The organism is Caulobacter zeae (genome assembly GCF_002858925.1).
GTDB classification, from domain to species: Bacteria; Pseudomonadota; Alphaproteobacteria; order Caulobacterales; family Caulobacteraceae; genus Caulobacter; species Caulobacter zeae.
Genome location: NZ_PJRS01000044.1, coordinates 1 through 102,762 on the forward strand (window position 1 = coordinate 1; position 102,762 = coordinate 102,762).

General features: G+C 68.4%; 86 protein-coding genes, 2 tRNA genes and 1 pseudogene. 37 read left to right on the forward strand and 52 right to left on the reverse strand.

What is annotated here, in order from left to right:
* The first annotated feature begins 281 nt into the window (after positions 1 to 281).
* The 3 genes from SGCZBJ_RS21055 (at position 282) to SGCZBJ_RS21060 (ending at position 3,096) form a co-directional block, all read left to right on the forward strand.
* Positions 282 to 2,243: a putative bifunctional diguanylate cyclase/phosphodiesterase gene (locus SGCZBJ_RS21055; RefSeq protein ID WP_133149303.1), complete on the forward strand. Its 1,962-nt coding sequence runs from the start codon at positions 282 to 284 to the stop codon at positions 2,241 to 2,243.
* 219 nt (positions 2,244 to 2,462) lie between these two features.
* Positions 2,463 to 2,600, forward strand: coding sequence for a hypothetical protein (locus SGCZBJ_RS25785; protein ID WP_165799401.1), 138 nt, complete (start codon positions 2,463 to 2,465; stop codon positions 2,598 to 2,600).
* A gap of 139 nt (positions 2,601 to 2,739) precedes the next feature.
* Positions 2,740 to 3,096 carry a hypothetical protein gene (locus SGCZBJ_RS21060; protein ID WP_101719894.1) on the forward strand — a complete coding sequence of 119 codons (357 nt, stop codon included), beginning with the start codon at positions 2,740 to 2,742 and terminating at the stop codon, positions 3,094 to 3,096.
* Between the two features lie 290 nt (positions 3,097 to 3,386).
* Here the strand turns inward: SGCZBJ_RS21060 and SGCZBJ_RS21065 are convergent.
* From SGCZBJ_RS21065 to SGCZBJ_RS21070, 3 genes and pseudogenes are all read right to left on the reverse strand, one after another.
* A tRNA-Leu gene (locus SGCZBJ_RS21065) sits at positions 3,387 to 3,471 on the reverse strand.
* Positions 3,472 to 3,579: 108 nt separating this feature from the next.
* A pseudogene (locus SGCZBJ_RS26255) lies at positions 3,580 to 3,687 on the reverse strand (hypothetical protein); the annotation flags it as partial.
* 16 nt (positions 3,688 to 3,703) lie between these two features.
* Entirely contained in the window at positions 3,704 to 4,612 is a 909-nt protein-coding gene (locus SGCZBJ_RS21070; RefSeq protein ID WP_101719895.1) for a LysR family transcriptional regulator, read from the reverse strand.
* 123 nt (positions 4,613 to 4,735) lie between these two features.
* On the opposite strand from SGCZBJ_RS21070, the gene SGCZBJ_RS21075 reads away from it, so the two are divergent.
* The 4 genes from SGCZBJ_RS21075 (at position 4,736) to SGCZBJ_RS21090 (ending at position 7,742) form a co-directional block, all read left to right on the forward strand.
* Entirely contained in the window at positions 4,736 to 5,434 is a 699-nt protein-coding gene (locus SGCZBJ_RS21075; RefSeq protein WP_101719896.1) for a pirin family protein, read from the forward strand.
* A 91-nt stretch (positions 5,435 to 5,525) separates the two neighbouring features.
* Positions 5,526 to 6,125 carry an NAD(P)H:quinone oxidoreductase gene (wrbA, locus tag SGCZBJ_RS21080; protein ID WP_101719897.1) on the forward strand — a complete coding sequence of 200 codons (600 nt, stop codon included), beginning with the start codon at positions 5,526 to 5,528 and terminating at the stop codon, positions 6,123 to 6,125.
* Between the two features lie 483 nt (positions 6,126 to 6,608).
* Positions 6,609 to 7,253 carry a uracil phosphoribosyltransferase gene (gene upp / locus SGCZBJ_RS21085; protein WP_101719898.1) on the forward strand — a complete coding sequence of 215 codons (645 nt, stop codon included), beginning with the start codon at positions 6,609 to 6,611 and terminating at the stop codon, positions 7,251 to 7,253.
* A gap of 105 nt (positions 7,254 to 7,358) precedes the next feature.
* On the forward strand, positions 7,359 to 7,742 hold the full coding sequence (locus SGCZBJ_RS21090) for a response regulator (protein WP_101719899.1): 384 nt from the start codon (positions 7,359 to 7,361) through the stop codon (positions 7,740 to 7,742).
* 159 nt (positions 7,743 to 7,901) lie between these two features.
* Here the strand turns inward: SGCZBJ_RS21090 and SGCZBJ_RS21095 are convergent, their stop codons facing one another.
* Both SGCZBJ_RS21095 and SGCZBJ_RS21100 read right to left on the reverse strand, forming a co-directional pair.
* The gene (locus SGCZBJ_RS21095; protein ID WP_101719900.1) at positions 7,902 to 9,398 is read right to left on the reverse strand and encodes a phosphomannomutase/phosphoglucomutase; all 1,497 of its coding nucleotides are present in this window, start codon (positions 9,396 to 9,398) and stop codon (positions 7,902 to 7,904) included.
* 123 nt (positions 9,399 to 9,521) lie between these two features.
* Positions 9,522 to 9,767, reverse strand: a complete 246-nt coding sequence (locus SGCZBJ_RS21100; RefSeq protein ID WP_101719901.1) for a hypothetical protein — start codon at positions 9,765 to 9,767, stop codon at positions 9,522 to 9,524.
* 99 nt (positions 9,768 to 9,866) lie between these two features.
* Here SGCZBJ_RS21100 and gpmA point away from each other — a divergent pair, with 99 nt between their 5' ends.
* The 3 genes from gpmA to SGCZBJ_RS21115 all read left to right on the forward strand — a co-directional run bounded on the left by gpmA (position 9,867) and on the right by SGCZBJ_RS21115 (position 13,374).
* A complete protein-coding gene (gene gpmA / locus SGCZBJ_RS21105; RefSeq protein ID WP_101719902.1) occupies positions 9,867 to 10,580 on the forward strand; it encodes a 2,3-diphosphoglycerate-dependent phosphoglycerate mutase in 714 nt (237 codons plus the stop codon).
* A 167-nt stretch (positions 10,581 to 10,747) separates the two neighbouring features.
* Entirely contained in the window at positions 10,748 to 12,007 is a 1,260-nt protein-coding gene (locus SGCZBJ_RS21110; protein WP_101719903.1) for a pentapeptide repeat-containing protein, read from the forward strand.
* Between the two features lie 107 nt (positions 12,008 to 12,114).
* A complete protein-coding gene (locus SGCZBJ_RS21115) occupies positions 12,115 to 13,374 on the forward strand; it encodes a pentapeptide repeat-containing protein (protein ID WP_101719904.1) in 1,260 nt (419 codons plus the stop codon).
* A gap of 118 nt (positions 13,375 to 13,492) precedes the next feature.
* Here the strand turns inward: SGCZBJ_RS21115 and SGCZBJ_RS21120 are convergent, their stop codons facing one another.
* From SGCZBJ_RS21120 to SGCZBJ_RS21170, 11 genes are all read right to left on the reverse strand, one after another.
* Positions 13,493 to 14,134 carry a PASTA domain-containing protein gene (locus SGCZBJ_RS21120; RefSeq protein ID WP_101719905.1) on the reverse strand — a complete coding sequence of 214 codons (642 nt, stop codon included), beginning with the start codon at positions 14,132 to 14,134 and terminating at the stop codon, positions 13,493 to 13,495.
* 3 nt (positions 14,135 to 14,137) lie between these two features.
* Positions 14,138 to 15,430 carry a PASTA domain-containing protein gene (locus tag SGCZBJ_RS21125; protein WP_101719906.1) on the reverse strand — a complete coding sequence of 431 codons (1,293 nt, stop codon included), beginning with the start codon at positions 15,428 to 15,430 and terminating at the stop codon, positions 14,138 to 14,140.
* A complete protein-coding gene (locus tag SGCZBJ_RS21130; RefSeq protein WP_101719907.1) occupies positions 15,427 to 16,080 on the reverse strand; it encodes a hypothetical protein in 654 nt (217 codons plus the stop codon). Before SGCZBJ_RS21130 ends, SGCZBJ_RS21125 begins: the two co-directional genes overlap by 4 nt.
* Positions 16,080 to 17,210 (reverse strand): hypothetical protein, encoded by a 1,131-nt coding sequence (locus SGCZBJ_RS21135; protein ID WP_101719908.1) that lies wholly within the window; start codon positions 17,208 to 17,210, stop codon positions 16,080 to 16,082. Before SGCZBJ_RS21135 ends, SGCZBJ_RS21130 begins: the two co-directional genes overlap by 1 nt.
* Complete coding sequence (locus SGCZBJ_RS21140) at positions 17,207 to 17,770, reverse strand: hypothetical protein (protein ID WP_101719909.1); 564 nt, start codon at positions 17,768 to 17,770, stop codon at positions 17,207 to 17,209. Before SGCZBJ_RS21140 ends, SGCZBJ_RS21135 begins: the two co-directional genes overlap by 4 nt.
* A 21-nt stretch (positions 17,771 to 17,791) precedes the next feature.
* Positions 17,792 to 18,553: a hypothetical protein gene (locus SGCZBJ_RS21145; protein ID WP_205685447.1), complete on the reverse strand. Its 762-nt coding sequence runs from the start codon at positions 18,551 to 18,553 to the stop codon at positions 17,792 to 17,794.
* A 12-nt stretch (positions 18,554 to 18,565) separates the two neighbouring features.
* The gene (locus SGCZBJ_RS21150; protein WP_205685449.1) at positions 18,566 to 19,054 is read right to left on the reverse strand and encodes a hypothetical protein; all 489 of its coding nucleotides are present in this window, start codon (positions 19,052 to 19,054) and stop codon (positions 18,566 to 18,568) included.
* Positions 19,051 to 20,841, reverse strand: a complete 1,791-nt coding sequence (locus SGCZBJ_RS21155; RefSeq protein ID WP_101719910.1) for an OmpA family protein — start codon at positions 20,839 to 20,841, stop codon at positions 19,051 to 19,053. The genes SGCZBJ_RS21150 and SGCZBJ_RS21155 overlap by 4 nt, the downstream gene beginning before the upstream one ends.
* A complete protein-coding gene (locus SGCZBJ_RS21160) occupies positions 20,834 to 21,418 on the reverse strand; it encodes a peptidylprolyl isomerase (RefSeq protein ID WP_101719911.1) in 585 nt (194 codons plus the stop codon). The genes SGCZBJ_RS21155 and SGCZBJ_RS21160 overlap by 8 nt, the downstream gene beginning before the upstream one ends.
* A complete protein-coding gene (locus tag SGCZBJ_RS21165; protein ID WP_133149304.1) occupies positions 21,415 to 22,497 on the reverse strand; it encodes a hypothetical protein in 1,083 nt (360 codons plus the stop codon). Before SGCZBJ_RS21165 ends, SGCZBJ_RS21160 begins: the two co-directional genes overlap by 4 nt.
* Positions 22,498 to 22,655: 158 nt before the next feature.
* On the reverse strand, positions 22,656 to 23,891 hold the full coding sequence (locus SGCZBJ_RS21170; protein ID WP_101719913.1) for an MFS transporter: 1,236 nt from the start codon (positions 23,889 to 23,891) through the stop codon (positions 22,656 to 22,658).
* Between the two features lie 97 nt (positions 23,892 to 23,988).
* On the opposite strand from SGCZBJ_RS21170, the gene SGCZBJ_RS21175 reads away from it, so the two are divergent.
* The 8 genes from SGCZBJ_RS21175 to SGCZBJ_RS21210 all read left to right on the forward strand — a co-directional run bounded on the left by SGCZBJ_RS21175 (position 23,989) and on the right by SGCZBJ_RS21210 (position 37,762).
* A complete protein-coding gene (locus SGCZBJ_RS21175) occupies positions 23,989 to 25,032 on the forward strand; it encodes a LacI family DNA-binding transcriptional regulator (RefSeq protein WP_101719914.1) in 1,044 nt (347 codons plus the stop codon).
* Between the two features lie 147 nt (positions 25,033 to 25,179).
* On the forward strand, positions 25,180 to 27,933 hold the full coding sequence (locus tag SGCZBJ_RS21180) for a TonB-dependent receptor (RefSeq protein ID WP_240621600.1): 2,754 nt from the start codon (positions 25,180 to 25,182) through the stop codon (positions 27,931 to 27,933).
* 136 nt (positions 27,934 to 28,069) lie between these two features.
* Positions 28,070 to 30,355, forward strand: coding sequence for a beta-glucosidase (locus SGCZBJ_RS21185; RefSeq protein WP_101719915.1), 2,286 nt, complete (start codon positions 28,070 to 28,072; stop codon positions 30,353 to 30,355).
* Entirely contained in the window at positions 30,355 to 31,767 is a 1,413-nt protein-coding gene (locus SGCZBJ_RS21190) for a glycoside hydrolase family 30 protein (protein ID WP_101719916.1), read from the forward strand. The genes SGCZBJ_RS21185 and SGCZBJ_RS21190 overlap by 1 nt, the downstream gene beginning before the upstream one ends.
* 110 nt (positions 31,768 to 31,877) lie before the next feature.
* On the forward strand, positions 31,878 to 32,384 hold the full coding sequence (locus SGCZBJ_RS21195) for an RNA polymerase sigma factor (RefSeq protein ID WP_101719917.1): 507 nt from the start codon (positions 31,878 to 31,880) through the stop codon (positions 32,382 to 32,384).
* Positions 32,381 to 33,319 (forward strand): FecR family protein, encoded by a 939-nt coding sequence (locus SGCZBJ_RS21200; RefSeq protein ID WP_101719918.1) that lies wholly within the window; start codon positions 32,381 to 32,383, stop codon positions 33,317 to 33,319. The genes SGCZBJ_RS21195 and SGCZBJ_RS21200 overlap by 4 nt, the downstream gene beginning before the upstream one ends.
* A gap of 110 nt (positions 33,320 to 33,429) precedes the next feature.
* Complete coding sequence (locus SGCZBJ_RS21205) at positions 33,430 to 36,333, forward strand: TonB-dependent receptor (RefSeq protein ID WP_101719919.1); 2,904 nt, start codon at positions 33,430 to 33,432, stop codon at positions 36,331 to 36,333.
* Positions 36,334 to 36,508: 175 nt separating this feature from the next.
* Positions 36,509 to 37,762 (forward strand): histidine-type phosphatase, encoded by a 1,254-nt coding sequence (locus SGCZBJ_RS21210; RefSeq protein WP_101719920.1) that lies wholly within the window; start codon positions 36,509 to 36,511, stop codon positions 37,760 to 37,762.
* A 107-nt stretch (positions 37,763 to 37,869) separates the two neighbouring features.
* Here the strand turns inward: SGCZBJ_RS21210 and SGCZBJ_RS21215 are convergent, their stop codons facing one another.
* From SGCZBJ_RS21215 to SGCZBJ_RS21225, 3 genes are read right to left on the reverse strand one after another with little or no spacing between them, the layout of a single operon-like run.
* The gene (locus SGCZBJ_RS21215; RefSeq protein WP_101719921.1) at positions 37,870 to 39,423 is read right to left on the reverse strand and encodes a DHA2 family efflux MFS transporter permease subunit; all 1,554 of its coding nucleotides are present in this window, start codon (positions 39,421 to 39,423) and stop codon (positions 37,870 to 37,872) included.
* Between the two features lie 24 nt (positions 39,424 to 39,447).
* Positions 39,448 to 40,605, reverse strand: a complete 1,158-nt coding sequence (locus SGCZBJ_RS21220) for an HlyD family secretion protein (protein WP_101719922.1) — start codon at positions 40,603 to 40,605, stop codon at positions 39,448 to 39,450.
* A 23-nt stretch (positions 40,606 to 40,628) separates the two neighbouring features.
* Positions 40,629 to 42,068 carry an efflux transporter outer membrane subunit gene (locus SGCZBJ_RS21225; protein WP_101719923.1) on the reverse strand — a complete coding sequence of 480 codons (1,440 nt, stop codon included), beginning with the start codon at positions 42,066 to 42,068 and terminating at the stop codon, positions 40,629 to 40,631.
* Between the two features lie 138 nt (positions 42,069 to 42,206).
* Here SGCZBJ_RS21225 and SGCZBJ_RS21230 point away from each other — a divergent pair, with 138 nt between their 5' ends.
* Together SGCZBJ_RS21230 and SGCZBJ_RS21235 are read left to right on the forward strand one after the other, a co-directional pair.
* Positions 42,207 to 42,821, forward strand: a complete 615-nt coding sequence (locus tag SGCZBJ_RS21230; RefSeq protein ID WP_101719924.1) for a TetR/AcrR family transcriptional regulator — start codon at positions 42,207 to 42,209, stop codon at positions 42,819 to 42,821.
* 103 nt (positions 42,822 to 42,924) lie between these two features.
* Positions 42,925 to 43,380 (forward strand): hypothetical protein, encoded by a 456-nt coding sequence (locus tag SGCZBJ_RS21235; RefSeq protein ID WP_133149305.1) that lies wholly within the window; start codon positions 42,925 to 42,927, stop codon positions 43,378 to 43,380.
* Here SGCZBJ_RS21235 and SGCZBJ_RS21240 read toward each other — a convergent pair.
* The 5 genes from SGCZBJ_RS21240 to SGCZBJ_RS21260 all read right to left on the reverse strand — a co-directional run bounded on the left by SGCZBJ_RS21240 (position 43,377) and on the right by SGCZBJ_RS21260 (position 51,981).
* On the reverse strand, positions 43,377 to 44,018 hold the full coding sequence (locus tag SGCZBJ_RS21240) for an isochorismatase family protein (RefSeq protein WP_101719926.1): 642 nt from the start codon (positions 44,016 to 44,018) through the stop codon (positions 43,377 to 43,379). The genes SGCZBJ_RS21235 and SGCZBJ_RS21240 overlap by 4 nt on opposite strands.
* Positions 44,019 to 44,201: 183 nt before the next feature.
* Entirely contained in the window at positions 44,202 to 45,395 is a 1,194-nt protein-coding gene (locus SGCZBJ_RS21245; protein ID WP_101719927.1) for a CaiB/BaiF CoA transferase family protein, read from the reverse strand.
* 12 nt (positions 45,396 to 45,407) lie between these two features.
* Entirely contained in the window at positions 45,408 to 47,291 is a 1,884-nt protein-coding gene (locus SGCZBJ_RS21250; RefSeq protein WP_101719928.1) for a hydantoinase B/oxoprolinase family protein, read from the reverse strand.
* Positions 47,292 to 47,294: 3 nt separating this feature from the next.
* Positions 47,295 to 49,352: a hydantoinase/oxoprolinase family protein gene (locus SGCZBJ_RS21255; protein WP_101719929.1), complete on the reverse strand. Its 2,058-nt coding sequence runs from the start codon at positions 49,350 to 49,352 to the stop codon at positions 47,295 to 47,297.
* Positions 49,353 to 49,497: 145 nt separating this feature from the next.
* Positions 49,498 to 51,981: a TonB-dependent receptor gene (locus SGCZBJ_RS21260; protein WP_205685451.1), complete on the reverse strand. Its 2,484-nt coding sequence runs from the start codon at positions 51,979 to 51,981 to the stop codon at positions 49,498 to 49,500.
* Between the two features lie 184 nt (positions 51,982 to 52,165).
* Between SGCZBJ_RS21260 and SGCZBJ_RS21265 the strand changes: the two genes are divergently transcribed.
* Complete coding sequence (locus tag SGCZBJ_RS21265; protein ID WP_101719931.1) at positions 52,166 to 53,080, forward strand: hydroxymethylglutaryl-CoA lyase; 915 nt, start codon at positions 52,166 to 52,168, stop codon at positions 53,078 to 53,080.
* A gap of 153 nt (positions 53,081 to 53,233) precedes the next feature.
* Here the strand turns inward: SGCZBJ_RS21265 and SGCZBJ_RS21270 are convergent, their stop codons facing one another.
* From SGCZBJ_RS21270 to SGCZBJ_RS21285, 5 genes are all read right to left on the reverse strand, one after another.
* The gene (locus SGCZBJ_RS21270) at positions 53,234 to 53,647 is read right to left on the reverse strand and encodes a DUF2141 domain-containing protein (protein WP_101719932.1); all 414 of its coding nucleotides are present in this window, start codon (positions 53,645 to 53,647) and stop codon (positions 53,234 to 53,236) included.
* 14 nt (positions 53,648 to 53,661) lie between these two features.
* Positions 53,662 to 54,837: an aromatic ring-hydroxylating dioxygenase subunit alpha gene (locus SGCZBJ_RS21275; protein WP_101719933.1), complete on the reverse strand. Its 1,176-nt coding sequence runs from the start codon at positions 54,835 to 54,837 to the stop codon at positions 53,662 to 53,664.
* Positions 54,834 to 56,045 (reverse strand): serine hydrolase domain-containing protein, encoded by a 1,212-nt coding sequence (locus tag SGCZBJ_RS21280; RefSeq protein ID WP_165799402.1) that lies wholly within the window; start codon positions 56,043 to 56,045, stop codon positions 54,834 to 54,836. The genes SGCZBJ_RS21275 and SGCZBJ_RS21280 overlap by 4 nt, the downstream gene beginning before the upstream one ends.
* A gap of 2 nt (positions 56,046 to 56,047) precedes the next feature.
* Entirely contained in the window at positions 56,048 to 56,941 is an 894-nt protein-coding gene (locus tag SGCZBJ_RS25790) for an SMP-30/gluconolactonase/LRE family protein (protein ID WP_165799403.1), read from the reverse strand.
* Between the two features lie 79 nt (positions 56,942 to 57,020).
* A complete protein-coding gene (locus tag SGCZBJ_RS21285) occupies positions 57,021 to 57,575 on the reverse strand; it encodes a TetR/AcrR family transcriptional regulator (RefSeq protein ID WP_165799404.1) in 555 nt (184 codons plus the stop codon).
* Between the two features lie 391 nt (positions 57,576 to 57,966).
* On the opposite strand from SGCZBJ_RS21285, the gene SGCZBJ_RS21290 reads away from it, so the two are divergent.
* A complete protein-coding gene (locus tag SGCZBJ_RS21290; RefSeq protein WP_165799405.1) occupies positions 57,967 to 60,489 on the forward strand; it encodes a TonB-dependent receptor in 2,523 nt (840 codons plus the stop codon).
* Positions 60,490 to 60,573: 84 nt separating this feature from the next.
* Positions 60,574 to 61,887: an MFS transporter gene (locus SGCZBJ_RS21295; RefSeq protein WP_101719937.1), complete on the forward strand. Its 1,314-nt coding sequence runs from the start codon at positions 60,574 to 60,576 to the stop codon at positions 61,885 to 61,887.
* Here the strand turns inward: SGCZBJ_RS21295 and ku are convergent.
* The 6 genes from ku to SGCZBJ_RS21325 all read right to left on the reverse strand — a co-directional run bounded on the left by ku (position 61,884) and on the right by SGCZBJ_RS21325 (position 70,289).
* Positions 61,884 to 62,735 carry a non-homologous end joining protein Ku gene (ku, locus tag SGCZBJ_RS21300; RefSeq protein ID WP_101719938.1) on the reverse strand — a complete coding sequence of 284 codons (852 nt, stop codon included), beginning with the start codon at positions 62,733 to 62,735 and terminating at the stop codon, positions 61,884 to 61,886. The two genes, SGCZBJ_RS21295 and ku, sit on opposite strands and share 4 nt — an antisense overlap.
* 13 nt (positions 62,736 to 62,748) lie before the next feature.
* Complete coding sequence (gene otsA / locus SGCZBJ_RS21305) at positions 62,749 to 64,206, reverse strand: alpha,alpha-trehalose-phosphate synthase (UDP-forming) (RefSeq protein WP_101719939.1); 1,458 nt, start codon at positions 64,204 to 64,206, stop codon at positions 62,749 to 62,751.
* Positions 64,203 to 64,997, reverse strand: a complete 795-nt coding sequence (otsB, locus tag SGCZBJ_RS21310; RefSeq protein WP_101719940.1) for a trehalose-phosphatase — start codon at positions 64,995 to 64,997, stop codon at positions 64,203 to 64,205. The genes otsA and otsB overlap by 4 nt, the downstream gene beginning before the upstream one ends.
* Before the next feature lie 132 nt (positions 64,998 to 65,129).
* Positions 65,130 to 66,926, reverse strand: coding sequence for a glycoside hydrolase family 15 protein (locus SGCZBJ_RS21315; protein ID WP_101719972.1), 1,797 nt, complete (start codon positions 66,924 to 66,926; stop codon positions 65,130 to 65,132).
* A gap of 32 nt (positions 66,927 to 66,958) precedes the next feature.
* Positions 66,959 to 69,112, reverse strand: a complete 2,154-nt coding sequence (locus tag SGCZBJ_RS21320; protein WP_101719941.1) for an amylo-alpha-1,6-glucosidase — start codon at positions 69,110 to 69,112, stop codon at positions 66,959 to 66,961.
* A gap of 112 nt (positions 69,113 to 69,224) precedes the next feature.
* Positions 69,225 to 70,289 (reverse strand): glycosyltransferase family 4 protein, encoded by a 1,065-nt coding sequence (locus SGCZBJ_RS21325; protein ID WP_101719942.1) that lies wholly within the window; start codon positions 70,287 to 70,289, stop codon positions 69,225 to 69,227.
* Positions 70,290 to 70,508: 219 nt separating this feature from the next.
* Here SGCZBJ_RS21325 and SGCZBJ_RS21330 point away from each other — a divergent pair, with 219 nt between their 5' ends.
* The 3 genes from SGCZBJ_RS21330 (at position 70,509) to SGCZBJ_RS21340 (ending at position 73,290) form a co-directional block, all read left to right on the forward strand.
* Complete coding sequence (locus SGCZBJ_RS21330) at positions 70,509 to 71,996, forward strand: L,D-transpeptidase family protein (protein WP_476695738.1); 1,488 nt, start codon at positions 70,509 to 70,511, stop codon at positions 71,994 to 71,996.
* A 232-nt stretch (positions 71,997 to 72,228) separates the two neighbouring features.
* Positions 72,229 to 72,909 carry a peptidoglycan L,D-endopeptidase MepK gene (gene mepK / locus SGCZBJ_RS21335; RefSeq protein ID WP_101719943.1) on the forward strand — a complete coding sequence of 227 codons (681 nt, stop codon included), beginning with the start codon at positions 72,229 to 72,231 and terminating at the stop codon, positions 72,907 to 72,909.
* A 30-nt stretch (positions 72,910 to 72,939) separates the two neighbouring features.
* Positions 72,940 to 73,290: a hypothetical protein gene (locus tag SGCZBJ_RS21340; RefSeq protein ID WP_101719944.1), complete on the forward strand. Its 351-nt coding sequence runs from the start codon at positions 72,940 to 72,942 to the stop codon at positions 73,288 to 73,290.
* Positions 73,291 to 73,294: 4 nt separating this feature from the next.
* Here the strand turns inward: SGCZBJ_RS21340 and hfsH are convergent, their stop codons facing one another.
* Genes hfsH through hfsE form a run of 4 tightly spaced genes read right to left on the reverse strand, consistent with a single transcriptional unit; the run spans position 73,295 to position 77,893 of the window.
* Positions 73,295 to 74,077 (reverse strand): oligosaccharide deacetylase HfsH, encoded by a 783-nt coding sequence (gene hfsH, locus SGCZBJ_RS21345; protein ID WP_101719945.1) that lies wholly within the window; start codon positions 74,075 to 74,077, stop codon positions 73,295 to 73,297.
* Positions 74,077 to 75,006, reverse strand: coding sequence for a polysaccharide biosynthesis protein HfsG (hfsG, locus tag SGCZBJ_RS21350; RefSeq protein WP_101719946.1), 930 nt, complete (start codon positions 75,004 to 75,006; stop codon positions 74,077 to 74,079). Before hfsG ends, hfsH begins: the two co-directional genes overlap by 1 nt.
* A complete protein-coding gene (hfsF, locus tag SGCZBJ_RS21355; protein ID WP_101719947.1) occupies positions 75,003 to 76,442 on the reverse strand; it encodes a polysaccharide biosynthesis protein HfsF in 1,440 nt (479 codons plus the stop codon). The genes hfsG and hfsF overlap by 4 nt, the downstream gene beginning before the upstream one ends.
* Before the next feature lie 2 nt (positions 76,443 to 76,444).
* Positions 76,445 to 77,893, reverse strand: a complete 1,449-nt coding sequence (gene hfsE, locus SGCZBJ_RS21360) for a polysaccharide biosynthesis protein HfsE (protein WP_101719948.1) — start codon at positions 77,891 to 77,893, stop codon at positions 76,445 to 76,447.
* A gap of 140 nt (positions 77,894 to 78,033) precedes the next feature.
* Between hfsE and SGCZBJ_RS21365 the strand changes: the two genes are divergently transcribed.
* The 3 genes from SGCZBJ_RS21365 to SGCZBJ_RS21375 all read left to right on the forward strand — a co-directional run bounded on the left by SGCZBJ_RS21365 (position 78,034) and on the right by SGCZBJ_RS21375 (position 79,999).
* A tRNA-Ser gene (locus SGCZBJ_RS21365) sits at positions 78,034 to 78,124 on the forward strand.
* A gap of 144 nt (positions 78,125 to 78,268) precedes the next feature.
* Positions 78,269 to 79,534, forward strand: coding sequence for a tyrosine-type recombinase/integrase (locus tag SGCZBJ_RS21370; protein ID WP_101719949.1), 1,266 nt, complete (start codon positions 78,269 to 78,271; stop codon positions 79,532 to 79,534).
* A 102-nt stretch (positions 79,535 to 79,636) separates the two neighbouring features.
* Entirely contained in the window at positions 79,637 to 79,999 is a 363-nt protein-coding gene (locus SGCZBJ_RS21375; RefSeq protein ID WP_101719950.1) for an MmcQ/YjbR family DNA-binding protein, read from the forward strand.
* A 216-nt stretch (positions 80,000 to 80,215) separates the two neighbouring features.
* Here the strand turns inward: SGCZBJ_RS21375 and SGCZBJ_RS25300 are convergent, their stop codons facing one another.
* The gene (locus SGCZBJ_RS25300; RefSeq protein ID WP_117590392.1) at positions 80,216 to 80,476 is read right to left on the reverse strand and encodes a helix-turn-helix domain-containing protein; all 261 of its coding nucleotides are present in this window, start codon (positions 80,474 to 80,476) and stop codon (positions 80,216 to 80,218) included.
* Positions 80,477 to 80,665: 189 nt separating this feature from the next.
* A complete protein-coding gene (locus tag SGCZBJ_RS25915) occupies positions 80,666 to 81,367 on the reverse strand; it encodes a hypothetical protein (RefSeq protein ID WP_205685453.1) in 702 nt (233 codons plus the stop codon).
* Between the two features lie 608 nt (positions 81,368 to 81,975).
* Between SGCZBJ_RS25915 and SGCZBJ_RS21395 the strand changes: the two genes are divergently transcribed.
* Both SGCZBJ_RS21395 and SGCZBJ_RS21400 read left to right on the forward strand, forming a co-directional pair.
* Positions 81,976 to 82,314, forward strand: coding sequence for a ParB N-terminal domain-containing protein (locus tag SGCZBJ_RS21395; protein ID WP_240621602.1), 339 nt, complete (start codon positions 81,976 to 81,978; stop codon positions 82,312 to 82,314).
* A 158-nt stretch (positions 82,315 to 82,472) separates the two neighbouring features.
* Positions 82,473 to 84,215: a DNA methyltransferase gene (locus tag SGCZBJ_RS21400; RefSeq protein WP_101719953.1), complete on the forward strand. Its 1,743-nt coding sequence runs from the start codon at positions 82,473 to 82,475 to the stop codon at positions 84,213 to 84,215.
* Positions 84,216 to 84,487: 272 nt separating this feature from the next.
* On the opposite strand, the gene SGCZBJ_RS21405 is transcribed toward SGCZBJ_RS21400, so the two are convergent.
* On the reverse strand, positions 84,488 to 85,150 hold the full coding sequence (locus SGCZBJ_RS21405; protein ID WP_101719954.1) for a hypothetical protein: 663 nt from the start codon (positions 85,148 to 85,150) through the stop codon (positions 84,488 to 84,490).
* Positions 85,150 to 86,319 carry a hypothetical protein gene (locus tag SGCZBJ_RS21410; RefSeq protein ID WP_133149306.1) on the reverse strand — a complete coding sequence of 390 codons (1,170 nt, stop codon included), beginning with the start codon at positions 86,317 to 86,319 and terminating at the stop codon, positions 85,150 to 85,152. Before SGCZBJ_RS21410 ends, SGCZBJ_RS21405 begins: the two co-directional genes overlap by 1 nt.
* A gap of 296 nt (positions 86,320 to 86,615) precedes the next feature.
* On the opposite strand from SGCZBJ_RS21410, the gene SGCZBJ_RS21415 reads away from it, so the two are divergent.
* Both SGCZBJ_RS21415 and SGCZBJ_RS21420 read left to right on the forward strand, forming a co-directional pair.
* Positions 86,616 to 87,875, forward strand: a complete 1,260-nt coding sequence (locus SGCZBJ_RS21415; protein ID WP_133149307.1) for an HlyD family secretion protein — start codon at positions 86,616 to 86,618, stop codon at positions 87,873 to 87,875.
* Between the two features lie 7 nt (positions 87,876 to 87,882).
* Entirely contained in the window at positions 87,883 to 90,006 is a 2,124-nt protein-coding gene (locus SGCZBJ_RS21420) for a peptidase domain-containing ABC transporter (RefSeq protein WP_101719957.1), read from the forward strand.
* 444 nt (positions 90,007 to 90,450) lie between these two features.
* Here SGCZBJ_RS21420 and SGCZBJ_RS21425 read toward each other — a convergent pair whose 3' ends face one another.
* From SGCZBJ_RS21425 to SGCZBJ_RS21445, 5 genes are all read right to left on the reverse strand, one after another.
* Positions 90,451 to 90,819, reverse strand: a complete 369-nt coding sequence (locus SGCZBJ_RS21425) for a hypothetical protein (protein ID WP_101719958.1) — start codon at positions 90,817 to 90,819, stop codon at positions 90,451 to 90,453.
* Between the two features lie 246 nt (positions 90,820 to 91,065).
* The gene (locus tag SGCZBJ_RS21430) at positions 91,066 to 91,272 is read right to left on the reverse strand and encodes a hypothetical protein (protein ID WP_101719959.1); all 207 of its coding nucleotides are present in this window, start codon (positions 91,270 to 91,272) and stop codon (positions 91,066 to 91,068) included.
* Positions 91,273 to 91,324: 52 nt separating this feature from the next.
* Positions 91,325 to 91,450: a hypothetical protein gene (locus tag SGCZBJ_RS21435; protein ID WP_101719960.1), complete on the reverse strand. Its 126-nt coding sequence runs from the start codon at positions 91,448 to 91,450 to the stop codon at positions 91,325 to 91,327.
* A 368-nt stretch (positions 91,451 to 91,818) separates the two neighbouring features.
* On the reverse strand, positions 91,819 to 93,885 hold the full coding sequence (locus tag SGCZBJ_RS21440; RefSeq protein ID WP_101719961.1) for a glycoside hydrolase family 65 protein: 2,067 nt from the start codon (positions 93,883 to 93,885) through the stop codon (positions 91,819 to 91,821).
* A gap of 37 nt (positions 93,886 to 93,922) precedes the next feature.
* Complete coding sequence (locus SGCZBJ_RS21445; protein ID WP_101719962.1) at positions 93,923 to 95,095, reverse strand: alpha/beta fold hydrolase; 1,173 nt, start codon at positions 95,093 to 95,095, stop codon at positions 93,923 to 93,925.
* 255 nt (positions 95,096 to 95,350) lie between these two features.
* Here SGCZBJ_RS21445 and SGCZBJ_RS21450 point away from each other — a divergent pair, with 255 nt between their 5' ends.
* Positions 95,351 to 95,935: a DUF4142 domain-containing protein gene (locus tag SGCZBJ_RS21450; protein ID WP_101719963.1), complete on the forward strand. Its 585-nt coding sequence runs from the start codon at positions 95,351 to 95,353 to the stop codon at positions 95,933 to 95,935.
* A gap of 65 nt (positions 95,936 to 96,000) precedes the next feature.
* Here SGCZBJ_RS21450 and SGCZBJ_RS21455 read toward each other — a convergent pair whose 3' ends face one another.
* Together SGCZBJ_RS21455 and SGCZBJ_RS21460 are read right to left on the reverse strand one after the other, a co-directional pair.
* Complete coding sequence (locus SGCZBJ_RS21455) at positions 96,001 to 96,924, reverse strand: SDR family NAD(P)-dependent oxidoreductase (protein WP_101719964.1); 924 nt, start codon at positions 96,922 to 96,924, stop codon at positions 96,001 to 96,003.
* A 166-nt stretch (positions 96,925 to 97,090) separates the two neighbouring features.
* The gene (locus SGCZBJ_RS21460) at positions 97,091 to 99,436 is read right to left on the reverse strand and encodes a PAS domain S-box protein (RefSeq protein WP_101719965.1); all 2,346 of its coding nucleotides are present in this window, start codon (positions 99,434 to 99,436) and stop codon (positions 97,091 to 97,093) included.
* Positions 99,437 to 99,531: 95 nt separating this feature from the next.
* Here SGCZBJ_RS21460 and SGCZBJ_RS21465 point away from each other — a divergent pair, with 95 nt between their 5' ends.
* Genes SGCZBJ_RS21465 through SGCZBJ_RS21475 form a run of 3 tightly spaced genes read left to right on the forward strand, consistent with a single transcriptional unit; the run spans position 99,532 to position 101,133 of the window.
* On the forward strand, positions 99,532 to 99,816 hold the full coding sequence (locus SGCZBJ_RS21465; protein WP_101719966.1) for a hypothetical protein: 285 nt from the start codon (positions 99,532 to 99,534) through the stop codon (positions 99,814 to 99,816).
* Positions 99,817 to 99,834: 18 nt separating this feature from the next.
* The gene (locus SGCZBJ_RS21470) at positions 99,835 to 100,038 is read left to right on the forward strand and encodes a hypothetical protein (RefSeq protein ID WP_101719967.1); all 204 of its coding nucleotides are present in this window, start codon (positions 99,835 to 99,837) and stop codon (positions 100,036 to 100,038) included.
* Positions 100,039 to 101,133, forward strand: coding sequence for a PAS domain-containing protein (locus SGCZBJ_RS21475; protein WP_101719968.1), 1,095 nt, complete (start codon positions 100,039 to 100,041; stop codon positions 101,131 to 101,133).
* A gap of 162 nt (positions 101,134 to 101,295) precedes the next feature.
* Here SGCZBJ_RS21475 and SGCZBJ_RS26590 read toward each other — a convergent pair whose 3' ends face one another.
* Positions 101,296 to 101,688 carry an excalibur calcium-binding domain-containing protein gene (locus SGCZBJ_RS26590; protein ID WP_420808185.1) on the reverse strand — a complete coding sequence of 131 codons (393 nt, stop codon included), beginning with the start codon at positions 101,686 to 101,688 and terminating at the stop codon, positions 101,296 to 101,298.
* 90 nt (positions 101,689 to 101,778) lie between these two features.
* Positions 101,779 to 102,315, reverse strand: a complete 537-nt coding sequence (locus tag SGCZBJ_RS21485) for a hypothetical protein (RefSeq protein WP_101719969.1) — start codon at positions 102,313 to 102,315, stop codon at positions 101,779 to 101,781.
* Between the last annotated feature and the right edge of the window lie 447 nt (positions 102,316 to 102,762).

The window sequence follows — 102,762 nt, forward strand, 5'->3', positions numbered from 1 at the left end:
TCGCCTGGATGTAGGCACGCACCTTCGGCGTCGTCGTCGCATTGCCATGCAGCTTCACGAGCATCGCTGTTCCTCCAGCCAGGCCAAACCGGAGGCTACACCCAAACCATCCCGCCAAGCTCTCGGGACACAACACCTTCGCGGGGAAGCTCGGTGGAAGTGGCTGGGATTTCTGAATGTCGGTCCGCCGCGACATCGCGCCACACCGGGCGCAAGTGGCTGATCACCAAGCCTTAAATATGCGGGGCGCACGACGGAGCGGCAATCAACGCGACCGCTCGATGATCCGATTCCCCTGGCCCAGACCCGTTCCGTCGACCCCCGAGCTGCTGAGGGGCCAGGTGCGCGCCTTCTCGCGCCAGGTGCCGATGATGTACGCCCTGGTGCTGGTCAACACGATCGCGCTGTCGGCCACCCACCTGCACAGCTCGCCGCCGGTGCTGACCCTGGGCTTTCCGGGACTGCTGGCGGTGGTCAGCCTGGCGCGGCTGGTGATCTGGTGGCGGGCGCGCAAGACGGCGATCGACACGGCCGGGGCCGAGCGCCTGCTGCGCCAGACCATGGTGTTCGCGGGCATTCTGGGGGCCGGCTTCACGTTGTGGGCGTTCAGCCTGTTTCCCTATGGCGACGCCTTCGCCCAGTCGCATGTCGTGTTCTACATGGCCATCACGGCCATCGGCTGCGTCTTCTGCCTGATGCACATGCGGGCGGCGGCCTTCCTGCTGACCGGGATCGTCGTGGGGCCGATCACCGTCTTCCTGATCGCCAGCGGCAAGCCGGTCCTGGCGGCCATCGGCTTCAACATGGCCCTGGTGGCGGTGACCATGCTGGTCATCCTGCTGATCGCCTATCGCGACTTCTCCCGGCTGGTTGAATCTCGCCGGGGGCTCGAAGAGCGCCAGGCCGAGATCCAGAGCCTCAGCGACGACTATCTGCGCCTGGCCAACCTGGACGTCCTGACCGGCCTGCCCAACCGCCGCCAGTTCTTCGCCCGGCTGCAACGGGTTACCGACGCGGCCGCCGCGTCGGGGGCGCGCTTCGCCGTGGGGGTGATCGACCTGGACGGGTTCAAGCCGGTCAACGACGCCTATGGCCACGCGGTGGGCGACAAGGTTCTGGTCGAGGCCGGCGACCGCCTGAGCCGCGATCACGGCCAGCCGCTGTTCGTGGCCCGGCTGGGCGGCGACGAGTACGGCCTGATCATCGAGGCCGACCTTGACGCCCAGGCCCTGCAAGCCCTGGGCGCGGACCTCTGCGCTGCCCTGCGCGAGCCGTACTGCTTCCCCGGCGTCACGGCGCAGGTCTCCGGCTCGGTGGGCTTTGCGGTCTATCCGCAGGCGGCGACCGCGCCCGAGGTGCTCTATGAGCGCGCCGACTACGCGCTCTATCACGCCAAGCAGAACGTGCGCGGCGCGGCGGTGGTGTTCTCGGCCGACCACGAGACGGCGATCAAGGCCTCGGGCCTGATCGAGCAGGCCCTGCGCCACGCCGACATGGACGCCGAGTTCCACCTGGCCTTCCAGCCGCTGGTCGACATCAAGAGCGAGCGTACCGTCGGTTTCGAGGCCCTGGCCCGCTGGACCAGCCCGACCCTGGGCGTGGTCTCGCCCGGCGACTTCGTGCCGGTGGCCGAGCGCTCGGGGCTGATCGCGGCCATGTCGCCCGTGCTGCTGTCCTGGGCGCTGAAGGCGGCGGCGACCTGGCCCGACGACGTGCGGCTGTCGTTCAACCTGTCTGTCCGCGACATCGCCTCGCCCCAGCAGATCGCCCGCATCGTGACCATCATCCAGGAGAGCGGCGTCGCGCCCGGGCGCATCGACCTGGAAATCACCGAGACGGCGGTGATGCGTGACTTCGACCAGGCCGCCCGCTCGCTGGCGACGCTGAAGGCGCTGGGCGTGCGCATCGCGCTGGACGACTTCGGGGCGGGCTATTCCAGCCTCAGCTACGTGCACCGCCTGCCGATCGACAAGCTGAAGATCGACGGCAGCTTCATGCGCGGCCTGCAGGCGGCCGACAAGCGCCGGGCCATCGTCAAGACCATCCTCGACCTGTGCCGCAACCTCGGCCTCGACTGCGTGGTCGAGGGCGTCGAGGCGCCCGAGCAGTTGGTGCTGCTCCAGCCCCTGGGCTGCCGCGTGGTGCAGGGCTTCCTGTTCGCCCGGCCGATGCCGCTGGAGGCGGTGGCGGCGTACCTGGCGGCCGAGCGCGGCGAGGGCGTCGCGCTGCGGTCGGCGGGGTAGGGGGCTGATAGATGCTCCCCCCTTGGGGGAGCTGTCGCGGAGCGACTGAGGGGGTGTTGGCGCGGCGCTTCCCCCTCCGGCCCTCCGGGCCACCTCCCCCAGAGGGGGGAGGATCTTCGCGCGTAACGCTGATCCGTCAAATCGTACCCATTTTCCCAAACTGAGTAGCGCCGTCCGCGAACCTGTGATTGCATCGTCAAAAAACAGGGTGGAAACAAAATGCAGATGGCTCAATGGCCGGCGCTGATCGTACTGGCGCTCAGCGTCATCGTGTGGGGCGGCATCATTCTCTATCGTGGAAGACGGGACGGCCCGCAGACGGGCGAGGAAGATCTCGACGCGCTTTCGGGCGACTGAGACGTCCGTCGCTTCCGGCGAGCTGATCCGAAATCCAAGTCAGCGCGAGCCTTCGCCAAGGCGAGCTCGCGTCTCGGCGCGTGGGCGGCCACGCGCGCGAATCCTGGCGTCGGCCGACGGCCTCGCCTAGCTTGCGGCCATGACCACGACGCCGCTTTCCGCTCTCAAGCCCATCGTCCTGACCAACGAGGCCGGCGTCGCCTTCCTCAAGCGCCATCCGGCGACTCGCGAGGTGGCGACCAGCGACTCGGCGAGCGGGCTTTTGCAGGCGGCCCTGCATTTCGTCGACGCGGTGGAGCCTCCGCCCGCGGACGACTGGGTGATGCCAAACGCCGGCGTGCCGCAGGACCGGCCGCACGACCTGAGTTTCGAGAACGACGGCCACGCGCCGCCCTACGGCTTCTGGATCACCCATCCCGACGTCCTGGCCTGGACCACGGAGATGACCGAGGACGATCGGCCCGACTGGTGGGTCAGGGTCTGGCTGAAGGCCTAGGTTGGATCGACATTCAAGATCTGAGACGAAAACCTCGTCCTTCGACAGGCTCAGGATGAGGTTTTTCTGAGCCTGTAGATGGTCCTCATCCTGAGCTTGTCGAAGGACGAGGGCCACGCTCGAACTTTGAATGTCCAGCGGCCTAGGGTTCGGACTTAATTGTCCGGAGTGAAAAGCCTTTAAAATCAATGCCCATCAATCGTCATCCCGAAAAGCGCGAAGCGTAGAGCCGGGATGACGACCTATTGCGCCCCATCCAGAGTGCATCTTGACCATGTGTCAGGAAGAGTTGGTGCGGGCGGTCGGGGTCGAACCGACACTCCTTTCGGAACCGGATTTTGAGTCCGGCGCGTCTACCAGTTTCACCACGCCCGCGCCTCGCCGGGCCGCAGCCCGAAGCGAAGAGGCGACTACCTAGCAGTGGTCGCGGGGAAGTTCCAGAGGCGGTTTGAAGTCTCCGATCGCTGACGTCTCTTTCACTCGTCATCCCGGGCGAAGGGCCGCGAAGCGGGCCGCAGGCCCGGGACCCAGGGGGAGCCGCATTGCGCCGGCCCCTGGGTCCCGGCTCTCCGCTGCGCTGCGGCCGGGATGACGAATTGGGGAAGCCTCATCCCAGCCAAGGGGCCTTGGCCAGCCGTTCGGCCAGGAACTCCATCAGCACGCGCACGCGGGCGGGGCGGATCGGGTTGGGCGGGGTGACCAGGTGCATGGCGATGGCCGGCGGGGTCCAGTCGGCCAGGACCTGTTCCAGCCGGCCGGCGGCCACGTCGTCCCAGGCCATGAAGTCGGGCTGCATGGCGAGCGCCTGGCCGTCCAGCAGCAGGGCGCGGAAGACGTCTGCGTTGTTGGCCCGCAGCGGGGCGGGCACGCTGATGGCGTACTGGCCCTGGGTCTTGTGCTCGAACCGCCAGGCGTCGCGCGAGCGGCCGCCGGTGTAGAAGAGGGCGCGATGGCGGGCCAGGTCCTTGGGGTGCTCGGGCCGGCCGTGCCTGTCGAAATAGGCCGGCGAGCCGACCAGCATCACCCGCACCGGACACAGCCGCCGGGCCAGCAGGCTCGAATCCTCCAGGGCCGAGATCCGCAGGGCCAGGTCGAAGCCGTCCTCGACGATGTCGATCAGCTGGTCCGACAGGGACAGCTCGACCGAGACCTCCGGATAGAGGGCGAAGAAGTCCGACAGGGCAGGGCCCAGGTGGGCGATCCCGAACGACATGGGCGCGGCCATCCGCACCAGGCCCTTGGGCGTCACCGACTGGGCCGAGGCTTCCAGCTCCAGGCTCTCGCCGTCGGCCAGCAGGCGGCTGGCGGCCTCCAGCGAGCTCTGGCCGCTGTCGGTCAGCGACAGCCGGCGCGAGGTGCGGTGGAAGAGGGTGGCGCCCAGCCGCTGCTCCAGCCGCGACACGGCCTTGGACACCGTGGCGTTCGACAGGCCCAGGTCCTTGGCGGCGCGGGCGAAGGAGCCGGTCTCGGCCACCTTGGCGAACACGGCCCAGGCCTCGAAGTCGGGAAGTTTCATGATGTCATTTTTGGAAATGGTTTCTTTCGACCATTTCTATTTCGGATCAAGCGATCTGTCTCCATCTTCCTCGTCAACGGAGAGGCCAACACGGCCAGCCACAAGACACTCCAGGAGATCGACATGATCGAAGTTCGCAAGTTCGACAGCCTGGGCGGCGCCAATCACGGTTGGCTCGACGCCAAGCACCACTTCTCGTTCGCCGGCTACCATGATCCCAAGCGCGTCCACTGGGGCGCCCTGCGGGTCTGGAACGACGACACCATCGCCGCCGGCACGGGCTTTCCGCCGCACCCGCACAACGACATGGAGATCATCACCTATGTCCGCGAGGGCGCGATCACCCACCAGGACAGCCTGGGCAACAAGGGCCGCACCGAAGCGGGCGACGTGCAGGTGATGAGCGCCGGCACCGGCATCCGTCACTCGGAGTACAACCTCGAGCCGGGCGTGACCAAGATCTTCCAGATCTGGATCATTCCGGACCGCGGCGGCGAACCGCCCGCCTGGGGCGCCAAGCCTTTCCCGAAGGGCGACCGTTCCGGCAAGTTCGTGGCCCTGGCCAGCGGCTTCAAGGACGATAACGACGCCCTGCCGATCCGCACCGACGCCCGCGTCCTGGGCGCGACGCTGAAGGCCGGCGAGGAGACCGAGTATGAGCTTGGCGCCGGTCGCCACGCCTACCTGGTGCCTTCGACGGGGTCGATCGAAGTCAACGGCGTCAAGGTCGACACCCGCGACGGCGCGGCGATCGCCAACGAGAACACCATTCGCGTCAAGGCCCTGGCCGACGCCGAGCTGGTGCTGGTCGACGCGGCGTAAGCAAAGCGTCGCTGAATTCCTTCAAGACGCGGCTGTCGCAGCCGCGTCTTTTCCTCCCCAACCTCAAAGAAGACTTCTCTAGGAGACTCTCATGGCCAAGGTTCTGGTCCTTTACTACTCGTCGTACGGCCACATCGAGACGATGGCCAAGGCTGTCGCTGAAGGGGCTCGCACCACCGGCGCGACCGTCGACATCAAGCGCGTTCCGGAAACCGTGCCGGAAGAGATCGCCAAGGGCGCTCACTTCAAGCTGGACCAGGAGGCTCCGATCGCCTCGATCGCCGACCTGGCCGAGTACGACGCCATCATCGTCGGCACCGGCACGCGTTTTGGCCGTATGAGCTCGCAGATGGCCGCGTTCCTCGACCAGGGCGGCGGCCTGTGGGCCCGCGGCGCGCTGAACGGCAAGGTCGGCGGCGCCTTCACCTCGACCGCTTCGCAGCACGGCGGCCAGGAAACCACCCTGTTCTCGATCATCACCAACCTGCTGCACTTCGGCATGACGATCGTCGGCCTGCCCTATAGCCACCAGGGCCAGATGAACAACGACGAGATCGTCGGCGGCGCGCCCTACGGCGCCACCACGGTCGCCGGCGGCGACGGCAGCCGCCAGCCGACCCAGATCGACCTGGACGGCGCCCGCCACCAGGGCGAACTGATCGCCGCCGCGGCCATCAAGCTGCACGGCTAAGTCTGGTGCGTGGTCCTCGTCCTTCGACAAGCTCAGGATGAGGACCATGGCCAAGGCCGAGCCTTCGAGATCCTCACCCTGAGCTTGTCGAAGGGCGAGGGTCTCGCACACTACCCTCGGCCGGGTTCCTCCCCCCACGACCCGGCCCACCAGCCGCGTCGCGCTTCATCCTCCCCCAGGAAGCGCGGCGCGGCTTTTCTTTTGGAAAACGGCCGCTTAACCGCGTTTGGAAGCATCCTCTTCAGCCTGCCGCGCGATAGTGGGGGCTCGCAGGGGACAGCGAGGCGGGCGTGGCCAAGAAGGAAAAGGTAGCGAAGCGGAGGTCGGGAATGGCCGACTTCATGACGCTCCTGGTCTGCATCGGCTGCACCGTCTGGGCCTTCAGGACAATCGTCGGCCTTGGCGGCTGATTAGCGCTTGGCCTGAAGGCCGGAAGGCGGCACTTGAACGGGAAAGCCGTTCAAGACCAGGATACCGCCGCCCATGACCACCCAATCCCTTCCGGGCGTGACCATCGTCGACCACCCGCTGGTGCAGCACAAGCTGACCCTGATGCGGGACAAGGAAACCTCCACCAAGACCTTCCGCGCCCTGATGCGCGAGACCGCGACCCTGATCTGCTACGAGGTCACGCGGCAGCTCTCGATGGACGAGGTCGAGATCCAGACGCCCGTCGCGCCGACCAGGGCCAAGGTCATCGCCGGCAAGAAGCTGGTCTTCGCCCCGATCCTGCGCGCGGGCCTGGGGATGGCCGAGGGCATGCTCGACCTGGTGCCGGCCGCCCGCGTGGCCCACATCGGCCTCTATCGCGATCCCGAGACGCTGGAGGCGGTCGAATACTACTTCAAGACACCCGAAGACATCGCCGACCGCCTGGTCATCGTCGTCGACCCGATGCTGGCCACAGGCCACACGGCCGTGGCGGCCATCGACCTTCTGAAGAAGCGCGGCGTGCGCGACCTGCGCTTCGTCTGCCTGCTGGCCTCGGTTCCGGGCGTCGAGACCCTGCGCGCGGCCCACCCGGACGTCGAAATCTGGACGGCGGCGGTGGATCCGCAGCTCAATGACCACGGCTACATCGTTCCGGGCCTGGGCGACGCCGGCGACCGCACTTTCGGCACGCGGTGATCCGGCGGCGCGCGCTGGCCCCGGATCGGGGCCAAGTGTGCGCTTGAGCACTTGCGCGACTCCACGGGCGCGGTAAGCAGCGGCGTTAACCTTTTTCGAGTTCGCATGCTGGTTACGCCGCCTCAGATCTATGTCGCCGACGACGACGCCCTGACGCGCGAGCTGGTCGAGATCCAGCTCGGCCGCGGCGGCTATGGCGCGCGCACGTTCGAGACGGTCGAGGAGCTGCTGTCGGCGGTGGCCGAGGCTCCGCCGTCGCTGATTTTGCTCGACGTGCGCATGCCGGGCCTTTCGGGCCTGGACGCCCTGCGCAGCCTGAAGTCGGCGCAGGGCGCCGAGGACATCCCCGTGCTGATGCTGACGGGGGAGGGGCGGCTGGACCGCATCGTCCAGGCCCTGCAACTGGGCGCGGTGGGCTATGTGATGAAGCCCTTCACCGGCAAGGCCCTGGTCGACAAGATCGGCGAGGTGCTGGCGGCGGGGGGCTGAGGAGGGGGCTTTCCGTCGCCCGATATCGTCATCCCGGATAAGCGCTGCGCGCTTTCCGGGATGACGAGCGGTGTTGGGTCGGCGAGCAGCGGGATCCCGTCAAACAAAAAGGCCGGGGATCGCTCCCCGGCCTTTCGTTCTTCAGGGGCGCAGGCCCGATCAGATTTCCTGGTTGTACTTGCCGACCCGGTCGCCCAGGCGCGGCTTCACTTCCTGGCGGAAGAGGGCGCGCATGTCGTCTTCCGACTGGGTGCTTTCCACCACGACAACTACTTCGGGCTTGTTCGACGAAGCGCGGACCAGCACCCACGAGCCGTCTTCCAGGTGCACGCGCACGCCGTTGACGGTGATCACCTCGGTGATCTTGCGGCCCAGGATCGAGCCGCCGGCGGCGAACAGGTCTTCGTATTCCTTCACCACGTCGGCGACGACGCCGTACTTCACCTCGTCGGCGCAGTGCGGGCTCATGGTCAGCGAGGTGAAAGCCACCGGCAGGGCCTTGCGCAGGTCCGACAGCTTCTTGCCGGGGTTGCGGTCGAGCATGGCCAGCACGGCGGCGGCGGCGGTCAGGCCGCAGTCGTAGCCGTAGCCCAGCGGGTCGTTCATGAAGAAGTGGCCGCTCTTCTCGAAGCCGGCCAGGGCGCCCGTCTCGGCGCTCTTGCGCTTGATGTAGCTGTGGCCGGTCTTCCAGTAGATGACCTTGCAGCCATGCTCCTTGAGGATCGGGTCGGTGGCGTAGAGGCCGGTCGACTTGACGTCGACGACGAAGGTCGCGCCCGGGTGCAGCGGGGCCAGGTCGCGGGCCAGCATCAGGCCGATCTTGTCGGCGAAGATCTCCTCGCCCTCGTCGTCCACCACGCCGCAGCGGTCGCCGTCGCCGTCGAAGCCGAAGGCCAGGTCAGCGCCGTGCTCACGGACGGCCTTGGCCATCTCGTGCAGCATCTCCAGGTCTTCCGGGTTCGGATTATACTTGGGGAAGGTGTAGTCGAGGTCGGTGTCCATGCCGATCACATCGGACACGCCCATGCGCTGCAGGGCGTCCACCGCGAAGGCGCCGGCGGTGCCGTTGCCGCAGGCGGCCAGCACCTTCAGCGGGCGAGTCACCTTGGCGCGGGTGGCGACGTTGGCGATGTAGCGCTCGGCCTGGCCCTCGACGCGGATCAGCTTGCCGCCGTCACGCTCGACGAACTTGGCGCCCAGCACGATGTCCTTCAGCTTGCCCATCTCGTCGGGGCCGAAGGTGAGGGGCTTCTGGGCGCCCATCTTCACGCCGGTCCAGCCGTTTTCGTTGTGGCTGGCGGTGACCATGGCGACGCACGGGATGTCGAGGTCGAACTGCGCGAAATAGGCGGTCGGCGACAGGGCCAGGCCGATGTCGTGAACTTCGCAGCCGGCGCTCAGCAGGCCCAGGATCAGGGCGTTCTTGATCGACGAGGAGTAGGAGCGGAAGTCGTGGCCGACGACGATCTTCGACTGGCCCAGTTCGTGGATGTAGGTGCCCAGGCCCAGGCCCAGGGCTTGAACGCCCAGCAAGTTGATCTCGGGGCCGAACAGCCAACGTGCATCGTATTCGCGGAAGCCCGTCGCCTTGACCAGCGGCTCGTTTTCGTAAGCGGCGGTATTCGGAACCAGATCGGCGCGGGGAATCGAGAACATTGGAGCTCGCTTCAATGAGTGATGGGGTGCGTTTAGCTGTCGGGGTGGTTGTTTTCCACCCTCTTCGTACGACGATGATCGATCAATGTGACGATTGATCGATAATGGCGCGTCGGAAAGCGACTATTGCGCCGTGTCGCCGCTGGCCGCGGCCGCTGTGGCGGCTTCCTGCGCGCGACGTTGTTCGCTGCGGCGCGCGGCCGCCTTCTCTTTCTCGATCAGCGCCTTCATCTCGGGGGTCTGCTGGATCGGCGTGGAGCCGAACGGCTCCGGCGAACGGGCGCCGTATCCCTGCGGCCAGACCATGGAGAAGGCGATCATCGCCAGGGCGACCAGCGCGCAAAGGGGCATGAAAATGCGATCGGGCATGGTCCGCCTATACCACGCCCCTTGTGGCTGGATAGGGGCGATGCTTGACGCGAGGTCCCGCGCGCCTTAGCCCGCCATGACCTAATCCAAGGAGCGCAGATGCCCGTCCTCGTCCTGCTTCGCCACGGCCAGAGCCAGTGGAACCTCGAAAACCGCTTCACCGGCTGGGTCGACGTCGACCTGACGGCCGAAGGCGAGGCCCAGGCCCGCAAGGGCGGCGAGCTGATCAAGGCCGCGGGCCTCGACATCGACGAGGCCTTCACCTCGGTCCAGACCCGCGCCATCCGCACCTGCAACCTGGCCCTCGACGCGGCGGCCCAGAGCTTCGTGCCGGTGACCAAGGACTGGCGCCTGAACGAGCGCCACTATGGCGGCCTCACGGGCCTCAACAAGGCCGAAACCGCCGAGAAGCACGGCGAGGAACAGGTGATCATCTGGCGCCGCTCCTACGATGTTCCGCCCCCGGAACTGGCCCCGGGCGGCGAGTACGACTTCGCCAGCGATCGCCGCTACAAGGGCGCGAGCCTGCCGTCGACCGAAAGCCTGGCCACCACCCTGGTGCGCGTGCTGCCCTACTGGGAAGAGGCCATCGCGCCCAAGCTGAAGTCCGGCGAGAACATCCTCGTCGCCGCCCACGGCAACTCGCTGCGCGCCATCGTCAAGCACCTGTTCGCCGTGCCCGACGACCAGATCGTCAAGGTCGAGATCCCCACCGGCAACCCGCTGGTCATCGAGCTGGACGCCGACCTCAAGCCGACCGGCGCCCGCTACCTCGACGAGGCCCGCGCCGAAAAACTGCCGGCGATCGGCTGATCTCACTCCTCGGGTAAGATCTTCTAGGGTTCCTTTCTTCCGAGGGCGAAAGGAACCCTAGGTCGTTTCAGGCGTCCGCCACGCGCGGGAAGTGCCTGGAAACACGACGTTAATGCTGATGGGCGCATCAAGCTGGTCTACCCTTCGGGGAAACGACGCGAGCTTGCATGAACACCCCGGCAGCGGCGGGCCAGGAACACCGGCGCCTGACGCAACAAGAAGTCGACGTGATCTGCGCCAAGCACGACCGCCTGTGGTCGGCTAGGCTCGGCGGCGCGCGCGCGGTCTTCGCCTTCTGCGACCTTTCGGGCCTGGTGCTGCACGGCCGCAATCTGTGCGACGCCGACTTCACCGGCGCGCTGCTGGTCGGGACCGACCTGCGCCGCTGCAAGCTCGACAACGCCAACCTCTACGGCGCCGACATGCAGGGCGCGGACCTTACTGATTCTTCGTTGCGCCGGGCCGACCTGCGCGGCTCCAGCCTGCGCGGCGCCAACCTGACCGGCGCCGACATGTTCGAGGCCGACCTGCGCGAGGGCCAGATCGCCGCCGCCGACCGCGAGAAGGGCTACCGCATCATCGAGCCGGTGCAGCGCGAGGCCTACGCCACGGGCGCCAACCTCTCCGGCGCCAACCTCGAACGCTCGCGCCTGTCGGGCATCGTCGCCACCAAGGCCGACTTCAGCGACGCCATCCTCAAGGACGCCAAGCTGGTCCGCGCCAATCTCAAGCAGGCCAACTTCAACGGCGCCAACATGGCCGGGGCCGACCTGTCGGGCGCGAACCTCGCCGGGGCCGACCTGCGCAACACCGTGCTGGTCGGGGTCAAGACCATGTCCTGGAACGTCACCGGGGCCAGCATGGAGGGGGCCCTGACCGACAAGGCCTCGGGCGTCGACGTCTCCGACATGCCCTACGAGCAGATGATCGCCGACCACGCCCGCTGGTGCGAGACCGGCGGCGGCGAGGGCAAGCCGTCGGTGTTCGACAAGGCCGACCTGCGCAACCTGAAAAGCATCCGCGGCTTCAACCTGACGGCCCTGTCGGCCAAGGGCGCGGTGTTCTACGGCCTCGACATGGAGGGCGTGCAGATGCAGGGCGCCCAGCTCGAAGGCGCGGACCTTCGGGCCTGCAACCTGCGCCGGGCCGACCTGCGCGGCGCGCGGCTCAAGGGCGCCAAGCTGTCGGGTTCCGACCTGCGCGACGCCCAGCTGGGGCCGCTGCTGATCGGCAAGGACCGGCTCTTGCCGGCCGACCTGACCGGCGTGCTGCTGACCAACGCCGACCTGGCCCGGGCCGACCTGCGCGGCGCATGCCTGGCGGGCGCGGATCTTTCGAGGGCGAACTTCACCAGCGCCAACCTCAAGGACGTCGACATCACCGGAACCATCCGGCTGGGCGCCCGAGGGCTCGAAGACCTCATCTGAGCTACCCAAATTGAGAAGTGTGCAGCGACCTTAACCGTTCGCTCGTCGATTCCTGTTATCCGATTGTCCGCCAGTGATTTTCCAGTAAGCCGGGAGGGGGTCCCGCAATGAACGCCGCACAGAGCCTCGCGGGCCGCCGCAAGCTCAGTCAGGCCGAACTCGACATGATCGTCACGGCCCACGAGAAGTTCGTGACCGGCAAGCAGGGCGGCAAGCGCGCCTCGCTGCGGTTCATGAACCTGTCGGGGCTGGACCTGTCGTTCCGCAACCTGACCGACGCTGATCTGTCCGCCTCGATCCTCGACGGCTGTCGCATGGTGCGCTCCAAGCTGGATCGCGCCAGCCTGTTCGGCTGCGACCTGCGCAAGGCCGACCTGCGCCAGGCCAGTCTCCAGCGCGCCGACCTGCGCGGCGCCTGCCTGCGCGGGGCCAACCTCTCGCAGGCCGACCTGACCCAGGCCGACTTCCGCGAGGGCCAGATCGCCATTCCGCATCCGCGCAAGGGCCTGGACACCGTCAAGCACGAGACCCGCAACGGCGAGGTCGACGAGGTCAACTTCTCGGGCGCCACCCTGGACGGCTCGCAGTTCACCGGCGTCTCGGCCTTCAAGGCCGACTTCTCCGACTGCTCCCTGCGCGGGGCCAAGCTGTCGGGCGCCAACCTCAAGGAAGCCAACCTGGTCGGGGCCATCCTCGACAACGCCGACGTCAAGGGGGCCAACCTCGAGGGGGCCAACCTGCAGGGCGCGGTGATGTCGGGCGTCGACACCTCGACCGCCCGCGTGCACGGCGCGCACATGACCGGCGCCCTGACCACCTCGACCCCCGAGGCGGTGAACAAGGCGCGCGAGCTCTACGCGCGGTGCCTGGCCAACCAGCAATGGTGCCAGACCGGCGGCAAGGAGGGCGCGGCCGCCCGCCTCGACGGCGAGGACCTGCGTCCCATCGGCGACCGCCTCAAGGGCCTGCGCCTGACGGCGATGAGCGCCAAGGGGGCCTGCTTCGTGGGCATGGACCTGTCCGGCGCCCAACTGCAGGGGGCCAACCTGCAGAACGCCGACCTGCGCGCGGCCAACCTGCGCGGCGCCGACCTGCGCGGGGCCAAGCTGACCGGCGCCAACCTGACCAAGGCCGACCTGCGCCAGGCCTTCCTGTCGCCGCTGCCGCTGGGCCCCGAGCGCAAGACCGTCGGCAACCTGGCCGCCGCCCGCCTGCGCTACGCCATGCTACAGACCGCCGATCTTTCCGAAGCCGTCCTCGACGGCGCCGACCTGCGCGGCGCCGACTTCACCGGCGCCCGCATCGCCAAGGCCAGCTTCCGCGACTGTGACGTAGGCCAGGCCCAGGGGCTGGAGTTCGGGGCTTAAACCCCCTCAGTCGGCTTCGCCGACAGCTCCCCCAGAGGGGGAGCATCTTGGCGCTCTAGATCCTCACCCTCTGGGGGAGGTGGCCCGGAGGGCCGGAGGGGGTAGCCGCTGAGGCGGCCTATTTCAGCCCCAGCGTCACCGCGTTCGTCGTGCGCACCAGCGCCTTGGGCGCGGCGTCCTGCGAGGCGACGGTCTGGTCGGCGGCCTTGTCGGCGGGCACGGCCTCGCCCTTGGCGTCGACGAAAACGGCGGTGAAGCCGCGGGGCGAAAGCGCGGCCACGGCGGCGGTTCCGGTCAGGCCGCGCACGTCCGGCATCGGGGCGGCGTCGTCCAGCGCGGCGGGCGGCGGCACGGGCACGATCTTGAAGGTCAGCTTGGCTGCGCCGCTGGCCTGGAAGGCGTAGCGCTGCTGGAAGGCCGCGTCGACCGGGGTGACATAGGTGCGGGCCTTGCCGATCGCGGCCGCTTGGCCCGACGTGCCGGCGCTGCCGTCGGCGCCGCCGGTGCCGCCGATGTGCATCGAGACCTGCACCTCGCAGGTGGTCTCGGGCAGCACGTAGAAGGTGGGCTGGTAGCCGATCGAGCGCAGGGCCTCCAGGCCCTCGTCGCCCTCGCTCTCGTACATGGCCAGGGTGGCGGCCAGCGAGGCCTGGTCGAGGGCCGCCTGGGCCTCGGCCACGCCGCGCCCGACGGCGGCGATCACCTCGCCCAGCGGCGTGGCCAGGCTTTCGCTGAGCAGTTCTGAGGCGTCCTGCGACATCGGTCAGGCTCCCTGTTGGTCGGCGAAGATGACCATCACCTGCGCGCCGCGGGCGATGATGGTTCCGGCGCCCGGCGACTGGACCATGGCCTGGCCAGGGGCGACGGCGGGGTTCAGGCCGCGCGGACCGGTGCTGGCCTCCAGCACCAGGCCCACCGAGGTCAGCACCCGGCGCACCGCGCTTTCGGTCAGTTGCAGCACGTCGGGCACGCGGGGGCCGTCGTCGCTGGTCGGCACCTTCTCGGGAATGAACTGGAACTTCAGGTCGCTCAGGGAGTCCTGCGGCAGGGCCTTCAGGGTTTCGGTGTCGGGAAACTCCATGCTGCCGGTGTCGCGCAGCACGCCCTTGGCGCTGATCTGGATCGTGCCCAGCGAGAAGCCCGTGGGTTTCAGGGTCTTCTGGGCGGTGTCGAGCTGGGTGGCCATGTCGGTGGCGAGGTCCGTGACGGCCACGGTCCGCAGCGTGGCGACGGCGGGATTGATCGTCGCGGTGGTCCCGGTCGTACCCGTGGTCGGTTGGGCCTTGATCTCGTCGATCTCCAGGTCCTTGGCGACCAGGGTGGCGCGCAGGCTGGAGATTTCCTTCGCCTGCTCGGCGGCCGTGCGGCTGCTTTCGACCAGTTGCGCGTCGCGGCTGGCCAGGTCCTGGTCGCGCTGGACCAGGCGGGCGTTGAGGCTCTTGGTCGTCTCGTCGGCGGCCTTGGCGGCGTCGGCCTTCTCGGCGCGGACGGCGGCGATCTGGGCGTCGCGCTCGGCCAACTGCTTTGTCTGCGCCGAGATCTGGGTGTCGCGCGCGGCCAGGTCCTGGTCGTTCTTGGCCAGGCGGGCGGTGAAGGTCCTGGTCGTGTCGTCCACGGCCTGGGCGCGGATGGCGGCGACGTCGACGCTGGGCGCGGCGACCGGGGCGTCGGTGGCCACCACCCCGCCGATCGGCGTCGCCGTGCGCAGGGTGCGGGCCGACAGGGTGCGGGCGATCGCCGTCTCGGCCGGCGCCAGGCGGCGGACCTGGCCGAAGTCTATGGTCAGGGCGCCGGTGCGGGCGTTGCGGGTGAACTCCGGCGCGGCCGAGATCACGCCCGCGCCCTCGACCAGCCGGAAGGCCGGGGCGAAGGGCAGGGTGTCGTCGGCGATGGCGCCGGCGCCCTTGGCCGTGCCGGTCGCGTCGGTCTTGGCGCTGGAGGCGCTGGCCCAGGCGCCGGTCTTGAGGTCGAACAGCTGGACGTCGAGCGCCGCGCCGACCGCCACATTGCCGTCGGCGTCGGTCAATCGAGCGGTCCAGGAGAAGGCGGTGCTCATCCCACTTCCTCCATCCCGACCACGCCGCGGCCGCTATAGGCGCCGATCGAGGCGACGACCACGATCACGGCGCGGGGCGGTTCCTTGGCGATCGACAGGGTCGCCAGGGCGCGGCCGTCGGCGCCGGTGCGCAGCAGGGCCTGTTGCAGCCGTGTGCCGGGCTGGCGCACGAAGCTGGCCACGCCGCGCGCCGCCGACAGGGTGGCGCTGGCCGCGTCGTCGATGTTCAGCTCCACCGGCTGGTCGGCCAGCACCTCGCCGGCGCTGTTGGTGACCACGACCGAGAGGTTGGCCACGCCGCCGATATTGCCGCCGCCCGAGACGGCGATGCGCGGCGTGGGCAGGCCCTCGCCCGGCGGGGTGGCCACCAGCCGCCCGCTGATCGTGCTTGAGACCTGCTGGTTGGTGCTGTTCTGGTCCTTGGCGGTGAACAGCAGGGCGATCGGCCGGCCGCCGCTGTCGGCCTTGGTCTGCATGTCGACCTTGATCGAGAAGTCGAGGAACGGCAGCTGGTAGCCGCCGATCGGCGCGCCGCTGGCGTCGACCTTGGGGCCGCTGTTCAGCGCCAGCTGCGCCTCGCGCACGCCTTCGGCGAGGGCCACCAGCAATTCCTCGATCGAATTGCCGACGAAGCGGCTTTCGGCCGGCATCAGGCGTCTCCCTCGGACTCTTCGGAACGCTTGGCCTTCAGGCGCTCCAGGGCGCGGTCGCGGCGGGCGTCGTCGCGGGCCTCGTCGGCCTCTTTCAGCTCGCGCACGTCGCTGGCCATTTCGCGCAGGCGGTCGGCCTTCTCGGCGAAGTCGGCGGCCTCGCCTACATAGGATGACAGCTTGCGGGCCGTCTCGCGCACGTACGGATCGGCGCGGCCCATGCCCGGGATCTTCTCGCGGGCCCGCTCGACCCAGTCGGCCGGGATGGCGTCGCGGGCGCTGTCGAGCGCGCGCTCGGCGGCGGCGTAGGCCTTGCGGCCCCGGCTGACCATGTCGCGGGCCTTGGCCAGGCGACGGTCCAGCGGATCGGTGGCGGTCGCCGCACGAGGACGCTCGGCCGGATCGCGCAGCGCCCGGCCGGCGTCGCGCAGGCCCCGACCGGCGTCGGCCAGGGACGACAGGCGGCGCGAGGGCTCGCTCAGCGGCTCGGCCTCGCGCCGGGCGGCCAGGCGTTCCCAAGGAGCTTCGCGCGACGTCGCGGCGGGGCGTTCCCAGGGCGTTTCGCGGGGCGAGGCCGCCGGGCGTTCCCACGGCCCCTCCCTGGGGGAGGCGGCTGGGCGCTCCCACGGCGCTTCACGCGGCGCGGCGGCGGGGCGCTCGAAGATTTCGGTCGGGCTGAAGCGGCGCAGATCGGGCGTCAGGCCGCCGGGCGTGGGGCGCACCATCTCGCCCGGCGTGGCGCGCAGGCCTTCGCCGGGCGTGGCCCGCAGGGCGTCGGCGGCGGTGCCGCGCAGCGCCGGCGGCAGGGCGGTCGGATGCGGGTCCGGGCGCGGTCCGGCCTGGGCCCGGGCGACGTCGCGGCTCGCGCCCCAGCGCTCCAGTTCGGCGCGGCGCTGGTTCAGTGGCGTCACGGCGTAGCGCGGATCGCCGAGCGCGCCCTGACCCGTCAGCTGGGCCATCTTGCTCTCCAGCGCCTGGCGTTCGGCCAGCAGCCGCGCCAGGTTCGGCGACAGGGCGGCCGGATCGGCGCCCGGCGGCAGGCCGACGGCCGGGGAGGGGGCCGCGCGGGCCGGCGTCGGCGTCGGCGCCTTGGCGCGACGCAGCGCGTCCTTCCAGGGCGGATCGCTCATCCGTTGTCGGGGTCCTTGGGCGGCGGCGCGCGTCGCTGTTCGATCAGCGCGCGGACCCTTTCCTCGAACAGGGCCGGCGGCGGTATGGGCACCAGCTTGGTGCGCATCAGGCTCGAGCCCTCGGCGCTGTACTGGTACTTGGCCGCGTAGCTGGCGCTGACGCTGCTGGCGCTGACCGCCCCGCCGCCGCCGAACGGCGTCCAGAAGCCGCCGGCCTTGACCGTGGTGGCGCTGCTGCTGCGCTTGATCTCGGTCTCGGACTTGAACGAGATCGACATCTTCAGCTCGATGACGGTGTCGACGAACTGATAGAAGGTCGGGGTGAAGCCCAGCTCCAGCAGGCTGTATTCCTGCCCGTCGCCGAACTTGACCATGTAGCTCTTGGACTTGGCCCCTTCGCCGTCCTTTTCCTCGTCGGCGTCCTCGTCATAGCCGGCCATCATCCGGGCGATGCGGAGCGACACGAGGTCGAGTTGAAGCTGGGCGGTGGCGATGCCCACCCCCAGGCGCTGCACCATCTCCGGGAAGGGGACGGCGAGCAGTTCTGTGCCCACGCTCATGGCGCGCCCTCCATCCTGGGATTAGTCGTCCTTCTTCTCTTCCTTGCCCAGCTTGGCGTCGAGCAGGCGGCGACGACGCTCGACCTCCTCGTCCAGCTGGCGGCGGATGCGCTCTTCCAGGATGGCCGGCTGCGGTATGGGCACCAGCTTGGTGCGCAGCAGGCTCGAGCCCTCGGCCGAGTAGCTGTATTTCGACGAGTAGGTGGCGTCGACCTGGCTGGTCGAGACCTGGCTGGTGTTGCTGGTCCCGGCGCGGCCGCGGAACAGGCTCCAGCTGAAGCTCGAACCCTTGGTGGTCACCTGGTTGGTGTTGCGCGAGCTGTAGCCGGACTCGCTGGTTCGGGTGATCTTGATGGCGATCTTCACCTCGATGATCGTGTCGACGAACTGGTAGAAGGTCGGCGAGAAGCCCAGCTCCAGCATCGACAGCCGCGTCGGCACGCGGATCAGGGTCTTGGGATCTTCCTTATTCTTGACCAGCTCGGCCTTCTGGGCCTCGACGACCTTGACCAGGGCCGCGGTGTCGCCGCCCGAGATCGCGTTGTCGGCCTCGATATAGGCCAGGGCGTCCGAGGGGGTCATCAGGTCGTAGCCGAAGAAGATCCGGCTGTCGTCGAAGGTGGTGTTGCCCTCGTCGTCGGTGACGGCCTGAAGGCCGCCCATCATCTCGGCGACCTCGATGCTGTTGGCGTCGAGCTTGATCTGGCCCTCGGCGATGGCGAAGGCCATCTGGCGGATCATGTCCCCCATGGGGACGTTCAGAAGTTCTCTGCCGATCGACATGTCTGGTCCTTCCTACGGTGGGGGGGCGGGCGTCGGCGCGGGGGCCGGCTCGCTGATCTTGCGAAGCAGGGTTTCGAGGTTCTCGGGCGGCGGCAGGCTGACCAGCCGGGCCGCGATCGAGCTCATGCCCTCGGCGCTGACCGAGAACTTGCGCGCGTAGCTGACGTTGACCGAGGCGGCGACCATGACGAAGCCGGCCTGGACGCCGACCGTCGCGCCGGCCGACACGCCGAACTCGGTGCTCTCGGTCATGCTGAACGAGAGCTTGGCCTCCACCGTGGCCTCGGTGAAGCTGTAGAAGGTCGGCGTGAAGCCCAGCGAAATCAGGTTGTGGGTCTCGCCGCCCAACTCGACCTCGGCCTCGGCCATGGCCTTGGCCGTCTCGATGCTGTTGCGGTCGAGCGCCGACTGGGCCTGGGCGATGGCGATGCCCAGGCGCTCGATGATCTGCGGCAGCGGCGCGGACAGCAGCTGCCGGGTGACGGACGCGGTCTCGCTCATGGGGTGGGCGTCGGCGCGGCGTCTTTGGCTTGCGCCAGGAAGGTCTTGATCTCGTCGAGGAACTCGACCGGCGCGGGCACGGCGACGATGCGGGCCGAGATGCTGCTGTTGCCGTTGATCGACTGCTCGAACTGCCGGCTGGTGCGGTAGTCGACCGACAGGCCCACGGCGACCGAGACCTTGGGCTTGTCGCCGCTGGCGGTCGGGGCCGCGGCGATCTTGTCGAGGGCCTTGGTGACGCTGGCGCCGTCGGCGGCCGACAGGGCGATGTCGTTGGCCGACAGGGTGACCAGGTTGATGATCACCGCGTCCTTGGCGTCGGAGAAGCTGACCACGCCGCCCTTGCGCACGGCGCGCACGCCGTGGGCGGCGCTGCCGGCGTTGACGTCGCGCGCCAGGTTGAAGGCGTAGGCCTGGGGCGAGTTGGCGTCGAGCGTCGTTCCGCCGTCGCTGGCGGCCGTCCCGCTGATCGCCACCGAGGTCTCCGAGGCGCCGACCTTGACGGCCGTGCCGTCCACCGGAACCGCCGTGAAGTGGCGCACGATGATGAAGCCGTTGCCGCCGCCGGAGCTGGTCTTGTCGGGCGTCGGGGTGGTTTGCAACTGCGTGCCGGCGGACTCGACCACGACCAGCAGGTCGTTGGAGTCGGCCAGCAGCACCTCGGCGCGGCGGAACTGCTGGTTGGCCACGTTGTCGACCGCGCCCTGGGCCTTCCAGCTGGCCTCGCCGCGGCTTTCGACCTTGCGGATCTGGCCGGGCGCGACGCCGTTGTCGCGCAGGAACTCGGCCACCTTGTTGGCGCGGTCCAGGCCCAGCTTCTGATTGTAGGGATCGGTGTCGACGCGGTCGGTGAAGCCGACGACGTCGACGGTGGCGCCGTTGGCCTTGAGGGCGCGGGCCACCAGGGTCAGTTCCTCGACGGCCGCCTGCTTGAGATCGGACTTGCCGCTGTCGAACAGCGCCAGGCCCAGGGTGCCGCCGCCGACCGGCAGGTCCGAGCCGACGGGGTCGCGCAGCAGCTTGGCCTTGAAGCCGCCCAGCGTGTTGATCTGGCTGGCCACGGCGCGGGCGTAGAGCAGGTTGTTGGCCTTGGCGTCGACCTTGGTGCTCTTGCCCGCGGCCAGCACGAACTCTTCGCTGGTGTTGTTGGTCGGGGTCTCGACGATGCGGATGACACCGAGGCTGGCCTCGGAGGCGGCGTAGAACGCCACGCTGGTGTCGGTCTTGATCGGGTTCTTGGCGGTGTCGGGCTCGAGCTTGAACGGCACCTTGGTGCGCTTGGCGCTGACATAGGCGCGCTCGAACTTGCCGGCGGGCGTGCCCAGTTTCTTGGCCAAGTCTTCGGCGGCGGCCTCGACGTCGGCGCCCGCGGCGTCGGTCTTGGTCCCGTCGACGGTGACGCTGGCCGGCAGGCTCTTGAGCGTGACCTGGGCCTCGCGGGCATTGGCGGGGGCCTGGGGGCCGCCCTGGCCGAAGCCGAAGTCCAGCTTGCCGCCGATGCCGAAGGCGCTGGCCTCGCCGACCTTCATGGTCAGCTGCATCGAGACCGACAGGTCGGCGTGCTGGTAGTGATAGAACGGCGGCGACAGGCCCAGCTGAAGCAGGCTCTTGCCGCCGAGGCCGGGGCGCGGCTCGACGTATTCGCCGACCTGGGCCAGGCTGTTGAGGTCCAGCGCCTTCTGGGCGTCGGCGATCGACAGGCCCATGGCCTTGATGAACTCGGCGACGCTGGCGTCGGCCAGGATCTGGCCGGGCGTCATCTTCTCGATGGGGTTCTGGTCAGCCATTCATCGGCTCCTTGATCCGCGGCGTCTGGGGGCTGGTTGGGGACTCGCAGGCGCGCGCCCTGTCGACGGTGTCGGGGCGGACGGTCCAATAGCCGTGGACCCGCTGGGCTTCGGACAGCCGGCCGGCGGGAACGCCAAGGCCGCGGGCGGTCCAGGCCAGGAGGCTGCGGGACAGGGGCAAAGCCTCGTCCAGGGCGACGGCGGCTGTCAGGCTTTCGCGGGCGGCGGTCACGTCGCCGGCCTTCAGCTCGTTGACGCCCTTGCGCTCCAGAAGGCAGGCGCGGTCGCGGCGCTGGAAGTCGCTGGGCGTTCCGTCGCCCAGTTCGGCGGCGGCGCTGCTGGCGGCCTCGCCGGCCAGGACGGCGGCCTGCTCGTGGGCGCCGGTGCGCTCAAGGCTTTCCAGCACGCAGTGCAGGTAGTGGCGGGCGAAGATCTGCGGGGCGCGCACGCCGTGGGCCAGGCGCAGGGCCTCGCGGTACTTGGCCAGGGCCTGGTCGTGGCGGCCCTTCAGCGCCAGGACCTTGCCGGCCTCGGCGACGCCGGCGTGCAGGCGATGGATGTCGAGGGGGGCGGTCATGCGCGGATCTCGGAAAACAGCACCTCGGCCCCGGCGGCTTCCAGCCGGTGGCGCAGCAGGCGCGCGCGGGGCAGGGGCATCAGGCCGGTGGCGAGCGGGGCGACGCCGGACAGGCCGACCTCGGCCAGGACCGCGGCGGGGGCCGACAGGATGTCGAGCGCCTGGTGCGAGAAGGTCTCCAGTTCGGCGCGCACCGTCAGCCCGGCTTCGGCGTAGGCGGCCAGGCGGCCCTCCAGGTCGGCGAAGGCGACGCCGGCCTCGATGGGCACGGGCAGGGCCTGGCTCAGCAGGTCGAAGTCCTCGGCCGGAACGCCGGCCAGGGCCTCCAGCGCGGCGGCGGCCTGCGGCGGCGCGGCGACGAGGTCCAGGGTGAAGCGCAGGAAGGCCTGGTCGACGATGCGCACCTGCTCGGGCGCCTTCAGTCGCCGCCACAGGGCGTCGGCCTCGCCGCGGCTGAGGTCGAATACGGTGGCCGAGCCGCCGGCGCTGACGTCGGCGCCCGCCGGCAGCCTCTGGCGCAGGACGCTGGCCTGAAGGTGCGACAGGTCGCTGGCGAACAGGGCGAAGCGGGCCTCGTCCGGCCGGCTGGCGGTCAGGCGCACGGCGCCGCTTGGCAGGGCGGCTTCCAGTGCGCGCACCGTCGGCTCGGTGACGGCTCCCAGGATCACCCCCGGCGGGGTCAGCAGCAGGTCGAGGGCGGCGGCGGGCTCCATGCCCAGGAAGCGACCGAGGATCGCGGCGACGGCGTCGGCGGCGTCGAGGTCGAGCAGCTCGGCGGCCAGGTCCATGGTCGGGGCGCGGACCAGGGCGGCGCCGGCGGGGGCCACCGAGGCCTCGACGCCGAGCGTGCCGATCAGGGCGGCCAGGCGCGTCGCGTCGGCCGCCGGCAGGTTGGCCAGCAGCCGGGCAGGGGCGCGATAGAGGGCGTCGACCACCGTCTCGACCGGCAGTTCCAGGGCCTGGCTGAGCACCGAGGCCGCGCGGGGAGAAGCATTCCCGATGCTGATGATCAGCAGGTCGGCGGCCTCAGGTTCGACGCTTGGATACGCTACGCTGGGGGACACCGACGACTCGAGCACCAACACCTCCCAAAAGGCTGGTTTCGACCGGGCTTATCCACGCTCTAGTTGGCGCGGCTGGAGACTCGTGTCAGAGTTGTATCTCTTTGTAAAGTTCGGAAATATTGCACGTGGTGAATTTGCGCCATGTGCATTTGACCGCGTGCGGACGATCGACGCTAACGCCTTGCCAGCAAGGCCCCGGCGCCGGCCACGGCGGCCAGGGCGGCGGCTACGAAGACGCCGCGCAGGTCGCCGCCGGCCGACGCCACGGCGATGCCGAGCAGGGGGCCCAGCGCCTGCGACGCGGCTACGGCCACGTTCATCAGGCCCAGGTCGCGGCCGTTGCGCGCGTTGTCGGGCAGGACCTCGGCCACGAGGGCGAGGTTGCTGGTCGAATAGACCCCGTGGCCGATCCCGAACACGATCTGGGCGACCAGCGGGCCGGGCCATTGCGGCGCCAGCAGCAGCAGGGCGACGCCGGTCGCGATCAGCACGCCGCCCGCGATGACCACCGGCCGGCGTCCCAGCCGGTCCGACAGGAGGCCGCTCACCGCGCCGGCCGCCAGCATGCCCAGGGTCGAGGCGGTCAGCAGCAGGCCGAACGCGGCCTCGGGCGTCACGCCGGGCAGGCGGCTGGCCAGGTCGCCGCGGTCCTTGAGGTAGAAGAACAGGTAGAGGGTGTGCAGCGCCACGGCGGTCTCGACCAACAGGCGCGAGGCGAACACCATCCGGAACCCACGATCGCCGAAGGCGGTCAGCCGCAGGCTGGGCCAGGCGATCGGGGCGCGAGCCTGAGCGGGCGGCTCGCGCAGGGTCAGGGCGAAGGGCAGGATGAGCACGGCCGTGGCGGCCACGACCGCGGCGTAGCGGCTGGTCGCCGAGACCAGCAGGGCGCCGACGACCAGGGCCGTGAACAGCTTGGAGGCCGGCAGGGCCAGGCCCGCCCAGGCCGCGGCCGCGCCCTTCTGGTGATCGGGCACCAGGTCGGGCAGCACGGCGGCCAGCGGCGCGTAGAGGGCGTTGACCGCCAGTTGCAGCACGACGACCGCGCCCAGCATCTGCCACGGGGTCTGGGCCAGGCCGACGAGAACCAGGCCCAGGGCCGTGGCCGCCCAGCCGCCGAGCATCCAGGGACGACGCCGGCCGAAGCGGCCGCGCGTGGCGTCGCTGAGCGCGCCGAAGGCGATGTGGGCGATCGCGGCGGTGATCGCCCCGACGATCGAGATCTGGCTGAGGGTCAGGTCGCGGGCGTGCGGCGCCACCTCGGCGGCCTTGAGCGGCGCCAGCAGGGTCAGGAACGGGATGAAGGAAACGAAGGCGCCGGCATTGGCCAGGCCATAGCCGGCAAGGAAGAGTCGCGAGCGTCCCGTGGTGGGCTCGGCTTCTGTAAATGGGCGGTCGCCTTGATCCATCCGTGGTTTATGCGATCAGGACAGCTTGCGGTCGAGCTATTGTCAGCCTGGCCGTTCGTCACCATCGTGTCGCCCAGCGTTCGGTTCGGAGAGTTCATTGACGGCAAGACGGCCCACCATCGACGACGTCGCGCGCCTTTCGGGCGTCGCGCGGACGACGGTCTCGCGGGTGCTCAACGACGGCCCCAATGTTCGCGACGAGGTGCGGGCCCGGGTGATGGAGGCCGTCAAGGCGCTGGACTACAAGGTCAATCCGCAGGCCCGCTCGCTGGCCGGCGGCGGCAGCCGGCTGCTTGGCCTGGTGTTCGCCTCGGACCTCGAGAGCGAGCCGAACTCGTTCTACCATTCGGCCCTGGAGCTGGGCGCGCTGCGCGGCTGCCTGGAGCTGGGCTACCAGCTGGTCACCCGCCACATCCCGCTGCAGAGCGCCGATCGCGAGCAGCAGGTCTACGACCTGATCGCCACCCAGCGCTGCGAGGGGCTGATCTTCACGCCGCCCTATTCGGACGACGCGGGCCTGATCGCCGAGGTGCTGCGGCGCGGCTGCAAGGTGGTGTCGATCTCGCCGGGCGGGGCGGGCAGGGACCTTGCCGACGGCGTGGGCATGGACGACGAGGCCGGCGGCTACGACATCGCCCGCCGGCTGATCGAGCTGGGCCATCGCCGATTCGCCTTCATGGGCGGCATCCAGGGCCACTTGTCGGCCGACCGGCGCCTGGACGGGCTGATGCGGGCCCTGTCCGAGGCGGGGCTCGGGGCGTCCGACCTGATCCAGGTGCGGGGCGACTTCACCTTCCGCTCGGGGGTGGAGCTGACGCCCCACCTGCTGGACGATCCGCTGCATCCGACGGCCCTGGTCTGCGCCAACGACGACATGGCCGCCGGGGCGCTTTCGGTGGTCCACGGACGCGGCGTGAAAGTGCCGCAGGACCTGTCCGTCACGGGCTTTGACGATACGCCGGTGTCGGCCATCGTCTGGCCGCCGCTGACCACCGTGCACCAGCCGCTGAAGGACATGGGCCGCCGTGCGGTGGCCCTGCTGGCCAGCCGCCTGACGGGCGGCCGGGCCGAGGCCGAACCGGAATTCGACTGCCTCGACCACGCGGTGGTCGAACGGGGCACCGCCGCCTCCGCGCCCTGATCGATCGCCGTTCCCCTTGACAAGGCCGACGCGTTGCGGCCTTTGTTGGAAGCGCTTCCAATTCACGAAAGCGCGGCTTTTCGATGCCGAATCCGCAAGAGACGGGGCGAGGAGGGCCAGGGAAGAGACGCAGTAGGGGAGAGTACCTTGATCCATAACGCCCATTCGGCCGCCCGCGTTCGCGCCGGCGCCCAGCGCTTCAAGCAGCTGGCCTATGCCTCGGCCGGGGCCCTGTCGCTGCTGGCCTGCGCCGCCCACGCCCAGGACGCCGCCCCGACCGAGCAGGACACCGCCGTCGACGAGGTGGTGGTCACCGGCTATCGCCGCAGCCTGGAGCAGTCGGCCGAGATCAAGCGCCGCGAGGTCGGCGTGGTCGAGGCCGTGTCGGCCGAGGACATCGGCAAGCTGCCCGACGTGTCGATCGCCGAGTCCCTGGCGCGCCTGCCGGGCCTGACCGGCCAGCGCGTCAACGGCCGGGTGCAGGTGATCTCGATCCGCGGCCTTTCGCCCGACTTTTCGACCACCCTCCTGAACGGCCGCCAGCAGGTCAGCGCCGGCGACAACCGCGCCGCCGAGTTCGACCAGTATCCGTCGGAGCTGCTCAACAGCGTGGTGGTCTACAAGACCTCGAACGCCGCCCTGATCGGCCAGGGCCTGTCGGGCACGGTCGACATGCGCACCGTCCGCCCGCTGGACCAGAAGGGCCCGGTGATGACGCTGAACGCCCGCCGCGAGATCAGCGACCTCGACAAGGCCAATCCCGACGGCTCCAAGAGCGGCTACCGCTTCAGCGCCTCCTATATCGACCAGTTCGCCGGCGGTACGATCGGTGTCGCGCTCGGTTACGCCCACCTCGACAGCCCGACCCAGGTCCAGCAGTACAAGGCCTGGTACTGGGAGCAGCCGGCCCAGTTCACCGGCGCCAACGCCGGGGCCTACAGCCTGGGCGGCCAGGAGATTTTCGCCACCAACCGCGACCAGGTGCGCGACGGCTACATGGGCGTCCTGGAATGGCGGCCCAACGACAAGCTGCACTCGACGCTGGACCTGTTCTATTCGACCTTCGACCAGAAGGAGATCCGTCGCGGCATGCAGTGGTTCTCCAGCCCCAGCACGCCCGACGCCACGGTGTTCCTGAACCCGGGCTTCACCAAGGTCGGCAATTCGCTGATCAACACCTCGGGCACGGCGACCAACGTCACCCCGATCGTCCGCAACGACCTCAACACCCGCAAGGACGAGCAGTTCGCCCTGGGCTGGAACACCTCGTACGTCTCGGGCGCGACCACCTACACCGCCGACATCGGCTATTCGAAGGTCGAGCGCCGCGAGCAGATCCTCGAGACCTACGCCGGCTACGGCCCGATCCGCACCTTCGACAACATCGGCTACGACCTCACCTTCAACGGCGTGGGCAAGTACACGACGGGCCTGAACTACGCCGACGCCAGCCGCATGCAGCTGGGCGATCCGGCGGCCTGGGGCGGTTGGGGCCATGACGGCGCCATCCGCTTCCCCGAGGTCGAGGACCGGATGTTCACCGGCGACTTCCGCATCGACCACGACGTTTCCAAGACCCGTCTCGGCGGGTTCCTGAGCAGCGTGCAGGCCGGGATCAACTACGCCGACCGCAAGAAGGACAAGACGGTCTCCGACAACGACCTCTTCCTGAAGAACGGCCGCGCCCCGACCACGGTGGCCTCGCAGTACCTGCTGTCGCCGGTCTCGCTGTCGTTCGCGGGCATCGACCAGGTGCTGGCCATCAACCTGCCCAAGGCCCTGCCGGTCTATTACGACATCGTGCCGATCGGGAACGCCGACGACTACAACAAGGACTGGAAGATCCAGGAGCGCCTTACCACGGCCTACCTGATGGCCAAGATCGACACCCATGTCGGCGCGCTGCCGATCAAGGGCGACATCGGCCTGCAGTACATCTCCACCAAGCAGGAATCGACGGGCTACACCGTCAGCGGCGGCACGGCCCAGGCGCCCAGCCTGGTCACGGTCGAGGACACCTATGACGAGCTGCTGCCGAGCCTGAACCTGACGGCCGAGCCGGTCGAGAACCTCTATGTCCGCTTCGGGGTGGCCAAGACCTCGGCCCGTCCGCGCCTGGACGACATGCGCGCCAGCATCACCGCCGGCGTCGACGCCCTGACCTTCCGCTGGAGCGGCTCGGGCGGCAATCCGTACCTCAAGCCGTGGAAGGCGACCGCCTTCGACCTGTCGGTCGAGAAGTACTTCGCGCCCGGGACCTACATCGCCGTCGCCGGCTATTACAAGGACCTGGAGACCTACATCTATAACAAGTCGGTGGACTACGACTTCTCCAACGTGCCCAACACCGGCACGGTCACGCCGATCAGCAACATCGGCCTCCTGACCCGTCCCGAGAACGGGGAGGGCGGCAAGCTCTACGGCTACGAGATCTCGGGCGCGGTCGACTTCGGCCTGATCACCCCGTGGCTGAAGGGCTTCGGCTTCGTCGGCAGCATGTCGCACACCAAGACCGACATCCAGCCGGACGGCCCCGGCTCGAGCAACGCCCTGCCGGGCCTGTCGGGCGACGTCTACAACGTCACCGGCTACTACGAGCGGGCGGGCTTCTCGGCCCGGATCAGCAAGCGCCACCGCTCGGCCTTCCGCGGCGAGGTGGTGCAGCTGTTCGCCTATCGCGGCTTCACCCAGGTGCTGGCCGACGAGCAGGTCGACGCCCAGATCGGCTACGAGTTCCAGGACGGGCCGCTCAAGGGCCTGTCGGCCGTGCTGCAGGTCAACAACCTCGACAACAGTCCCTACCGCACCCGCACCGGCGTGCTCTCGGACGGCACCATGCTGCCCGAGACCAACGACCAGTACGGCCGGCAGTACATCTTCGGTCTGAACTACAAGTTCTGACCCCTGCGCGCGGAGGGCCGATCCCTTCCCCTGGCCCTCCGCGCTTTTTTTCGTTTCGACGCGGCCCGCCTTCGCAAGAGGCGCGGGCCCCCTCGCGCCCGGTTGCGGCGCCCCCGATCCCGACACGGAGTAGCCCATGACGACCGCCGCCCAGCCTTCATCCGCCCTGCGGATCCTGCGCCGGACCTCCGCCGCCGTGGCGCTTCTGGCCCTGCTGCCGGCCGCGAGCCTGGCCCAGACCATGCCGACCAAGGACAGCGCGCCGCTGGCCGCGCGCGCCAATGATCCGGTCTGGGCGCGCGCCGACGCGCTGGTCAGGCAGATGACGCTGGACGAGAAGATCACGTACCTGCACGGCCTGTTCCCGCCCAACACCAAGCCGGCGCCCGCCGACATGATCCCCTCGGCCGGCTACGTGCCCGGCGTGCCGCGCCTGAAGATCCCGACCCTGCGCGAGAGCGACGCCAGCCTCGGCGTCGCCAACCAGGTCGAGCAGCGCAAGGGCGACACCGCCACGGCCCTGCCGTCGGGCCTGGCCCTGGCGGCCACCTTCGAGCCGAAGCTGGCCTACGAGTCCGGCGCGATGATTGGCGCTGAGGCCCGCGCCAAGACCTTCAACGTGCTGCTGGCCGGCGGCGTCAACCTGACCCGCGACCCGTGGGCGGGGCGTAACTTCGAATATCTGGGCGAGGATCCGCTGCTGGCCGGCGAGATGGCCGGTGCGTCGATCCAAGGCGTGCAGAGCAACCACATCGTCTCGACCATCAAGCACTTCGCCATCAACTCGCAGGAGACGGGCCGCCACGTGATGGACGCCCGCATCGGCGAGGCCGACCTGCGGGAGAGCGACCTCCTGGCCTTCCAGATCGCCATCGAGAAGGGCCAGCCGGCCTCGGTGATGTGCGCCTACAACAAGATCAACGGCGACTGGGGCTGCGAGAACGACTTCCTGCTCAACAAGGTGCTCAAGCGCGACTGGAACTATCCGGGCTGGGTGATGTCGGACTGGGGCGCGGTGCACAGCACCACCAAGGCCGCTCTGGCGGGCCTGGACCAGCAATCGGGCCAGGAACTCGACAAGCAGATCTATTTCGGCGACGACCTGAAGGCCGCCGTGGCCAAGGGCGAGGTCAGCCAGGCGCGGGTCGACGACATGGTCCGCCGCATCCTCTACGGCGTGATCGCCACCGGCCTGATCGACAACCCGACCCCGGTCGAGGCCCAGCCGATCGACTACGCCAGGAACGCCAAGGTGGCCCAGTCCCTGGCCGAGCGCGGCGCGGTGCTGCTGAAGAACGACCGCGACCTGCTGCCGCTGGCCAAGACGGCCAAGAAGATCGTGCTGGTCGGAGCCCATGCCGATGTCGGCGTGCTGTCGGGCGGTGGTTCCTCGCAGGTGCGCTCGGTCGGCGGCGCGCCGGTCGAGATCCCGCTGAACGGCGGCGAGGCGGCCTCGTTCGTCCGCGTCACCTGGCACGCCTCCTCGCCACTTAAGGCGATCAAGGCGGCCTATCCGAACGCCGAGGTCTCTTACGTCGACGGCAAGGATCCGGCGACCGCCGCGGCCGCCGTGAAGGGCGCGGATCTGGCCATCGTCTTCGCCTGGCACTGGCAGACCGAGGCGCAAGATGCGCCCTCCATCGCCCTGCCGGAGAACCAGGACGCCCTGATCGACGCCGTGGCGGGCGCCAACAAGAATTCCTTGGTGGTGCTGGAGACCGGCGGGCCGGTGCTGATGCCATGGCTGGATCGCGTGGGCGGCGTGTTGCAGGCCTGGTATCCGGGCCAGCGCGGCGGCGAGGCTGTCGCCGGCATCCTCAGCGGCGCGGTCAATCCGTCGGGCCGCCTGCCGATGACCTTCCCCAGGACCGAGGACCAGGCCCCGCGCGCCTCCGCGCCGGGCTATGCCGAGCAGGCCGCCATCGACGACGCCCGCCGGGCCGGCAAGGAGGCCGGACCCATCAAGGGCTTCCCGGTCGAGTACGGGGAGGGCGCGGCCGTCGGCTATCGCTGGTTCGCCGAGCAGAAGCTTCAGCCGCTCTATCCGTTCGGCTACGGCCTTTCTTACACGAGCTTCGGCTACAAGAACCTCAAGGTCGAGGACGGCGACGGGCTGAAGGTCAGCTTCGACGTCACCAACACCGGCAAGGTCGCCGGCGCCGATGCGCCGCAGCTCTATGTCACCGCTGGCAAGCGCAAGTCGATGGTGCGGTTGGCCGGCTTCCAGAAGGTCGACCTCAAGCCGGGCGAGACCAAGCGGTTGACCTTCAGCGTCGATCCGCGCGTGCTGGCCGACTACGACACCGCCAAGCCCGGCTGGACCCTGCCGGCCGGTTCGTATCCGCTCTATGTCGGCGCCCACGCAGGCGATCCGGCCCTGACCGGCTTTGCCAAGCTGAAGGCCTGGAGCCGCAAGCCGTGATGCGTCTGGCCCTGATCTCGACGGCGGCGGTCCTGGCCCTGGGAGGCTGCGCCAGCGTCTCCCCGGCGCCCCAGCACGCCGCCCGCGCCTGGGTGACGACTGGCGACAGGACCCAGCTCCTGGCCGAGCAGCCGCCGTTGGCGAGCCTGGCGACGGGCGACGACCTGCCGGTCGTGACCGTCGACGTCGCCCAGCGCGACCAGTCGATCGTCGGCTTCGGCGCGTCGATCACCGACGCCTCGGCCTGGCTGATCCAGACCAGGATGTCGCCCGCCCAGCGCCAGGCGCTGCTGGCCGAGCTGTTCGGGCGCGGGGAGGGCGGTCTCGGCTTCAGCTTCACCCGCGTGACCATCGGCGCCTCGGACTTCTCGCTCGACCACTACAGCCTGGACGACGCGCCGGGCGGGGCGGCCGATACGGAACTGAAGCACTTCTCGACGGCGCGGCCCGAGCAGTACGTGTTCCCCACCGTGCGGGCGGCGCTGAAGATCAATCCGGACCTGAAGGTCATGGCTTCGCCGTGGAGCGCGCCGGCCTGGATGAAAACCACCGGCTCGCTGGTGAAAGGCCAGTTGAAGCCCGACGCCTATCCGGCCTATGCCGAGTTCTTCGCCAGGTACGTCAAGGCGGCCAAGGCGAAGGGCGTGCCGACCGACTATCTCAGCATCCAGAACGAGCCGGACTTCGAGCCGGAGAACTATCCGGGCATGCGCTGGCCGGCGGCCGACCGGGCGCGGTTCTTCGGCGACAACCTGGGCCCCGTCTTCGCCCGTGAGCGGATCGCAACCAAGGTGCTGGACTGGGACCACAACTGGGACCAGCCGCAGCAGCCGATGACCGTGCTGTCCGATCCCAAGGCTCGGGCGTTCGTCGCGGGCGTGGGCTGGCACTGCTACGCCGGCGACGTCGCCGCGCAGGACGAGGTGCGCAAGGCCCATCCCGACAAGGACGTGTTCTTCACCGAATGCTCGGGCGGCCAATGGGCGGCCAGGTTCGACGAGAGCTTCCTGTGGATGATGGACAAGCTGATCGTCGGCTCCACCCGGGGCGGGGCGCGCGGCGTGCTGATGTGGAACCTGGCGCTCGATGAAAAATACGGCCCGCACGCTGGCGGCTGCGGCGACTGCCGGGGCGTGGTGACCATCGACCAGGCCACCGGCGCGGTCGAGCGGAACCAGGAATACTACGCCTTCGGCCACGCCAGCCGCTTTGTGAAGCCGGGCGCGGTGCGCGTCGGCTCGCCGGCCGAGGCCGCGGGCCTGAGAACCGTGGCCTTCGTCAATCCCGACGGCGGCCGCGCCCTGATCGTGCTGAACCAGACGGGCGAGGAGAAGGCCTTCGCCATCGTCGACGGCGCCCGGCGCCTGAAAGCGAAGCTTCCCGCGAGGTCGGCAGGGACGTTCACCTGGTGACGTAGAGGGGCGGCGGAAGAACTGTCACGAAGCCGTGGTAGCCGCCGCCCCATGCTCCCCAAGGCCGCTTCTTCCGCGCCGGCGCGCCGTGACGCGCCAGATCCTGCGTCATGACCGACCTGGCGTCCCTGCGCGCCCAGCGCGACGAGCTCTATCACTTCATCGTCCGCCGCACCCGTGACCCGGCCGCCGCCGACGACCTGGTGCAGGAAACCTTCGCCCGCCTGCTGACCTACGAGAAGGCGCGCACCGTCGCCGACCGGGCGGCGCTCGGCTATCGCATCGCCCTGAACCTCGTCCGCGACCATTTCCGCAGCCGCAATCGCCGGCCGACCGAGATGCTGGACGAGGAAATTCCCTGCCAAGCCCCGGCGCCGGAGCAGATCCTCATGCATCGCCAGAAGGTCGAGGTGTTCGGCAGGGTGCTGGACGCCATGCCGCCGCTGCGCCGCGACGTCTTCATCCGCCGGCGCCTGCACGGCCAGACGACGCGCGAGATCGCACACGCCCTGGCCATGAACGAGGCCGCCGTCGAGAAGCACGTGGTGCGGGCGCTGGAGCAGCTGCATCGCGAGATGACCAAGGCCGAGCGCCGCGCCGCCGGAGGCCGCCGATGAGCCGCGCCCGCCGCACCGCCGCCCTGTGGGCCGCTCGCCGCATGGACCCGGCCTTCCACGACGAGGCCGGTTTCGAGGCCTGGAAGTCGGACGACCCGGCCAATGCGCAGGCCTTCGACCAGGTCTGGCGCACCAACCAGGACAGCGCCCTGACCGAGGCCATGAAGCTCAGCGAGCAGCGTCGCCTGGCCAGGCGACGCCAGGCCGGGCCGATCGCGGCCCTGGCCGGCGGCGTGCTGACCTGCGGCCTGGCCGTGGCTCTGGCCTGGCCGCAACTGCAACTGATGACCGTGACTCCGACGGCCTTCGAGACCGCGCGCGGCGAACACCGCGCCGTCGTGCTGGAGGACGGCACCAAGGTCATGCTCGACGGCGACACCCACCTGGAGGTGCGCCTGGGCGCGGGCCGTCGCGAGGTGGCGCTGAGCCGGGGCGAGGCCTTCTTCGACGTCGCCCATGACGAGGGCCGGCCGTTCACTGTGAGGACCGCCGCCGGCTCGGCCCGCGTGCTGGGCACGGCCTTCGACCTGGAGATCAGCGACGAGCGCGGGCCCGAGCGGCTGGAGCTGTCGGTGCATCGCGGCCGGGTGCGCCTGGCGCCCGACGGCCTGATCCGCCGCACCGCCGAGCTGACCGTCGGCCAGCGGGCCTTCGCCACCGAAGGCAGGCTGTCGAAGGTGCGGTCCTTCGATCCCCTGGCCGACGACTGGCGCTCGGGCTGGCTGGAGACCGACGGGGTCACGCTGGGCCGGCTGGTCGAGCGGGTGAACCGCTCCTCCGAGCGCCGCATCGTCATCGCCGATCCGGAACTGGCCCGCCAGCGGGTGGCCGGACGCTTCCGCCTGGACGAGCCGACGACCCTGGTGCGCAACCTCGCCTTGGTCCACGGCTTCGAGGTGCGCGAGGGGCAGGGCGGCCTGGTGATCAGCCGGTGAGGTTCGCGGGCCGTCGCCGAAACTTCACAAAAATCCCTGTCCTGAATGGGGGCGCGGCGACGTCTTCCCCGCCGAAGCCGGCCTGACGCCGCGCATTCGGGGATAGTACGATGACCTTCAAGACCTGGACCCTGTGGAGCACGGCCTCGGCCGCGGTCCTGATGTCGGCGACGACGGCGATGGCCGCTCCGGCGCCCAAGCCCGCCCTGGCCATCCCGGCCGGCGACCTGGGCGCGGCCCTGCCGGCCTTTTCGCGCGCCACGGGCCTTCAGGTCCTGGCCGATCCGGCCCTGCTGGCCGGCAAGCGCACGTCGGGCGTGCGCGGCGAACTCGACGCCGAGACGGGCCTGGTCCAGCTGCTGCGCGGCACCGGCCTGACCTATGTCCGCAACGGCGGCGCGGCCGTGCTGCGTCCGGCCGCCCAGAAGATCTCGACCGCCCCGGCCCCCGCCCGCCGCGCCGAGGCCGCCGCGCCCGTCGCCGCCGCCGAGCCGGCCGCCGACGATAGCGCCACGGTCGAGGAGATCGTCGTTACCGGCGGCTTCGCCAACTCGCTGGCGCGAGCCCTGGCCGACAAGCGAAAGGCCGCCAACGTCGTCGACGCCATCTCGGCCGAGGACATCGGCAAGTTCCCGTCCAACAACATCGCCGAGGCCCTGCAACGGGTGCCGGGCGTGGCCATCACCCGTGACCGCGGCGAGGGCCTGTTCGTCCGCGTCCGGGGCCTGGGCCCCAACTTCCAGATCGTCACCCTGAACGGCCGCAGCGCCGCGGTGAACGAGAATATGCGCGACAGCGGCCAGAGCGGCCGCCAGTTCCGCTTCGACACCCTGCCGTCCGAACTGGTCGCCGGCGTCGAGGTCGGCAAGACCCCGCTGGCCTCGCTGGACGAAGGCGCGATCGGAGGCGTGGTCGACATCAAGACCTTTCGCCCCCTGACCCTGGGCAAGAACACCATCGCCGCCTCGGCCACCGCCAGCCATCCGGAGCTGGCCGGCGCCACCGACCCGCGCGTGTCTGGCCTGCTCAGCTGGGTCAACGAAGACAAGAGCTTCGGCGCGCTGCTGGCCCTGGTCTATGACCAGCGCACCCTGCGCCAGGACCGCGTCACCGGCGTCAGCTGGAGCTACGCCGATCCTTCGACCACCCTGGGCAGGAGCCTGGCGGCGCAGGGGATCAACCTCTACCCGACCGCCATCCGTCCGACCCTCGAGCGCGAGGATCGCGAGCGCAAGGGCTTGGTGTTCTCGGCCCAGTACCGGCCGACCGACGCCACCGAGATCACCTTCGACGCCAGCTACACCCACCTCGACGACCACTATGACGAGCTGACCTATTCGGTCGACCAGACGGTCTCGACCCTGGTTCCGGGCTCGGCGGTGGTGCGCGACGGCACGCTGGTCGGCGGCACGGTCACCTCGACCAGCCAGATCGGCCGCGAGGTCAGCGACCTGGCCCACGACAACCTGATGCTGGCCATCAACGGCAAGCAGCGGATCGGCGAGTGGACCTTCTCGGGCGACGCCGCCTACGCCCGCGCCTACAGCGAGACCTCCAAGCCGATCACCCGCACCCGCCTTCTGGGCGCGATCGGCCAGACGACCTTCAACATGACCAAGGTCGACGACGACGTCCTGCCCAGCGTCACCCTGGCCACCGCCAACCTGTCGAACCCCTCGCTGCTGCCGTTCCGCCGCATCGAGTGGCGCACCAACGACTCCCTCGACCTGGAAAAGGCCATCCAGGCGGACGCCGAGCGTCCGGTGCAGTGGGGGCCGTTCACGCGCGTGGCCTTCGGCGTGAAGTTCCGCGAGCGTGAGCGCAGCTACAATCGCGCCGACATCAACTTCACCACCAACCTGGCCAACAAGTACTTCGACGCCAGCTATTTCGAGGCCTTCCCGGCCGGCGACTTCCTGGGCCAGGTGGGCGGCAACCTGCCGCGCACCTGGGTGATGCCCGATCCGGAAAAGTTCTGGGCCCTGGCCGACAAGACCCAGAAGGGCACGGCCCGCGCCGACCAGCGCAACTCCTACTTCGTGTCGGAAGAGATCCTGGCCGGCTACGGCCTGACCGACATGGACACCCAGCTGTTCGGCCGTCCTCTGCGCGGCCAACTGGGCGTTCGCGTCGCCCAGACCAAGCAGGTCTCGGCCGGCCACGCCGACACCGGCAGCGCCGCCATCCCGGTCCGCTACGAGAAGACCTATACCGACGTCCTGCCGACGCTGAACTTCGCCATGGACATCACCGACACCCTGCAGGCCCGTTTCGCCGCGGCCAAGGTGATCACCCGTCCGTCGCTGGCCGACCTGGCCCCGCGCCTGACGCTGAACTCGTCGGGCACGGTGCTGACGGCCGTCGGCGGCAATCCGCAGCTGCAGCCGTTCGAGGCCTGGCAGTACGACGCCACGCTGGAGTGGTACTTCGCCCCGGGCAGCGCCCTGGTGGCCGGCGCCTTCTACAAGGACATCACCACCTTCGCTTACAGCCAGAAGACCAACATCGTGGTCGACGGCCAGACCTACCAGCTGACCTCGCCGACCAACGGTGGTGAAGCCAGCATCAAGGGCGTCGAGCTGGCCTACCAGCACCTGTTCAAGAACCTGCCCGCGCCGTTCGACGGCCTCGGCTTCCTGGCCAACTACACCTACACCGACACCGAAGCGACCTACTCGCCGACCCTGACGGACGCGATGGTCAACGTGGCCAAGAACAGCTTCAACATCACCGGCTTCTACGAGAAGGACCGCTTCGCCGCCCGCGCCGCCTACAGCTGGGTGGACGACGTGTTGCAGGACGTCGGTGGCGCCGGCCTCTCGGCCCTCAACGACAAGGCCTTCGGCTCGCTGGACGCCAGCGTCAGCTACAAGATCACCGACAACATCACCGCGGCCCTCGAAGGCCAGAACCTGACCGATGCGGCCCAGTGGCAGTTCGTGAAGGGCGGCTGGTTCGGCGGCTACACCCACTACGGCCGCACGGTGAGCTTCGGCCTGCGGGCCAAGTTCTAAGGCTCTGATCGCTCCGTTTGCGGAGCATCGTCGCGGCCGCCTGCACAGCTGGGCGGCCGCGACGGCGATCTCTTGTTCCTGAGGGGGCCTCTGCTTGACCCCTCATGATCCGATCCCCTCGACTGGCCCGCGCGATTCCGCCGCGCGGGCCGCTTTTTCGTTTTCGGGAGTTTCGATGCGTCTGCTTGCCCGCTTTTCAGCCTTCGCCCTGGCCGCGCTCGTCGCCGCGCCCGCCGCCGCCCAGGCGTCCGGCGAGACCCTGGAGAAGGTGGTGATCCTCAGCCGCCACGGCGTGCGCGCGGCGATGTCGAGTCCCGAGCGCCTGGAGACCGCCACGGCGCGCCCGTGGCCGCGCTTTTCCGTCCCTCCGGGCCATCTGACGGCCAATGGCGGGACGCTGTCGACCCTGTTCGGCGCCTATTACCGCGAGATCTACACCAGGCAGGGACTGCTGGCCGGCGCTGACTGCGGGCAGGTCTACTACTGGGCCAATGTCACCCAGCGCACGATCGCTACGGCCAAGGCGCTGGGCGAGGGGCTGTCGCCCGGCTGCGCCGTCGACGTCCACACAGTGGGCGAGGGCAAGGCCGATCCGCTGTTCGAACCGGTGAAGGCGGGCGTGGCCAAGGCGGACCTGGCCCTGGCCCGCGCCTCGGTCGCCGGCCGGGTGGGCGGGAACCTGGCGGCCTGGAGCGCCGGTCATGGCGACGCCATCGCCAGCCTCGACGAACTGCTGATGCAATGCGGCGCCGCGCCGTGCCCGAAGGCGCCCGGCAAGCGCCGCGTCTATGACGAGCCGGCCTCCTTTCTTGACGACGCCGACGAGACGGTCGGGATCTCGGGTCCCGAAGCCTTCGCCTCGGGGATCACCGAAAGCATGCTGATGGCCTGGGCCGACGGCCAGGACTTTGCGGGGCAGGGCTGGAAGGGTCTGGACGAGGCGGCCCTGCTCAGGGTCTTCCCGCTGCACCAAGCCGAGTTCGACCTGCGCCTGCGCTCCCGCGAAGTGGCCCGGACGGGGGCGGGGCATCTGGCCTCGAAGATCCTGGCCACGCTGGAGACCAAGCCCGGCAAGGAGGCCATCGGCGGTCCGGACGCCAAGATGGTGGTGATCGTCGGCCATGACGGCACCCTGGCCATGCTCGGCGGCCTTCTAGGCATGGAATGGGTCGCGCCGGGCTATCAGCCGAACCAGATCGCGCCGGGCGGCAACCTGGTCTTCGAACGCTGGAAGCGCGCCGACGGCGTCCGCGTCATCCGCGTGCGCTATGCGGTGCAGAGCCTGTCGCAGCTGCGCGAGAAGAAGCCCTTAACCCTGGCCGCGCCGCCCTCTGCCTCGCCGATCTTCGTGCCGGGGTGCAGCGAGGCGAGCTTCGACTGTCCGCTGGATCGGTTCGGCGCGGTGGTGAAGGGGGCGACGGCGCGGTAGGCGCTTGGTCCTCGCCCTTCGACAGGATCAGGGTGAGGACCAATTCAAGCTCGGCGTAACAGCAGAAACCCTCACCCTGAGCGTGTCGAAGGGCGAGGGTTTCTTTCTCAGTGCACCGCCGACGTGTCGGCGACGCGCGTCGGCTTGGGGGCCAGCCAGACCACCAGGGCGGCCACCACGAACAGGACGGCCATGGCCATGAACACCTGGTTGGTGGCCAGCATCACGCCCTGGCTCTGGACCATGTTGTCCAGCGTGCCGCGCGCCTGGTCGGCGCTCATCCCCAGGCCCTTCAGCTGGTCCATCGTGCCCTGCGCGCCGTTCAGCACGCCCGACAGTTCGTTGTGGTTGCGGCTGGCGCCGTCGGCCCACACCGTGGTCACCACCGAGGTCGCGAACGCCCCCGACAGCGTGCGGCAGAAGTTCATCAGGCCCGCGGCGCTGGCGGTCTCCTCGACCTTGACGCTCGCAAGGGCGAGAGCGGTCACGGGGACGAAGAAGAACGGCATGCCGAAGCCCTGGAACAGCAGCCAGTGGGCGATGTCGAAATAGCCCATCTGCTGGTTGGCCTGGGCCCGGAAGAAGGTCATGACCGCCATCCAGATCAGGCCCAGGAACACCAGCTTGCGGGCGTCGAACTTGGCCGACATGCCGGCCGCCAGCGGCGCGACCATGACGGCAGTGACGCCCAGCAGGGCCGAGACGTAGCCCGCCCAGGTGGCCGTGTAGCCCATGTTCTGCTGTAGCCAGAGCGGGTTGAGCACATTGATGCCGAAGAACGCCCCGAAGGCCACGCTGAGGGTGATGACCGCCGCGGTGTAGCCCCGGTGTCGGAACACCCTCAGGTCGACGATCGGGTTCTCCGCGGTCAGCTCCCAGATCAGGAAGGCCGCGAAGCCCACCGCCGCGACGATGGCCAGGCCGATGATCATCGGCGAGGCGAACCAGTCGTGCTCCTTGCCCAGGTCGAGCATGATCTGCAGCGCGCCGACCCAGACGACCAGCAGGCCAAGGCCCACTAGGTCGACCTTCGCGCGGGCCAGAGGGGTCTCGTGACCCTTCAGCAGGTTCCAGGCGAACCAGGCGCAGGCGATGGCGATCGGCACGTTGATCCAGAAGATGAAGGCCCAGCCGACGCTGTCGCACAGCGCCCCGCCCAGGATCGGCCCCAGGATCGGGGCGATCAGGGTGGTCATGGCCCACAGGCCCGTGGCCGCCGCGGCCTTCTCCTTGGGGAAGACGCGTAGCAAGAGGGTCTGGGACAGCGGCATCAGCGGGCCGCCGCAGGCGCCCTGCAGGATGCGGAACAGCACGAGGAAGCCTAGCGACGGCGCCAGGCCGCACAGGAACGAGAAAATCCCGAACCCGATCATGCCGAAGACGAACACCCGGACCGCGCCGAAGCGGGCCGAGAGCCAGCCGGTCAGCGGCACGACCACGGCCTCGGCCACGGCGTAGGAGGTGATCACCCACGTGCCCTGGCTGGGCGAGACGCCCAGTGCGCCGGCGATGTTGGACACCGAGACGTTGGCGATGGTGGTGTCGAGCACCACCAGGAAGTTGGCGGCGGCCAGGATCAGGCCGGCGAAGATCATCGCCGGCCCGCTGAGCGGCGCGGGTTCGGACGCCGCCCTTGCGGGGGCGGCTTGAGCGCTGGCCATGACGGCGGTCCTTGCTGCTCGGGTTTAGTCGCGGGTGTCGATCGTGGCCTTCATCGAAAGGCCCACGCGCAGCGGATGGGCCTTCAGGTCGGCCGGATCGATGGCCACGCGCACGGGCAGGCGCTGCACGACCTTGATCCAGTTGCCGGTGGCGTTCTGGGCCGGGATCAGCGCAAAGGCCGCGCCGGTGCCGCCCGACAGGCCGGCGACCTTGCCGTGGTAGGTCACCGCATTGCCGTAGAGGTCGGCGGTCAGCTCGACCGGCTGGCCGATCTTGACTTTGCGCAGCTGGCCTTCCTTGAAGTTGGCGTCGACATAGGCCGCGGCGATCGGAACCACCTGCATGACCGGCGCGCCGGCGGCGACGCGCTGGCCGACCTGCACGGCGCGCTTGGCCACGACGCCGTCGATCGGCGCGCGGATCACGGTGCGCGACAGGTCCAACTGGGCCTGTTCGAACTTGGCGCGGGCGGCGGCGACTTCCGGGTTGGTGTCGACGGTGGTCCCGTCGGTCAGCACGGCGTTGGCGGCCAGCGAGCCGGCGGCGGCGGCGCGGTTGGCCTGCGCTTGCGCCTGGGCGGCCTTGGCCGAGGCGAAGGCCGCCTGGGCGTTGGCGAAGGCGTTCTGGGCGCGGGTCAGCTCGTCGCCCGAGACGGCGCCGGTGGCGGCCAGGGCCTTGCGGCGGTCCAGGTCGATGCGGGCGCGCTCGAGATCGGCCTGGGCCGAGGTCAGGCTGGCGGCGGCGCGGGCCTGGTCGGCGTCGCGGGCGGCGATCTGGGCCGACAGGCTCTGGTCGGTGGCCAGATAGCCGCGCACCCGGCGCTCGGCGCGGGCCAGGTCGGCCTGGGCCGAGGCCAGGGCGATGCGGGCGTCGCTGTCGTCCAGCACGACCAGCACGTCGCCGGCCTTCACAACTTGCGTGTCATGGACGGCGACGCTGCGCACCGGGCCGCCGACCAGCGGGGTCACCTGGGCGACGTCGGCGCCGACATAGGCGTTGTCGGTCTCGACGTGGTGCGAGCCCACGAGGGCGTAGTAGGCGCCATAGCCGGCGCCGGCGATCAGGACGACGGCGGCGAGGCCGAGGAACAGCTTTTTGCGCTTGGCGCCGGCCGCGGCCTTGGACTTGGCTTCGGCGGCGGCTTGGGCTGTGGCGTCGGCGGAGGCTTCGGAATCGTACATGGGGGAGGGCTCCGGGAAACGGGTCAGGCGGCGCGGTAGCCGCCGCCGAGGGCGCGCACGAGCGCCACGTCGAGGGTGAAGGCGCGGGTCTCGAGGTCGGCGAGCGTCCGCTGGTTGGCGATCAGGGCGTCCTCGGCGGAGAGGACTTCCAGGTAGGTGGCCAGGCCCCCGCGATAGCGCTGCAGGGCGATGTCGTGGGCGGCCGACGAGGCGGCGACGGCCTTGCGGGTTTCATCGAGCCGGGCGTCGAGGGCGCGGGCGCTGACGGCGGCGTCGGCGACGTCCTTCAGGGCCTGGGCGAGGGCCCCGTTGTAGCTGGCCACGGCGGCGTCGTAATCGGCCGCGGCGCCGCGATAGTTGGCCCGCAGCGCGCCGCCCTGGAAGATCGGCAGCCGCACGGCCGGACCGATCGAGCCGATGCGCGAGCCGCCCTTGGTCAGCATGTCGAGACCCAGCGACTGCTGGCCGAAATAGGCCGACAGGTCGACGTTGGGGTAGAACTCGGCCTTCGCTTGCTTGATCGACTGAGCGGCGGCCTCGGCCCTCAGGCGGGCGGCGACGACGTCGGGACGGCGACCGATCAGGTCGGCCGACAGGTTGGCCGGCAGGCCGAAGGCCTTCAGCGTCCCGACCTTCGGCCGCTGGAGGGCGAGACCCCGGTCGGGACCGGCGCCCAGCAAGGCGGCGATGCGGTTGCGGGTCAGGCCGACGGCCTCGTCTGCGGCGGCCAGCTGAGCGCGGGCCGAGGCCAGGCCCGCCTTGGACTGCTCGGCCGAGCCGCGGTTCTCCAGGCCGTTGGCGGCGCGGTCGGCGGTCAGCTGGGCCGTCTGCTCGCGGGTCTTGACCGCGTCGGCGGCCGCGTCGCGATCGGCGAACAGTTGGGCCAGATCCGCATAGGCGGCCGCGACGCTGGTCGACAGCACCAGGCGCGCCTCGGCGGCGTCGGCCTTGGAGGCCTCCGCCTGCGAGGTCGCGGCGGCCAGGGCCGCGCGGTTCTTGCCGAAGAAGTCGAGCTCCCAGGCGAAGTCGAGCGTGGCGCGGCCGGTGTCGTTGTAGCCCTTCGGCACGAAGCCGGCCGGGACGCCGTTGTTGTAGCTCTGCTTGACCGAAGCGTAGGTCGCGCCGGCGCTGAGGCTGGGCAGGGTGGCCGAGCGGGCCTGGCCGGCCAGGGCTTCTGCCTTGCGGACGCGGGCCTCGGCGGCGGCCAGGTCGGGCGAGCCGGCCAGGGCTTCGTCGACCAGGGCGTCGAGCTGGGCGTCGCCATAGGCGGTCCACCAGCGGTCGGTCGGCCAGTCGGCGGCGGGCGCGGCCAGGCTCGCTTGCGAGGCGTAGGCGTCGGGCGCCTTGATCGCCTGGGCCGGCGGCAGCTTGGGCACGGCGGCGCAGCCCGCCAGGGCTGTCGTCGCAAGGAGGCCCGCGAGGGCCAGTTTAAGGGGGGAAGTCCGGGGGAGGGCGTTTGCCATCGGATTTGCTCGATATCAAACCGTACAGGACGGTCCAAATATAACTTGACGTGACGACGTCAAGTGAAAAGTGTACGGTCTGGTCCAGAAAACGCCTGGGCCTGGTTAATCGGCCTATCGGAGACGGGAGGAGGGCGCGTGCGCGTCAAGACCGAGGAAAAGCGCAAGTGCATCCTGGAAGCGGCCAAGGCCGTGTTCCTGGAGCGCGGGTTCCTGGGGGCGAGCATGGCCGAGGTGTCGGCGCGCGCCGGCGGCTCCAAGCAGACGCTCTACAGCTACTTCGCCTCCAAGGACGACCTCTTCGTCGCCACCATGCTGGAGAAGGGCGCCCAGATCATCGATCCGGTGTTCTCGACCTTCGAGACAGAGGAAGACCTGCGCACGGCGCTCAGCCGCTTTGGCCGCGTCTTCCTGGCGTTCGTGGCGAGCGACGAGGTGTTGGCCTTCCGGCGGATGATCATCGCCGAGGGCGCGCGCTCGAACCTCGGCAAGCTGTTCTTCGAGAATGGTCCCCGGCGCGGCTGGACGCGGATGACCACTCGGTTCGAGTGGTTCATGGAACAGGGACAGATGCGGCGCGTCGACCCCTGGCAGGCGGCCATGCACTTCCAGGCGTTGTGCGAGTCCGGAGCCTTCTATCGCCTGCTCGAGGGCGTGCTGCCCGAACTGACGCCGGAGATGATCGACACGGCGGTCGACGCCGCGGTCGACGTCTTCATGCGCGCCTATGGGAACGAGGCGGCCGCCGGCTGACCTCGACTGTTGCGCCTGGAGCGACCTGGCGTAATCATTCCCTCAATGGTTGATCGGTGGGGCGGGAATGGCGCGGAGCGGACGGATCGCCGGATTGGCGGGCTTGATCGGCGCGGTTCTGCTGGCGGGTTGCGCCACCACGCCGGAGGCGCGCTTCGCCAGCCTGGGGCCCTTGCGTACGGCGCTGAGCACGCCGCCTGAGACGCTGCTCCAACTGGCCGATCGCAACGACGCCAACGCCCAGATGGCGCTGTCGCTGCTCTATCAGTACGGCCGGGGCGGCGTCGCCAAGGACCCCGTCCGGGCCCTTGAGCTGCGCCAGCGCGCCACGGCCCAACGGGGCTCGACGCCGATCACCACCTACATCGCCGGGATCAACGGCAAGCCCGGGCGGGTGTCGATGATCTTCGTGCCCCGCTACGACGTCTCGCCGGCCGACGCCCTGTTCAACGCCGCCTGCGCAAACGCCCTGGCCAGGGGTGATCGCTCGCCCAAGGCTGTCGAGCCCTGCGGCGGCGAGGAAAAATACGATCAGCTGGCCGCCGCCTGGCGGCGCTAGGCGGCGGCAGCGCCGGCGATCAGCTTCAGCGCCTCGTCCTCTGAAACCACCTCGGCGTACTTGGCCTGAAGGTCGAAGAGGTTGGCCTCCTGCACGCGCTCGTCGCGGTCGCCGGAGGCTTCGCGCACCACGAACGGGATGAAGCCGTGTTGCAGGGCGTCCAGCGCGCTGGCCCGCACGCAGCCGCTGGTCGAGAAGCCGCCCATGATCACCGTGTCGACGCCCATGGCCCGCAGGGTCGAGGCCAGCGGCGTGCCGAAGAAGGCCGAGGCGTACTGCTTGGACAGCACGATCTCGCCCTCGATCGGCGTGATCTCCTTGGGGAACGCGCCCAACGGCGAGCCTTCCTGGAAGGCCTTGAGGGCCGGCACCTTGCGATAGAACACTCCGCCATCGCGGCCACCGACGCCGGCCTGGTAGACGACGTTGGTGAGGATCACCGGAATGCCGGCCTTGCGGGCGGCTTGCAGGAGCCTGGCGTTGCTGGCCAGGGCCGCCTCGACGCCGGCATAGAGCGGCGAGTCCGGCAGCAGGTAGGCGTCGACCACGTCGATGATCAGCAGGGCCGGGCTCTTGCCGAAGGCCAGGCGGCCGCCGAAGCCGGCACGTTCGTAGTCGGAGTTCAGATCTTCGGCCATTTCTACTCCGGTCGTCCTCGCGCAGGCGGGGATCCAAGCTGACTATCTTTGAGCGCGCGGTGCGTGGTCCTCGTCCTTCGACAAGCTCAGGATGAGGACCAACTTGCAGGCCGCAGGATCGTAGGCGATTGCAGTAGAAAACCTCATCCTGAGCTTGTCGAAGGACGAGGTTTTCGCGTGGTCCTAGACCACCCCCTGCTCGGCGAACGCCTTCAGCTCGCTTTCGCTCACCCCCAGCTCGCTCCACACCGCCGCATTGTCCTGGCCCACCGCCTGCGAGGCGATGGCGCGGACGACGCCGGGGGTCTTGGACAGCTTGGGCATGACGTTCTGCATCGGCAGTTCGCCCCAGCGCGGGTGGTCGAGCGTGATGATCGACTCCCGGGCCGCGAAGTGCGGGTCGGCCAGCATTTCGGGCGCGCGATAGATCTTCCCGGCCGGCACGCCGGCCTCGATCATCTTGGCCTCGACCTCGTCGACCGTGAGGGTCTTGGTCCAGGCCTCGATGAGGGCGTCCAGCGCCTTCATGTTGCGGCCGCGGTTGACGTGGTTGACGTAGTCGGGGTGCTGGGCCAGCTCGGGCTGGCCCATGGCCTTGCACAGGCGACCGAACACCGTGTCCTGGTTGGCGGCGATCAGATAGTCGCCGTCCTTGCAGTGATAGACGTTCGACGGCGCGATGCCGGGCAGCACCGAGCCCGAGCGCTCGCGGATGTAGCCCATGACCTTGTAGTCGGGGACCAGGCTTTCCATGACCTGCAGCACCGCCTCGTAGAGCGAGCTGTCGACCACCTGGCCTTGCCCCGTCTTGTCGCGGTGGCGCAGGGCGGCCAGAGCCCCCAGGCACCCGTAGGTGGCCGCCAGGGCGTCGCCGATCGAGATGCCCATGCGCGAGGGCGCGCGGTCTGGGTCGCCGACGATGTGGCGCCAGCCGCCCATGGCCTCGCCGATGCCGCCAAAGCCCGCGCGGTCGGCATAGGGACCGGTCTGGCCGTAGCCCGACACCCGCACGATGATCAGGCCCGGGTTCTCGGCGTGCAGGACCTCGGGCGACAGGCCCCAGCCCTCCAGCGTGCCCGGCCGGAAGTTCTCGATCAGGATGTCGGCGGTGGCGATCAGCTTGCGAGCTAGGGCCTGGCCCTCGGGCACGCGCAGATTGGCCGAGACCGTGCGCTTGTTGCGGGCCACGACTTCCCACCACAGCGGATAGTCGCCGCGGCCCCAGTCGCGCATCGGGTCGCCCTTGCCGGGCGGCTCGATCTTGATGACGTCGGCGCCCATGTCGCCCAGCAGCTGGCCGCAGAACGGACCAGCGATCAGCTGGCCCATCTCGACGACGCGCAGGCCCTTCAGGGGACCCGTGTTTTCAACCGTCATGACGCTTGCGACCTATTCCGCGGCCAGGGCCAGGGGCGCGTTGCGCCACACCGGCGGACGCGGCGCCGGCAGGCCCGTTTCGGCCAGGCAGTTGGCGCGCAACTCGTCGAGCGACGGACCGCGGTCGAACACCTCCAGCGGGCCGCGCTCGGCGCGGATCTTGGCGCGCAGGGCCTCGGTGGCCGCCGCATCGACCTTGCCGGCGGCGTCCAGCACCACGCCGAAGCGCTTGGCGCCCTCGACGGTGACCAGACCGCGCAAGACTTCCAGCTCGACCAGCTCGACCTCGCGCTCCAGCGGGTCGCCCCAGCCGCCGCCGCCCCAGGTGACGAAGTGCAGGAGGTCGCCCTTGTCGACCTGGATTCCGTCGCACTTGGAGGGCAGGGCGATGCTCTCGCCATTGGCCTTGTCCAGGCGCTTCCACGAGCGGGCGCCGGGGGCGCCGCCGTTGACGCCCCACGGCGGCACGAACCAGCGGTCGTCATGGATGGCGATCGTGCCGGCTTCCGTGAACCGATAGGTCATGTGGATGCCGTTGCCGCCCCGGAAGCGCCCGGCGCCGCCGCTGTCGGCCACGCTCTCGTAGCGTTCGATGACCATCGGGAAGTAGCGTTCCAGGAACTCGTTGGGCACGTTGGTGAAGCCCGGCCACAGCGAGTGGCCGTCGGCGCCGTCGCCGAACGGACGGCCGGGAATGCCGCCGAAGCCGATCTGGAACAGCTGGAACCACTCGCCCTTGCCGTCGAAGCCCGAGAACATCAGGTGCGGCGAGCTCGAGAAGCCGGCGGCGCACAGGAATTCCGGGGTCTTTTGGCCCAGCAGCGCGCCCAGGACGTCGAAGATGCGGCCGAGAGCGTGGGTGCGGCAGGAGAGGGCGGCCGGGAACTTCGGCTTCAGCAGGCTGCCTTCCGGGATCCGCACGTCGACCAGGTCGTAGAACCCGTCGTTGAACAGGATCTGCGGGTCGAAGACCATGATCATGTAGATGCCGAAGAACATCTTGAACATGTTCTCGTTCAGCAGGAAGTTGATCGAGCTGTCCGACTGCGGATCGGTGCCGTCGAAGTCGAGAACGACCTTGCCGCCCTCGCGCCACATGGTGCACTTGATCTTGAACGGGCCCGCACCCTTGCCGTCGTCGCAGATGTAGTCCTCGAACGACACCGGCGCCTCGCCGATCGCCGTCGAGATCAGGTGGGCCATGGCGCGGTGATTGCGGGCCAGAAGCTCGTCCAGGGCGCTGGCGAAGACGTCGTCACCGAAGCGCTCGCAGATCTCGACCACCCGGCGGCCGGCCACGCGGCACGAGGCGACGATGGCGTGCAGGTCGGCCTTGAACCATTCGGGCATGCGCGACTGGTGGGCCGCGATGCGCACGATGTCGCTTTGCAACTCGCCCTTGCGGTACAGCTTCACCGGCGGCAGGCGGAAGCCTTCCTCGAAGATCGAGGCCGCGTCGGTGGGCAGGGAGCCGGGCACCTTGCCGCCGACGTCGGTCATGTGGCCGAACATCGCCGACCAGGCCACCAGCCGCCCGTCGCGGTAGATCGGGGCGATGCACAGCTGGTCGGACGCATGGCTGATCGCGCCCTCGACCGAGTAGGGGTCGTTGACGAGGATGATGTCGCCTTCCTCGATCTCGCCGTCATAGCCCTTGAGGAAGCCGTCGATGAACGAGCCGAACTGGCCCACCACCATGCGGCCGTCGCGGTCGGCGATCAGCGGGAAGGCGTCGCCCTGCTCGCGGATGCCGGGCGACAGCGCGGTGCGGAACAGGGTGGCGTCCATTTCGACGCGGGCGTTGCGAAGGGCGTTCTCGATGATGTCGAGGGTCACCGGATCGACGGCGACCTTGCCGAACGGCGTGGAATTGGTTTCCAGGATGCGCGCGGGCATGGCTCAGGCCTCCGAAACGGGGTTGATCAGGATGACGCCGTAGGCGTCGACGAGCGCCTCGCAGTCGGGCAGCACCAGCGTGGTCGAGTCCATCTCGGTGATGATCGCCGGACCGGGGACGCGGTCGCCGGCGCGGAGCTTCGAACGGTCGTAGATGGCGGCCGGCTTCATGCCGCCCTCGGCCCAGACCTCGTGGTCGCGGATCTTGGCGCGCGACGGATCGCCGTCGCCCTTCTCGATCTCGAGCGAGGGGATCTCCTGCACCTTGCCCATGGCGACGGCGCGCAGGTTCACCAGCTCGTGCTCGGCGTCCATGTTGAAGGTGAAGAGGCGGCGGTGCTCTTCGTCGAAGGCGGCGGCCAGGCGTTGCAGCCCGCCGTCCTTCAGGCTGTCGAGCGTCACGTGCATCGGCACTTCGAAGGCCTGGCCGTGATAGCGGACGTCGATCTCGAAGCGGGTCTCGATCTCGGCGTCGGTGACGCCGTCGGCCTTCAGGGTGTCGCGGATCTGGGCGTCCATCTCGCCGAACAGGCCGAGCACCTCGGCCTCGGTCGCGGCCGATAGGCGCTTGGAATACGAGCGCGCCGTCTCGGTGCGCATGCGGGTGGTCGCATCGCCCAGGGCGCACAGCACGCCGGGCGAGACCGGCGACACGGCCGGCCACGAACCCATCAGCTTGGCCACGGCGTTGACGTGCAGCGGACCGGCGCCGCCGAAGCCCATCAGGGCGAAGTCGCGCGGGTCGTAACCCTGCTGCACCGAGATCATGCGCAGCGCGCCGAACATGTTCTCGTTGACGATGTCGATGATGCCGCGGGCGGCCTCATAGAGGTCGATGCTCAGGGCGTCGGCGATGGTCTGCACCGCCGTGCGGGCCGCTTCGCGATCCAGCTTGAAGGCGCCGCCCAGCAGGTCTTCGGGCAGGTAGCCGAGCACGACGTTGGCGTCGGTGACGGTGGGGGCCGTGCCGCCCTTGCCGTAGGCGGCCGGACCCGGCGCGGCGCCGGCCGACTCGGGGCCGACGCGCAGGGCGCGGGTCAGTTCCGGCACCTTGGCGATCGAGCCGCCGCCGGCGCCGACCGTCTTCACGTCCAGCGACGATGCGCGGACCGTGAGGTGGCCGACGTCGGTGGTGCGCACGCGGCGCGGCTCGCCGTTCTCGATCAGCGCCACATCGGTCGAGGTGCCGCCGACGTCGAGCGTCAAGATGTTCTTCAGGCCCGAATTGCGGGCCACCCACAGGGCGCCGGTGACGCCGCCGGCCGGGCCGCTCATCAGCAGGCTGACGGGGTGCTCTTCGGACTTTTCCGACGACATCAGGCCGCCGTCCGAGCGCAGCAGGGCGATGCGGCCCTGCATGTCCAGGCCCCGCAGCTTGTCGCGCAGGTTCTTGACGTATTTGGAGACCACCGGGCGGACCGAGGCGTTGGCGACGGTGGTCAGGGTGCGCTCGTATTCCTGCATCTCCGGCAGGACCTCGTGCGACAGCGACACCAGCACGCCCGGCAGGATCTCGGCTGCCAGTTCGGCCACGCGGCGCTCGTGCGAGCCGTTGAGATAGGCGTTCATCAGGGCGATGGTCACCGCCTCGACGCCTTGCTCCTTCAGCCTGGTCAGCTGGGCGCGGACATCGACCTCGTCGAGCGGGCGGATTTCCTTGCCCACGGCGTCGATGCGGCCCTTGATCTCGACGGTGTCTTCCAGCTTCGCGAGAGGTTCCGGCTTGGGCCAGATGATCCAGGCGGCCAGGCCCCCCGGCACCAGCGAGCGGGCGATCTGCATCACCTGATGGTAGCCCTCGGTGGTCACCAGGCCGACGCGGGCGCCCTTGCCCTCGAGCACGGCGTTGGTGGCCACGGTGGTGCCGTGCAGGAAGACGTCGACGTCCGACGGCTTGACCCCGGCCTTCTCGCAGACCGCGTTGACGCCGGTCATCACGCCTACCGAGCTGTCATGCGGGGTCGACGGCGTCTTGTGTCGCCAGAAGTCGCCCGTCGCCTCGTTCAGCAACAGCAGGTCGGTGAAAGTCCCGCCTACATCCACGCCCAATCGGTAAGCCATCGTCAGCCTCTATTGCGGGCGCGCCAACTCCCCCCCAGGGCGACTCCCCCCAAGTGCGACGGCGCGACGCCTGTGGGGCGACATTCCCCCGATCGGGCGGCGCGCGCCGGATCGGGGGAGGGGTTTCACCGCTGTGCGGGCGCCGTCAGAACTTCACGGCGAGCTCGACGCCGAAGGTCGCGCCGGCGGCGGGCGAGGCGAAGTTTCCCCCGAACTCCGGCGCCGGGATCACCTCGCTCAGGTACTTCTCGCCGGTCACGTTCTTGCCGAAGGCCGTGACGCTCCAGGTGTCGGCCTCCAAGCCGGCCCGCAGGTCCAGCGTGGCGTAGGCGTCGCGACGGCTCTTGGCGTAGTTGGCCCGGCCCAGTGCGCCGTAGCTCAGCTCGAAGACCGTGGGCGCGTCCTGGTCCTGCACGACGTGGAACCAGGTCGGTCCCGTACCGCGCACGTCGGCCCGCAGGCGCAGGGCGAGGTTGTCGGGCAGCGGGTGGAGGTAGTCGGCCGCCAGGTTCCAAGTGTAGCGCGGCGTGTAGGGCGACTCGTTGCCGATGGTGTCGGGCCGCACGCTGTTCTTGCGGATCTCGCTGTCGGTATAGGCGCCGGAGGCCTCCAGCGTCAGGCGCGAGCTTGCCTTGTAGCGCAGTCCCAGTTCCGCGCCCTTGATCCGAACCTCGTCAATGTTGGACACCACCCGCAGCAGGCCGAACGGACCGACGAAGAACTCGAAGAACTGCATGTCGTCGACGTCGGTGTGGTAGGCGGCCGCGTCGATGGTCAGCCGGCCGTCCAGCATCCGGCCCTTGGCCCCGATCTCGAAGCTGCTCGAGACCTCCTTGTCGAAGTCGTCGCGGATGCTCACCGGCTTGTAGCCGGCCGCCGTGCGCACCGGATTGACGAACAGGTTCACGGTGGCGGCGCTGCCCTGGCTGTTGAAGCCGCCCGACTTGAAGCCCACGCCCCAGTCGCCATAGAGCGTCCAGTCGTCGCTGGCCTTCCAGCGCAGGGCGATCTTGGGCTGGACCTGATCGTAGGTCTTCTTCTGGTCCTTGATGCCGCCCGGATTGATCGTGGCGTCCAGGCCAGGGTTCAGCGCCGCGCCGCCGGTATAGGGTGGGCCGTTGAAGTCGATGTACTTGGTGCGCGCGGCCGTCGGCACCAGGTTGTGCACCTTGCGCTCTTCACGGTCGTAGCGCAGGGCCAGCGAGCCTTCGAGGCCGGGCGTGAGGTCGTAGGCCAGCTGGCCGAACACGGCGGCCACGTCGCTCCTGAAGTCGTCCCAATAGAGCTGCTCGGTCGAATAGGCCGAGGCGGCGGGCACGTAGAGCGCGCGCGGAACCTCGCCGCCGCCGTCCAGGCCCGTGGCCACGCCGACCTCGCGGTCGATGCGCAGGGCGTAGGCCCCGACCATCCAGCGCAGCGCCTGGTCCGAGCGCGAGGTCAGGCGCAGCTCGCCCGAGACGTCGCTCTGGTCGCGCTTCTGGTACTGGTAGCCGTCGCAGGCGGTCGGCGTGTAAGGCCCGAAGAACGAGCCCGCCGCCGTCGGCGCCAGGTACTGCGGCGCGGGCAGGGTGATCCCCTTGGCGGTGAGGTTGGCGATCGAGGCGGCGCAGGCGGCGCTGGCGTTGAAGAAGCCGAACGAGGCCGAGGTCCCGTCGGCGACCAGGTCGTTGTCGATGTCGGAATAGAGGGTCCAGGCCGTCAGGGTGGCGAAGCCGAGGTCCCATTCCAGCTTGGCCGAGACCTCCAGCGCCTGCTGCTCGTTGGTGTGCGGCACGTTGTTCTGGAAGGCGAAGCGGTGGTCGTTGACGTCCTCGTAGTAGGACGGCGTGGCCAGCACCGAGGCGAAGGCGGGCAGGGCGAAGACGGCGTTGTAGGCGATCGAGCCGGCGGTCAGTTCGCCGTAGCGGGCCTTGAGGTCGAGCTTGGTCTTCTCGTCCAGTCGCGCCACGAGGCGACCGTTGAAGTTATAGCCCTCGAAGCGGTCGACCGCGCCGCCGCCGAAGTCGCTGCCCCAGAAGCCGTCGGTCTTGCGGAAGTCGGCCGACAGGCTGCCGGAGATCCGCTCGCTCAAGGGACCGGCCACGCGGAGGTCGCCGGAAAAGCTGTCGCGATTGCCGACGCTGATCTTGCCCTTTCCCTCGAAGGTCTCGCCCGGCTCGACGGTCGAGACGATGATCGCGCCGGCGGCGGCGTTGCGACCGTAGACCGCGCCCTGCGGGCCCTTCACCACCTCGATCTGGCGCAGGTCGGAGAATTCGCGGTTGAAGGCGGCGGGATTGGCCATCTGCACCCCGTCGACGACGAAGGCGAACGAGGCCTGGGCGTCGCGGGCGCCGTTGACGCCGCGGATGTTGACCTGGGCGTCGCCCTGTTCGGCGGCCTGCACCAGGCTGACACCCGGCGTCAGGGCCACGAAGTCGGCGGCGCGGGCGACGCCGGCGGCTTCCAGCGTGCCCTGGCTCAGGGCCGAGACGGCGGCGGGCACGTCACGCAGGTTCTCGGCCCGCTGGCGGGCGGTGACCATCACCTCGTCGACGGCGGTGGGCGTCTCCTGCGCCGAGGCGGCGCCGCCCCAGGCCAGGGCCAGCAGCGAGACGCCCATGAGAGCGGCGGTTTTCTCAGGTTTCATCGATCAGGCTCCCCTCCAGTGATCGGGGGAGAGCTTGCGCCGCATACCGACGTTCGCCGCGCGGTCGCGCGCGCTCCCCGCCTGTCGGGCGCCGGGGGGCGGGGCGCTGGCTTCGCGGGCCTCGCTCCGCATCCTCGCGCGCCATGCCTGCCCGCCTCGCGGGCGTCCGCCAGGAGACCGCGCCATGACCGCCCGCATCGAGATCGTCGAGGTGTCGCCCCGCGACGGCCTGCAGAACGAAAAGGCGATGGTCTCGGCCAGCGACAAGGCCGCCCTGGTGCTGAAAGCTGTCGAGGCCGGCGCCCGGCGGGTCGAGGCGGTCAGCTTCGTCAATCCGCGCGCCGTGCCGCAGATGGCCGACGCCGACGAGGTGATGGCCCGCCTGCGCGGCCAGCAGGACCTGCGCGCGCGCGGCGTGTCGCTGATCGGCCTGGTGCTCAATCGCCGGGGCCTGGACCGGGCCATCGCCGCCGACGTCGACGAGGTCAATTTCGTGGTCGTGGCCAGCGAGACCTTCAACGCCCGCAACCAGGGCGTCCCGATCAGCGAGACCCTGCGCCAGATCTCCGAGGCGCCGCAGGTCGCGCGCCAGGCCGGCCTGAAGCTGGGCGTCACCATCGCCGCGGCCTTCGGCTGTCCGTTCGAGGGGGAGGTGGCGGTCGAGCACGTGGCGCGCATCGCCGCCGAACTGGCCGACTACGGCGTCGCCGAGATCACCCTGGCCGACACCATCGGCGTGGGCGATCCGCTGGCGGTCGAGACCCGCTTCACCGCCGTGCGCGCCGTCGCGCCGGAGGCTGTGCTGCGCGCCCACTTCCACAACACCCGCAACACCGGCCTGGCCAACGCCTTCGCCGCCTGGCGATCGGGCGTTGCCAGCCTGGACGCCTCGATCGGCGGCATCGGCGGCTGCCCCTTCGCCCCGGCGGCGACCGGCAACGTGCCGACCGAGGACCTGGCCTACATGTTCGCGCGGATGGGCGTGTCGACCGGCCTGGACCTGCCGTCGCTGATCGACGCGGCCGGCTGGCTCAAGGGCGTGCTGGGCGCGCCGGCCCTGCCGGGCATGGTGTCGAAGGCGGGCGGGTTTCCGGCCTAGCAGAACCTCCCCCTCTGGGGGAGGCGGCCGAAGGCCGGTGGGGGGACGTTTTCAGCTGCCGCTGTGGTGGAAGTTCAGAAATCACGCCCCCCACCGATCGCTTCGCGATCACCTCCCCCAGAGGGGGAGGTTCCTGTTTCGTCAGGCTTTCGCCTAGTACTTCAGCCCCACAGCCACACTGGCGCCGTCGGCGCCGACGTCCACGGCCGAGTCCTCGAACTTCGGCGGGCCGAACCTCGCCTTGGGATCGCGCGACAGGCCGACGCCGTCGGCGGGCAGGCCAAGGGCGGTCTTCTTCATCACGCCGTCGCCGTCCTGGTCGTGGAAGGCCAGGAACGACCAACGGCCGGCCGGCAGGCTGGCGAACTTGGCGCTCACCCCGCCCGAGGCGGCCGGGACCTTCACGTTGTAGGGGCAGGTCTTCAGGAACGTGGCCTTGTCGCAGGCCGACACCACGACCTGGCCCTTGGTGTTCTGGAGCCCCGAAACCTTGACCTCCACGGAGGCTGCGTGGGCAGCCCCCGTGACGGCCAGCGCGGCGACGAGGACGAGGATGCTCGGTCTCATGCGCGTCGCTCCCGCTATTCGGCCGCGGCCGGCGCGGAGCCGCCGTGGCGCTGTTTCAGGGCCTCGGCCCGCACCCGCTCGCCGTCGACCAGCGGCACGGTCTTGAGCAGGAAGTCCTTGGCCTCCGCAGGGTTGGCGCGGTCGGGCGAGGGGATCACCATCGCCCGCTTGCCCTGCACGTCGCGCTCCATGGCGTCGACGTCCAGCGCCCAGCCCTTCTCGATCAGCTCGCGGCGCTTGTTGCGCCAGGCCACCATGATGCCGTCCGACTTCACGCTGACTTCCTCGTGCAGATAGACGGGCAGCAGCTCGGGGCAGACCTTCTCCATGATCACGCGGTCCTGCTCGAAGATGCGCAGGGTGCGGCGGCGGCTGTCGCCGTCCCAGATCTTCTGGGTCAGGAAGTTACGGGCCATGATCCAGCGGGTGATCGTGGTGGTCTCGTCGATCGGCGTGTTGACGTCGAAGATCACCGTCGACCAGGTCGGCGTCGGGCGGATCTGGATGCGCACGTGGGCGCCCGACACGTGGAAGCCGTTGCGCACGGTGACCATGCTGCGCTTGGCCTTGCGGAAGAACTTCCACATGCCCTTGTACTCGGGCGGCACGAACTTCAGCTCGGCATAGGCCGACCACTCGTCCTGCTCGAGCGTGAACTCGTGGACCTGCGGGGCTTCCTTGTCGCCGAAGCTGGGGTGGACGAAGGCCGCGTGCGAGGGGTCGATGCCGTTCTCGGTGATGCGGGCGTAGTTGGCCTTCCACTCGTAGGTGCCGCGGATGCAGCGCCAGGCCGGGTCCTCGAACTCGGGGAAGGGCGGCAGGGGCGGGCGCTCGGCCTCGGGCAGGTCGCCCATGAACACCCAGATCATCCCGTACTTTTCCAGCACCGGATAGGCGTCGACCTTGGCGCGGGGCGGGATCTTCACGCCGGGCTCCTGCGACGGGATCTTCACGCACTTGCCGCCGCCGTTGAAGCGCCAGCCGTGATAGGGGCACTCGATGGCGTCATCGACCACCATGCCGCTGCCCAGCGACGCGCCGCGGTGGATGCAGACGTCCGACAGGCAGCTGACCTTGCCCTTGGAGTCGCGGAACACCACGAACTCCAGGCCCAGCATCTTCACGCGCTTATGGCCGCCATTGGGAATCTCGTCGCAGTACTCGGCGACGTACCACTGGTTCTTGATCATGGCGCCTTCTCCGGCTGCGGGGCGGCGGGGGCCGCCAGACCGCGAAGAATGAGATTGGGTATCTTGGTGTCGTCCCAGTCGTCGAGATCGACGCCGTCGCGCAGGACGACCAGCTTCTGGGAGGGCACGATCCAGAGACGCCGCTTGCCCCAGCCGTCGAGGAAGATGGCGTCTTCTGCGGCGATCGGCTCGGCCGAGACGCTGGCCTTGTCGGGGCGCTCGGGCGAGTAGATGCGGTTCTTGACGAACGGGCGGCCGCGCCAGATCTGGAAGCCGTAGCCCGGATTGGCCTTGCCCGGCGCGCTCATGGCCGCGACGTAGTCGGCGCTCAGCACGTACTTGCCCTCGAACGAACCGCCGTTGGCCAGCATGATCCCGATGCGCATCCAGTCCTGGACCTGCGAGATCATGCAGCAGTCGCCGTGCGACAGGCCGCCTTCCTTGGCCAGCCAAAGCGAGCCGTCGTGCATGCCCAGCGGCTGGAACAGCTTTTCCGACATGTAGTCGGCGAAGGTCTCGCCGGTGGCCCGCTCGACGATGACGCTCAGCGCAACCGGGTCGGGATTGTGGTGGCCGAACACCGTGCCCGGCGGATGCACGGCCTTGAGGGCCAGGTTGTCCTTGGCCAGGTCCGGCGACAGGAAGGTGCGGATGGTGCTGGACCAGGGCGCGTAGGAATAGTCCGGCGGCTCCAGGCCCGACGACATCTGCAGGAGGTCGCGGATGGTGATCTTCGAGCGCTCGTCGTTCTTCCACTCGGTGATGAAGTCGGCGGCCGGCTGGTCGACCGATTTGATCTTGCCGTCGGCGATGGCCGCGCCGACCAGCATGCCGGTCATGGTCTTGGTGAAGGAGTGGGCCTTCATCACCGTGGTCGGGCCGACGCCGTTCCAGTAGCGCTCGTAGACGATGGCCCCGTCCTTGACGACGATCAGGGCGTCGGACTTGCGCGCGCCGGCGTATTCGGCGGCGGCCTCCAGCGCGGCGGGATCGATCCCCGCCGCTTCCGGCGTCGTCTGGGGCAGGGGCGCGGCGGGGGCGCCCTTCACCACGGCGACGGGCTTGTACCAGTCGATCGGCGGTTCCAGCGGATTGACGGTGAGGGCGCGGAAATAGCGGCCCCAGTAGAGCGGCGCGGTCGCATAGGTCGCCGCGCCCGCCAGGACGACGGCGCCGAGACCGATCAGCAGGATCTTGCGCTTCTTCACCTTCAGGCCGCCTTGGCTTCGACGATCGAGGTCACGCCGAACGGGATGTCGAGCTTGACGCTGGCGACCAGCTCGCCGCTGTCCAGCGCGATCTTGGCCAGCTGGCCCGAAAAGAAGTCGCCGGCCCAGAAGTGCGCGCCGTCGTCGGTGACGCGCAGGAACGACCAGCCGCGGCCTTCCGGCACGGCGTAGGTGCGCAGCACCGAACCGTCCTGGGCCACGCGGCGCACTTCGTTGCCGCAGCTGACCAGCACGTCGTCGTTTGGGACGGCGGCGATGCCGAACACCATGCCCGGCGGGTCGGTGCGCACATAGAGCGGCGACAGCTGGGCGTCGGCCTCGATGTCGTAGCGATAGACGGTGTGGCCGGTCTCGGAGACATAGGCCACGGTCTTGCCGTCCGACAGCACGGTCAGGTGGGTGACGCCCAGGAAGCCCATGACGCCGCCATGATACTCGGGGCGATAGAAGCGGGTCACGCGGCCGTCGGCGTCGAAGCGCACCAGGCGGCCCTCGCCGGTGAAGGGCGGGGCCAAGCCCGAGAGGTGCTCGCCGGCCAGGGCGCCGCCGTCGGGCAGGAACACCATCGAGCCGAGGCCGCGACCAGGCAGGAGGGAAGCCTGGCCCGGCACGCGCAGCCCTTCGGCGTCGATGCGGGTGACGTTGCGGGCGAAGGGGTCAAGGGCGTTGAGCTCGCCGGTGCGGGGATTCACCGCCAGGCCCGAAACCATGCCGAAGTCGCCCGTATGCAGGGCCGCCTTGATCTGGAGGTCGGGGCTCAGGAGGAGGATCCTGGACAGCCCGAGCTTCAACTTGTCGTCGGTGACCATCGTCGCGGCTACCCAGAGGTCGCCCGCCTGGGGTTTGACGGGGAGAGATAGGGGATCGCCGAACATCAAGGTCTCCGCTTGCGGTCAGGCCCGCGCTCGGCGGGATGCTCGGAGACTTTCAAAAAGGGACCGATCGGTCAATTTTCTAGTCGGCGTTATCCGCCTGACGAGAAGTGGCGGCGTCGACGCCGGTCTGGTAACGGCCCATCACGTGATCCAGCATGCCCACGACACGCTCCCACGCCAAGTCGTCATGCAGGTCGAAACCGAAGAAATTCGGCTCGAACTTGGCTCGCATGCCGACATAGGACACGGCCGACAGCATGGTCATGGCGATGGCCAGCAGTTCCTTGTCCTCGCTGCGCTGGCCGATGAACAGCCGCTCGTACTCTTCCCAGATGCGGATGCGCACGGCGGTGACGGCGTCGCGCAGTTCCGGCGGGCCCGCGAACTCGCCGGCCATGATCGTGGCCACGGCCGGATGGGCGCGCAGGGACGAGGCGTAGGTGCGCACCAGCATCCGCAGGCGCTCCATCGGCGGGCGCTGGTGGAAGGTCTCCAGCGGCTCGTCCAGCATGTCGGAAAGGCGCGGCCAGATGCCGGTGCGGCGCACCCAGGCGTCGGCGACGCCGCCCAGGCCGCCGAAGTAGTCATATATTTGTTTCTTGCCGACGCCGGCTTCCTTGATTAGGGCGTTCACACCCGCGTCGTGGACGCTTCCGCGCTCCATAAGACGCCCGAACGCCTCTACGATCGCTGCTTCGGTGGCGATCCGGCGCGATTGCCGAGGCTTTGTTGCGGGCGCTACGTCTGTCAGCATGGCGGGACTTTCCTGAACTCCTATCCGATGGACGGACAAACGCTTTATCGCAAGACCTGTATTGGTCCGGCTCCATCATCTTGACCGTCGGGGAACAGTCGCGGGGAACGCGGCGGGGTGTGGTCAAGATTTGAAGAGGGGAGTCATGACCAAGTCGGCAATGAGTATCTATGGCGCGAGCGCGAGCGCTCTTACGCTTCTGATTTGTTCGGGGCAAGCCCTCGCGCAAACGACGACTTCAGATGATATGACGGTGATTGGGGAAATCACCGTGACGGCGCGGAACAAGTCTGAATCTCTTCAGGACGTTCCGATCACCATCAACGCCGTTTCGGCCGAGACGATCGAGCGGCGCAATATTTCCGACATCAGCCGCGTGGCTCAATCGACCGCCGGCCTGACTTTCGACCAGGGCCTGACGCCCAGCGACACGCGTCCGGCGATCCGCGGCGTGCAAGCCGTGCGCGGCCGTCCGAACGTGGCCATCCTGGTGGACGGGGTCGACACGTCGTCGGAAGCCTTCGCCACCGCCGGTGGCGGCGCGCTGGCGTCCTTGCGCTTCGTCGACGCCGAGCGCATCGAGATCGTGAAGGGGCCGCAGAGCGTGCTCTACGGCCGTTCGGCCTTCTCGGGCGCGATCAACTACATCTCCAAGCGTCCGAACCTTGGCGAGTTCGAGGGCAAGCTCAGCCTGGAAGCCGGCGACTTCGGCCTGAAGGAGGGCAAGGTCTCGCTTTCGGTCCCGCTGGTGCAGGACAAGCTGGCGATCAACCTGAACGCCGGGGCCTGGGAAAACGACGGCCAGTACCTGAACAGCGTCAGCGGCAAGCGCGTCGGCGGCGGTGAAGCCAAGGGCGCGGCCTTCAGCGTGCTGATGAAGCCGACCGAGAAGCTGACCGTCTTCGCCCGGGTGCAGAGCTCGCACGAAGAATACGACCAGATGGCTCGCGCCTACATCACGGCGGTGAACCCGCTGACGGGCACGGCCAACACCGCCAATCTCGGCGTCGCGGTCACCGATCCCAGCAACAATCGCCCCGGCTTCACGGTCAAGGGCGACCTCAGCGACGCCGCGGTGGTCAAGAGCCAGACCATCGCCTACTCGCTGGATCCGCGCACGGGCAAGGACTTCAAGGGCACGGTCACCGATGCGACCCGCGCCTCGTTCGAGGTCAACTACGAAAGCGACTGGGGCACGTTCACCTCGCTGACCGGCATCACCCGCGGCGAGACCACCCAGGTCCAGGACTTCGACAACTCCAACAACAGCCTCAGCGGCAACGTGCTTCCGCTCTATGCGGGCATGGCGCCGTTCTACGGCTCGCTCTACCAGTACCTGGGCTTCCTGCGCGCCTACGGCCTGAACTACTCGACCGTGGCGCCGACCGGCGGCCTGCCGGCCATCGGCTTCTCGGTGATGCTGGACGACGACTTCGACACCAAGCAGCAGAGCCAGACGCTGCGCTGGAGCAAGGACTTCGGCAAGCTGCGCACCTCGCTGGAAGGCCTGTACTTCCATGAGCAGGCCAGCCAGATCAACAAGGACCAGTTCTGGATGCGCGAGGGTTCCGACCCGCGCCTGACCATCCTGACGGCGCTCTTCATGGGCGGCGGCGCGACGGCGAGCGGGGCCTTCCAGGCGCCGACCACGACCGCGAAGGCCACGGCGGACTATCCGCTGAAGATCTCGCGCGAGACGGACTCGCTGTCCTGGGCCGGCAGCGTCGAATACGACGTGACCGACGCCCTGACCCTGCGCTTCGACGGTCGCTACATCGAGGAACGCGTCGCCTATCGCGGCAGCCCGTACCAGCCGATGTACTACCGCCTGTTCGGCGTGCAGCTGGTCTGCCTGCAACAGCTGGGCTGCGCCGCCGGTCCGGCTGGCACCGTCGCAGCTCGCAACGCCCAACTGGCCAAGACCACCCAGATCGACAAGAAGACCGTCCGCGCCGACGCCTTCACGCCGAACTTCGTGGCCAACTACAAGATCACCTCGCGCAACTCGGTCTATGCGTCGTACGGCGAAGGCTTCAAGCCGGGCGGCGTCGACACCACCGGCACCAGCGGCAGCGTCGACTCGACCTTCAAGCCGGAGAAGCTGCAAAGCTTCGAAATCGGTTCGAAGAACGTGTTCCTCGGCGGCGACCTGGTCCTGAACGGGGCGATCTTCTTCAACCGCTACAAGAACCAGCAGATCGGCACCACCAAGGTGCTCGGCGGCACCTCGGTGCCGTCGGTCGAGAACGCCGGTGAAAGCGAAAGCAAGGGCATCGACCTGACCAGCGACTGGCGGGCCACCCACTGGCTGACGCTGAGCGGCAACTACACCTACACCGACGCCGAGTTCACCGACTACAAGGTCCCGACCCCCGGTTACTTCGACCGGATCGAGTCCACCGGCGGCGACTACACCGGCAAGACCGTTCCGCTGACGCCCAAGCACAGCTTGAACGTCTCGGCCCTGGTCACCGGCGAGCTGCCGAAGATGTCGAACTGGTCGTGGACCGCCGAACTGTCGGGCCGTTACCAGTCAAAGCGCTACATGACCCAGAACAACCTGACCTGGCTGCCGAGCTACTTCGTCTCGGATCTGCGGGCTGGGATCACCGACGGGTCGTGGGGCATCGATCTGGCCGTCACCAACCTGTTCGACGACGACACCCCGAAGAACGCCATCGCGGCGACCGACTTCGGCTTCTTCGATCTGAACAACAATACCCCGCCGCGCTCCTACGTGGTTTCTCTGCCCGAGAAGCGCGCCGCCTCGATCCGCATCAGCAAGACCTTCTGATCTTCCTGAACGCGTGACTTTCAAGGCCCGGCGCCCCTGCGCGCCGGGCCTTTTCCTTGCCCCCAAAGTTTTCTGGAGTTCCCGATGGCAGCGCCCAAGAACCCCGAGCGGTTCGGCATACTGGCGATAGAGCCTGGCGTGCGCGCCGGCCACATGTGGACCGCGCTCTACGCCGCCTTCGTCAATATCGGCCTGGCCACGACGGTCGCGGTGATGACGCCCTACGTGCTGAGCGCCAATCTCGGCGTGCCGCTGGATCGCCAGGGCTCGGTCCTGGGGATCCTCAACCTCGTCAACGAGGTGGCGCTGCTGTTCGTGTTCGGCCTGGCCGGCGCCCTGGCCGACCGGGTGGGCCGCCGCGCGGTCTACGCCATCGGCTTCCTGGCCACGGCGGCGGGCTACCTGCTGTTTCCGCTGGCCACCAACATCTGGGACCTGTCGCTCTACAAGGTGGTCTACGCCGTCGGCATCGGGGCCACGACCGGCATGCTGTCGACCATCCTGGCCGACTACGTGAAGGCCCGCGACCGGGGCAAGATCGTCGCCTTGTCCGGCATCCTCAACGGCCTGGGCGTGGTGGTGCTGGCCCTGGCCATCGGCAAGCTGCCGGCCGTGTTCGTCGGCCAGGGCATGGACGAAAAGACCGCCGGCCAGGCCGCGCTGGCCATCGCCGCGGCCCTGTGCCTGGTCTCGGCCGCCGTCATGTGGCTGGGCCTCAAGCCCGGCGTTGCGACCCGCTCGGTGGAGCGGGTCAGGCTCTCGGCCCAGCTGGGCGTCGGCGTCGCCGCAGCCAAGGCCAATCCGCGCATCGTCCTGGCCTACGCCTCGGCCTTCGTCGCCCGGGGCGACCTGGCCATCGTCGGCGCCTACGCCATCGCCTGGGGCAAGAAGGCGGCGCTGGAGGACGGCGCGAGCCTCGCCGACGCCCTCGACCAGGGCCGCATTCCGTTCATCGTCGCCCAGTCGGCGGCGCTGCTGTGGCCGGTGGTCATCGCCCTGATGATCGACAAGGCCCACCGCCTGACGGCCCTGGCCGCCTGCATGCTGCTGGGCGCGGTCGGCTACCTGGCGACGATGTTCATCGACGACCCGCTGAGCAAGGCGGCCATGCCGCTGTTCGTGCTGCTGGGCGTGGGCCAGATCAGCGCCTTCATCGGCTCCCAGGCCCTGATCGGCAAGGAAGCGCCGGAAGAGGGGCGGGGCGCCGTCATCGGCTTCTTCAACCTGTGCGGCGCGTTCGGCATCCTGGTGCTGGGCACCCTGGGCGGCGTGCTGTTCGACGTGATCGGCCCGGCCTCGCCGTTCGTGCTGGTCGGCATCCTCAACGCCGCGGTCGGCTTGGGCTGCATCTACCTGCGGCTCAAGGAAGCCAAAAGCCCGGTGGGGCAGGAGGCCTAAGAGGCCTTCGTCGTCCGGGAGGAGGCGGCTTTCTTCGGAGCCGCTTTCTTCGCCGGGGGCTTGGTGGCCGGGGCCTTGCCGCCCAGGCTCTTGCGCAGGGCCTCCATCAGGTCGACGACGTTGGTGTCCTCCGGCGGGGCGGCCGTGACCTTGGTCTTGCCGCCCTTTTCCTTGCGCTTGATCAGGTCGCGCAGGGCGTCCTCGTAGCGGTCCCTGAAGGCCTTCGGCTCGAACGAGCCGTCCTGCTGCTCGATGATCTTGCGGGCGATGGCGATCATCGACGCATCGGCCTTCTTGGCCGGGATGTCGTCGAACAGGTCGGCCGGATCGCGCACCTCGTCGAACGAGCGCAGCGACCAGGCCACCAGCCCCTTGCCGCGCGGTTCTATGGCCAGCAGCCGCTCGCGGGTGTGCATGACCACTCGGCCGAGCGCGATGCGCTTGGCGCCGGCCATGGCGTCGCGGATCACGCTGTAGGCCTCGACCGCCAGCTTGCCGTCTGGGACCAGGAAATAGGGATTGTCCCAGTAGAGCCGGTCGATGTCGGCCACGTCGACGAAGCGCTCGATGTCGATCGTGCGGGTGCTTTCCAGCCGCACGCTGTCGATCTCTTCCGGCGTGACGATGACGTAGCGGTCCTTCTCGACCTCGTAGCCCTTCACCAGATCCGAGCGCTCGACGGGCCCGAGGTCCGGGTCGGTGGCCACCATCTTGATGCGGTTGTGGGTCTTGGGGTGCAGCAGGTTGAAGCGCACCTCGCCGCCGGGGTTGGTGGCGGTGTAGAGCGCCACCGGGCAGGTGACGAGCGAGAGCCGCAAATGGCCCTGCCATGTGGGACGCGGGGCCATCTGCGTGTCGCTCCTACTTCTTGGCGCCGACCAGCGCCTTCTTCACCGTGGTCACCGCCGGCTCGTCCGGCGTCTCGGTGTTGGCGGCCATGACCGTCGGATCGCCCTTCAGGGCGGCCACGAAGTCGTCGCGCCAGGCGGTCACGTCCTGGCGGGTGACGTTGTCCATCAGGTCCTCCCAGCGGCGCTTGCGCTCGGTCTCGTCCATGGCGAGCGCCTGGGCCAGAGCGTCCGAGATCTCCTCGGGGCTGTTGGGGTTGATGATCAGCGCTTCCTTCATCTGCCGCGCGGCGCCGGCGAAGCGCGACAGGATCAGCACGCCCGGATCCTCGGAATTCTGCGAGGCCACGTACTCCTTGGCCACCAGGTTCATGCCGTCGCGCAGGGGCGTGACCAGCGCCGCCTTGGCCGCGCGATAGACCCCCGCCAGCTCGTCGCGCCTATAGGAGCGGTTGAGGTAGCGGATCGGCGTGAAGTCCATCTCGGCATAGGCGCCGTTGATGCGGCCGATCAGCCCGTCCAGGCGACTGCGGATGTCCTGGTAGGCCTCGACCTCGTCGCGCGACAGCGGGGCGATCTGAAGCAGCATCACCTCGCGGCGGGCGTCCTCGTGGTCGTGCAGGAAGCGCTCGAAGCCCAGCAGGCGCTCTTCCAGACCCTTGGAGTAGTCGAGGCGATCGACGCCCACGACCATCTTGCGGAACACGCTGTGGGCCGCCATCCGGTCATAGACCCGCATGGCTCGCGGGCTCTTGGTGATGCGGGCGAAGTCGTCGGCGTCGATGCCGATCGGGAAGGCCCCGGCCTCGGTGATCTGGCCGAAGGCGCGCAGGCGGCCGTCTTCGGTCTTCTCGCCGCCGACCTCGTTGAACACGTAGCCCTCGAAGGCCTGCAGGCTCTCCTCGGTCTGGAAGCCGACGACGTCGTAGTGGAACAGAGCCTCCACCAGCGGTCGGTGGCGGGGCAGGGTGACCACCAGCTGGTGGGCCGGCCAGGGGATGTGCAGGAAGAAGCCGATGCGGTTGGTCACGCCCAGCCGCCGCAGTTCCCGCGCCATCGGGATCAGGTGATAGTCGTGCACCCAGATGATGTCGTCCGGCTCGATCAGCGGGCGCAGGGTCTCGGCGAAGCGCTTGTTGACCCGGTCATAGCCCTCGCCGAACGAGCGGTCGTAGGCCGTCAGGTCGACGCGATAGTGAAACAGCGGCCACAGCGTCTTGTTGGCGTAGCCGTTGTAATATTCCTGGTAGTCGCCTTCCTCGAGGTCGACCGTGGCCACGGTCACGCCCTCGACGCGCTGCATGTTCAGCTGGCCGGTGAACTCGGGCGTGGTCTTGCCGCTCCAGCCGAACCAGATGCCGGAATATTCGCGCAGGGCCGCGGCCAGGGCCATGGCCAGGCCCCCGACGCTTTCCTCGCCCTTGCCGGATGGCGGATTGACGCGGTTCGAAACGACGATCAGGCGGCTCATCGGGTCACCTCGCTTTCGGTGACGGATTTGGCGGCGGCGTCCAGCCAGGCGTGGACCGCTTCAGGTCCGTCGAGGCGATAGCTCGCCGCGCTCGGGCGTTCGGGGCCGACCAGCACGCCGTAGCCGCCCAGGCGGCGGGCGGCCTCGAAGCCGTCCTCGTCGGTCAGGTCATCGCCGATGAAGATCGGCAGGGCGCCGTCGAAGGCCGGTTCGCGCAGCAGGGCGGCGACCGACGAGCCCTTGTCCTGGCCGGGCGTGCGCAGCTCGGCGACCATGTCGCCCAGTTGCAGGACGAGGCCGGTCTGGCGCTTGAGGCGCTCGGCCGCCTCGATCACCGCGTCGGCGGCCAAGGGAGTGTTGCGATAGTGCAGGCCGACGCTCAGGTGCTTGTCCTCGAAGATCAGGCCGCGATCGCAGCGGGCGAGGTCGGCCAGCACGTCGCGCGCCTCGGCCAGGCCTTCGTGCGGTTGGGCGCGGAACACGCCCTCTGGGGTGCGGCGCTCCAGGCCGTGGACGCCGGCCATGTAGGCCAGGGCGCCGTCGCCCAGGATGCGGGAAAGATCGTCCAGCGAACGGCCGCTGATCACGGCCACGCGGTCTTCGAAAGCTTCGCGCAGGCGCGCGATCAGCGCCGCTCGCGCGGCGTCGGGGCCGACGTCGTCCGGACGCGGCATGATGGGCGCGAGGGTTCCGTCGAGGTCGAGGAACAGCGCGCTGTTGGTAGGGATACTGGTGGGCGGCGGCGGAAGATCCGACGACGCAAGCCGAGCGGCAGACCCGTACGTGGTCATGCAGTTAGGCCCCTTTCACTATGGAACTCAGCCGTCAGGAACGCCCCGCGGCTCGGTTCGATCCCCCCGACGTGGCGGTCGGGGGTCACGTTTGACTGACCAAAACGTGAGGCCCAAGGGGTTGACCTAGCTTCAGCGTACCGAAGTCCAAGGCCTGCTGAGCAGCGCCGCGCAGTTGATCAGACCTACCAACGAATAGGTCTGCGGGTAGTTGCCCCACAGCTCGCCGTCCTCGAAACCGATGTCCTCCGACAGCAGGCCGGCGGAGGTGCGGCGGTCGAGCATTTCCTGGAACAGGGCCCGGGCTTCCTCGACCCGGCCCTCCAGATAGAGCGCCTCGACCAGCCAGAAGGTGCAGATGTTGAAGGCCGTCTGCGGCGTGCCGAAATCATCGGGCAGGGCGTAACGCAGCAGGTAGCTGCCCTTGCGCAGGCCCGCTTCGATGGCGGCCACCGTGGCCTTGTTGCGCGGATCGTCGGCGGCGATGAAGCGCAGGTCGACGAGTTGCAGCAGGCTGGCGTCCAGCTCTTCGCCGCCGAAGGTGGCGGCGAACCGGCCAAGCGTCTCGTTCCAGGCGTGGGTGTCGATGGCCTCGCGCACCTTGGCGGCGCGGTCGTTCCAGAACTTGGCGCGGTCGGCCAGGCCCAGCTTCTCGGCCACGTTGCCCAGGCGGTCGCAGGCGGCCCAGCACATCACCGACGAATAGGTGTGCACATTGGCCCGGCCGCGGAACTCCCAAAGGCTGGCGTCGGGCTGGTCGTGCAGTTGGAAGGCCCGCTCGCCCACCGGTTCCAGCGCCTTGAAATCCTCGATCGTGCCCGGCCGCAGCAGCCGTTCGTCGAAGAAGGCTTGCGTCGAGGACAGGATGATCTGGCCGTAGACGTCGTGCTGCTGGTGCTCGAAGGCCTGGTTGCCGATCCGCACCGGCCCCATGCCGCGATAGCCGGGAAGGTCGGGCGCGAAGCGCTCGACCAGCGCAGGCTCGTAGCCCACGCCGAACAGCGGCTGGATATGGCCGCCGGCCGCCCGGTCGACGATGTTGCGCAGATAGGAGAGGTAATTCTCCAGAATGTCGGCCGCGCCCAGCCGGTTCAGGGCCTGCACCACGTAATAGGCGTCGCGCAGCCAACAGTAGCGGTAGTCCCAGTTACGGCCGCTGTTGGCGTGCTCGGGGATCGAGGTGGTCATGGCCGCCACGATCGCCCCGGTCTCCTCGTGCATGCAGAGCTTGAGGGTGATGGCCGCGCGGATCACCGCTGACTGCCAGTCCAGCGGTACGGCCAGGCCCCGCACCCAGTTCAGCCAGTAGTCCTCGGTCTGTTGCAGCATCCGCGCGCAGGTCGCGCCGACGTCGGCGTCGAAGCCTTCGTCGGCGCCCAGAAACATGGCCAGCGTCCGCTCAACGCGGAAGGTGCGCTCCTCCAGGATGTGCGAGACGGGGCAGTCGGTCGTCAGCCGCAGCGTCATGTCCGAGCACAGATAGCGGATGTGGTTGGAGCCGTTGGTGTGCTCGGCCAGGCGTCCGCCCCAGTTGGCCGTTGGGCGCAGGCGGATGGTGGCGCGGCACACCCCGCTGAGCGGCCGCACCAGGCGGATGAAGGCGGTGGGGCGATAGATGCGGCCGAACTGCTGGAAGCGGGGGGAAAAGTCGATGATCTCCAGGCTCGCCCCGTCGGCGTCGGTGACCACGGTGCGCAGGATCGGGGTGTTGCGCAGATAGGCCTGCTCGATCTTCACCGCCCCGTCGACGACCACGTCCCACAGGCCCTTGCCGCCCTCGAACGGCGGCTCCAGCCCGCCCAGCAGGGTGCTGAACACCGGGTCGGAGTCGATGCGGGGCATGCACCCCCACACGAAGCGGCCGTCGCGGTCGACGAGGGCGCTGACCGAGCAGTTGCCGATCGGAAACAGGTCGAGGTTCTGGGGCATGGTCATTGTTCTTGTTACGCTTTTGGGAGAAATCAGCAGCGGGTGAGGATCGGCACGGTCGAGCGCCGTCCGCCCTGGACGGTGACCTGTCGGCCGACATGCTCGAACGACAGGTCGGTCAGGCGGTCGCCGACGCCCAGGTTCTCGATCGACAGGCTGTCGATGCCGATGGGCAGGCGCGGTTCCTGGATACGGATCTCGCCGGCCCAGCCGTCGACGGTGATGCCCAGGCACGCCTGCAACATCATGAACGCCGAGCCGGCGGCCCAGGCCTGGGGCAGGCAGGCGACCGGATAGGCCACCGGCGGCTCGCCCGGCTGGCGGGGGAAGCCGCAGAACAGCTCCGGCAATCGCATCTCGTAGTGGGCGGCCGTCTCGAACAGCCCCGAGGTCATCCGCACCACGCCGTCCCGGTGTCCGTAGCGGGCCAGGCCCATGGCGCAGATGGCCGTGTCGTGCGGCCAGACCGAGCCGTTGTGATAGCTCATCGGATTGAAGCGCGGTTCGCCCTCGGCCAGGGTCCGCACGCCAAAGCCGTTGTTGAACGCCGCCGACAGCAGGGTGTCGGCCACCTTGGCCGCGCGCTCGGGCGAGGGCAGGCCGCAGAACAGCAGGTGCCCGGGGTTCGAGCCGCGCACGCGACAGGGCTTGCCGTGACCGTCGACGGCCATGGCGTAGAAGCCCTTGTCCTCCATCCAGAACCGCTCCTCGACCATGGTCCGCAGGTGCTCGGCCTTGGCCGCCCAGCGCTCGGCGTCGGCGGTCTCGCCTCGGCGACGGGCCAGGTCCGCCATGCCCTTGAAGGCGGCGAAGGCGTAGCCCTGAACCTCGACCACGGCGATCGGGCCGTCGGGGAACTTGCCGTCGGCGTGGAAGACGCTGTCCTCGCTGTCCTTCCAGTTCTGGTTGGAAAGGCCGGTGTCGGCGCCGCGGGCGTAGTCGATCAGGCCGTCGCCATCGCTGTCGCCGAACTGCTCGATCCAGGCCACGGCCGCGCGCAGGGCGTCCCACAGCCCGTCGATGAAGGCCAGGTCCCCGGTGCGCTCGGCATAGGCGCAGGCCAGGGCCACGAACAGCGGCGTGGTGTCGACCCCGCCGTAGTAGCGGCCGAAGGGCAGCTCGCCCAGGCGGGTCATCTCGCCCTTACGCGTCTCGTGCATGATCTTGCCCGGCGCGCTGTCACGAAAGGCGCTGACCTCCTCGGCCTGGTGCTCGGCGAGGTAGCCGAGCACGCCCTTGGCCAGCCGGGGCTCGATCCACAGCACCTGCCAGGCGGTGATGATCGCGTCGCGCCCGAACGGGGTCGAGAACCAGGGGATGCCGGCATAGGGATAGGGGCCGGTCTCGAACTCGGTGGTCAGCAAGGCCAGGTCCGCCCGCGACTTCTCCAGCCAGTCGTTGAACAGGCGCCCCGAGCTCTTCAGCCGCGCCCCGCGCCGGCGACGGCCACGCATGTCGATCCGAGCCCGGGCGGCGGCGGCGCGCCAGCGCTCGCGGGTCGGCGGATGGTCCGGGACGGGGCCCACCTCGAGATAGAGGTCGAAATGGGTCTCCGGTGTCAGCATGAACATGAACTCCGCCCGCTGCGGCGTCAGGCGGCCGGGCGGTTCGGAGAAGGCGATCACGCTGTCGCGGCGCAGCTCGTCCAGGCCCTGGTAGGCGAAGTGGACCGATCGGCCGTTCAACTCGGCCGGCAGCACGCGTCCCCTGGCTTTGCGCTTGGAGCCGCGCACCTCGAACATGTCGTGGAAATCGGCGTCGTACTCCAGCGCCACCGGCAGGATGACCATGTCGCGGCTGTAGTTGACGAACCGCAGGCGCTCGTACAGCCGCTCGCACCACAGGAAGCGCTTGCGCTCGACGTGGATCGCGCCGTGCGGCGCCGAGGCCCCTCCCAGCGAGGGCAGGGTCTGGTTGGTCGAGTGCGAGGTGAAGAACACGTTGTCCTGCGAGACGCTGGCGCTCAGCAGGGCCGGAGGCCGCCCGCCGATCAGCAGCCGCAGGCGTGACAGCAGGCGGGTGTCGTCGTGAAACAGCCCGTCGGCCGCGCCCAGCACGTCGCCGAAGGCGTCGGCCACCAGGAAGGTGTCGCGGTCCTTCAGGGCGAACAGCCGGTAGGGCACGCGCGGTTCGCCGGTCTCGCCATGCTCGCCCGCCGTCACCGGGGTCGGCGCCAGATCGTCCATCTCGATGCCCCTTGTCTAAACGCGATCAGCGGCCGCGCCAGGGGAGGCGCGGTCGCTGAACTTGAAAGCTACAATGCGGCCTCAACCCGGCGGGGTTTGGCCGCCTTTGAGGTCACGCACTCTGGGCCAGGGTCAGGCGGGGCGGCTGGGCCGCCTCGTCCAGGCGCGCATAGAGGTCGAGATAGCGGCGGGCCATGGCGTGGGCCGAGAACCGCAGCTCGAAGCGCTCACGCACGGTCTGGCGCGACAGGTCGGGCAGGCGGCGAAGCGCGGCCACCGCCTCGTCCTCGTCGTCGACGATGAAGCCGGTGACGCCTTCCTCGATCACCTCGGGCACCGAGCCCCACTGGTAGGCGATCACCGGCGTGCCGCAGGCCATGGCCTCGATCATCACCAGCCCGAAAGGCTCGGGCCAGGCGATGGGGAAGAGCAGGGCGTCCGCGCGCCCAAGGAAGGCCGACTTTTCGGCGTCGCCGATCTCGCCCACGAACTCGACCAGCGGATGGTCCAGCAGCGGCTCGACGACGGTGTGGAAGTATTCGAGGTCGGCTGCGTCGACCTTGGCGGCGATCTTCAACGGGCGGCCGATGCGCTTGGCGATGGCGATCGCCCGCTCGGGCCCCTTCTCGGGCGAGATCCGTCCTAGGAAGGCCAGGTAACCCTCTGACTTCGGATGATATTCGTAGGTCTCGGCGCACATGCCGTGAAGCACCGTGCCGGCCCAGTTAGCGAAGGGCAGGGGCGTACGTTGGCTGTCGGAGATCGACACCAGCGGAAACTGCGGCCAGCGCCGGTAGATGCCGGGCAGGTCCTTCAGGTCCAGCCGCCCGTGCAGGGTGGTAAGGGTCTTTTCCGCCATGCCCTCGAACAGGGGGAAGTGGATCATGTCGGTGTGGAAGTGGATGACGTCGAACTCGGCGGCGCGGCGGCGAACCTCGGCCAGCATGGCGATGTGGGCGGCGAGGTCGGATTTCAGCGGGGCGGGGTCCAGGCGGATGGCCTGGTCGCGGACGACCACGAGGTCGGCCTTGGTGCGGGCTTCGGCGGAAGCGAACAGGGTGACCTCGTGGCCGAGGTCGACAAGCGCGTCCGTCAGGTGCGCGACCACCCTTTCGGTGCCCCCGTAGAGCCGTGGCGGCACGGCTTCATACAGGGGCGGAACCTGGGCGATTCTCATCTTGGCTGTCCTGACAAGGACGATTGTGGCGCAAAGGCGCCGTCGTCGAACTGCAAACCGCAAGTGTGGCCGGAAGGTTCCGTAACGTGAGAAAGAACCAAATGGGGACCTTGGCCGTTGGAGTTTCACGATCCTCGCGTTGACGACCCCGGCGCGGAATTGCCATTTGAGAAGTGCGCGGAGGGGCCGCGTGCAAAGTGCGTGCGAGACCCGTCGACGGTGAGCCAGAGCCTGAAAGTTTCGACCGTCCTGCTTGGGGCGGCCCTGTGGATGTCGGCGGCCCCGGCCGTTCTTGCTCAAGCTCAGGTTCGGCCAGCCCGCGCGCCGCAGCAGGCGCCCGTGGCGGTGCCCGCGCCGCCGGCCCTGCGCGCCGACCAGATCGACCTGCTGGTAAAGGCGCTGAACGACGCGCCCTCGCACGGCTTCGAGCCGGGCGTGTTCGCGCCCGACCGCGCCCTGGCCCTGCTGGACTCGCGCAGCGCCGCCGATCGCCAGGCCGGCGTGACCCAGCTGGTCGCCCTGACCATGCGCTACGCCAAGGCCGTGCACAGCGGCCGCCTGGCGCCCGCCGACTTCGACGGCAACTGGGGCCTGCGTCCCGCAGCCTATGATCCGGCTCCCGGCTTCGCCGCCGCGATCCAGAACGACCGCCTGGCCGGCTGGCTGGAAGAGCTGTCGCCGCCCTATACCGGCTACCAGACTCTGCAGAAGGGCCTGGTGGTCTATCGCGACCTCGCCGCCAGGGGCGGATGGGCCGTGATCCCCGAGGGGCCGCCGCTGAAGCTGGGCGACAAGGGCGATCCGCGCATAGTCCAGCTCGAGGCCCGCCTGGCGATCGAGGACCCGACCATCGCCGTCGACAAGGCCCCGGTCTTCGACGAGGCCCTGCAACAGGCCCTGATGCGCGCCCAGAAGCGTTTCGGCCTCAATCCCGACGGCGTGCTGGGCAAGGGCACGCTGGCGGCGCTGAACGTGCCGGTGCAACTGCGCATCGACCAGATCGTCGCCAACATGGAGCGCTGGCGCTGGCTGCCAGAAGAGCTGCCGGCCGACCGCATCCAGGTCAACATCGCCGCCGCCGTGATGAGCGTCTTCCACCATGACGCCCCGACCCTGACCATGCGCGCCGTCACCGGCCGCCCGGGCGACGAGACGCCGATGCTGCAATCGCAGATCCACTCGATCGTGCTCAATCCGCCCTGGAACGTGCCCAGCTCCATCGCCACCAAGGAGCTGTGGCCCAAGGAACGCGCCAATCCCGGCTACCTGGCTCGCAACGACTTCATCGTCATCCCGACCGAGGGCGGCGGCACGCGTCTGCAGCAGAAGGCCGGCGACAAGGCCGCCCTGGGCCTGGTGAAGTTCGACTTCAACAATCCCTATGGCGTCTATCTGCACGACACGCCGTCGCGGGCGAAGTTCGCCAGCTACAGCCGCCTGGCCAGCCACGGCTGCGTGCGCCTGGAAAAGCCCATCCCGCTGGCCAAGCAGCTGCTCGACGGCAGCGCCGAATGGACGGCCGAGAACGTCGATGCCACCATCGCCTCGGGCAAGACCGTGCGGGCCCAACTGCCCAAGCCGATGGCCGTCTATCTGCTCTATTGGACCGCCTACGTGACTCCGGACGGGCAGGTGAATTTCCGCGACGACCCGTACGGCTGGGACAAGGCGCTGGTGCAGCGTATCGCCGCATCCAAGACCGTCTGAGCGTTAGGCTCAGCCGCCCAAGCCGCTGTCTTTGCAGCATTTGAAGCGTGGCTGGAATGGGAGTGCCCACGCTTTCAGCGGCCGCGCGTCCATGCGCCCGGCTTGACCCGACGGCCCTCGTCAGGCCTCTTTTGGCGCGTAAGCCTTTCCGATCGGGAAAGTTTATCGTGTTCCAAGTGAGCGCGGGCGGCCTCTTTGGCGGCCTGACGCAGTCAGTCGGGAAAGCGTATCTATGATCGAACGACGCAAGCTCCTGGGCCTTGGCCTGGGTGTGCTGGGCGCCAGTGCGGTCGGGCCGATGGCGGCCTTCGCACAGTCCAAGTTCGGCCCCGGGGCCGATCCCATCGCGGACCTGCTGATGAAGCAGGGCGACCTGGGCAATGCGGCCGAGGGCATGCCGGATAACGGCCTTCCCGAAGCGCCGGTTCCCGTCGCCGAGCCGAAACGCATCATTTCCGCCGAACCGCGCTGGGTGAAGCTGCACAACGTGCACACCCAGGAAAAGCTCGAAGCCGTGTATTTCGAGAAGGGCGAGTACGTGCCCGACGCGGTCGAGGCCCTCGACAAGGTGCTGCGCGACTATCGCACCGGGGACGTTTCGGCGATGAATCCCAAGCTCTACGACATCATGGCGGGCCTGGCGGCGCGCACCGAGAGCAAGTCGCACTTCCAGATCATCTCCGGCTATCGCTCGCCCAAGACCAACGCGATGTTGCACGCGCGCAGCGGTGAGGTCGCCAAACGCAGCCTGCACATGGACGGCAAGGCCATCGATCTCTATCTGGAGGATGTCTCCCTGGATCGGCTGAGGACTGCGGCCCTCGACCTGAAGCAGGGCGGCGTCGGGTACTATCCCGTCAGCAATTTCGTTCACGTCGACGTCGGCGCGGTCCGACGCTGGGTCGGCTCCTAGGATCGGAGCCTTCCCTTTAGGGAGCTCCAGATGGCCAAGGCCGAACGTCGCGGCAATCCGTTGGGATGGATCGTCCTGGGTTTCGTCGTCGGGGCGGTCGCCGCCCTGGGCGTGATCCTGGTGGTCAGCGCCGGGGTCGGTTTCGAGAGCTCCGGCTACGAAGAGGGCGCGGAAATCCGCACCACGGCCGATGACGCCGCCAGCGCAGCCACCGTCCGTACGCCCGCCGCCCAGACGCCACCGCCCGCCGTCGCGCCCGAACCCGAAAAGCCGCCGGTGGTCGAAGCGCCGCCCGCCGCGCCCAAGCCCGCGCCCGAGGTCGATCCGCAGATGGCCGACGACGCGGCGGCGGCAGGGATGACCTCGCGTACGCGCCAGTAGGCGGCTACAGCCCGATCCGGCGCGAGCCTTCCGCCACGGTCACCACGTCGAAGCCGGCATTGACCGCGCCGTCGACCAGCCGCTCAAGCGCCTGCACCGTGCAGCCCCAGGCCGACGGCTGTTCCGCCACGTCGTGGGTGTAGAGGATCAGCCAGGCCTTGCGGCGGTGCGCCTGGTCCAGCCAGTGCAGGGCCACGGCCTCGCCATCCTCGCCCTCGATCCCGACGGCCGGCGCTTGGTTCAGATCGGCGCCGTTGGCGATCAGGCCGTGATGCAGGGCCCGCAGGGTCTTGAAGCGACCGGCCAGGGCCGTCTTGGCCGGAGCGGCGACGTCGCCGTACGGATAGGCGAAGCTCACCGCGTTCCCCACGCCCCACGAGGCCAGGGCTTCCGTGTTCTGCGCCACATCGGCCAGGGCGACCTGCGTCGTGGCCTGGCCGCAGTCGAGGTGGCTGAAGGTATGGCAGCCGATCTCGTGGCCGGCCGCGTGCAGGCGGGCGGCGTCTTGGCCGGTGGCGTAGCGGCCCATGGGGCCGTCACGCCCGGTCAGGCCGGCGGCGAAATAGTAGGTGCCGCGAAAGCCGCGGCTCTCAAGCACCCGCGCGCCGGCCTCGCAGGCGGTGGCGGGGGCGTCGTCGAAGCTGAACGACACCATCGGCCGCTCGAGCTTCACCCGCGCCGGGCGGCGGTGCTGCAGGCGGATCAGCCGGCGGCGGACCTTGCCCTTCAGCGAGCGGTCCGGCTCGTAGGCGTCGACTTTCTCGTAGGTCTGTTCGAGGGCGGTCATCACACGGCGTCCGAATAGAGGGCGGCCCGGTAGAGCCGCATGGAAAAGGCGCGAAGCGGGGTGGGCAGGCTCTCGGCCAGGGCGACAGCCTTCAGCCACGGCCGCCAGGTTCCGCGCAGGGGAACAGCCTTCAGGGCCTTGGCGACCTTGTAGCTGGGATAGGCGCTGACCACGTCGCGGTGGGCGGCCACCACGCGGGCGAAGTTGGCGGCCGACTGCTCGTACTTGGCGGCCATCACCGGCGCTGGATCGAGGCCCAGGTGCGTGGCGGTGTTGTCGATGTGCAAGATCGGGTGGGCGCGGGCCACCCGCATCGCCCATTCCACGTCCTCCCAGCCCCAGCCGGCGAAGCCCTCGTCGAAGGCGATGGTCTCGAAGACGTCGCGGCGGACCAGGAGGTTGGAGGTGAAGACGTGTTTCTCCGGCGCCTGGGCCCGCTCGGGGGCGGGCGTGCAGTCGCTTTTCAGCGCCATCGCCCGGTGCAGGGCGTGCTCGGGCCGGATCGGGGTCTGGTCCAGGGTGAAGCCGCCGAAGGCCACGGGCGCATCGTCGCCGGCCACCGCCAGCCAGCGGGCCAGGAAGTCCTTCGGGTCGGGCAGCATGTCGCTGTCGAGGAACAGCAAGTGCCGGCCACGGGCGTGCGCGGCCAGGCGGTTGCGGCCCTGGGCGCGGCCGGCGTTGCGCGACAGCCGCACGAAGCGGGCGGGACGCTTGAGGCCCGCGACCAGCTTGCCGATCCGCGCGGCCAGGGCCTCGTCGCCGCCGCCGTCGTCCAGCACCACGATCTCGGCGGCATGGTCCTTTCCGTCGAGTGCGCGCAGCAAGGCCGTCGGGTCGTCGCGATAGGTGGGGATCAGCACCGACAGGCGCGGCGCGGCGCCCGCCCAGGCGGCGTTGTCGGTGACGGTTTCTGTGATCGGGGCGGTCATGCGGTGCGGAACCTGCGGGTAAGGACGGCCAGCCGCGCGCGGGCGCCGCCGGCGTCGAGCAGCAGGGCCGCGCCGCCGAAGGTAGCCGCGCCCAGGCCGGCCTTGAGGATCAGTTCTATCAGGCCGCCGACGTCGGGCAGGGCCAGCACCACGGCCGCCATCAGGGCGCAGGCCAGGCCCGTCCTGGCCAGGGTCGGCCACGGGATCGGCAGGGCGCAGGCCCGGCGGCCCAGCACCCCGGCGGCGATCGCGCCGAGGGCGTAGCTGGCGGTGGTGGCCCACAGCGCGCCGGACAGGCCGAAACGCGGGATCAGGATCAGGTTCAGCGCCAGGTTGGCCCCGGCCGGGATCGCCATGCAGGCGCTCAGCATCGTCGTGCGGCGGCCAAGCGTGAAGGCCTGCAGCAGGTAGTAGGTGGTCACGCCCGACAGCCAGCCGCTGGCGGCGATCCACGGCGTCACGCCGGCCGCGCCTTCACGCAGGGCCGGGCCGATCATCACCTCGGTCAGCGGGCGGGCGACCAGGGCCAGGCCCACAGCGGCGGGCAGGGTCAGCAGCACCATGAAGTCGGCCTGCTCGCGGGCGCTGTCCTCCAGCGCCGGCCGGCCGCCGCGCTCCAGGGCCGCGACCATGGCCGGTCCGCCGGCCATGCCCAGCCAGATGAACACCACGTCCAGCGTGCGCGAGCCCAGCGAGTAGCCCGCGTGGTAGTCGCCGACCGCGCTCTCGTCGAGGAAGGCGGCCAGCAGGAAGCGGTCGGTGGTCGACAGCACCAGGGCCAGGATCAGCGAGAAGGCCACCGGCAGGCCGTAGGCTGCGTAGGCCTTGGCCATCGCCTTATCGAAGATCCCGCCCTTCAGGCGTCGCAGATCGGTGGGCAGCACGAACACCACGCACAGCAGGGCGACCGCGCCCGTGCCGAGGATCGGCGCGGCGCCGCCCAGGCCCACCAGGGCCAGCACCAGGCCCAGGGCGAAGCCGCCGACGGTCTGGATCACGTCCAGCAGGGCCGCGCCCGACACCTCGCCGGCCGCGCGGCGGCGCTCCTGGGACATCTTGGCCAGGCTCTTCACCGCCGCGGCCGCGAAGGCGGCGGCGACGGCGACCTTCAGGGCCGGGGGCATGGGCCAGAACCGCAGCGCCAGGGCGGCGACCACCGGGATCGCCAGGGCCATCAGGATCCACAGCCGATAGAGCGTGGCGAAATGGTCGGGCAGGCGGCCGTCCTCGTCGGCGCGGGCCAGGAACCGGGCCATGGCGGCCTCGGTCCAGGTCAGGAACGCCGTCTGGGTCAGGCTCAGCACCGAGAACGCCAGCGCATAGATCCCGTACTCGGCCGGGGACAGGATCTGCGTGAACAGCACGATCGTCAGGAGGCCGACGACCCCCTGGGCGATATTGACGGGCAGGTAGCCCAGGACGCCGCGCCAGAACATGGTCAGCGCACGGCGGTCTTGTCGCCCAGCAGGCAGGGGACGGTCATCAGGATCACGTAGAGGTCCAGCCAGAAGGACTGCCGCTCGATGTATTCGACGTCGTAGGCCACGCGCTGGCGCACCAGCTCGGGGGTGTCGACGGCGCCGCGCGAGCCCTTGATGGCCGCCCAGCCGGTGACGCCCGGCTTCATGCGGTGGCGATGGGCGTAGGTGGCCACCAGCTTGGCCGACTCCACGTCGCCGGTCATCATGCCGATGGCGTGGGGGCGGGGACCGACCATCGACATCTCGCCCGCCAGCACGTTGAACAGCTGCGGCAGCTCGTCGAGGCTGGTGCGGCGGATGAACTTGCCGACGCGCGTGACGCGGTCGTCGCCGACGCTGACCTGGCGCGCGGCCTTGGCGTCGGCCATGTCGTGGCGCATCGAGCGGAACTTCCAGACCAGGATCGCCTCGTTGTTGAAGCCGTGGCGGCGCTGGCGGAAGAACACCGGGCCAGGGCTGTCCAGCTTCACGGCCAGGGCCACGCCCAGCATCACCGGCGCGGCGACGACCAGGCCGACCCCGGCGACGACCAGGTCCTGCACCCGCTTGGCCATTGCCCGGCGGGCGTCGGTCGGGGCGCCCGACAGGTCGGCCAGGTGCGACAGGGCCGCGTCGCGGTCGGCGTCGCCGCCCACGTCGACGATCATGCTGACGGGGTTGGGCAGTTCCGACAAACGCTCGACCAGCTGGCCGACACGGGCCTGGGCGGTGGATTCGACGGCGATCACCACGCGGTCGACGAAGGGCATGATGCGGTGGTCGACCAGGGCCTTGGTGTCGCCCAGCACCGGCACGCCCAGCACGGCCTCGGGGGCGCGGGCGGCGCGATCGTCGAACACGCCCAGCACGTTGACCTCGCCGGTGCGCAGGGCCGCGGCGATCAGCCGCTCGGCGTTGGTGGTGGCGCCGACCAGCACGATGTTGGGCGTCAGCTTGCCGATGCGGCGGCCGTGGCGGACCACGGACCACCAGGTCGCGTGCAGCACGAGAAAGGCGGGCAGGGCGGCCAGCAGCCAGCCGGTCACGGCGTGCGCGCCCGGCGCCAGAGGCGTCAGGACCACGACCTGCACGACGATCGCCGAGGCGCCGATGGCCGAGCCGACGCGCAGCAGGTGGCGGATCAGGGGCTCGCGGTGAGCGAAGACGTACGCCTCCAGCCCGTGCAGGGCGACCAGCAGCACGGTCGCGCCCACCAGCGGGGCGACGAGGCCGCCGGTGGGGGCGACCCAGAGGGCGAGGGCGGCGGCGAGAATCGCGTCGGCGACGCGGAAGGCGCGAGTCAGGTTCTGGATCTGCACCCGCGCGCGCGCCGGGGTCAGGCGTTCCGGTCGGAACGGTCCGCGCCGGCTGCGTGCGGCGTCCGACGCGTGGCTTGCGTCCGCTGGGCGGGCGAGGGCGGAACTCATGATCGCTCTTGGGCTTCTGCGCACTGGAGAACGAGGTTCAACCTAGCGTGGCCGTCTGAGCGTCGCGTTAACGCGATTTTCCTTCACGCCTCGATTGTCATTCGCGAGCGAACAGGCTATCGAACCGCTCCCTCTCAGGAGGAGACGTGGCCGAGAGGCTGAAGGCACCGCTTTGCTAAAGCGGCATACCTCAAAAGGGTATCGAGGGTTCGAATCCCTCCGTCTCCGCCATCCCCCATCTATTGCTGTCCAGCGCCGTCCAGGTGGATCCGCTGAAACCCTTACGTCGTAAGGGAAAAATCGCGAAAACGTGTTTGGACGCATCCATGCCTATCCACCACAGTCGGCTGCAAGGTCGTATGTAGGAACGTAGGTATGACCCGGGTCCTCGAGCGTCTTTCTCCGCTTCAAGTGCGCCGACTCACCAAGCCCGGCTTCTATGCCGACGGCGGTGGGCTGAACCTCCAGGTGATGGGAGAGGGCGGCCGGTCGTGGATATTCCGCTACGAGGTCGACGGAAAAGAACGGCGGATGGGTCTTGGACCTGTCAATTGCGTCTCGCTGGCCGAAGCGCGCCTGGCGGCGGAGGAGGCGCGCAAGTTGCGGCGCGCGGGCCTTGATCCCCTTGAAGAGCGTCGCAAGGTCGAAGTGGCCGAGGCCATTGAGACTGGCAGCAAGCTGACCTTCGACGAGGCGGTCGACGCCTACATCAAAGCCAATAAGGCCGCCTGGCGAAACGAGAAGCACCAGCAGCAGTGGAAGAACTCCCTGACGGCCTACGCTTCGCCCAAGATGGGCAAATTGCTCGTCGGCGAGATCGACACCGACCACGTGCGTTCGGCCATCGAACCGATCTGGGCGACCAAGACCGAGACCGCCAGCCGCGTGCGCGGGCGTATCGAAAGCGTCCTCGACTGGGCGACCGTCCTGAAATACCGCATGGGTGACAACCCCGCGCGCTGGACCGGACACCTCGACCAAGTCCTGCCCGCCAAGGGCAAGGTCAAGAAGGTCCGCCACCACGCCGCGCTGCCTTACGCAGAGCTTCCCAAGTTCATGGCTCGCCTTCGCAAGCTCGGCGGCGTGGCCGCCAGGGCGCTAGAGTTCACGATCCTGACCTGCGCGCGCAGCGGCGAGGTCTTCGGCTTGGATTGGAGCGAGATCGACCTGGCCAAGAAGGTTTGGATCGTGCCGGCTGAACGGATGAAGGCCGAGCGGGAGCACCGCATTCCGCTAAGCCCGCCCGCCATCGCGATCCTCGAACAGATGCGAGACCTGTGGCTAGCGATCGAGGCCCGGCGCTGGAAGGGCAAGCGCAGCACCTCTGCAGTCGTTGAACCCCACGGGCCCGTGTTCTTCGGCCAGAAGGCGGGCAAGGGCCTCAGCAACATGGCCATGCTGAAGGTTATCAAGAAGCTCGGCCACGCGGGCCTCACGACGCACGGCTTCCGCAGCACTTTCAGCGACTGGGCGGCCGAGACCACCAACTATCCGCCCGAGATGATCGAGATGGCGCTGGCCCATACGATCGCCAGCAAGGTCGAGGCGGCCTACCGACGGGGCGACCTCTTCGCCAAGCGTCATGCGCTCATGGCCGACTGGGCAAAGGCCGCCGCGCAGGCCACAGCCAAAGCTGCTTGAGGCGGAGCCTAGCCCCGTCCGATCCTGACGCAGGACGAGGGTCTTTTGCCATCGGGCGGCGACTCGGGATCTGAAGGGCGTCGCGATACGCGAGGACCACCGATGACCCCTGAGGCATTTTCGGCGCTGGCCGCACGGCTCGGCGAGGGCGTTCAGGTCCAGCCGGTCCTGGACACCGTACAGTTCAAGGTCGGCGGCAAGGCGTTCGCAACGCTGGGCTGGCCCGAGGCCGGCTGGGCTATCGTGAAGCTCACGCCGCGCGACCAGGCCGCGGCGATGTCGCTCAGCGACGCCGTCACGCCTGAACCGGGGCGTCGGCGCAACTCCGGGGTGACGCTCCTGCGTTTGGAGAGGGCCGACGCCGCCGTCGTCGCAAGCGTGCTGGCGGCGGCTTTCACGCACGCCTACCGAGGCGCCTCCGTGCGTCGGGCGGCTGCCGCGGCGACGGTGGCGAGGGGGCGGTAGGCGCGAGCGCTCATTGCGCCTGGCCCGGCGATGCACAGCTTTGGCGTGAACGAATGTGGAACATTGCTATCGCCTCGGCTATGCTTCCGCGCGACCGGACGAGGGATATGTGGATGGCTATGCGGCGTAGGCCCACGGGGCGACTTCTGACCGGGCTCGGCCTTGCCTGCGTGGTGGGATCGTTCGTCCTGCTGGTCGCCATGGCCTTGGCGATGGTCAACGAAATCTACGCCTGGCCGCGGCCTTGACCTCGGCCGCGGCCCTGGCAGCCGCCTCCAGCCGATCAAGATAGGCGTCCAGCTCGCTCCGCCGCACGATAGTGCGCGCGCCTTCTTTCAGAACCAGGATTTCGCCTGCGGAGACCAGTTCGTAAAACCGGCTGCGGCTTATCGCCAGAACCTCCGCGGCTTCCCGAACCCGATACGCCAGGCGATCAGGTGGCGGCGCGTCGCTCCTGTCGATGTTGTCCTGGCGCATGTCGGCTCCTTGCCAGGACCAGATGCTGCGAGGCGGGCACGCGATCAACATCGCGTCGGCGCGCGTCGAACCCTGGCGTAGAAAGACAGGGAAACGGCGGGGTCGCACCCTGCCGGACAGGGGGCGAACGCGAGGGACCATCCCTGCGGCGGCTGGCCTTCCGCGCCATCGCTGGATGGTCAGGCCGACCTAGTCCGTTTGCCACCGGGCGGGCGTATCCATTTCATCCGGCGCCTGCAGCTGGGCGCGCTCCCAGCCTTGGGCGCCGGCGCTCAGGGCCTCGCGGGCCTTGGCGGTCCAGGCCGCGTCCGCAATGGGAGCCTCCGCCAGCGCTCGCATGCTGTCGGGCGTGGTCTCGAAGGACCATCCACCCGGCGTCTCCGCGGCCTCACCCTCGATATTGGCCGATGCGGGGGTCGGGGTCTGGTGCTCAAGCCGGAGGGGCCCGCGTCGGCGGTTGTCCTCTTGCGGCCAGGTTCGCCAGATCTCACTGTCTGACATGCCGCGTTCGCGCGCCCGGTGACGTTCCACAGCGACCATCATCCCTGGATCGAAGGCCGGCCGGTACCAGGCTCGCGCGCCGCCCAACTTCAGGAACGGCTCGGGGTGGGCTAACACCGTGTAGATCCGGTCGACCACCTCGATCATCAGGCTCTTCATTTCCTCGTCGCAGAGACGGGAGACCTCTGCCCAAGGGATGTCGCCATACGGAGTGACGACCTTTACGTCGCTGTAGTCCCCCACGGCGCTGGCCGGCGACACCCCGGCATGCAGCTCTTCAAGTCGCGAGTTCCGCACGCCGGACTCTGCCAGGGCCAGCGCCAGCGCAGCTTGCCACAGCTCTCGTGGGAACTCGGAGGCCTCGGCCAACTCGTCGGTGTGCTCGGACATGGGAGCATGATGGACCGCCTCGCGCCGCTCACCAAGGCGGGGAGGGCGGGTAAGACATGCGCGGCGCGCAACAGACGTAAACCACGCGCAACAGGCTCAACCCGTAGAGCATGCAAAGCCCGCCGGACATGTTGAGCACGTAAAGCCCGCAATACGTGCTTTATCGCGGGCCAAGCGACGATGCCCACGAACCTGGCGGGTCACGCGGGGTTCCCGCCGGGCGCTTTCGCGCCCGGCTTCACCCGACAAGGAGAGCGGCCGGCGGTCACGCTCGGTCCCGAGCCTTTCGGCTCTCCTACGGGCGCGACGCCTTCGGGCAGGCTTTGGCCTGCCGCCGGCCGCCCGACGCGGACGTTCCGACACGCGCTTTGCGCGGTCTCCTTGCGGCTTCATTGGTCATGAGCGCTCGCGGTCGCGAGGGCGCACCGCTTAGGGCGCTGCCCTCAGCGCACTTCGGATCGGCTTCCGCCCAGCTTCGTCCGGCCCTTGGCCGTCCTGCAGCCGGGTCCCCGCGAAGCCGCCCCTCCGCTTGCACACCCGCGCTCGCCGCTGGGCAGGGGTTCAGGCGCGCCTTGTGCGCCTGCACCCCTGTCCCAAGGAGGGAGATCATGACCACCTCAGAGACCCCCGCGACCGCCCAGCACCAAGCGTCCAAGGCCAAGCGCCCCGGCCAAGTCGTCGTCCAGTATGGCGAGGTCCGCGACATTCCCCTCGACCGTCTCAAGGCCTCGCCCAAGAACGTTCGGCGGGTGGGCCACAGCGCCGAGGTGATCGAGTCCCGCGCGGCCTCGATCACCTACAAAGGCGTGCTCCAGCCGCTCGTCGTCGAGCCCGAGGTCAAGGACGGTCGCGAGACCGGCTATTATCTCGTCAGCGCGGGCGAAGGCCGCCGTCAGGCCCTGCGCTTGCTGGCCAAGCGTAAGGCGCTGGCCAGGGGGCGCCGGTGAGGTGCGTGGTCGATAACTTTAGAGTCCGCTGATGGCGCGAGTGGGTCTAAGTAAGTGACCTGAGGACCCTTTTAAATTGTGTGGCGAGGATCGCTATCGTCATTAACACATCCTGTGGATAAGTGTGTATAAATATCCTTCCTTTAGGGGAGGGCGGAATGCGGAGACTCTATTTCGGAGACAATCTCGAGATCCTTCGAGATGTGAGCGCCCATAGCGTCGACTTCGTCTACCTGGATCCGCCGTTCAATAGCCAGGCGCGCTACAACGTGCTTTTCAAAAGCCCAAAAGAGGATGTGGCTTCGGCCCAAGCCTCGGCATTCGTGGATTTTTGGTCCTGGGGCGTAGAATCTGAACTCGCCTACCATGACCTGCTTACTAAGGTGGGCGGCCCCACGGGCGTCTTCGTGCAGGCGCTACGCAGCGCTTTGGGCGAGAGCGACATGATGGCCTATCTGGTCATGATGGCGGTGAGGCTTCACGAGCTGCGGCGTGTGCTCAAGCCCAGCGGCGGCCTGATGTTGCATTGTGATCCGACGGCTAGCCATTATCTTAAAATACTATTGGATGGAATATTCGGGGCTGTCCACTTCAAGAATGAGATCATCTGGCAACGCTCGATGAGCAAGTCGCTCATGAAAAGAAGATTGCCCTCCAATCACGATGTTATTCTTTATTACGCCGGGCCGGAAGGTGTGTGGAATGAACGCCGCGCCTTTATGCCCTATCAGCAGGATTTGCTGTCAGCGAAGACGGCTGAAAAGTATTCTTCTATAGATGGTGAGGGGCGTCAGTTTCAGCTAACAAGTCTCATCAACCCCGCTGCTGATCGCCCCAACCTGACCTACGAGTTCCTGGGCGTTACGCGAGTCTGGCGCTGGACGCGTGAGAGAATGCAGGAAGCCTACGAGGCCGGACTTGTCGTCCAGACTGCACCAGGGCGTGTGCCTCGACTCAAGCGGTATCTCGATGAGCAAAGGGGCGTCGCTCTCAGCGATGTATGGCCCGACATCCCGCCCTTGAATTCGCAGGCGCGCGAGCGCCTAGGATATCCAACACAGAAGCCTCTGGCGCTCCTGACGCGAATTCTGGAGCTGACAACGACTGCGGATAGCACTGTGCTGGACCCGTTCTGCGGATGCGGAACCACTGTGCATGCCGCCGAAGCACTCGGCCGTAATTGGATCGGCATCGACGTGTCGATCCATGCCGTTCACGTCATTGAGCGACGCTTGGCTGAGGCCTTCGGTCAAGCACGTGTTCCTCGAGCCGAGGGTATTCCGGCTGACTACGATGCTGCTGAAAGGCTCGCTCGAACCTTGCCGTTCCAGTTCCAATGGTGGGCCAACTACCTCGTCGGCGTCCATCGTCTGCACGAGGTCAAGCGAGGAGCTGATCGCGGGATTGACGGAGAGCTCTTCTTTCCCAACGGGCCGGGGCGACCCTATGGCCGGCTTCTTACCTACGTCAAAGGAGGCAAGGTTGTTACGCCGGCGATGGTCCGAGAGTTTCGCGGCGTACTAGAACGGGAGGGGGCGGAAATGGGCCTTTTCATATGCCTTGATCCGCCTAGCGCAGCGATGGTGCGCGAGGCTGCGACTGCCGGACTCGCAGGCACCGTGCACGGGAAAATCCCGCGTCTTCAAATTGTCAGCATCAGCGACTGGTTTCGAGGTCAGCGGCCTCAGCTGCCACCGACGGAGCATCTACCTTACGCTGCGTTCTCCACGCCCGTTAAGCGTTCGCAGAAGACCTACAAGCCGGATCCAATCCAGCGCGAACTTCCTCTTTCGTTCGTTGGCGGAAAAACCAGTGCCGTTGCCCACCTCAATCCTGTGATGGTCGCGCGCGACCTCGACGGTGGACGGTCGGAAGACGGCGCCGGAGCTGCTAGCGCCTAGGTTAGCGAAACGGTCGAGATGGGTTCACGCCATTGAAGGGCGAAAGCTGCCTTCCCAGGTCAGAGTCGAATGTCGCTTTTCTGAAGGTAAGCCAAGGGCAGCAAATGGCGCTGGCCCGACTGGCAGTACGAGTCGGACGGAGCATCGGCGATGCATCCTTTGCCGCGACCGTGCTCTTCTGGCTACGGTCCTGAGCCCGTTGCCCCTCGCCAGGAAAGCGTCTGCGAAGCGGCCGGGAAGATCGCTTCGCAGGCTCGCCGATCCCACCACAGTCAGTGGAGGGGCGCCGGTAGGCGGTACCACTGCAATTGACCTTGGCCGGCGGCGTCGGGCCGGGTGAGGATCACCAGGGCGCCGGGGCCGCCGTGCAGTCCGGGCGTCACGGCGATCTTGCTGGCGGCCAGGGGGAGGCGGCCGAGGTCGGTGACCTTGCCGCCCGCCCGGTAGGTGATCAGCCGCCCCTTGTCGCCGCCGGCATCAAGGCAGGCGGCGATGTAGGCGCCCGGCGCGTCGGGCTGCACGATCGCGTCGGCGACCGCGCAGCGGGCGCCTTCCGGCGGCGGCGGTGCCTGTTCGGGCAGGACGCGGTCGTGGTTGAAGCCGAGGTCGCGGGGGGAGACCCCCTGCGCCACGCTCCTGACGCCGACGATCGCCTGCTCGCCCGCCGCGGCGGGGTCGGTGCGGTACTTCCAGGCGATGAACGAGCCGTCCGTCAGCCGGGCAACGGAAAGGTCGCCGGCGAAGCGGTCGATCCTGGCGAACAGGTCGGGCCGCTGGTCGATGACGATGCTGCGCATCAGCTTCAGATCGGCAGCCTCTCGCGCAGCCGCGGCGGGCGCCTTGGCCTGATCCGCCGCGAACGAACACCCCGACTGGCCGACGGCCAGCAGGGCGGCCGCCGCCGCGCTCAGGGCCAGCTTGCGCAGGCGCGGCATCAGCAGTTGCCCCCAGGACCGGCGTTGGCCGTGTCGGGCGTCAGCGAGGACGGCGAGTTGAGCACGTCTACATCGCCCTCGGGCAGGTAGCCGTGTCCGACGTTGGGGAACTCCGACCGCAAGTCATAGCCGAAGAGCGCGGCCAGGCTGGCGGCGACGCTGTTCATGAACTGCTCATTGCCGGCGAACTGAGTCGAGTTCTCCCATGCCACGCCCGGGGAATTGGCCTGCCAGTCGGCATAGGCCATCGCGTGGAGCGCCTGGCCGTTCGCGGTCGAGTGGGCGAGCTCGTGGAAGAAGTACCAGACCTGGCGGGCGTCGGTGACCAGGTAGTTGTCCAGATAGCCGTTGTAGACTGTGTTGATAGGGTTGCCCCCGTTGGCGTTGGCCGAGCCGCCGTATCCCGGCGCAGGCGTGATGCCCGTGACGATCCAGTCGGTTAACGACCACAGCTGCTTCAGCTCCACGCCGTTGGTGAATGCGCCGCCGACCAGGGAGGAATTGACCTCGAGGCCGTCGGGCAGCGCGCGCACGCGATCGGACTGGGATTCGATCGCCTTGGAGAATTCGGAGGCCTGGTCGCCGGCGTCGGGCGCGGCCGTCGCGGCCGCGTCGAACTCGATCTGCATCTCGCGGCAGTCCGGCACGACGATGCCGCCCAGGATGCCGCCGCCCGTCGTGGCGCTGCCCTGGCCGTGGAAATGGATCAGCTGGCCGACCAGGGTGTTCTGCATCGTGGAGTTGGGGGTGACGACGATGCCCTCGACCTGGTTGGGGGTCGGAACGGTGATGAACAGATCGACGAACGAGGGGCCCGACACGCCCAGGAGGTTGGCGGTGTGGGTGTAGGTGGTGGTGTCCGGAGCGCCCGGCGTCGCGCCGCCGAAGCGAACATAGACGGCTTCCATGCCGTCGGTCAGGTCGATCTCATGTCTGGCCCGGGTGTCTTCGATGCCGTGGACCGTGATCTCGATGGACTGCCAGTTGCTGGAATTGATCAGGTCGTAGGAGGTGAAGACGTAGATCTCCTCGATGAGGATCTGAAGCCACTCGTTCTTGTCGTAGTACGGAGACGAGGCCGGGTTCGAATTGAAATGGAGGGTGATGGGGCCTTCGGTGACCACCCCTCCGGAGACGGTCTTCAATTCAAGTACGGTAAGCGGACGCATCGCAACTCCCTACAAAACATTCCCGTCGGTGACGGCACGCGCGACCTCCAGAAATCAACCTGGAGTGACATATTGCAAGTCACTATTATCAGCATATAACCGCCATAGTGGTAAAGCTTCTTTCTACGCCGCTCGGCCTCCCTCCTTGTGCGGTGGGGCGCGGGGCGGGCGCGGGCCGGTGATCAAATGCGACGAACCAGACAGCCCGGGCGGGGCATAGCGTTTCCCAGGCCCGACGATGCGATCCGAAAAGGCGATCGCGCCTTTAGACCTCGGCTTTGGCGCTGAGCGGTTCGATGTCCGACTATCAAAAGCTCTTTCGCTCCGAAGCGCTGGCAGCGGCCCGCGACCGGCTCGGGGCGCCGGTGCGCTCGGCCGGCGTCGCCAACTGGGTGCTGACCACGTTCCTGATCGCGGCGGCGGCCAGCGTGATCGTCTTCGCCTGCCTGACGAAGTACGCCCGCAAGGAGACCGTCACCGGCGTTCTGGCCCCGGCCGAGGGGGCCATCCGCGTCTCGACCAACCGCCCCGGCGTCGTTTCTGGCGTACACGTGCAGGAGGGCGACGTGGTCGCCAAGGGGGCTGCCCTGATCACGCTGTCGTCGAACCCGACCCTGAAGGATGGACGGCGGCTGGGCGATGTCTACGCCGCCGTCGCTGACACCCAGCAGTCGGCGCTGCTGCGTCAGGCCGGCGCCAAGCAGGCGCTCACCGAACGCCAGCGCGACGAGATCGGGGCGCGGCGGGACGCGCTGCTGCTGCAGGAAAAGCGGCTGCGGGCCGACATCGTGATGCAGGAAGAGCGCGTGCGCCTAACCGAACAGACGCTGGCCGCGTCCGACACCCTGCAGAAGCAGGGGCTGATGCCGATGCTGCAGCACCGGCAGAGGCAGGAAGCGTCTCTGGCCGCCAAGCTGGCGCTGTCGGCCGCGCAGCGCGAGCTGGAGGCCATTCCGCCGGCTCTGGCGCAACTGGCCGCGCAGGACCAGAGGCTGGTCGCCGAGGCCGAGGACGTCGCCGCCTCGATGGCTTCCAGTGCGGCCGAGCTGTCCCAGCGCGATGCGGCCAACAGAACCGACACCGAGCTCGTGCTGACGGCGGGCGAGGGCGGCCGGGTCGCGGCTTTGCAGGCGATCCAGGGCGGGGCGGTGAACGCCGGCTCCACCCTGGCGGTGATCGTGCCCGACGGCGTTAAGTTGCAGGCCCAGCTATGGCTGCCTTCGCGAGCGGCGGGCTTTCTGCGGCGCGGCGACCGCGTGCGGCTGATGTACGACGCCTTTCCCTACCAGCGGTTCGGAGTCGGGCGGGGCAGGGTCGCCGACATCGCTAGGGCTCCGCTCTCGCCCGGCGAACTGCCGGTCGCCCTGAAGGCCGAGGAGGACCTCTACCGCGTCCTCGTGGAGCTGGATGAGCAGAACGTCGGCGCCTACGGCAAGCGTTGGCCCTTGACGTCGGGCATGCGCCTGCAGGCCGACGTCATCCTGGAGGAGCAGTCCCTCTGGGCCTGGCTATTCGACAAGGTTCGCGCCGCGCGCACGCGCGCCGCGCCGCTGTGAGTACGAGATGAGCTTTCTCCATCTGCGCCAGACTGAGGCGGCCGAGTGCGGCCTGGTCTGTCTGGCGATCTCAGCCCGGATGCTGGGCGACAAGCCCGACCTGGCGGAGCTGCGGCGACGCCATCCCGTTTCGCCCCGCGGCCTGACCTTAAAGGACATCGCCGCCATAGCCGGCGCGATGAACCTGGTGGGTCGGGCGGTCCGCTGCGAGCTCGACGAGCTGGTCCATCTGAACTGCCCGGCGATCCTGCACTGGGATCTCAACCACTTTGTCGTGCTGGAGCAGGTGTCGCGTGGGAAGGCGGTGATCGTCGATCCCGCCCTGGGGCGCAGGATCGAGCCCCTGGAGGTCGTGTCCCGCCGCTTCACGGGCGTGGCGATGGAGGTGACCGCCGCGCCGGCCTTCGTGCGGCGACAGGAGCGATCGCGCCTGAAGCTGACCAGCCTGTTCCGTTGGACGCCGCGCGTCCTGAGCGGTCTTGGCCAGGCGCTGCTGCTGTCGGCTCTGCTGCAGATCTACGTCATCGCCAGCCCATTCTACATCCAGCTGGCGGTGGACGAGGCGGCGGTCAAGGGCGACCAGGACCTGCTGGTCTCGCTGGCGATCGGCTTCGGGCTCTTCGCGGCCTTCAACGCCGGGGCCGAGGCGCTGCGCGGGTTCGCCCTGCAGCGGGTGTCGGCGCTGCTGGCCTGGGACATGACCCAGCGCCTGTTTCACCACATGGTCCGCCTGCCGCTGGTCTGGTTCCAGAGGCGGCGGCTGGCCGACGCCCTGACCCGCTTCGACAGCTTGGCGCCGGTCAAGAACCTGGTCGCCAATGGCATGGTCGGCTCGCTGATCGACGGCGCGCTGTCGCTCACCACCCTGGTGATGATGTTCCTGTTCGCGCCGCTGCTGGCCTGCCTGGTGCTGGCGGGCCTGCTGATCGACGTCGTCATCCGCACCGCGACGATCCCCTGGACCCTGCGCCTGGGCGCGGCCTCGCTTTCGGCATCGATCGCCGAGCAGGGCAAGCGCATCGAGACCTTGCGGGCCATGCAGACGATCAAGGTGATGGCCGCCGAAAGCGACCGCGAGGGCGATTGGTCAAACCGGCTGGCCGACACCATTCGCACGGGCCAGGCCAGCGGCGACGCCAGCGTCGCCGTTCGCGCGCTGCAGACTGGCGTCGACGCGGTGGGCCTGGTGCTGACTGTGTTCCTCGGCATGAAGAGCCTGATCGCCGGGGCCATGAGCGTGGGGGTGTTCTACACCTTCCTAGCCTATCGCAATCAGTTCCTGGCCGCCTCGCAGCGGCTGTTCGAGCAGGTGGTGAGCACTCAGCTGCTGCAGTTGCATACCCATCGCCTGGCCGACATCGCGCTGCATCCGGTCGAGGAGGGGATCAACAAGACGGTAGTCGGCGCTGAAGAAATCCGTGGGGCCGTCGAACTGCGCGACGTCAGCTTCGCCTACGCCCCGCACGAGCCGCCGATCCTGAGACGGGTCAGCCTGCGGATCGAGCCGGGAGAGTTCGTCGCCATCGTCGGCCCGTCGGGCGCGGGCAAGTCCACCCTGCTGAAGGTGGCCACGGGCCTCTATCAGGCCTCGTCCGGCGAGGTGCTGATTGACGGCCTGTCGCTGGCCAGCTGGGGACCAAGGGCGGTGCGGCGGAAGCTGGGCGTGGTCATGCAGGACGACGAGCTGCTTTCCGGCTCTATCGCCGAGAACGTCGCCTTCTTCGGCGAGGCCGTCGATATGGACCGGGTCTGGACCAGCCTGAGGGCGGCCAGCATGGAAGAAGACGTCATGGCCATGCCGATGCGGGCCGAAACGCCGGTGGGCGACATGGGCTCGTCGCTTTCGGGCGGGCAGAAGCAGCGGCTGCTGCTGGCGCGCGCCCTCTATCGCGAGCCGCGCATTCTGGTGCTGGACGAGGCCACCTCGCACCTCGACCTAGCACGCGAGCAGCGGGTGAACGAGGCGCTCAAGGCGCTTTCAGTGACGCGGATCATCGTGGCCCACCGCAAGGAGACGGTGGCGGCCGCCGACCGGGTCGTCGTCCTGGATCGTGGGGCCATCGTCGCCGATACGCGCCAGCCATCCGGAGGGCATGCGCTTGGTCCCGCCGGCCTGGTGCCGGCGACCTAGGCTCAGGACCCATTGTGTCGAGGGGAGCGATCTGATTTCGGCTTCTGAGGAGTCTGGATCATGAGTGACCTGTATTGGCCGACGGACGAGCAGTTGGCTCGGCTGGAGCCCTATTTCCTCAAGAGCCTCGGCAAGCAATGGGCCGCGTTGGCCGGGCGTCCGGCGGTCTATGGGTTGCACAAGACCCTCCAATCGCTCGAAGCGATGGAGCGAGGGGCTATACGGCGCCTAGGCGCTTCAAAATCCAGATCTCGACGAGACGTGATTCCGAAACCGGCAAATTCAACTCGTAGCTCAAGCTGAAATCAGCGATTTGGTTTGCACTCGGTCAATCGTCGCCTGAACGTCGCCTTTCTGGACACACGCTAGAGTCAGCTTCTGACGCGACCCGGCCGGCAACGCAGACATTCGGATCGACTGACGAGGCTGGGAAACAGTCGCTGCCTATTGCGGAACCTCGAAGCCGTTCATCCGAGAGAAGGTGCGAACGAGATCATCACACGCGACCTTCGATCCCTCGCAATGCACGCTCATCTTTATCGAGACCTGGCTGCCCTTTTGCACCACTTGGCGCTTCACCACGGCAGGGTATGCAGAGTAGCCACGGGGGGAAAACGACCAGATCGTCATTGCCGCCTCGTCGGTGGCGATGTCCCATCCATTCTGGACCGTAAAAGCCACGCCGGGCTTCGTTTTCAGGGCGATCAGCGCAGCCGAGACGGTGTCATATTCTATTGCCGGACCGGAAGTCTCAGGAAGGGCGGTCTGAGCCGCGCAGATTGACGTAGTTGCAGTGATCAGCGCCGCCAGCAAAATCGCCGCAACTCGCGATTGGGTCTTCAGTGAGCAAGCAATCATAGGCTGGACGCTATCCAGCGAAGCTTTGCCTGTCTATGTCCGCTAAGGGTCGATCTCGCCCTTGTGCCGGGTGAGCTGAAGGTCCGGTTCCTGGAGGTGAATGTAGGTCAGCAACTGGCGCTATCGCGCCGGCAATACGGACATCACTATCGGCCATAAGGGAGGAAACGGGGCACGCCCAAAGATGCAATCATGGCTTGGCTAACTAGGGACAAGCATCGCGGTCTTCGTGAACCTGAGGATCGCCCGATCATATTCGTCGTAGATTTCGACCGCGGTGTAGGCGGGACAGCTGCGGATTTCTTCGGTCACCGCGGCGGCGAGCGCCTCGCCAGGTTCGCTGAACAGGACAAGCAGACGCGGCGCCATCGACGCCGGCATGTGGATATAGCAGAAGTAGCGGGTCATGGCCGCTTGCCCCCGGCAAGGTCGTCTCGACCGCGGCGAGAACCCCGGGCGATCAGGACTTGGTCCCCCGCAGGGCGTCGGGATCGATCGGGCGGGGCCTGGAGTTTTGGCCCGAGGTCGAGCGCGGATCGTTGAAGCCCTTTGGTGGGGACGAACGCGTTCCAGGATAGGTTTTCATCTAGTCGCCTTTCTTGGCGCGCCGCCGTCGCGGCGGAGGATCATTTCTTTCGCGATCCAGCCATCGCCAAAGAGGCCGACGGCGCGGCGGCGATCACCTTGGGCTTGATGGCCTTGGGTTTGCGGACTTCTCGGTTGCCTTTGGACAAGCGGCGTTCCTTTCGATGGCAATGAGGGCGCGCGACGAGCCGGCCGAGCAAAAGCTCGTGGGGGCCATTGCGAAGGTAATGGGTGGTGGACGCGTCGGGATCTTGGCGCACCGACGCCCGGCGAACCGACCTGACGGCGTGATTACGCGCCGCAGAGCGACATTAGCATGAACGCTTGGTCCCCTGGGAAATGATTGCGCCCCGGCGACAATCTTCCGGCTCATGATAGGGGCTCCAGCACGGCTGTTTCGCCCTGCCTGGCGACCAGTCTCATCGGCCGCCCCCTGATCCACAGCCGGTCGATCTCGATGGCGGTCCAACCCGCCGGCAACATGACGGTTCGTTCGGCCCAGGCGTTCGGTGTGTCGGGACCGGGCCGCAGGCCGGTGAAGCCCAGGATCAGGCCTGTCAGGAAACCGCCAATGTTTGCGAAGAACGGGCCCGCCTGTGGTTGCTCGGGGAAACGGTCGGCGCGGTATTCCAGTGTCTGGAGAAAGCGGCCGGCGCAGAACCGGGCGTAGCCGTCGTCGAGCAGTTTCAGCGCCAGATCCCGATCGCCGAGACGTGCGGCCCAGGCTCCGTACAGGGCCGAAAGCATCGGGCTGCCGACATAGTCCTGGGCCATGCCGAGATAGAGTTCGAGCGTGGCCTTCTCCTGGTCCGCAGGCAGCGGAAAGCCGAAGGGAAACAGCCCCATCAGCGGATCGGGCGTCGCGCCCTTTTCCTCGTCGACGCGATAGGCGTCGTGGGAAATCACAGCCTTGCCACGCATAGGAATGGTCATGCCGTCGGCGATCCGGGCCCAGGCTGGATCAGCCTGGAAACCGAGCGCTTCGGCAGCGCGGACGGCGTCGCGCAGCACGACCACGGCGGCCATGTTGGTGAAGGCGGCGTTGGCTACGGGCTCTTCACGCTCGGCTATGCCCATCGATTCCAGTATGGCGTAGCCATCGCCGGTCCTGGTCGTGCGCGTGGTGAGCCATTCGCATACGCCCGATAGTACGGGCCAGGCGCAGGCGCGCAGGAACTCCCGGTCGCCGGTGACGTCGGCGTAGAGTGCGAAGGCGCGCGCGACATCGAGCGAAACGTGGTCCTCGTGCCAGGCGGCGGAGCCAGGCAGGGGCGCGGCCTCCTGGCCGCTAGCCGGCGCGCTCTCCCACGGAAACTGCAGGCCGCGCCTTCCCATCAGTTGGGCGGTGCGCCGGGCCCCGTCGAGCTTGGCGGATCGGTAGTCGAGCAGGGCTCGGGCCGCCTGGGGCTGGAGCATGCTGAGCGCAGGGACGGCGAAGGCCTCGATGTCCCACATCACGTGGCCAAAATAGTAGTGATAGTCGTGCCAGGTCGCGAGGCCGAAGATCGAGGTCGAGGCGGGCGAGGAGGCGTGCACCGAGCTGTTGAGGTAGAAGACGGCCGCGTCGGCCAAGCCCTGCCAGTCATCGCTCGCGCCCTTCAGCCGGATGCGGCCTTTCCAGAGTTCGTCCCACTCGGCCCGGTTCTGGGCGCGGATCGTGTCGAAGCCATCCTTGGCGGCCTTGGCCGCCAGGCGCGCGGCCTGCTGGTCGGGCATGTCGTGCAGGATCCGCGGCACGAGGCTGGCGATCTGGCGCAGGCGAACCGTTCGTCCAGCGCGGGCGCGCAGGTCGTACTGGCTGACCAGCCTGTGGTCGCGCAGCGGCGGCTTGTCGGCAGACTCGTCGCCGGCGCCGCGTAGTTCGGTGACGAAGGCCACGCCGCAGGTCGAAAGGCCGCCGGCAGACTCCCAAAGCAAGGTCCCGTCCGTCGCGGGCGGGTCCTGGCCCGGGGTCTTGCGGTCGGATCTCAGCGCCCGGCCGTCGGCGCCGGAGGCGTCGACGATCGCGCGAAGGCCCAAGGCGCAGGCCTTGTCGACGGTGACGGCGATCTCCTGGCAGACAAGGGTGGGGTCGCGCCGGCTGCAGAAGGTCAGGACCTCGACCCTCGCTGTGCGTCCCGTGGCCTGGAACGTGAAGCGAGACGTCAGTTCGCCGGCCGAGAAGTCATACGCCTGCTCCAGATCGAAGATCTGATGCGGAACGTCCGACAGCCAGACCCCGTTGAGGGCCAAGTCGCCAGCGATGGGGTAGGGGGCGACGGCGGCGGCCTCGATCCGTCGCTCATAGTGCTCGCCGCTGTAGCCGCTGAGCAGGGCCATGCCGGTCGTCAACGGAACGTCCCGAACCCGCAGGCCGACCAGGCCGTTAGCGACATAGGCCGGAAGCTCGCGGCGTGCCGCCCCCTGGACTTTCTGCGGGTTGATCGGCGCGCTCATGGTGTGCTCGCTGGGCGCCGGCTATCGGGGCGGCCGATCACAGGCTGGCGGCCGATTTCGAGGCGTAGGGCGGGACGGCAGGCTCGCGCAGATGAAGCTCGCAGAAGGCGGAGATCTGGGCGTTGTAGAGATCGGGACGTTCCAGGAAGCCCATGTGGTTGGCCTGGGCGATCGTCTCCAGCTGGCCGCCGGGTGTGGCCTGCGCCAGGGTCTGGCTGGCCCGGGGCTCGGTGACGATGTCGGCGTCGCCGGTCAGGATCAGGGCCGGCACGGTGATCGCCTGCAGCGCTCCGTCGGCCTCCCAGCGGAACATCGCCAGATTGCCGCGCGCCTGGACGGCCGGCGGATTGCGGGTGGCGAGTAGGGTGGTCTGCTCCAGCTGGCTGCGGGTGACATGGCGGGCGAAGCCCAGGCGATTGGCTAGGTGGGCGGCCCCGCTCAGATAGCTCTGCCATGCAGACAGCCAGGCCAGCGGCTGCAGCCAGATCGTCAGCCTGAACATGGGCTCCAGCAGGGGCCATCTTAGGGCCCTCGCCAATGGGCTGAAGATCATGGTCTCGAGAGGATTGGTGTAGGTGGTGTTGACCAGCACGATCCCTGCCACCTGGCGCGCCATTACCTGCGGATGGTCGCGGATCAGGGTCTGAATGGTCATGCCGCCGATGCTGTGTCCGACCAGGACCGCGGGCCTGTCGCCGGCCAGCGAGAGGATCGTCTGCAGGTCGCGGGCGAAGTGCGACAGGTCGATCGCGCCGGTGGCGGGCTTGGAGCGGCCCAGGCCAGGCAGGTCCCAGACGATCACCCGGAAGCGCTGGGAGAGCGCGCGGCGGAGATAGAACCAGATACTGCTGTCCAAACCCCAGCCGTGGGTCAGGATAACGGTGGGCGCGTCTTGCGGCCCATGCATCTCGACATACAGGTTGGAGCCTGTGGGACTGGTGATTTCTTGACCGGCGCTGCGTTCGGGTCGGGTCGGGTCGGTGTCTGGACGTGCGACCAAGACGGGGACGATCCAGCGGCCGCAGAGCGACCATGCCAGCATCCCCAGGCCCAGCCAGAGCCGCCACGCCTCTCGAATGTGGTGGGTCTGGCCGAACCGATCGGCCAGCCAGTAGCCGTCATACCAGGACCAGAGCAGATAGCCGCCCATCCCGAGGACAATGAGGGAGGCGAGTGAAAGCGCAAGGCGCGCCAGGACGATCAAGGGCATGGCGGCATTCCAGGTTTTCTCCCACTAGGGGGAGCACCTAAACCGATGGCCGGAACGGCTGTTCCACAGGCGAAGGTTGTCGGCGAAAAGATTCGCGCATGGCTCCAGGCGGCGTGAGATTGCAACCATTGATCGACGGGAGCCGTTTTCAATGCGCCGCGAGTGCAGCCTTCCGTCCCGGACGGCGTGCGCACGGCTAGTCAGGCGTGTCCCGCTGCGGTCCTTTCCGCCCGAGCCGCCTGTAGGAAACCCACAATGAAATCAATCGCCTTGGCCGCGCTCTTGGGCGCCGCCTCGCTGATCGTGGCGACCGCCGCGACCGCGCAATCCACCCTCCCGTCCACGACGGGCAGTTCAACGAGCGCCAGCGTTGGCGCTATGCCGGTCCACGGGCTCGACGCGCCGGCCTTTTCCGCCGCGGCTTCAGACGCCAACCAGTATCAGATCGCCGCCAGCCGCCTCAGTCTGGCGCGCTCGCAACGCGCCGACGTCAAGGACTACGCGCGGCGCATGATCTCAGCCGGTGAGACCGCTCAACAGACTCTGATGGCGTCGCTTTCGAACGATCAGCGCAAGATCGCCAAGCCTGCCAGGACCCTTTCAGCTGAGCGAGCCTCGATGCTGGAAATGCTGCGCAAGACGCCGCGTAGCGGGTTCGACAACCTCTATCTCACCCAGTCGGCTAATGTTCAGCAGGCCAACTGGGCCGCCTACAAGGGCTATGCCGAAGACGGAACGGATCAGTCCCTCAAGCAGGTCGCCGGCAACGGCGTCCCACTGATCGAGGCGCAACTGCAGCAAGGCGGCGCCCTGCTGCCCGCGTCGCTTCTGTCGTACTGAGGTCGTCGGGCCAGGCGAGCGACTCTCGCCTGGCCCTTCGCCAGACTCGAGGCCGGGATCAAGCGCTATGCGCGAGCGGCGTCCTCGCGTTTCATGCGTTCGCGGATGCCGCCGTCGATGATGAGCCCGTCGGCCTGCGAAACGTGGATTGATCCACTCGTCGCCGCCAGGGGCGAGGCCTTGGCCATCTCAGACTGCGCGATCCTGGCCGACAGGCGCTCGGTCAGGTCCGGGAAGATATGGTGCGAGAGGTTCGAGGCGTGGGCCTTGGGTCCGACGGGCTGTTCTTCCTTCGGGTCGGTGCAGGCCGCGACGATGGCGTCGATCACGATCTGCGGGTCGTCCATGGCCGCCATGCGCGGCGCATGCCCGCTGTAATTGGCCGCGTGGGTCCACCAGGGCGTGTCGACCGCCCAGGGCATGATCGTTCCCACCTTGATGGCGTCGTGACCGGCCAACTTCAGGTCCTCGTTCAGCGACCGGCTCAGGCCGAGCACGGCGGCTTTCGAGGCGGCGTAGGAGGCCTGGTAGGCGAGGGGGACCTCGCTGTCGATCGAGCCGACATTGACCAGCGTCCCCTGGCCCTGGGCGATGAACTGCCGGATGGCGGCGTGGGCGCCGAAGATCAGTCCCTTCAGATTGACGTCGATGACGCGAGCGTGGTCCTCGATCGGGATATCCCAGAACAGCCCCAGGGCGCCGATACCGACGTTGTTGACCCAGACGTCGATGCGGCCGAACCGCTCGATCGCGGCCGTGGCGAGCCTGGCGATGTCGGCGGGATCACTGACGTCGCCGGGAACCGCGATCGCCGCGCCGCCGGCGGCGGTGATCTCTGTCACCAGGCCGTCGAGCATGTCGCCGCGGCGAGCGATGACGACGACACGGGCGCCGAGGCTGGCCAGCTTGAGCGCGGAGCCGCGACCAAAGCCGCTGGACGCTCCGGTGACGACGATGACGGCGCCGGTGAGGTCTTTTTGATCGGTCATTGGAAATCTTAATCCACCTTCGGATTGGAGGCGGGCTCAGCCAACGGGGCGCTGGAGCGACGGTTCCCCGGACGATGCGATCCGGCGCTGAGTATATGTACGGCTGACTGTCCGGTTCCTGGAGGCGTATTAACGTCAGCAACTGGCGCTAGTCGTCCCTTTCGCGTTACGCTTTTCGTTCCTTCCGCGCGGGGAGCAAGGGAACGACCTTGGCGAAAGCTCCAACCTTAACCTCTGACAACGCAAGCTCGATGGCCGCTTTTAGCGCCTCAAGACTGTAGGGCTTTCGGAGGATGCGGAACTCACCGCCAAGGTTCTCGGCGGCCTGGCTGTACCCCGTGGCCAGCAGCACCGGCAGGTTCGGATGGCGCTCACGCAGCAGCCGCGCCAGCTCGAGGCCATCCATCTCGCCGGCCATGACGATGTCGCTAAACACCAGGTCGGGCGGAGCGCCGTGCTGCAAGGCGCTCAAGGCCGTGGCCGCATTGTTCGCAACGCGCACCTGGTGCCCGAGCCGCTCAAGCAGCCCGGTCGCCACGTCGGCGACATCGGGATTATCCTCAACGAGCAGAATTCGGGCCGCGCCGACCTCCGCGCTCGGCTCGGCCAACAAAGCCTTCGTGGAGGCCTCGCCGTGCGACCTTGGCAGCAGGATCGAAAAGCGCGTGCCCTTGCCGAGAGTGCTTTCGACCCGAACGTCGCCGCCGGCTTGCTGGGCGAAGCCGTAGACGTGGCTAAGGCCAAGCCCGGTGCCCTTGTCGATGTCCTTGGTGGTGAAGAAGGGCTCGAAGATCTTGGCCAGGATATCGGGCGCGATACCGGTGCCCGTGTCGGCGATCTGGATTTCGACAACTTCGCCGCTCAGTTCGCTCGAGGCGTCGGCCAGATTCGTGTTGCGGGCGGAGATGGTGAGGCGACCGCCGGTGGGCATGGCGTCCCGGGCGTTGACGGCGAGGTTGAGGATGGCGAGATCAAGTTCGCCTTGATCCACCTCGACGGGCCAAAGATCGCCGGGAAGGTTTAGCTCCAGATCGATATTGGGCGGCAAACTGGTCGCCACCAGTTCGCGCACGCCGCTCATGCGCTCGGCGAGCGGGGCGATCGTGGTCTGCAGGCGCTGGCGCCGTGCGAAGGACAGCAGGTGCCGGGTCAGGTCCTGACCGCGTAAGGCGGAGGTCTCGATCGCATCGAGGGCGCGATGGGCCTTGGGATCATCGCCAACCTTGCTGCGGAGCAGGTGGGCCTGCCCGCCGACCACCATCAGCAGATTGTTGAAGTCGTGGGCCACGCCGCCCGTGAGCTGGCCCAAGGCTTCCATCTTCTGGTTATGCGCCATCCGCTCGCGCGCCTGATCGAGTTCGGCCTGGACGCGCTTTTTGTCGGTGATGTCGCGAGTGATCTTGGCGTAGCCGACAAGGCGTCCGGCCTCGTCGCGTATGGGATCGATGACCACGTTGGCCCAGAACAGCGTGCCGTCCTTTCGAACCCGCCAGGCCTCGGCCTCGAACCGGCCTTCCGTCGCCGCCTTGTGCAAGCTCTGCAGGGGCAAGCCGGCGGCGCGGTCCTCCGGACTATAGAACTTGGAGAAGTGCTGGCCGACGATCTCGCTGGCGTTGTAGCCCTTGATCTTCTCGGCGCCGGCGTTCCAGTTGGTGATGATCCCGTTGGGATCGAGCATGTAGATGGCGTAGTCGACCACGCCCTCAACAAGCATGCGAAACTGCCGCTCGCTCTGGGCCAATGCTTCCTCGGCCGCCTTGCGCTCGCTGATGTCGCGCGTGATCTTGGCGTAGCCGATCAAGCGACCCTGATCGTCATGGATCGGATCGATGACGACGGAGGCCCAGAAGCGGCTGCCATCCTTGCGTAGCCGCCAGCCTTCGCCTTCGAACCGCCCTTCGGCCTTGGCGGTCGCCAGGGCGAGCGCCGGTCGACCCGCGGCGCGATCATCCGGCGCATAGAAGGCGCCGAAATGGCGGCCTACGATTTCATCGGCGTCGTAGCCTTTAATCCGCTGGGCGCCGCGGTTCCAGTTTGTCACGACCCCGTTCACGTCCAGCATGTAGATGGCGTAGTCGACCACCCCCTCGACGAGATAGCGGAAGCGCCGCTCGCTCTCGATCAGCGCCTGCTGGGCCGCTCGCTGCTCGGTCATGTCCCGCGTGACCTTGGCAAAGCCGACCGGCGCGCCGGCCTCGTCGCGCATCAGATGCAAGGTCGCCACGGCCCAGAACCGGCTGCCGTCCTTGCGCACGCGCCAGCCCTCGCTATCGATCCGGCCTAGCGTGCGCGCCTGCATGATCAGGCGCCGTGGAAGACCGTCGCGGCGATCTTCGAGCGTAAAGAACCGGCTGAACTCCTCGCCTTGGATCTCGTCGGCTGTATACCCCTTGAGATTTTGGGCGCCGCGATTCCAGCTGGTCACCCGGCCTTCAAGGTCGAGCATATAGACGCCATAACCCGTCAAGGACTCGACGAGCAGCTCGAACCGGTGATCGTCAGAGGACTTCATCGTCGAATCTTTTCTTTCCCGGACGATCTCGCCCGTGACGTTGACAGCCTTGGGCTTAGAAGAAAGGGTTCGGAGCCCTTCACGGAGAGTCTGCGGTGCCCGAAGTTGTAAAGCTAAGCCCCACCGATGATCCCTTCGACCGCCGGTCGAAAACGCCGCCGCCGCAAGGACGGTTCCCGAACGGCGCTGATGATCTGCCCTACAGCGTCGAGCTCTGGTCGGCGGATAAGAACCTGCTCGAGCAGGTGATCGCTGTCAGCGCTTCGCCTTCGATCGGCTACGCCGCCTACTACGCCGCGACGCGGGAGTATCCGGGCCGGGTCATCGTCTTGCGTCATCTCGACCGCGTCATCAGCCGATGGGACGCCAAAACGCAATAATCATCGCGCGCCTCCCCAATGGCTTCTCAGCCCTCCGACGACGCCATTCCGTTTGCAGTCGAGCTGCGGCGCGTCGGCGCGCCGACGCGGGTGCTCGGCCGCGGCGCGACCCCCATGCTCGCCGTGGCGATCTTCGAGGCCGCGCTCGCCGCCTATCCTGGCGAGCGGGTCGTGTTGATCTGCGGCGCCGATATCATGCGCGACAGCCAAGTGACGAGCTGAATGCCCCAGAGTTGGAACGGTGACCTGGCGGCCTTTCAGGCCGTGCTCGGCGGGGCGAGAATGCCCACGATTCTCACGGACGCGACGCAGGCCGATCATCCGATCATCTACGCCAACCAGGCCTTCCTCGATCTGACGGGCTATGGGCGCGACGATGTTCTTGGGCGCAATTGCCGTTTTCTACAGGGGCCGCTGACGGACCGGAAGGCCGTAGCGCGCATTCGAGAGGCGCTCAGGCAAGAGCAGCCCATCTCGATCGAGGTCCTCAACTATCGGGATGATGGATCCAGCTTCTGGAATGCGCTGTTCATCGGCCCTGTGTTCGATGGCGCCGGGCGCGTGCGGTATTTCCTTGGAAACCAGCTTGACGTCACGGAGCAGAAGGCGGCCGAGGAAGCGCTGCACCAGAAACACAAGATGAAGGCTGTTGGCCAGTTGGCGACGGGCATGGCGCACGTCCTGACCAATCTTCTTCAGGTGGTCGTTGGCGCCTTGGAGTTGATGGCGCCCAAGTTCCAGGAGGCGGGGGTTGCGCGTCGGGGCGCGCGCGCCCTCCATGCCGCGCGCGACGCCGCGGAACTGGCTCATCAGCTTCTGGCCTTTGCGCGCAAAGCTCCCCTGAGCCCACGGCCGTTGGATCTCGTCGATACCGTCCAGAGGATGCAGCCCCTGTTGGAGGCTACGGCGGAGGCTCGTCACCTTCGTCTCGCCTTTGACGCTTCGCCACGACGCGCCTTACTTGATCGCGCCCAGTTTGAGGCGGCTTTGCTGAGTTTAGTCGTTAACGCCCGTGAGGCGACCACCGAGCAAGGGCAGATTGTCGTCAGGGTTCAAAACGGCGATCTGGACGGGGCGCCGGCTGTAAGCATCCGCGTCGAGGACGACGGCGACGGCATGGGACCCGGCATCGTGGAGCGCGCGGCGGAGCCCTTTTTCACGACAAAGCCTTCGCCGCGCAACGCTGGTATGGGCTTGGCCATGGTCGGAGGTTTCGTCGCTCAGTCGCGGGGGCGCCTCGAAATTGAAAGCGAGGCCGGGCGGGGAGCGCGTGTCGCCATGGTGTTTCCAGCGACACTGACAGAGGTTGTCGTCTAGGTGCGCGCTATTGCTGCCGACCTAGGCCCTTGCACGAACGTCCTTATTCCGGAGGCAAGCCAACGGCAGCTGTTGGCGCTGCGCTGTCTCAGGACCAACTTATCGACTGGCCGCGCGCGGTGACCGGGAGCCATCTCAGGGAGAGTAGGGCCGGTGCCGCAGTCACCATCGCCTGCTGCGGCCTCGATAAGGCTCGCAAGCCAAACCGTCACCATCTCCGTCCATGCTCTCTCGATAGGAGGGATCCCACGACGGTATGCTTTCGCGACCCGCCGCTCGGGCCGCGTTGCAGCCGCTGAAGTGTTGGTCGGCGGGCAGCATGGTCCGGATTTGCGCTGCTGACATCTGGGTCAAGCCCGCCGCTTGCGGAGACAGGGCAATGAGCGTCAGACCGAATGCGATCGCGGCGACCAGAGCCACCACGGCCGGGAAGGGAAGTCGCGATCTCGGGCGACGATGCATGCGCCGACCATCCCACGGTGAGCTTAGCTTTCGGTAAAGCTCCGCTGACCCGTCTGTGCGACGGCGGGAAGAGAGGGCTCTAAAGGTCAGCATTGGGGCCGCATGCCAACGTCCGTTGATGGCGCGACCCCGCCGGAAATGCAGACCTCCGGACCGACCTAGATGGGTGGATGGCGGACGTAGCTACTGAAGCGGCGTGGCTTTGAGCGCGTCTTGGATGAGCCACTCATCATCGCCCGCGCCGCATATCGCAGCTTCTAAGTTGGCGCGAGAGGCTGGACGACGGAGCCAAGCTTCGAAGATGGGACGGTGCAGCGCTGGAAGCTCTTCCCAGAACGGCGGTATATCGTTCTCCAGGCCCCGGAGGTTGGCGGCTTGTATGCTCTGGGCCAACTGCAGGGTTGCATTGGGCTGTGGAGCGGCGGCCCAGATCTGGAGCGCCTCAGATATATCGGCTCCCAGGCGCAGGTCGGCGCAGAGCCATTGCTCCGCGTCAGCAGACTCCGGACGTTCGGTGACGGCTTGTTCGAAAGCAGCACGAAAGAGCGCCCGGACCGCCCGCTGCTCCGAGGCGGGCCATCGATCGAAGCCCGCGTAGATGATCTTGCCGGCTAGAGCCTCCGGGATTGTCCCTTGATGCGCGCAATCGCCCTGAACAGCTAGCTCAGCGATCCGAGGCAGGAAGTGCTTGTAGTGTCGCGGCTCCCCAACGGTGGTCATCGCCCAACCAGAGTATGGACCAAGAACTTCGCACGTCAGCTCTCGCAACGGCGCGCCGGTCAAGCGTCGGAGAAGGTCGGTCGGTCGGCCCGGCGCTGCTTCCCAGCTGGTGGGCATCGGGTAGCAGGCGAGCGCCGCATAGAGCGCGTCAAGAGCAGCACGAAGAGGTGGATGGGCGAGCATGAATTGTGCAGTGGCGTTACCTACGCGCGATCGTAGAGCAGACTTTCCGACCGTCCGACAAGGGTCGAGAGCGGCCGAAGACGCCAACGGTGCTATGTCCGGAGTCGGACGCGAAGCAATGTCGGCTACGCGCCGCCAGCCCGTGAGGCGCTCAGGGATGATAGAATGAGCCGAGGGGAGTAGCCAATTCGCAGGAGGCGAACATGGCTCAATTTGACCTCTTCCTTCCCCCAAAGCGGCCCTGGAACACCGGCCGCGTCATTG

What these genes read in the sequence shown, in the direction of transcription:
- SGCZBJ_RS21055 (WP_133149303.1), top strand. Translation starts at nt 282, where the DNA reads ATGATCCGATTCCCCTGGCCCAGACCCGTTCCGTCGACCCCCGAGCTG.
- SGCZBJ_RS25785 (WP_165799401.1), top strand. Translation starts at nt 2,463, where the DNA reads ATGCAGATGGCTCAATGGCCGGCGCTGATCGTACTGGCGCTCAGCGTC.
- SGCZBJ_RS21060 (WP_101719894.1), top strand. Translation starts at nt 2,740, where the DNA reads ATGACCACGACGCCGCTTTCCGCTCTCAAGCCCATCGTCCTGACCAAC.
- SGCZBJ_RS21070 (WP_101719895.1), bottom strand. Translation starts at nt 4,612, where the DNA reads ATGAAACTTCCCGACTTCGAGGCCTGGGCCGTGTTCGCCAAGGTGGCC.
- SGCZBJ_RS21075 (WP_101719896.1), top strand. Translation starts at nt 4,736, where the DNA reads ATGATCGAAGTTCGCAAGTTCGACAGCCTGGGCGGCGCCAATCACGGT.
- wrbA (WP_101719897.1), top strand. Translation starts at nt 5,526, where the DNA reads ATGGCCAAGGTTCTGGTCCTTTACTACTCGTCGTACGGCCACATCGAG.
- upp (WP_101719898.1), top strand. Translation starts at nt 6,609, where the DNA reads ATGACCACCCAATCCCTTCCGGGCGTGACCATCGTCGACCACCCGCTG.
- SGCZBJ_RS21090 (WP_101719899.1), top strand. Translation starts at nt 7,359, where the DNA reads ATGCTGGTTACGCCGCCTCAGATCTATGTCGCCGACGACGACGCCCTG.
- SGCZBJ_RS21095 (WP_101719900.1), bottom strand. Translation starts at nt 9,398, where the DNA reads ATGTTCTCGATTCCCCGCGCCGATCTGGTTCCGAATACCGCCGCTTAC.
- SGCZBJ_RS21100 (WP_101719901.1), bottom strand. Translation starts at nt 9,767, where the DNA reads ATGCCCGATCGCATTTTCATGCCCCTTTGCGCGCTGGTCGCCCTGGCG.
- gpmA (WP_101719902.1), top strand. Translation starts at nt 9,867, where the DNA reads ATGCCCGTCCTCGTCCTGCTTCGCCACGGCCAGAGCCAGTGGAACCTC.
- SGCZBJ_RS21110 (WP_101719903.1), top strand. Translation starts at nt 10,748, where the DNA reads ATGAACACCCCGGCAGCGGCGGGCCAGGAACACCGGCGCCTGACGCAA.
- SGCZBJ_RS21115 (WP_101719904.1), top strand. Translation starts at nt 12,115, where the DNA reads ATGAACGCCGCACAGAGCCTCGCGGGCCGCCGCAAGCTCAGTCAGGCC.
- SGCZBJ_RS21120 (WP_101719905.1), bottom strand. Translation starts at nt 14,134, where the DNA reads ATGTCGCAGGACGCCTCAGAACTGCTCAGCGAAAGCCTGGCCACGCCG.
- SGCZBJ_RS21125 (WP_101719906.1), bottom strand. Translation starts at nt 15,430, where the DNA reads ATGAGCACCGCCTTCTCCTGGACCGCTCGATTGACCGACGCCGACGGC.
- SGCZBJ_RS21130 (WP_101719907.1), bottom strand. Translation starts at nt 16,080, where the DNA reads ATGCCGGCCGAAAGCCGCTTCGTCGGCAATTCGATCGAGGAATTGCTG.
- SGCZBJ_RS21135 (WP_101719908.1), bottom strand. Translation starts at nt 17,210, where the DNA reads ATGAGCGATCCGCCCTGGAAGGACGCGCTGCGTCGCGCCAAGGCGCCG.
- SGCZBJ_RS21140 (WP_101719909.1), bottom strand. Translation starts at nt 17,770, where the DNA reads ATGAGCGTGGGCACAGAACTGCTCGCCGTCCCCTTCCCGGAGATGGTG.
- SGCZBJ_RS21145 (WP_205685447.1), bottom strand. Translation starts at nt 18,553, where the DNA reads ATGTCGATCGGCAGAGAACTTCTGAACGTCCCCATGGGGGACATGATC.
- SGCZBJ_RS21150 (WP_205685449.1), bottom strand. Translation starts at nt 19,054, where the DNA reads ATGAGCGAGACCGCGTCCGTCACCCGGCAGCTGCTGTCCGCGCCGCTG.
- SGCZBJ_RS21155 (WP_101719910.1), bottom strand. Translation starts at nt 20,841, where the DNA reads ATGGCTGACCAGAACCCCATCGAGAAGATGACGCCCGGCCAGATCCTG.
- SGCZBJ_RS21160 (WP_101719911.1), bottom strand. Translation starts at nt 21,418, where the DNA reads ATGACCGCCCCCCTCGACATCCATCGCCTGCACGCCGGCGTCGCCGAG.
- SGCZBJ_RS21170 (WP_101719913.1), bottom strand. Translation starts at nt 23,891, where the DNA reads ATGGATCAAGGCGACCGCCCATTTACAGAAGCCGAGCCCACCACGGGA.
- SGCZBJ_RS21185 (WP_101719915.1), top strand. Translation starts at nt 28,070, where the DNA reads ATGACGACCGCCGCCCAGCCTTCATCCGCCCTGCGGATCCTGCGCCGG.
- SGCZBJ_RS21190 (WP_101719916.1), top strand. Translation starts at nt 30,355, where the DNA reads ATGCGTCTGGCCCTGATCTCGACGGCGGCGGTCCTGGCCCTGGGAGGC.
- SGCZBJ_RS21195 (WP_101719917.1), top strand. Translation starts at nt 31,878, where the DNA reads ATGACCGACCTGGCGTCCCTGCGCGCCCAGCGCGACGAGCTCTATCAC.
- SGCZBJ_RS21200 (WP_101719918.1), top strand. Translation starts at nt 32,381, where the DNA reads ATGAGCCGCGCCCGCCGCACCGCCGCCCTGTGGGCCGCTCGCCGCATG.
- SGCZBJ_RS21205 (WP_101719919.1), top strand. Translation starts at nt 33,430, where the DNA reads ATGACCTTCAAGACCTGGACCCTGTGGAGCACGGCCTCGGCCGCGGTC.
- SGCZBJ_RS21210 (WP_101719920.1), top strand. Translation starts at nt 36,509, where the DNA reads ATGCGTCTGCTTGCCCGCTTTTCAGCCTTCGCCCTGGCCGCGCTCGTC.
- SGCZBJ_RS21215 (WP_101719921.1), bottom strand. Translation starts at nt 39,423, where the DNA reads ATGGCCAGCGCTCAAGCCGCCCCCGCAAGGGCGGCGTCCGAACCCGCG.
- SGCZBJ_RS21220 (WP_101719922.1), bottom strand. Translation starts at nt 40,605, where the DNA reads ATGTACGATTCCGAAGCCTCCGCCGACGCCACAGCCCAAGCCGCCGCC.
- SGCZBJ_RS21225 (WP_101719923.1), bottom strand. Translation starts at nt 42,068, where the DNA reads ATGGCAAACGCCCTCCCCCGGACTTCCCCCCTTAAACTGGCCCTCGCG.
- SGCZBJ_RS21240 (WP_101719926.1), bottom strand. Translation starts at nt 44,018, where the DNA reads ATGGCCGAAGATCTGAACTCCGACTACGAACGTGCCGGCTTCGGCGGC.
- SGCZBJ_RS21245 (WP_101719927.1), bottom strand. Translation starts at nt 45,395, where the DNA reads ATGACGGTTGAAAACACGGGTCCCCTGAAGGGCCTGCGCGTCGTCGAG.
- SGCZBJ_RS21250 (WP_101719928.1), bottom strand. Translation starts at nt 47,291, where the DNA reads ATGCCCGCGCGCATCCTGGAAACCAATTCCACGCCGTTCGGCAAGGTC.
- SGCZBJ_RS21255 (WP_101719929.1), bottom strand. Translation starts at nt 49,352, where the DNA reads ATGGCTTACCGATTGGGCGTGGATGTAGGCGGGACTTTCACCGACCTG.
- SGCZBJ_RS21260 (WP_205685451.1), bottom strand. Translation starts at nt 51,981, where the DNA reads ATGAAACCTGAGAAAACCGCCGCTCTCATGGGCGTCTCGCTGCTGGCC.
- SGCZBJ_RS21265 (WP_101719931.1), top strand. Translation starts at nt 52,166, where the DNA reads ATGACCGCCCGCATCGAGATCGTCGAGGTGTCGCCCCGCGACGGCCTG.
- SGCZBJ_RS21270 (WP_101719932.1), bottom strand. Translation starts at nt 53,647, where the DNA reads ATGAGACCGAGCATCCTCGTCCTCGTCGCCGCGCTGGCCGTCACGGGG.
- SGCZBJ_RS21275 (WP_101719933.1), bottom strand. Translation starts at nt 54,837, where the DNA reads ATGATCAAGAACCAGTGGTACGTCGCCGAGTACTGCGACGAGATTCCC.
- SGCZBJ_RS25790 (WP_165799403.1), bottom strand. Translation starts at nt 56,941, where the DNA reads ATGTTCGGCGATCCCCTATCTCTCCCCGTCAAACCCCAGGCGGGCGAC.
- SGCZBJ_RS21295 (WP_101719937.1), top strand. Translation starts at nt 60,574, where the DNA reads ATGGCAGCGCCCAAGAACCCCGAGCGGTTCGGCATACTGGCGATAGAG.
- ku (WP_101719938.1), bottom strand. Translation starts at nt 62,735, where the DNA reads ATGGCCCCGCGTCCCACATGGCAGGGCCATTTGCGGCTCTCGCTCGTC.
- otsA (WP_101719939.1), bottom strand. Translation starts at nt 64,206, where the DNA reads ATGAGCCGCCTGATCGTCGTTTCGAACCGCGTCAATCCGCCATCCGGC.
- otsB (WP_101719940.1), bottom strand. Translation starts at nt 64,997, where the DNA reads ATGACCACGTACGGGTCTGCCGCTCGGCTTGCGTCGTCGGATCTTCCG.
- SGCZBJ_RS21315 (WP_101719972.1), bottom strand. Translation starts at nt 66,926, where the DNA reads ATGCCCCAGAACCTCGACCTGTTTCCGATCGGCAACTGCTCGGTCAGC.
- SGCZBJ_RS21320 (WP_101719941.1), bottom strand. Translation starts at nt 69,112, where the DNA reads ATGGACGATCTGGCGCCGACCCCGGTGACGGCGGGCGAGCATGGCGAG.
- SGCZBJ_RS21325 (WP_101719942.1), bottom strand. Translation starts at nt 70,289, where the DNA reads ATGAGAATCGCCCAGGTTCCGCCCCTGTATGAAGCCGTGCCGCCACGG.
- mepK (WP_101719943.1), top strand. Translation starts at nt 72,229, where the DNA reads ATGATCGAACGACGCAAGCTCCTGGGCCTTGGCCTGGGTGTGCTGGGC.
- SGCZBJ_RS21340 (WP_101719944.1), top strand. Translation starts at nt 72,940, where the DNA reads ATGGCCAAGGCCGAACGTCGCGGCAATCCGTTGGGATGGATCGTCCTG.
- hfsH (WP_101719945.1), bottom strand. Translation starts at nt 74,077, where the DNA reads ATGACCGCCCTCGAACAGACCTACGAGAAAGTCGACGCCTACGAGCCG.
- hfsG (WP_101719946.1), bottom strand. Translation starts at nt 75,006, where the DNA reads ATGACCGCCCCGATCACAGAAACCGTCACCGACAACGCCGCCTGGGCG.
- hfsF (WP_101719947.1), bottom strand. Translation starts at nt 76,442, where the DNA reads ATGTTCTGGCGCGGCGTCCTGGGCTACCTGCCCGTCAATATCGCCCAG.
- hfsE (WP_101719948.1), bottom strand. Translation starts at nt 77,893, where the DNA reads ATGAGTTCCGCCCTCGCCCGCCCAGCGGACGCAAGCCACGCGTCGGAC.
- SGCZBJ_RS21370 (WP_101719949.1), top strand. Translation starts at nt 78,269, where the DNA reads ATGACCCGGGTCCTCGAGCGTCTTTCTCCGCTTCAAGTGCGCCGACTC.
- SGCZBJ_RS21375 (WP_101719950.1), top strand. Translation starts at nt 79,637, where the DNA reads ATGACCCCTGAGGCATTTTCGGCGCTGGCCGCACGGCTCGGCGAGGGC.
- SGCZBJ_RS25300 (WP_117590392.1), bottom strand. Translation starts at nt 80,476, where the DNA reads ATGCGCCAGGACAACATCGACAGGAGCGACGCGCCGCCACCTGATCGC.
- SGCZBJ_RS25915 (WP_205685453.1), bottom strand. Translation starts at nt 81,367, where the DNA reads ATGTCCGAGCACACCGACGAGTTGGCCGAGGCCTCCGAGTTCCCACGA.
- SGCZBJ_RS21395 (WP_240621602.1), top strand. Translation starts at nt 81,976, where the DNA reads ATGACCACCTCAGAGACCCCCGCGACCGCCCAGCACCAAGCGTCCAAG.
- SGCZBJ_RS21400 (WP_101719953.1), top strand. Translation starts at nt 82,473, where the DNA reads ATGCGGAGACTCTATTTCGGAGACAATCTCGAGATCCTTCGAGATGTG.
- SGCZBJ_RS21405 (WP_101719954.1), bottom strand. Translation starts at nt 85,150, where the DNA reads ATGCCGCGCCTGCGCAAGCTGGCCCTGAGCGCGGCGGCGGCCGCCCTG.
- SGCZBJ_RS21410 (WP_133149306.1), bottom strand. Translation starts at nt 86,319, where the DNA reads ATGCGTCCGCTTACCGTACTTGAATTGAAGACCGTCTCCGGAGGGGTG.
- SGCZBJ_RS21415 (WP_133149307.1), top strand. Translation starts at nt 86,616, where the DNA reads ATGTCCGACTATCAAAAGCTCTTTCGCTCCGAAGCGCTGGCAGCGGCC.
- SGCZBJ_RS21420 (WP_101719957.1), top strand. Translation starts at nt 87,883, where the DNA reads ATGAGCTTTCTCCATCTGCGCCAGACTGAGGCGGCCGAGTGCGGCCTG.
- SGCZBJ_RS21430 (WP_101719959.1), bottom strand. Translation starts at nt 91,272, where the DNA reads ATGACCCGCTACTTCTGCTATATCCACATGCCGGCGTCGATGGCGCCG.
- SGCZBJ_RS21435 (WP_101719960.1), bottom strand. Translation starts at nt 91,450, where the DNA reads ATGAAAACCTATCCTGGAACGCGTTCGTCCCCACCAAAGGGCTTCAAC.
- SGCZBJ_RS21440 (WP_101719961.1), bottom strand. Translation starts at nt 93,885, where the DNA reads ATGAGCGCGCCGATCAACCCGCAGAAAGTCCAGGGGGCGGCACGCCGC.
- SGCZBJ_RS21445 (WP_101719962.1), bottom strand. Translation starts at nt 95,095, where the DNA reads ATGCCCTTGATCGTCCTGGCGCGCCTTGCGCTTTCACTCGCCTCCCTC.
- SGCZBJ_RS21450 (WP_101719963.1), top strand. Translation starts at nt 95,351, where the DNA reads ATGAAATCAATCGCCTTGGCCGCGCTCTTGGGCGCCGCCTCGCTGATC.
- SGCZBJ_RS21455 (WP_101719964.1), bottom strand. Translation starts at nt 96,924, where the DNA reads ATGACCGATCAAAAAGACCTCACCGGCGCCGTCATCGTCGTCACCGGA.
- SGCZBJ_RS21460 (WP_101719965.1), bottom strand. Translation starts at nt 99,436, where the DNA reads ATGAAGTCCTCTGACGATCACCGGTTCGAGCTGCTCGTCGAGTCCTTG.
- SGCZBJ_RS21470 (WP_101719967.1), top strand. Translation starts at nt 99,835, where the DNA reads ATGGCTTCTCAGCCCTCCGACGACGCCATTCCGTTTGCAGTCGAGCTG.
- SGCZBJ_RS21475 (WP_101719968.1), top strand. Translation starts at nt 100,039, where the DNA reads ATGCCCCAGAGTTGGAACGGTGACCTGGCGGCCTTTCAGGCCGTGCTC.
- SGCZBJ_RS26590 (WP_420808185.1), bottom strand. Translation starts at nt 101,688, where the DNA reads ATGCTGACCTTTAGAGCCCTCTCTTCCCGCCGTCGCACAGACGGGTCA.
- SGCZBJ_RS21485 (WP_101719969.1), bottom strand. Translation starts at nt 102,315, where the DNA reads ATGACCACCGTTGGGGAGCCGCGACACTACAAGCACTTCCTGCCTCGG.